The sequence below is a fragment of the Aquibacillus rhizosphaerae genome, from assembly GCF_030282825.1.
Taxonomy (GTDB): Bacteria; Bacillota; Bacilli; order Bacillales; family Amphibacillaceae; genus Aquibacillus_C; species Aquibacillus_C rhizosphaerae.
Map to the genome: position 1 here is coordinate 115,344 of NZ_JASTZU010000018.1, position 115,343 is coordinate 230,686.

The following is a 115,343-nucleotide window of genomic DNA, read 5'->3' on the forward strand; positions in this document are numbered from 1 at the left end:
CAAGGCTTTTTGTTTAGCCAACCTTTAAATAGTGAAGATTTCTTGAAACTTTATAGTGGAGAAAAATAAGAACGTCCTCATTTTAGAGGGCGTTCTTATTTTAGGTTGTTATTTTAATCAATTTCATAATACCAATTTTGTCGTCACCTACAACAATATATAGTTGGATAAAGCCATTTCCAAATTATATATTGTCTCAGATGACTGAATAAGGTAATTATGAAATTGACTCAGTTAAAAGATATTTATGACTAAATATCTATAAAGTTTGCACTAAGTATTCTTTACGTTTGTAAAATTCTTTTCTGTTGCAATGGTGATTGAGTGGTAATACTTCGTTCCGGCAGAATACTCCGCTTTCCATGGGCACGGCCTCAGCCTCATCAGAAGCAAAGAGCGCTTCTTCCGGATTACTCGCCCCACCCTAAGACATTCGCTGTTCCCATATGACAAGGAAAGCTACTTGAATACGCATCGCACGATGAAAAAACGTCGTTCTTTTTCTTTTTCAAGGAAGCGTTCTTTGCGATCGAGGAGACTCAGCGAAAGCCCGTTGGAAAGGGTATTTAATTTTCTTCAGTGCCTGCTATATGTCATCTTGAAAAGAAAATATATCGCGTTAGAGTTAGGGAAAACTTTGTATCAACTACGAAATTTTAAATGGAACAAAATTTGTAGAAAGAGTATTTTTATAATTAGTCTATTAATAAAAAACTAGTTTTTTCCATCAATATAACAATATCTTATACCTTACTGCATATACTCTTAAAAATGAGCAAACTTTACCCAACATACACGGTAAATAATTTCCCTCAGATTTTGTATTACATTGTAATGTCTAAGCTTAGCAGACTCAACGAGTGAGAAAGGAAAAGGACTACATCTGAATTTTAACCCTATTTAGAAAGGAAAGTGATTCATGACCCGTGCGGTTATAAGCGACTATGATTTGTATTTATTTCATGAAGGTAATCATTTTTTTAGTTATAACATACTTGGTTCCCATCTAGTTAAAGAAAATCATGTAGATGGAGTTCGATTTGTTGTTTGGGCTCCCAATGCAAACGATGTTCAGGTGGTGGGAAATTTCAATAATTGGAATGGCAATGAACATAAAATGAATAAGTTTTCTACAAATGGGATTTGGTCATTGTTCATTCCAAATTTAACCGTAGGAGAAGTTTACAAATATAAATTGTTTAAAAAAAATGGGACCTCATTTTTAAAAGCAGATCCATACGCTCGCTATGCAGAACTTAGACCTAATACCGCTTCTATTGTCTATTCTATGAAAAAATTTCAATGGAATGACGACGAATGGTACGTATCAAAGCAAAATAAAAATAGTTTAAATCAACCAATTAACATTTATGAGATGCACTTTGGTTCATGGAAGAAAAAGGATGGGGAATTTTTTACTTATCGAGAATTAGCGGATGAATTAATTGATTATGTGCTTAATTTAGGCTTTACACATATTGAAATATTACCAATAATGGAACATCCATATGACAGATCATGGGGTTACCAAATTACTGGTTTATATGCTGTGACAAGTCGTTATGGAGAACCCGAGGACTTTAAGTACTTTGTCGAACAGTGTCATCAAAAAGGGATAGGTGTATTGTTAGATTGGATTCCAGCTCACTTTGCCAAAGATGCCCATGGGTTAAGACAATTTGATGGAACGAGCCTATATGAATATGATGATCCTAATCGATCCGAATCAGAATGGGGCTCACTTTGCTTTGATTTAGGAAGCAATGAAGTAACTAGTTTTCTCATATCCAATGCAATGTACTGGTTAGATGAATTTCATATTGATGGTCTAAGAGTTGATGCAGTTTCAAGTATTCTCTATCTTGATTTTGGTAAAGAGGAAGGCACTTGGACTCCTAATAAATATGGAGGAAGAGAAAATTTAGATGCTATCCATTTCTTGAAAAAATTAAATGAAGTGATGTTCGAACATCACCCAGAAGTATTAATGATTGCAGAAGAATCTACAGCATGGCCACAAGTAACTGCTCCTACTTATTTAAATGGACTCGGTTTTAATTTGAAATGGAATATGGGTTGGATGAATGATGTTTTGAAATACATGGAAATCGATCCAATTCACCGAAAATACCATCACCATTTATTAACATTTTCCTTTTTTTACGCATTTAGTGAAAATTTTATATTAGCTCTATCACATGATGAAGTTGTTCACGGTAAAAAATCTTTACTCAACAAGATGCCTGGTGATTATTGGCAAAAGTTTGCCAACTTACGAGTGTTGTTTGGGTACATGTACACACATCCTGGGAAAAAAACACTATTCATGGGGGCTGAGCTCGCTCAATTTGATGAGTGGAAAGATGAGGAACAACTTGATTGGAATCTATTAGATTTTGATATGCATAAAAACCTTTCAAACTATGTAAAGCAACTAAATTTGCTTTATAAACAAGAACCTAGCTTATGGGAATTGGATTCAAGTTCAAATGGATTTTCCTGGATAGATCCTAGTAATCATGATCAAAGTATTATCACCTTTCTAAGAAAGAATGAAGAAGAACATGTAGTCATTGTTTGTAATTTTACACCGATGACTTATTCTAATTACCGAATCGGTGTACCGCAATATTCTTCTTATAGAGAAATAATAAACAGCGATAATCGCCAATTCGGCGGGTCGGGAATAGGAAACGATATTGTTTTTGCTAGTAATCATTCTTGGCATAACCAACCTTATCATGTAGAAATCAATGTTCCACCATTAGCTATGGTAATTTTGAAAGAGAAAGAACAGTTAACAAAGGGGGGGCGTAATGAATCGTAAAGAAATGGTCGCGATGTTATTAGCTGGTGGGGAAGGAAGTCGTTTAGGGAACTTAACAAAATGGATTGCTAAACCAGCTGTACCTTTCGGTGGCAAGTATCGTATTATCGATTTTACTTTGAGTAATTGCAGCAATTCTGGAATTGATACTGTTGGAGTTCTAACACAGTATCAGCCACTAATCCTTCATTCCTATTTAGGTGTTGGTACTCCTTGGGATTTAAATAGAAAGCGTGGAGGGTTAAAAATATTGCCACCGTTCGTACAAAAGGAAGGTGGTCGCTGGTATAAGGGAACAGCTAATGCGATATATGAAAATATTACATTTATTGAACAATATGATCCTGAATACGTATTAATTATTTCTGGTGATCACATATACAAAATGGATTATACAAAAATGTTGGATTCACATAAAAAAAACAATGCGGATGTTACCATATCTGTAACTCCGGTTCCATGGGAGGAAACGAGTCGGTTTGGGATTATGAACACGGATGAAAATCTGAAGATACAAGAATTTGAAGAAAAACCTACCAATCCTAAGAGTAACCTTGCTTCTATGGGAGTGTATATATTTAATTGGCACACGTTAAAACGGTACCTTCTTGATAATGAAAAGAAAACCTTAAGTAATGATTTTGGCAAAGATATTATACCAGCCATGTTAAAAGATCATTGTTCACTCCAAGCTTATCCTTTTGAGGGCTACTGGAAAGACGTAGGTACGATTGATAGTCTATGGCAAGCGAATCTAGACTTATTAGATGATGTTGGGTTGAATCTTCATGAGTGTAATTGGCGGATTCGTTCTGTTGAACCTAACATGCCTCCTCAATATATTGGTTCAGATGCAATAGTAAGAAATTCTATGGTCGGTGAAGGTTCCACAGTTATGGGTGAAATTAACCATTCAATTTTATTTTACGATGTTCAAGTTAATAGTGGGAGTTTAGTAGAAGATGCCATTGTTATGCCGCATACCAAAATAGGGAAAAATACAACCATAAGAAGGTGTATTATCGGTGAAGGAATGATTATCCCCGATGGTGTAACTATTGGCAACAAAGAAGGGCCCATCCAACTAATTGACCAATCTACCAATCCAGAACAAGCCTATAATAGTTCTGCTAACTAAGGGAGTGAGTTAAATATATGAACAATGTACTCGGTATCTTACATGTAGATGAAAAAACACAAGGTTTACATCCTTTAACAAAACACCGCTGTACTGCCAGTGTACCATTTGCAAGTAGGTATAGAATGATAGATTTTATGCTTTCTAGTATGGTGAATTCTAACATACAGAATATAGCTGTGTTCACAACATTAAATAACCGTTCACTTCTAGACCATTTAGGTGACGGTAAAGATTGGGATCTTGATCGCAAACAAGATGGCTTGTTTACATTTTCAACAAACCATTTTAAAGAGTCGTCTAATCTTAAAGCACTTCAATCAGCAATAGACTATCTAGAGAAAAGTAGTCAAGAATATGTACTCATTTGTTTGTCCAACTTGGTTACAAATATTGACTTTCGACCGTTATACAACCAACACGTTAAATCTGATGCAGATGTGACAGTAATGTGCACTGCAAAAGAACATAATGATACACTTTTCACAAATATAGAAATGGATGATTTTCAAAATATTATGGATATTGATCGAAAACAATCCAATATGGGTTCACTTGATATTTATATGATTAGCAAGTCAAAGTTAATTGATTTAATCAGTACGCATGCTTTCAAATACCGTTATATACAAGATGTCATACGACATAACATGAATAAGAATATAAAGGTAAAGGGTTTTAAATATGAAGGATATGTAACTAAAATTAATACAATTAAACGATATTATGATAGCAGTATAGATTTATTAGATCCAACTAAATTCAAACAATTATTTAAAGATAATAATGAAATTTATACAAAATTAAAAGATGAACCACCGACAACATTTCATAATACATCTAGTATTAAAAACTCATTAATTGCCAATGGTTGTATCGTGGAAGGACATGTGGAAAATAGCATCTTGTTTAGAGGTGTTCATGTGAACAAAGGGGCAGTAATCAAAAATAGCATTGTGATGCAAAAGTGTATGATAGGTGAATACGCTCAACTGGATCGAATGATATTGGATAAAGAAGTTAATGTATTACCTAACGATAGGTTTTTAGGTACGGAAAAGAAGCCAAGAGTGGTTCCAAAGAAAAAAACGATAGGGACTTTTGTTATATGAATATTGTATTTATTGCATCTGAAGGGGTGCCGTTCGTCAAAACTGGTGGTTTAGCCGATGTTATTGGTTCGCTGCCGCATGCACTAGCAGATGAAGGCAATCGAATACAAGTTTTCCTCCCAAAACATAAGACCATACCTGAACAATATAAACGAGCTATGAAAACCGTCTATCGGGGTGAAATAACACTGGGGTGGAGAAAACAGTATTGTGGCGTAGAGGCTCTTAGACATGATGGGATTAATTACTATTTTATTGACAATGAATTCTATTTTGGAAGGGATAATATTTACGGATATTCTGATGATCCAGATGAAGCAGAACGATATGTGTTTTTCTCAAAAGCTGTATTAGAGATGCTTCCACACTTACTAGCAAAGCCAGATATTCTTCACTTACATGATTGGCAAACATCTATCATTCCAATATTCCTTCAAACCCACTACAAACAGAATGCTTACTACCAAGCGATAAAGACTATTTTTACTATCCATAATCTTAAATATCAAGGACAATTTTCAAGAGATTTACTAGGAGACATTATTGAAATTAGCAGCAACGAGTTTTATCAAAATGGATTAGAATATTATGGACATATAAATCTAATGAAAGGTGCCATTAATAATGCAGATTTGATTACAACAGTGAGTCAAACTTATGCTGAAGAAATTCAGTATGCTTTTTTTGGTGAAGGATTAGATGGACTGCTCCGAAAAAGGTGTGATAGTTTACATGGAATTATGAATGGAATTAGTAACACGATATACAATCCAGAAAAAGATAGTTCGCTTGATTTTTGCTATCGAGATAATCAAGGTAAATTACTTAATAAAAAAGCCCTTCAAGAACGACTAGGATTAGGGGTTGAGGATATGCCTATTTTAGCCATGGTCACGAGATTAGTTGAACAAAAAGGATTAGATTTAGTAATACATGTGGTTGAACAAATAATGGAAGAAGACGATATTCAAATGATTATCTTAGGAACTGGTGAGCAACCATACGCTAACAAGCTTACAGAGATTGCAAATAAATATCCTCATAAGTTTGTATTTAAAAATTTATTTGATGAAGGGTTATCAAGAAAAGTTTATGCGGGTGCGGATTGTTTGTTAATGCCTTCTTTATTTGAGCCATGTGGATTAAGCCAATTAATTGCATTACGATACGGAACAGTACCAATTGTAAGAGAAACCGGAGGATTAAAAGACACAATCCATTCTTATAATGAATTTAGTGGAGAAGGGAATGGATTTAGTTTTACTAATTATAATGCAGATGACATGTTGTACACCATTAGAAGAGCAATATATTTTTATAAGAATAAACAGAAATGGAATGAAATTATAAATAATGGTAGAATGCAAGATTTTAGTTGGAAACAGTCTGCAGTAAAATATGATGAACTATACCAACTACTTAAAACAGAGGATGGTGACGTAGATGTTTTCTAACAAGGAATCTTTTAAAATAGCTTTTATGGATCGTCTGGTTTCGATTCATGGTAAAGATGTTGGAGCGACAACAATTGCTGATCAATACTACACACTTGGAACGATGGTTCGTGAATATGCAAGTTCCAATTGGGTGAAGACAAATGATGTGTACAAAAACGCTAAAACCAAACAAGTGTACTATTTATCGATGGAATTTTTATTAGGAAAGTTATTAAAAAATTACTTATATAATCTTGATATTTATCAGATTAGTAAAGATGGTCTAAAAGAACTTGGTATTGACATAGAAGTACTTATGGAAGAGGAACCAGACGCTGGGTTAGGTAACGGAGGTCTAGGGAGACTTGCTGCTGATTTTATGGACTCGTTTGCTTCATTAAATTTACCTGGACATGGTTGTGGGATTCGCTATAAATATGGCTTGTTCGAACAAAAAATCATTGATGGCTATCAAGTTGAAGTGCCAGACTACTGGTTAAAAGAAGGAAATGTTTGGGAAGTTCGGAAGTCAGACAAAGCTTTCGAAGTAAGATTCGGAGGTAAAGTGATTACAAACACACAAAACCGCGAATTAACTTTTGAGCATATTGATTACGAACCAGTATTAGCAGTACCTTATGATATGCCAATGGTAGGTTATAAGAATGATACAGTTAATACCTTAAGACTTTGGGGTGCAGAATCGAAAATGAAACACGTAGATCCTGCTGATTTATCTGGTCAAAGCTACTACAAGGTCATTGAATATAAAAGAAGAACCGAAGCAATTGAAGAATTTTTATATCCTGATGATTCCACTGAAGAAGGTAAAGTTCTTCGGTTAAAGCAACAATACTTTCTCGTATCAGCTAGCTTACAAAGTATATTAGAAAGATTTAAACGAATTAATGATAATTTAATCGATTTGCCAGATAAAATTGCAATTCATACGAATGATACGCATCCTGTTCTAGCTATTCCGGAACTTATGCGTCTTTTAATTGATAACGAAGGATTAGGGTGGGAGCAGGCTTGGGCGATTACTACAAAAACCATTTCTTATACTAACCACACGATTTTATCAGAAGCTTTAGAAACATGGCCGATAAACTTATTCCAATCACTTCTTCCTCGAATTTTTATGATAATAGAAGAGATAAATGAACGGTTTTGCACAAAGTTGTGGGATACGTACCCTGGTGATTGGGATAAAATAGCGAAATTGGCTATCTTATCTGATGATCAAGTAAAAATGGCAAACTTAGCAGTAATTGGAAGCCACAGTGTTAATGGAGTTTCAAAGCTACATAGTCATATTTTGAAAAACCAATTAATGAAAGATTATAAAAAGTTAATGCCAAATAAATTCAATAATAAAACAAACGGTATCTCTCATAGAAGGTGGCTATTGGTAGCAAATCCAGGCTTGGCAGACATCATTAATGATGCGATTGGACGCACCTGGATAGAAAATCCTAAAGAATTACAAGAATTAAAAAAATATTCGAATGATCAAGCATTTCAACAAGAGCTTCAAAATGTTAAAAACCGAAATAAAAAAGATTTAGCAAACTGGATTTACAAGCAAGAAGGTTTAGTTATTGACCCATCCTCGATATTCGACGTTCATATTAAACGCATGCACGCATATAAGCGTCAATTATTAAATTTATTTCACATTATTGATCTCTATCGAAGGTTAAAAGAAAACCCAAATTTAGGCCTAACTCCCAGAACATTTATTTTCGGGGGTAAAGCTGCGCCCAGTTATTATCTAGCAAAAAATGTTGTTAAGTTAATTAACGCTCTTGCAAAAGTTATAAATCAAGATAAAACAATTAAGAACAAAATAAAAATTGTTTTTATAAAAAACTATGGTGTCTCTGATGCAGAACGAATAATTCCTGCTACCGATGTAAGTGAACAAATTTCAACTGCAAGTAAGGAAGCATCAGGAACAGGGAATATGAAGTTTATGATGAACGGAGCCATGACAATTGGTACGATGGACGGTGCAAATATTGAAATGGGTGAAGCGGTTGGACTTGAAAACATGTTTTTATTTGGATTAAAGCCTGAAGAAGTACTTGGTTTTTATAAACGTGGGGATTATGACGTTAGAGAGATTTACAATCAAGATCCAAGGTTAAAGTTTATACTCGAACAATTAATTAGTGGTCCTTTAGGTAGAGAAGATGCAGATTTTAAATCGATTTATTATAGCTTGCTTCATAATGATGAATACTTTGTCTTAAAAGATTTCGCTTCTTATGTTAAAGCACAAAATAAAATCTCATTTGCATATTCCAATCAACAAGAGTGGTTATCAAAGTCGATATTAAATATCGCAAACTCGGGTGAATTTTCAAGTGATCGTACGATACAGGAATACTCGAAAGATATTTGGAACATCTAAGTTGTTTTTATTACAGATAGTTAACGAGGTGGCTTTTTATGTCAATATTTCACAACTCTCATGACTTAAGTTATAGAAATCCGTTCGGAGCAGTTATAACAAATACGGTAATAACCATCCATTTGGATTCTTCTTTAGACAATATAGATCAAGCTTATTTTTGTTGGAGGAAAGAAGGTTTAGAGGTTTGCGATCGAATTACAATGGAAGTTGTTGAACTAAATCAAGATATAACGAGGTTTGCCGCCAGATATCAAGCACCAGATTATGTTGGATTAGTATGGTATTATTTTATGATAGAACATGACGGAATGACGACTTGTTATGGAAATAATAAACAATGTTATGGAGGAGAAGGCGAGGAAAACAATCATCCAACTCCTTACCAAATTACAGTATATAACCAAGAATACGCTCCTCCAGCCTGGTTACAAGGAAAAGTCATTTATCAAATCTTTGTTGATCGTTTTTATAATGGAAACAACAATGGAACGATCGTTCATCCAAAAAAAAATAGTGTATTACACTCACATTGGGATAATGACCCTGTATATATACGAGGAGAAAACGGAGAGATTTTAACGTGGGATTTCTTTGGTGGAAATTTATTAGGAATAATCAAGAAACTTCCTTATTTATCAAAGCTGGGTATAGACATCATTTATCTAAATCCAATCTTTGAAGCTCCCAGCAATCATAAATATGATACAGGAGATTATCATCAAATTGATGAAATGTTTGGTACAACGAAAACATTCGAGTGTTTATTTCATGAAGCTAAAAAATATAATATCTGGATTATACTGGATGGAGTATTTAGTCATACCGGGAGCGATAGCAAATACTTTAATAAAGATGGAAACTATCCAACCTTGGGAGCTTATCAATCTACTGATTCTCCCTTTTATTCATGGTATCGTTTTTCTCAACATCCTGATGAGTACGATTGTTGGTGGGGAATCGACACGCTGCCAAACGTAAATGAAATGGATGCCACTTTTATAGATTTTTTTATTGAAAATGAAGATAGTATAATAAATTATTGGCATCGTTTAGGTGTAAAAGGATGGCGGTTAGATGTAGCTGATGAGTTACCAGATGAGTTCATCAAAAAATTAAAAAAACAATTAAGGAAGAAAGATCCAGATGCCATTTTGATTGGAGAAGTATGGGAAGATGCATCAAATAAAATTAGTTATGATGAACGGAGAGAATACTTACTAGGTCAAGAATTGGATTCAGTTACGAATTACGTATTTAGAGATATCGCAATTGCATTTCTTTTAGGTGAAATCTCAGCCAGTGATGTTCACGTACGCTTAGTTAGTATGAACGAAAACTATCCAAAAGCGCACTTTTTTAGTTTGATGAATTTAATTGGAACACACGATACACCTAGAATCTTATCAATCTTAACTAATGTTAGTGAAGAAGGTACAAAAAATGAAAATGGAATCAACCGCTTAAAAGCACTTTCCGTTTGGCAACTACTTTTTCCAGGTGTTCCTTGTATCTATTATGGGGATGAAGCAGGAGTAGTTGGTATAGAAGAGCCTTTAAATCGACGCACATACCCTTGGGGAAAAGAAAATGATCAATTGCTTGATTGGTATAAAAAAATAATAAGTATTCAGAAGAAATATGATGTATTTCAAATAGGAGACTGGAATTCTTTTAATCACGGAAAACATGTGTATGGCTTTAAGAGAACAACGGAAACACAAATAGCGACAGTGTTGATAAGCAACAGTAGTGACAATCAACGCATTAGGTTATCAGAAAACAGTGAAAGTCTTGTCAATGTATTAACTGGTTGTAAATACAAATCAATTAATGGAGATGTTGCGATAACGATTCGAGCAAATGAAGTGTTAGTGTTAATAAGTTAGATTATTTCTTGTTAAATTGAAGAAAAAGATCCGAATAAATATTTCGGATCTTTTTCTGTGATATTGAAAATCAAACCAGATAATTTGTTATAATTAAAATAGTAAATTAATGGAATAGGAGGAAAATGATGAATAGTACATCTATTAAATTACATAATTTAGCGAAGTCATACAGAAAGCATGTTGCAGTTAATAACTTGAATGTTGAAGTAGAAAGAGGCGAACTTTTTGGTTTTCTTGGTCCAAATGGTGCTGGAAAAACAACTACGATAAAAATGCTAACAGGATTATTAGAACCAACAAATGGGGAAGCTCTTATTTATGGTATTGATATTTGGAAACATCCTATCGAAGCTAAAAAGAAAATTGCTTATGTCCCGGATCAACCTAACCTATATCCGAAATTAACAGGATGGGATTATCTTGAATTTATCGCTTCCGTTTTTCGGGTGCCAAATGAAAAATTCCAAACAAAAGCAAAAGAATTATTGGATATTTTTAATCTTACGGAACAAGCTCATGATCTAATTGAGAGCTATTCGCATGGAATGAAACAAAAAATTGCTATATGTGGAGCACTTGTCCATGAGCCGGATGTGTTGTTTCTTGATGAACCTACAGTTGGTCTCGATCCTAAAAGTGCGCGAAACTTAAAAAATCTATTACGAAATCTTTGTGACAATGGCATGACGGCATTTGTATCTACACATATTCTCGAGATTGCGGAACAAATGTGCGATAGAGTTGGAATCATCCTCGACGGAAATATTATTGCACTTGGTTCCATGGAAGAATTAAAAAGTCAAAGTCAAAAAGCCGATCAAAGCTTAGAAGATATATTTCTCGAATTAACCGGTGGAGAAGAACAGAAAGCCTTAATTAGTGAGATTTCTAGTAACGGTGACACCAAATGATGAAAGTGCTTTTACACAATCAGTGGAAAATACTCGTAAATACGGTTCGTTCACAACCAAAGAAAAACTATATTAGTTATTTAGTAATGCTTGGAGTAATTACTGTACTATTATATTTTGTTTCAAAAGGTGTCTTGGAAATTGGGGAATCCATATCTGAAAATGTTATGTCTGGATTATTATCCTATGGCTTTTTGATGGTAATTGGTTTCATTATCTTATTAGGATTACCGCAAATATTTAAACATTTATTTGCTGCGACAGACTTGAATTTATTATTTACGATGCCAATTCCAACTAAAAATATTTTTTGGATAAAATACTTACAAAGTTTTATTGGTACACCGTTGATGGTCTTTCTATTATTCATTGTTCCAATTTATTTATACGGAATAATAATCGAAGCAAATTTATTGTATTATCCAGTTGTTTTTCTAGTTTTAACCTCCATTACCGTTATTGGCCAGTCCTTAGCATACTTATTCAATTTAATCCTTGTTCAGGTTGTTCCTGCAAGTAGAGCGAATGAGTTTATGACCGTAATGAGTGTATTATCAGGAATTCTAGTATATTTAATGTTTATGATTCCAAATTTAACAAGTGAGTTACCTTTAACTGAAAGGCTTTTAGCCGGATTACCTTTATTTCCTAAGTGGGTACCAGTTACATGGGGAAGTAATGCAATCTTAGCAGCAAAGGATGGTTCAATCGATTTGATTGTGCCGTTAGTAATGATTCTCCTATTGGCTAGTTTATTTATATTAGTATCGTTAATTCTTGTGGACAAAGGATTTAGAACAGGGTGGATTCGATTAAGTGAGAGTGGTGGGAAAAAGAAAAAGAAAAAATCTAATCTTGATAAATCAAAGGTATTCATCCATCATCCCATTATTGCAATTGGAAAAAAGGAATGGTATTCAATTAAACGTGATATCCGAGAATGGCTGGTTTTCATGCCAATTATTTTCTTTTTTGTATTTGGTTTTATTGGATTTTTGTCTGGTGGGGCAAATATTAGTGACATACAAGGACCGAATGAAATAACCTGGCCGATTGCACAAGGGATATTTTTGTTTATTTATGCCATGTTTAATGGTCAAATAGCAAGTACTGCAATAGCAAGAGAAGCAAGATCATATTGGATATTACAAGTATTACCATTATCAGGGAAAGATATTTCATTTGGAAAACTATGGATTAGCTGGTTAATTCCATTTGTAATTTTAACAGTTATCGAAATAATAATTGGTACATTACTAGGTTGGAGTTTAATCCAATTTGTTAGTGGGATAGCTTTAAAAGGCGTTATTACAGTTGGTATTAGTGGCATTGGATTATGGTTAGGAACAATTGGAGCAAAATATAATCCAGCCAACCCACAAAACAGACTGAGATTTAGCATATCTATTATTTTGTTGATTTCCTCTTATATTTATCTAATATTAGCGTTAATTCCTTATATATTATTAATGATACCTGTTACTACCATTGATTTTATACAAGAAGTCGGTAACGAAGCTACTGGATTTATCGGTTTTGTAGCGAACATTATTTTTACTGTACTAACTTGGAAAGCGGAACAACCGTTATTGGTTGGGGCGATAGGTATAGTAATTATGTTGTTCATTTCATTAGGTGTATCCTATATTTTTACCTTGGCTAGCGCTAGAAAAATTGATAAAGGAATAGAAATAGAGATTGTTAGAGATACAAATTCCAAATCACTCTTCAATAAAAAAACTGGGGTGTTTAATAAATAATTATCGAAAAAATAGAAGGCAGGAACTATTGCCTTCTATTTTTTTGGAGCACGAGGAAATGGTCATAACAAAGTGGAGAACTAATTCATCTTCACCTATCTCAAATACCATTAATTGAACTACTTTGAACCCTTCAAACGAGATACAAGTGTGCCGTGCAAATAGCTTCTTTTAACTCTAGTCTGCTTAAAAGTGCTACGGGTGCATCCAATTAAAAGTTCATTAATTGTTCATAGAAGTCCATTTACAATACAAACCCTCTCCTAGATAATAAAATTATAGTAAAATATGTATATTAGTCGAATAGGAGGGTATAAATTTGAAACTATTAATCATCTATTGTACTTCTCACGGAACAACAGAAAAAGCTGCTAAACAGCTTAGCTATCTTTTAAAAGGTAATATAACATTAGTAGACTTAAAGAAAAACAGTGATGTAGATGTAAATGAATACGATGCAATCATAATCGGTGGTTCTATTTATATGGGCAAAATACAAAAGCAAATTAGAAATTTTATAAGCTATTTTTCAAATCAATTAATGACAAAACAATTAGGGTTATTTATATGTTGTATACAAGATGGTGAGGCTGCTATAGAACAATTTAACAACGGATTCCCAATTGAGTTGCGAAGAAAAGCCATAGCAAATGGATTTTTTGGCGGAGAGCTAACTGTAAGTGATATGAGTTTTATGGAAAAAAGAATTATAAAAATGGTAAATGGAAAACTAGAAGATGTATCAACTTATAATAAGAAGAGAATATACCAATTCGTTGATGCGTTTAATGAATTATCAGAAGTGACTAAATAGAATAAAAAACTTCCTTATAAGGAAGTTTTTTATTTTCAATTGTTTCTTCAATAAATAAATCCGCTATTAACCATGTTTATTAAAACTACACAATAATATATATAGAATAATAGATTAACTAATAAGCTCTTTAAGTTCAAAAGGATACTGACTTTTCTTTTTGAACTATTCTTCGTTTGAATATTAAAAAAGCAAGCAATTTTTAATATACTATAACAAAAGGAAGTGATTTTATTAAGGAAAGAAATACACTTAGATTATCTCTTCAACGCTTAATTATTATTGGTGAATCCAAAAAAGAAATAACATTAGCTAACTATATTAAATTGCTGAAAATCTTTTGTTTTATTGAATTGATTGAGAAATAAATAATAAAATAGTAGTAATATATCTTTATTTCAATTATTATTAATCTTACCAAATACTAGAATATCAACATTAGGAAAAATTGTGACTAGGAGAAACAGACATGGAATTTATATTACTTTTGAAAGCGGTCATCTTGGGAATGGTAGAAGGGTTGACAGAATTTGCACCAGTGTCATCAACTGGGCATATGATTATTGTTGATGATATGTGGCTCCAATCTGAGGTGTTTCTTACTAAGTACGTGGCGAACACATTTAAAGTAGTCATTCAACTCGGATCCATTTTAGCAGTTGTAATTATCTTTAGAAATCGTTTTATTGAGATGTTAAAAATAAAAACAACTACTACTAATGAAAATCAAACTAGACTAAAATTGTCGCAAGTAATAGTTGGACTAATTCCAGCTGGAGTTTTAGGCCTATTATTTGAAGACTATATTGATGAATATTTATTTTCTATTCATTCAGTTCTTACTGGGCTGTTAGCTGGAGCAGTACTGATGATTATTGCGGATGTAATTAGTAAAAAAAGAAAAGCTATAACTATAGAAACAGTCGATCAAATCACTTATAAACAAGCATTTATTGTCGGACTAATTCAATGTTTTTCACTTTGGCCGGGTTTTTCAAGATCTGGATCCACCATTTCGGGCGGAGTTATGTTGGGCTTGAGTCATCGAGCTGCTGCCGATTTCACTTTCATTATGGCTGTTCCAATCATGTTAGGAGCTAGTTTCTTGTCACTAGTAAAGAACTTGGAATATTTCTCTTTCGAAATGTTGCCATTTTTTATCGTAGGTTTTGTTAGTGCTTTTCTATTTGCTTTATTATCTATTCAATTTTTTCTAAAATTAATTAACAAAATTAAGTTGGTACCTTTTGCAATCTATCGAATTGTCCTAGTAGCTGTCATTTATATCGTTTATTTTTGATTTTGATGGACTTACTAATAACAGGTAATCCTAAAAGTATATGTATAGGTTAAAGGTCATAGCATAACTGCTATGACCTTTTATGTATCTTAAAATGTTTCAGGTTTGGGTAGAATAATGATTAAACTAGCTATACGGAGGTAAGACATTATATGCCTGAATTACCAGAAATGGAAAATTATAAGCACTTGTTAAATAATAAGATAAAAAACAAAATAATATCGAACGTAGTAATTAATCGCAACAAGTCAATCAATAACTCTGTTGACTCATTTGTTAATATGGTGAAGGGAAAGCAGATTATTGATATTAAAAGAAGAGCTAAACATTTACTTTTTTATCTGGAAAGTGGTGAAATATTATTACTCCACTTAATGCTTGGTGGATGGATGTTTTACGGTTTATCGAACGAGAAACCTGATCGCACCATTCAAATCCAATTGTCATTTCAAGAAAACCACCTTTATTTCATTGGTTTAAGACTTGGCTATCTTCATTTATTTACTCAAAATGAATTAGAAAAAGAACTTTTAGATCTTGGACCAGAACCGTTAGACAGTAGTTTTACAATCGATGCTTTTCAACAAATTATCTCGAACAAACGAGGGAGAATAAAAACAACTTTAATTGATCAAAAATTTTTAGCAGGTATTGGGAATCGTTATGCAGATGAAATCTGTTGGAAAGCTAAAATCAATCCATTAAAGAAGATGTCAGATATAACTGAGCATACAAGGAGTAATTTTTATCAATCTATTCAAAGTGTTCTTAAAGAAGCGATACATTCCGGTGGTTACATGGACAAACCATTGTTTAATGGAGATTTGAAAACTGGTGGATATAACAACTTTTTTAAAGTATATAATAAAGAAGGTGAAAATTGCTCTAGATGCACTTCAATTATTATAAAAGAAGAAGTTTCTTCGCGTAAAGTATTCTATTGTCCTAATTGTCAGCAGTAATTTGTAAATATTATATTATATGGCATGTATATCAATCCATTTCATATGTATGTAATAAGGAATGTGTTAACAAAATTGCTTTGGGTGAGAACATAACATCATTTTATATTTCCCCTAGACTATCTCAACTATTTTGATATTATTTGGTACTTTATAGTTTAAGTTATTTATATTTTTTTATAAAAGGTTTTAAGGCTCGAAAGTGATTTTTAAGGTTAAAAAATAAAGGGGGAGTAAGGAATGCAATCGGATGAAAGGAAAATCATGACACCAACTAAAGAGTCGGTAGACATCAATTACATTTCAATTCCAGTAACAAAAAGCATGGTTGATTTGGTCTTAAGACTTAAAAAGCCCAAACAATTAGAGGAATTAAGTACTTCTTTTCATGATGGCTATCTTGAACTATCTGGAATTGCAATAAAAAACCGCTTAAAGATTAAATTTAACATTAAACTTAAACCGATTAACACAAAAAATAGAAAAGTCTTTTTTGAGATATTAGAATTTAAACCAATGAATTTTGATTGGCTTAACAAAATGATATTTAATATTCCACCTATAATAACATACGAAGAAATGATTATCATAGACTTAAATGAAATCAGAAAAATTAAATCTATTCCATATGGAACTATTAACAAATTAGAAATTAAAGATAATTTAATATGGTGTCAAGTGAGTTTATGATTAAATGCACACTGATTAAGAGTAACTAATAAGATATTCTATGATTTAAAAGCTTAAATCAATATGATTTAGGCTTTTTTTGTACGCATTTTTGGTATGTCTTGAATACTATAAATGGTATCGAATGATAAAAGAAAATAATGGAGGTTCATTATGAATTTTGAAATTACAAGAGATTATATAGATGTTGGCAATTCCAGACCCGGTGTTAACCTTGGTGATGTAGAGTTTATTGTAAGCCATGACACTGGTAACCCTGGTTCTACAGCTTATGCTAATCGTAATTATTTTCAAAACACACAACCATTGGCATCTGCTCATACGTTTATTGATGATCAGTATATTCTAGAAATTATTCCACTTAGTGAAGTAGCCTATCATGTTCGCTCGAATGTACCTGAGGATAACAGACGTTTTGGTGTAGACGCAAATGATGCAGCAATTGGTGTAGAACTTGCCTATGGTGGCAATATTGATTTTTCGGGAGCTTATAAACGTTATGTCTGGTATCATGCTTATTTACTAGACAAATATGGACTTGATCCAAGTACAGATATTGTTGCCCATAGTACATTAGATCCTTCTCGTAGAACAGATCCTCAAAACGCACTGGAGCCTAACGGTATTTCGTGGGATGAATTTATTAACGATGTTAAGCAGGAATATCTTAGGGAATTTCAAGGTGAAGCAGGTGATGGAACAGAAGTGGGAGGAGAAGCTGTAGATTTACCCATAGGAATGGGGGATGAAGGTTCGTTTGTAAGGGAAATACAACAAAACTTAATGCGTGCAGGTGTATCTTTACCGAATTATGGAGCTGATGGTATATTTGGAGAAGAAACGGAAAGGGCTGTCATGCGTTTCCAAAGAAGTTATGGATTAGCAGTGGATGGACTGGTCGGTCCGAATACACTTGAGCAATTAAATCAAGTACTAAATGGTGGAAGCAATTTAAATGATTTTCCATTGCCATCAGGAATTTTCCAACAAGGGGATGAAGGTCCAGAAGTGAAACAAATACAACGAGCCCTTAGACATGTAAATTTTGACCCTAAAGGGATTGATGGAATTTATGGACCAAACACGGAAGATGCTGTTAGAAGATTTCAATCTATGTATAGTGCACTAGCTAATGATGGAATTTACGGACCCAATACGAGAAGATATTTGAACATGGAACTTGACAGTTAGAAGAAAGATAGCTGTTTTATAAGATTAATAACAATGTATTGGGCTAGGTAAATAAAGAAGTAGCTGTTAGGTTACCAGTTACTTCTTTATTCTTTATCTCACTGGTACATAACCTGTTTCATCAATAATTTGTTGCCCTTGCTCAGACAATATCCAAATAAGAAAGTTTTCTAAATGAGGGTTATCACTATTGGCAGTGATAGCATAAAAATTATCAACAATAGGATAGGTCTCATTCTGTATGTTATTTTTTGAGGGAATTATACCTTCAACCGCAATATGTTTTATCTTTCCGTTTTTCACCATGTCCTGTGAAAAGTGTCTAAATGAAAATCCAATCGCATTGCTTCTATTTTGAAAATTTGATGTTTCTTTTATTATACCTCCCATACCAGAAACAATCTCTTTTGAAGGCGGATCCATTAATGGAGTGTCGTTCATCACACTAATCAATGCCGTTTGACTCCCGCTGCCCTCAGGCCTTTGAAATGCTCGAATATCTTCATCATCACCGCCAAGCTGTTTCCAATTTTTTATTTCTCCTGAATAGATAGCTTGAATCTCTTTCATCGATAGTTCTTCTATCGGATTTTTTGTGTTAACAAAAAATACGAAAGCTTCCCTGCCAATGGGTGTTAATTCGAGCTGTACATTGTTATTTTCAGCATGTCTCATTTGTTGCTCAGATGGATGTGCCATAAATATCATATCAACAGTTCCATTAACTAGATTATTAAATGCATTACTCGTTTGGCTCGATACAACCTCACTGTCATCAAGTGGATATTCTTTTTCAGGATAAACAGCTTGTACAAAAGCAGAATAAACAGGGTATAAAGCTGTAGCACCATCAAGCAATGGTAGATTTTCCTCAATTGTAAAACTAGATTCTTCCTCTATATAAACAGCTTTTGTATCTTCTTTATAAGGCAGATACTCTTCTAAATCAAAATCCTGAGAACTCATAATTTCTAAACTATTTAGATAATATTGATAGCTTTCATAAAAGATTACAGATATAACAATGCAAGAAAAGAAGACAAGCATAGTTCTTTTAGCAATTCTCTTTTTCATTTGTTTGAAAATGCGCAACAGTGAAAACACATATAAACCAATTAAAGTTACTATAATAAGCGGTGTGTAAAATTCTGCCCCACCCATTATTGTAGAAAATATGATGATAACAAAACCACTAAATCCAAAAGCAATTGTGGTTCCAATTATAGCGAATATAGCTTCGATTTTTTTCATCGGTTCCTCCTATTGGTGATTTATATTCTTTTACAATAGCAATTAATGAAACAAAAATAAACGAATGCAATATATTACCATTTTACTAGATATACCAAAATAATCTATAAAAACTTTCCTATTTAATAATTTAGCAGAAATAAACTTATATTTAGAATTTATATAGCAAACAGGTTTGTTGACAAATAATTTTCATCCATGATACATTTATCTTGAATTAAAGATATTATTGTAATAATTATCCTTTTTAAAAAAGGGAAAGGTATAGTTAATCATAAAATTATTAAATGAACTATCATTGGAGGCGTGAAAATGAATGGATTAAAAGGAATACACCACGTTACAGCAATTACTAGTAGTGCTGAAAAGAACTATGAATTTTTCACTTATGTATTAGGTATGCGTTTAGTCAAAAAAACGGTAAATCAAGATGACATTCAAACATATCATCTTTTTTTTGCTGATGACACAGGTAGTCCAGGCACGGATATGACTTTTTTTGATTTTCCAGGTATTCCAAAAGGGATTCACGGTACGAATGAAATTTCAAAGACATCTTTTCGAGTACCTAGTGATGCAGCACTTGACTACTGGATAGAACGTTTTGATCGCCTTGAAGTAAAACATAAAGGGATTAAAGAGCAATTCGGTAAAAAAACAATTTCTTTTGTTGATTTTGATGATCAAAATTATCAATTAATCTCTGATGAAAATAATACTGGTGTTGAATCTGGTACTCCATGGCAAAATGGACCTGTACCACTTAAAAATGCAATCACTGGGTTAGGACCCATTTTTGTGCGAATAGCTGAATTTGACTATTTTAAAGAAGTAATGGAAAAAGTTCTTCTATTTAAAGAAATCGAAAAAGACGGGTCATTTCATTTATTTGAAGTAGGGGAAGGGGGAAATGGCGCACAAGTAATTGTAGAACATAACAAAATACTTCCTCAAGCACAGCAAGGCTTTGGGACGGTTCACCATGCTGCTTTTCGAGTAGATGATCGGGCTACACTAGATCAATGGGATGAATGGTACCGGAAATTTGGTTTTCAAACTTCTGGATTTGTTGAAAGATTTTTCTTCAAATCATTATACACAAGAGTTGCACCACAAATTTTATTTGAGCTTGCTACCGATGGTCCTGGATTTATGGGGGATGAATCTTATGAAACACTCGGAGAAAAATTATCTCTACCTCCATTTCTAGAGCCGAAACGTGAAGAAATTGAGAACTATGTACGACCGATTGATACAGTGCGAAGTACAATAGACTTTAAAAAGGAATAAGTTATTTTCTTTAATATCATGCTCCATTATACAAAAAAGACTAAGATTTTACATATCTTAGTCTTTTTTTAAATATATATATTCCTGTTAAAAAATACTTTGTGTTTTGATTCTAACATTATCAAAAATATTTTCCATTTCCTCTAAGAGGGTAAGATAAATCATTCCATTGCCCTCTATTTTCGGAGAGAAACCAAGTGGCACAGTTCTTTTAATAAGTTGAGCATACAACTCTGGTTCCGTTAAGATTCGATCAAAGTTGTTCGATGATATATTTTTAATCAAAGCTAGTGCTCCCGAAACATGAGGCGCAGCCATGGAAGTCCCGCTTAAGGTAGCGTAAGTACCATCTAAATAAGTTGAAGTGATTTTTTCACCTGGTGCAACTAAATCTAGTTGATTATTTGTATTGGAAAAATCAGAAGATCTTCTTTCTAGGTCAACTGCTCCAACACTAATTACTTCATTATAAGAACCTGGATAGGCAAATTCATCTGTAGAATGATCTCCATCCCCTTCATTTCCTGCAGCACATACGACAGGTATATTATGGTCAACAACAGCTTTTTGAATCACTTCATGTAGTTCTGGTATATCTGTTGGTCCACCTAATGACATAGAAATAACATCTACTTTTTGTTCAATTGCATAATTGATAGCATTGATTATCCAATCATATTGTCCGGAGCCGTCTTTGCCTAATACTTTTAGGATTATTAGGCTTGCTTCTGGTGCTACTCCCACAACACCTTTTTCATTTTGCGTGGCAGAAATTGTACCAGCAACATGTGTGCCATGGCCATTATAATCTTCAAATAACGCAGGATTACCATTATCATCGTTCGTGAAGTTTTTACCAGAAAGAATTCTACCTTGTAAGTCTGGGTGCTCCATGTCACATCCTGTATCTAGGATAGCAATGGTAATTCCCTCGCCCTTAGTTTGCCCCCAAATAGTCGGTGCTTGTATCATGGTCAGACCTTTAGGAACCTCAGAAACTTTTTCCTGCTGTTCTATTAATGTGTAGTGGATCAGATGAACTTTTTGATTCATTCTTATTCCTCCTAAATAATTAATGAAGTCAGCTCTAGTAATTATACTTAATGTTACCAACCTTAATTGGATCTTGAAAGATACAAACGTCACAGTTTTTGTAATATCAGTGAAAGTAATGGTATTTAAGAACTGTTTATAGAAAGAGAATCTATTTTAATAGAAGAAGGAAGATTGACTAAAAAACATAAAACCCAAAAGCTATGAAAAGCTTTTGGGTTTTATGTTAACGCATACCTATCATTATAGAATTATTTCTAAATGTCCGTTTAGTAGTGTAGGAGGAGTTTTTATGCTTTCCACTGGAAATATAAATGTCCACGGCATGCTAACTAACGGTTCAATAGAAATTGCTGGTGAAGTAAAGATATGTGTTGCCATTTCAGCTTTATTTTCTATATATCTTAATTGTTTATTGTAGAAGGAGAATGTTTGTTGCGTTGTATTATGAACAAGCACGGTAACAAGTAACTCTCCTTTATGGTTCTTTGCCTGAGATAAGCGGGTTAGTTGTATTGGTTCATCTTTCTGAAGTGTTGATTCTTTAAAAATACGGGTAATCCGTTTTCGATCTACTTCAGCGATTGTTTTATCCCATGCTTGTTCAAATCGAAGTTGTTGCATCTTTGTAAAACCTCATTTCTTATAATTTGATAACTCATTCTTAATTTAAAACTTTAAACATCGATAGCAAATGTTCTTGTTTATTTATTTTACCTATAAACTAAAATGTTCCAAGCTCTTATCTACAATATCCTGATTAATACCAATATATCTTAATGTTATGTCTGGAGCGGAATGGTTGAAGATATCTTGTAATAAGGCAACATTTTTATTAATCGTATAGTGCCAGAATCCAAATGTTTTTCTCATACTATGGGTTCCAAAGTCTTTAATTCCAACATTAGTTGCTGCTTGACTAAGCACTTTATATGCTTGAATCCTTTTAAGTGGTAAATCAGTTTTCTTAGAAGGGAATAAGTAATCACCATCACTCATGTCACTTGTGTACTCTAGTATTATATTTCTTAATTCAACATTAATAAGAAACCGCTTATTTTTTCTTGTTTTGGTCTCCTTCATAATGATATGAGTTTTCCCGCGCACATCTTGTACTCTTAGAGGGAGGAGGTCACTAATTCTTAGACCAGTATTAATTCCCATAACAAATAAAAAATAATTTCTGTTTGATGACCGGTATAACTCTTCTTTCATTGCCTCAATAAGGTATTTATCCCTTATAGGCTGCACCGTTTGCATTCCTTTACTTATTAGTGCATGGTAATCAGACTTTACTTGTTGAAGTCTTTTTGGGTCTCTGAGCTTCGATTTATTTAAATCATTTATCTTATTGTTCAGTTCGTATTCTCCATATTTTTTTATTAAGTACATATATTGTCCTTTTGTTAAACATACATGATCTGCATAGGTTTCTTTTTCCATAGGATAACCTCCAATAGTTAGATGAGCTCTCAGATGAATTTAACTAGTCATTATCGACCAATCACCTTACTAATTCTCTTCAAATGCGATTCTGCGAAAACAGAACAATTGTTCTGTTTTGTTGTGATGAGTTTGCATCCGATTTATTTTTATGTATTTTTTCCATATATTACATGAACGTAAAGATTCAATATGTATCATAACAATATTTGTTAATTAGTTAAATGCTAAGGTTTAGGTTGGTATCACTCGTTTTCATTGATTTTCATAATGAAACATAATATGTATTATGTTTCATTCAATATTATACCATATAAATATAATAAAAAATCATTACCTGGTCAGCTTTGCGAAGAAACCAGGCAATGATTAAAACTTTGTTATTTAAACGTATCATTAAACCTTTCCATATCAGGATTCTTTTTTAAGGACTTCACATGAAAAGGGTTGGTTGACGCTTTGGTTATATCTGATTGTATTCCTATCTCCTTACCAACAGGATCAGAAATGATTCCTTCTCTTTCTCCGTCAAAGTGGGGGTCTTGTTCTACATTAATTCTTCGTTTGGTCATCATAGTCACCTCCTAATCTTAGCATGCTTAATATGGGACTAAACATCCATAGATACGATAGAGGCGAGAAACTAAAACCTTGTATTGACCCTATAATAAATCTGGAACTTGAATCTTGACTTAATATTTTGAATTTATTGTGTATAGCAGATTGTATTGACATAGCCTATTTGCCTTTGCTAAATTTATCAAGTGAAGAAAAAAAGTGATTCACTATAGTGAATTGAAAAGGTTTCCTAAATAACTACTACATATGTTAAGGATTTTACATTTCTTAACTAATCAAGTATGGGTATAATTCGAGCGAAAACTCGTTCCTATATAGGAACGAGTTTTTTTTATGGAATCAATTGGTTTGTACGTTAGTTATAAGATGCAGTATTAACAAGCAATTTTTCATTATAAAGGAGGACAAAACAGATGAAAAATTCGATAGTCATTGTTGGTTCATTGATTGTTGCCTTTGCCTTTAATTTCTTTCTTGTTCCTTATGGTATTCTAAGTAGCGGAATGAGTGGAATTGCCATATTGCTTGGTTTATTAACACCGTTTGACATTGGCCTTTTGAATCTTATTCTTAATTTACCGCTAATTCTTTTAGGATATATGAAACTTGGCAAAGAAATAACAATTAATACGATTACATGTGTCGTATCGCTGTCTATATTTTTATATGCTTTACCTGTAGTGACGGTAGCAGACAACATTTTATTATCAACTATATTTGGAGGCGTGATTAGCGGCTTCGGTATTGGACTGATTTTAAAGTATTCCGGAACATCTGGCGGTCTGGATATTATAGCAATTATGATTTCGCGAACGAGTAATGTAAGTATCGGCTTTCTTCTTACATGCATGAATGGTATTATTGTGTTAATTTCTGGTGCTGTTTTTGATTGGAATATTGCTCTATATACAATGCTATCCATTTATTTAACAGGAAAAATGATTGATACAATTCACACAAGTCATATTAAATTAACGATGCAAATTGTTACATCAAAAGGTGATGATATACGAAAGGAACTGTTGGAATCCATCTACCGTGGTATAACTGTCATGGATGGATATGGTGGATACACGGAAGATAAAAAGCAGATTCTAATGATGGTAGTAACACGTTATGAAACGATACAAATTAAAGAAGTTGTTCGTAAGCATGATCAAAAAGCATTTATTAATATATATGAGACGGTAGAAGTTGATGGTGAATTTGCTAAAAACTAGCTGAGAAAGTTTATAACTAAAAAAATCGGTTTAATCGCTCTATCTTTAAAATAATGGAAGGTCGTTCTTTTTTTAATAAAAAAGAACGATTTTTTTTAGGAGATTTTGTAACATATATATATGATAATCCGTTTTAATAAGTAGAAGGGGGTGGGAGTAGGTTTTGAAAAAATATATATTCGTAGAACTATTTGAACGCTATCAGCTTCCACTCTTTCGCTATCTATATCTAATGAGTAGAAATCGTGAAACCGCAGAGGAACTACTTCAAGAAACTTTTTACCGCGCGATGATTTCTTTACAGGTGGAGGATATCCTTCAAGCAAGGGCGTGGATTTTTAAAGTAGCTCGGAATCTTTATATTGATTGGACGAGGAAAGCAAAATCCGAGCAGCGGATGGTGGAACGCATTCAATTAGAATTTAACTCGAATAGTACAATTGGTAACCCTGAACAAAAATTGGACGAAAAAACAAGGCAACAAGAGTTAGAGGAGGTTATGAGTTTGCTTCCAGAGCGAATGCAGACGATATTGTATTTACGTGAAGTCCAGGGATTTTCTTATAAAGAGCTTGCCAGTGCTATGAATTTAAGTGATAGTCAGGTGAAAGTTACGCTCCACCGAGCAAAGGACAAATTTCGTTATCATGATAATTTGAACAAGGAGGCTTTGAGAAATGAAGAAAGATGATGTCTTGTCAGAATGGAACGAATCTGAAGAGCAGACAGATGAAAAAAGTGCTAAAAAACTTGTATGGCGTACAAGGCTTTCCATCAGTTTTACCGTGGTGCGCATGCTATTATTAATTTTCTTATTATATGTAATTTATATGATACCTATATCAATATACTACGAGATGTCAGGTAAATCAGCAGAGTTTGATCGTCTCGTTACTACATTGGTAGAAACGAGACATCCTGGAATTGCAGTGGAAAAATCTGGTTCGAATGAAGCAGAAATCAATCCTTTTTTAACACAACATACTTCTATCAACTTGTATCGTCAAGTAGGAGATTGGCAAGTTGTTGTTGGAGAAGTAACAGCAAAAAAGTGGGTGTTTGGTCAAATCAATTATACAGTTGACTTGGATAAAAAGTTTTTAAATAATGACAACACAACTTTTGTAGTTGCGCCTGATTTACTTGGAAATACTTTTACCGAGTATGACTCTGGTGTAATGACATTAGCTGAACAACTTGGAAAAATTGATGATGGTTATGTTGTCCAAGCGAATTTTTCAACAAAAGAAAGCATGACTCCTGAAGAACTAAGAGATATCATTTCAAAATACGATGTAACGATACAACAGATGCCCGTTTATGGAGGGGAATTAACAGAATTTGAAACATCCTATTCTAAAGCGGGTCAATTTACGTTTATTCCATCATTAATGCTAAGACCTTACACGCAATATGGTGATGAGAACAGACTTTCCAGTTGGTTCCACTCATTAAATGAACAAGAAGGATTAAGTGAAGCGGTTGAAAAGTTTTACGATGATATAGCATGGTTAATTGATAAAGGTAGCTATCAGGAGAAAGATATAGATCAAAAACGATTAGATTATATCAATGAAAACGGACTAAACGTATATGGTGCTACCGTAACAGGTCCAATACGAGAAATCGAGCGTCTTGAAGAAGAGGTGATGTTCCATCAATTTGAGTTAGGTGGAATCGAAGTCTGGAAATGGGATGGAAGCTACTAAAAGGTTAATCCAAAACGAATGATACAAGATTCGATTCAGAGCGAGAAAAAAGCAAACAATAGGTTTTTAGGAGGTGTAAATTAAGTATATTAATTTACACCTCCTATTATATTTGACTTAACACCTTTGTCATCTTAATTTGATCTTTTAATTTATTGATTTTTTCATTTTAAAAATAGAGAAAAGTTTGAGGTCCATTAGTTGGTTGAAATGCTAAAGCTCTAGTAACTTGAGGCACTCACACATTTTCTAAAGGTTTAATGGTAATTTATGTTAAAATAATTATGAATACTAATTTTTCTTAAACGTAGGTTAGTTATAATTGATGGAATATCCTCAAGCAAAAGCTAAAATTAAATTGAAAGAAAGACTATAAATTTAATATTGGAGGGCCATATGAAAAAATGGCAAATAATCATTTTTGTATTGGTCGTAATTTCTGGTATAGTCTCATTCCACAGAAAGTTTTATTACCCACCACTACCTATTGAGTCTGTGACTAAAAAAGTAGTTTTATCTTTATTATAATCGTGAAAAATTGAAGCTAGAGGAGCTTATAAAAGGAGGGAGTGTTTGAAAAAGATAAATCCTTATATACTTTTTTTCTTTTTGCTGATTGGTTGCTCCCCAAATAATACTTCAAATCAAACCGAACAAATCATTGGAGAGATAAGTTCGATTAGTGATAATGTCGTTACAGTTGATTGTTCTAATGAAGTTAACAAAACGGATGATACTTGGGGTTATGAATGTCCGGTGAAAGTTACGGATGAAACATTGTTGGAAGAAAAGGGTGGAAAGAAATTAAATATTGAAAACTTTAGGGAAGGTTCCATAGTAGAGGTAATCCTGACTTCTCAAAAAAATCTTATAGAAGATGCTAAGCCATTTAGAGCAAAGAAAGTTACGGTATTAAGTGAAAGTGAATAGAGTCTTTTGTGTAAGGAACCATAATTGAAAAAGGAATGATTAAATAACAAAAAGGATTATATTATATTCCTTTTTGTTATTTAAATTTTTTATTGTTCAGATTATATTTTAATAAAAGTGAATTATTGCAAACGTAAAACTAACAATAAATATGGATAAAATATGACTTTTGTGATTAAAGAACTTTTTTTATTGATATTAATACAATACCGTGGTAGGGTATAAATAAGAGAGGGAGTGAAATCATGTGTGAAGAACATGAGTTGATTTCTACTAATAAGAAACCGATTAAACCACGTACGGAATCCGAACAACAAAAGGTATTAAATCGTTTAAAGCGAATTGAAGGTCAAGTAAGAGGGATTCAAAAAATGGTAGAAGACGATCGCTATTGTATTGATATCCTCGTTCAAATGAGCGCAATTAATTCTGCCTTGAAAAACACAGGCTTTCAAATACTTGAAAAACATATGCACCATTGTGTGTCCCATGCCATTCAAACAGGCGACGGGGAAGAATCAATCGATGAGTTGATGAAAGTAATGCAACAATTTTCAAAGTAAGTCGGGAGGTGTTTTGAATGACAGTTAAAAAAGTAGATTTAGGCATAACTGGTATGACATGTGCTGCTTGTTCCACACGTATTGAAAAAGCCCTAAATAAAATCGATGGAGTGGAAGCAAATGTCAATCTAGCGATGGAAAGGGCAACAGTTGAATATGATGAAGAAAAAGTCTCTGCAAATGATCTGTCTACAAAAATAAGTAAACTCGGGTATGGTGTCCAGACTGAACATGCTGAATTTGATATATATGGAATGACATGTGCGGCTTGCTCCGCACGTATTGAAAAAGTACTTAACAAGATGGACGGAGTGTCTGCTTCGATTAATTTAACGACAGAAAAAGGGGTAGTCGAATACGAGCCAGGTATCGTAAAAATTGATGATATCCAAGCAAAGGTTGCTAAATTGGGTTATGAAGCAAAACCTAGCCAAAGTAGAGAAGAAAAACGAACTCATAAAGAGGAAGAAATTCATGACAAAAAAGTAAAGTTAATGATTTCTACTATTTTAACCTTACCACTGCTTTATGCGATGGTAGGACACTTACCTTGGGATATTGGATTACCGATGCCTGGATTTCTAATGAATCCATGGGTTCAATTCATTTTTGCGACTCCGGTTCAATTTTATATCGGTTGGCAGTTTTATACTGGTGCTTTTAATAGTTTGAAAAATAAAAGCGCTAATATGGATGTACTTATTGCCGGAGGGACCTCTGCCGCATATTTCTATAGTTTAGTTGAAGGGATTATAGCAACAATTAATCCGAGTTATATGCCACATTTATATTACGAAACGAGTGCAGTACTGATCACTTTAATCTTGGTGGGTAAACTATTTGAAGCAATGGCTAAAGGCCGTACAACTGTGGCTATATCCAAACTACTGAATTTACAAGCGAAAGACGCTACTGTCATACGTGATGATGAAGAAGTAAAGATACCGTTAGAACAAGTTGTTGTAGGGGATAGAGTGGTTGTCAGGCCTGGTGAAAAGATACCAGTAGACGGTACGATTGTTTCTGGGAAATCAGCAATTGATGAGTCCATGATTACAGGAGAATCGATTCCTGTCGAAAAAAACAGTGGCGATAACGTAATAGGCTCAACGATGAACAAAAATGGAATAATCCAAATGGAGGCCACAAAAGTAGGGAAAGATACTGCTTTGGCCAATATTATAAAAGTAGTCGAAGATGCTCAAGGTTCAAAAGCACCGATACAGCGGATGGCTGATGTGATATCAGGAATTTTTGTTCCTATCGTTGTCGTTATTGCTATGTTAACTTTTATTGTTTGGTTCTTTATTGTTGATCCAAAAAGCTGGCCATCTGCATTAGAAGCTTCGATTGCTGTGCTAGTGATTGCATGCCCGTGTGCTTTAGGTTTAGCAACACCAACATCGATTATGGTGGGAACCGGTAAAGGTGCTCAAACAGGTGTCCTGTTTAAAGGCGGAGAGCATTTAGAAACAGCGCATAAAATTAATGCGATTATATTAGATAAAACTGGTACTATAACTAAAGGCAAACCAGAGGTTACTGATATTGAACTTTTTCAGGACGAAGCACTTCGGTATTTAATTGCTGCAGAACGCTCTTCTGAACATCCATTAGCAGAAGCAATTGTTGCCTATGGTTCAGAGAAAAATGTTGAAAAATTGGAACCGGATAGCTTTGAAGCAATACCTGGTCATGGTATCTTAGCAAAAATAGAAGATAAAGAAGTATTAGTTGGTACACGCAAGCTAATGAAGGAGCACAAAATAGAGTTTAGTAAATATGAAGCGCAACTGTCTCAATATGAAACAGAAGGAAAAACTGCGATGATGTTTGCGATAGAAGGTGAACTAGCAGGGTTCGTTGCCGTAGCGGATACGGTTAAAGAAAATACAAAACAAGCCATTGAACAGTTGAAGTCATTGAATATTGAGGTGTACATGATTACTGGTGATAATGAGCGGACTGCTAAAGCGATAGCAAAACAAGTTGGTGTTGATCATATATTTGCTGAGGTGTTACCAGAAGACAAAGCAAATCATGTAAAAAGGCTTCAAGAACAAGGATTTAAAGTAGCTATGGTTGGAGATGGTATTAATGATGCACCTGCATTAGCTACAGCTGATATTGGTATTGCAATTGGTACCGGTACCGATGTTGCAATTGAAACTGCAGGAATTACATTAGTTGGCGGAGATCTAACTAATATCCCCAAAGCAATTGGGTTAAGTAGAAAAACGATGACCAATATCCGACAAAATTTGTTTTGGGCTTTAGCCTATAACTCAGCGGGTATTCCGATTGCTGCTCTTGGACTGCTTCAACCATGGATTGCTGGTGCAGCGATGGCTTTTAGTTCTGTTTCCGTTGTTAGCAACGCTTTGCGATTAAAGCGTGTTTAAATATAAAATTAATTTACTAGGAGGAATTATAGATGAAAACTATAACATTAGATGTAAAAGGGATGACTTGTGGTCACTGTAAAAGTGCAGTTAATGGGGCTTTAACTGAGATCGATGGCATTGATCGTGTAGAAGTAAACTTAGAAACTGGTAAAGTAGAAGTAACTTATGATGAGAATAAAATTGATCAAGCAAAAATGAAAGATGCGATAGAAGAACAAGGTTATGATGTTGCTTAATCCCCATTAGAGTTAAAAAAGAATGTAGAGAGTATCTTTCTCTTGCATTCTTTTTTTATACAAAAAAATCTATCATTACTCACATAAAAATGAATACCGTTCCATGTTTTTGGATACTTGTAGAGGGTAAATACAAAATAGAATAGTTTATTCCATTATATTGTCTATACTAATCTACAATCAACATAAGAAGAAGGAGGATTACCAATGGATAAACATAAGAATGACGAACATAAGCATGAGCACAATGAACATGAAGAACATCACAATAAACATGAACACGAAGAATCACATGATTCTGGTCACCATCATCATGACGATGGCGGGAACGGTCACCATGATCACGACCATGAACATGCAGGACACGATCATAGTCATATGATTGATGACTTTAAAATGAGATTTTATATATCATTAATCGTAACGATACCTATTTTAATTTTTTCACCTATGATTCAATCCTTTATTGGGTATGAACTTACTTTTCCAGGTGTCATGTATATCCTGTTTATTTTATCTACTTTTATCTTTATCTATGGGGGTAAGCCATTTCTAACAGGCTCTTATGATGAAATAAAACAAAAGAATCCAGGTATGATGACCTTAATTGCATTAGCAATAGTTGTTGCCTATGTTTACAGTTCACTAACTGTATTTGGTTTACCTGGAAATAATTTTTTCTGGGAGTTAGCTACACTAATAGTAATTATGTTACTAGGTCATTGGATTGAAATGCGTTCTGTCATGGGTGCTTCTAATGCACTTGAAGAATTAGTGAAAATGATTCCCTCAGAAGCACACGTCATTGACGAAAATGGAGATATTAAAGATGTAAAAATAGATGAATTAGTACACGGGGACAAAGTGCTTGTTAAACCTGGCGAGAAGATACCCGTGGATGGATCAATCACTAAAGGCCAATCAGATGTAGATGAATCTATGTTAACAGGAGAATCTGTACCAGTTGAAAAAACTACCGAGGATGAAGTGATTGCAGGTTCGATCAATGGGGAAGGGTCTTTAACTCTTCAAGTTGAAAAAACTGGGGAAGAAAGCTACTTATCTCAGGTAGTGAAAATGGTAAAAGAAGCGCAAGAATCAAAATCAAAAACACAGGATCTATCTAATAGAGCTGCTAAATGGTTGTTCTATCTAGCGTTATTTGCTGGTTTTGCTACTTTAGTTATATGGTTATTTTTAGGAAATTCATTTTCTTATGCGTTAGAACGAATGGTAACTGTAATGGTCATAGCATGTCCACATGCATTAGGACTTGCAGCACCATTAGTAGTAGCAAGATCAACAGCATTAGCTGCAAAAAAAGGCTTGCTGATTAGAAACCGGGCTAACTTTGAAGAAGCTAGAAAAATTCAATCGGTTGTCTTTGATAAGACCGGAACATTAACAGAAGGTGAGTTTGGTGTAACTGAAATCGTCACAGAACAAGGATATGAAAAAAACGACGTATTACAAGTAGCAGCATCGCTTGAATCACAATCAGAACATCCGATTGCCAAAGGAATTGTTGAAGATGCTAAAAAAGAAAATGTAACTTTAACAGATCCAGAACAGTTTGAATCAATGACAGGAAAAGGATTAAAAGGAACCATAGATGGAAAGGAAGTCTTTATTGTAAGTCCTGGTTATGTGAAGGATAACAACATTGAATATCAAACAGAAAAGTTTAAAGAATTATCAGAGCAAGGTAAAACAGTTGTATTTGTACTTATCGATAATAAGTTGGCTGGAATGATTGCACTCGCAGATAAAATTAGAGAGAGTGCTGAGCGAGCAATTTCACGTTTGAAAGAACAAAACGTTGAATCAATGATGTTAACTGGTGACAATGCCCAAGTGGCTAATTGGGTTGCAAAAAAACTGAACTTAGATGAAGTGTACGCAGAAGTTTTGCCACATGAAAAAGCCGATAAAATTAAAGAGATTAAAGGTAACGGCTTAAAGATTGCAATGACTGGTGATGGTGTCAATGATGCACCGGCACTTGCAAATGCTGATCTTGGTATTGCTGTTGGTGCTGGTACCGATGTGGCAATGGAAACAGCAGACGTAATTTTAGTGAAAAGTAACCCAGAAGACGTTGTGGCCATTATCGACCTATCGAAAGCAACGTATAAAAAAATGATTCAAAACCTTTGGTGGGCAGCAGGGTATAATATTATTACGATACCACTAGCAGCCGGTATTTTATCACCAATAGGTATTGTGTTAAGCCCAGCAGTCGGTGCTGTGTTAATGTCACTAAGTACCGTGATTGTTGCGATTAACGCTCGAATGTTTAAAGGTTGATACTAAACCTACTGGATAAAGTCTAGTAGGTTTTTCTATGTGCGCCAGGTATCCTGTTAATTATAAAAGGTAAAGTATAATTCTATAAGAAAAACATATTAATTCTAGTTAAGTTTAACATAATAATATTATGTAAACCTATAGTATGTTACTGGAAGATCAATATAATCAAAAGTTCAGGATAAATCGCTTTAAAGGCTTCGCTACGCAATATCAATTACTTTGTTTAATCTTTATTTGTTGATAGTCACAGTAACAAAGGCACCAAACAGCAGATTAAAGAATTTCTATTAACATCATTATTTGCATTTTAACAGATACTTATGATAGATTACGTTTGTTAATAACAGATAAAATATAATGTTTTTTCAATAAAATCCTATTATATGAAACTTATCAGGAGTTAAATCGAATTAAAAAAGGATTAGGAGGTATTGTTGGTTATGGAGAATAAAAAATGTCTTAAATGTGGTGGTACTGAATTCGCAGAAGGTACAGATTTTATGCCCATCAAACCGAGCAAAATCTCTATGAGTGGTGGAAATAAAATTTACACGTTTTGTTTAGCATGTGGAGAAGTTGATTCAATCCGGATTGAAAATACAAGTATATTTAGAAAAGATTAGAGAAATTCAATAAACGTGTTAGTTAAGGATTTTGAAAACCTACATAGATAATAGGATCTCCTAATTTATTATTAACGAATAAATTTACTAAGAGATAAGGATAGTATCTTTCGGTTCTTACTTATATCCACACATTATTACGTAAAATATAAATTTGACGTAATAAACTGTAAATTTAAATAGAAATATAGTATAATATATGTAATGAGGTGAAAATATGGCAAATCAATCCCAACAACAACACTATCAAAAACTCCAACAAATTCTCAAAGAGTTACCATGGTATGTTGAAGAATATATTGATTATAAACGAAGAAAGTTGTCAGCAGCATCCTTACTCAATTACTGCCATGACTTTAAAATCTTTTTCAGTTGGATAATATCTGAGCAATTGTTTATTGGTAAAGTTCAAGATGTTCCTTTAGAACTATTAGAAAAAATGACCGTACAGCAAGTTGAATCATTTCTCAATGCTTTACAATACGTACATAATAACAAAGAAACCACCGTAAATCGAAAATTATCTGCACTAAAGTCACTTTTTAATTACCTGCAAAATTTAGCAGAAACACGTGACTTAGAACCTTATCTTAACCGGAATGTAATGGCCAAAGTTGAGTTTAATGAGATCAAGGATTCTATGGAAACGATTGCTAATAAAATGGAAGGCAAAATTTTATTAGGTGATGAATATGAAAAATTCAAACGTTTTATAGCCCAGGACTATGGTGAACTATATAAACAAAATAAAAAATTACTAAATTTCTATACGTTAAACAAAGAGCGAGACACGGCGATAGTTTCTTTGATTTTGGGGTCTGGCTTACGTCTCTCAGAAATTGTGAACCTTGATTTAGATGATATAGATTTTAGTAAATATTCAGCTAGAGTAATTCGTAAAGGAAACAAAGAGCAATTCGTGTATTTTAGTAAGATTGCAATGGATGATCTTCAAGAGTACATAAAAATTAGAGAAAATCGTTATAAAGTTGAAAAAAACAATAAAGCACTTTTTGTTGCAGCATCTATGGGACCTAAAGGTAAAACGAGACGACTTTCTGCACGTTCCATTGAAAAAATGATTGAAAAATATGCGTCGGCTTTTGGTAAACCATCTTTATCCGTCCATAAATTAAGACATTCCTTTGCAACTAGGTATCATTCTGAGATAAATGATGTACCTAAACTGCGTAGACAGTTAGGACACTCCTCTATTCAAACAACGATGATATATACACATATTCGGAATGATGATTTAAAGACGGCTGTTGATCGAATGGATATGCCAAAAGAAGATGAAGATAATGAATAAACGGTTAAATTGTAATAGGGCTCTTTTTCCTGCCCTATTTTTTAAATTTTTATCACTTTACATAATATATATTATAGGAAGTAAAATAAAAATTAACGAAAATATCTCAAAAGTTAAGTATTCTTGGGTTATTGAGACATAATTGAAATTTTTAGATGAAAGTTAGTTCCTATAATAATCCTTGTGAGGAAGTATTTACTCCCAACTTAACGATGATGAATTCTGATGATTTCTGGTTCGGTGTTGATAAATCTTTTGGACTATCTCATAAGTATTCGGATACAGGATACAATTGTTGGTGGCGTAGAAATAATAATTATTTGGAGGTTTCCCCTATTCAAATGCAGCAAGCCATAAAAGATTTTTTACTGTATTTGAAAAGTTGAGCAATACGTATTCAACGAATACGGGTGACAGCTATGAAAGTGATTTGATGCTTTTTCTAACTTTTTTAAAAGATCATCAGCGGTCCACTGATTTACTTGATCTCACCCCCTCCCTCGTTAGTCGTTTTGTGCAGCACCAGACGCTTCATAGACATATGAGTGCACGTACAATACAGTGATGGATTTCGAGTTTGAAGTCATATTGTCAGTTTTGCTAAAGAAAAAAGATTGATGCAGACTTTTTAGCTAGTATTTAATCTCCGAAAACCGAAACAGAATTGTTGGTGTATATGAATTTAAATGAAGTAAAACAGGTTTTTTCCTATTCATCAACATCATCCGCCTCTTTATTTTTTATATCAATCCGATTTAAAATATATTTTGCCCGCAAATCTTGTTCTGGCGTTGTAATGTATATTTTTTGAGGAATCCTCAAATGGCCACCATCGGTTTTATACGCCCATGGAAACTTCCCTTTCTAAAACATTTTTCGAATTGTTTCATTATTTACACCTAACCTATGGGCAGCTTCACTTGGTTTATAGAATGCTTTATCTTCTTCCATTGTTGTAAGTGCACTTGATTTTTTAGTTCTAATAGCGCTTTTGGCTATCAACTTAGCAATTAGTTTTTTCTTATAATATTAGGATCATCTTCTGTTATTTCACTCAATTAGTTAATGTAATCAACTAAATACTCATATGCTCTTTCATGTCCTTCATTTACTTCCTATAAGCTCAATTATGTAGAGTAGATATGAACCCTTAGCTGTTGATTGGTCTAACTAGTAATTCCCTATCCTTCTCTTCTAACCCTTCTAACCACATTTCTACTAAACTTTCACCATCGATTAAATGTATATCTAAATCTTTCGCATAGCTTCTGGCTGCTGATGTAAAATCTCTTGTTGTAATGACATATCCACCTACTGCATTTCGCTTCACCATATTGGAATGTATCTTCGCAATTGGATCAAAAGGTAAATTGTTTTTCTCACATTTAACCTGTGCCAAATATAAACCAACTTCACGTCTATGCTCAATATCAATACCAAAGTCGCCAGACCCAACAGTAACGAAAGCATCACCCCCGTACTTATTTTCTAGTACCTCTGCTACAAATGCTTCAAATTCATGAGGAGTTTGTTTTATAAACATATCAGAATATTTAAATTCATCTGTTTCATCTTTGGGGAAGTTAAACCTAAAAAATATACCATTAACTAATGTTCTTTTCGTTTGGTCATTTTTATTAATCTGATGCGCTATCTGAATTTCTTGATAATCATTTCTTTGCTTAACTAACCATAAATGTATTACTCCAACAATTGCTACCACAACAACTCCTATAGTAAGTACATCCATTTAATCATCTCCTTTTAAATTATAATAATCGACGAAAATATGAGATTTATTCATTATTACTAATAAGAGTTAATTAGATTAAGTAACAATCCTCTTCATTAATGAGAAGATAACATTAGTTCACAAATGAATTACGTAGAAGTTACTAAGCGGCCACTTAAGTAGACCCCCACTTTCAAAACAAAAACCGCTTAGATTCTGAACTAAACGGTAAGTTAGTCATATTTGAACCTTTGACTTCTTCTATCCCCTAAACCACTTTATTAGTCATTTTTAAAAAAAATAATAAATGCATTATATATTGAGTCCAATTTGTTTGTTTAATTAAGAGAAGATTAGAGTAGGTGAATAATAAAATAACATTATTTTTTAAGAAGTCAATTTAAAATAAGGGGGTATCAACTACCCCACCCTAGTATCATACTTATACTTAAACGCTACATATTTTTACTTTGCTGAAGAAGTTTGGATTCTCCAGTACGTTCCCACGCTTCAACAGTTTCATATGCTTTTTCAGGAGAGTAGCCTTTACCGACAAGAATACCCATTAGAATAAATTCTTGAAGAATATGTGTAGCATTTATTCCTCTTTTAACGTCCTCCAATCCCTCATTTACTAAATATTCAGTGTGCTGTATCCATTCATCTGGTGTCTTACCAAATACATCTGTATTTCCATTACTATGATGTTCTTCCTCAGCCATTGCTTCTGCTTTGGTAACGTGAACCGTACCAACAGGGTGGTTTGGTGGAGCATAGATCGAATAAAGTTTGAGTGGAGCAGTACCGGTATTGGTAAGATTATGCCAAGTTCCAGCAGGTATAATGATTGCGGAATCATCATAGACATTTCTTTCAAAATCTAGATTGTTTTTATTTTTACCCATTCGAACAATTCCCTGACCTTGTTCTATACGTAAGAATTGATCAACATTAGGATGCATCTCCAAACCAATATCGTCCCCAACATTGATACTCATTAACGTAACTTGTAAATGCTCTCCTGTCCACAAAGCTGTACGAAATGTATTGTTTTGCTTCGTTGCTTCATTGATATTTACTACAAATGGATTTGGTCCATACTCTGTTAAAGAAATAGGAGCATTACCCTTAGAAGCTTGGAAACTATTATATCTGTTTGCATGCTCTACTCGATTAGGAAATCCCCAGTAGACAGGTTGCCTCCCAGATGGATACATCGGTGCATTCCCATAATAAGGATATTGATTTTGCCAAGAATACGTACGAGGAACATAGTACATTTTTCTCAATCCCTTCACAATTTTCATAGAATTATCGTATGCACCTATATAGGGAATGTACATGGAATTTACTTATTAGTAATAATCTTTTACTTGTTGTGAAAGTCAGACCAGATGACACCGTGTACACAACCACATCCACAAAGCATAAGATACGTTGAGAGTGAAATAAGAAGGAGAGAATAATCATGTATTCAAGTCATAAACATTATCAATATGGTACACAAAATAATGCTTATTATCGTATGCCCAATGAATATCAACTAATAAAAGATATACAGAAAGCAATTAACGCGGAGTTTAGTGCAATTGCTTGTTATGAGAACTTAGCCTACATGGCACCTACAAATGATGTGAAGCAAAGAATAATTGAAATCCAACAAGATGAAAAACGACATTTCGAAGAGTTCAGTAACATTTATAAACAATTAACAGGACAACAACCTACTTATCAAATTATTGAGGAATGTCCCGAATACTATAAAGCGGGAATTGAATTTGCCTTTAAAGATGAACAAAAAGCCGTTGATTTTTATTTAGATATAGCCGATCAAACAAAAGATTCTTTCATTAAAGATAGATTTATACGTGCAGCAGCAGACGAACAAAATCACGCTGTTTGGTTTATGTATTTTGTTTTAAATGTAACAGATAGTTTCAAAGTTAGTCGTCAAGTTGAGAACTATGAAGCTAAAGGCGCATTAAGTGCTATCACTTTAATATTTTCTCAAATGCTAACTTATGCTCTTCAAGACGAATACTTGGCACAAGCAAGGTATGATAATATTCTTGAAACATTTGGTGACATTCCAACCTTTACAAGAATAAAACAAGCAGAAATGAGACATATAAGTGCATTATTACCTCTATTTGAACGGTATCAAGTACCATTACAAGAAGATATATCGCAGAATTTTGTAACCACCCCAGAAAGCATTAAAAAAGCCTTTGGAGCTGGCGTTCAGGGAGAGATAGAGAATATATCTATGTACGAAAGATTTCTATCATATGACTTACCTGCTGATGTGAGCGTGGTTTTTCAGCAATTACGTAATGCCTCGCTTAATCATTTAGCTGCATTTGAAAGAGGACTTGCTAGATGTTAATCCTATTTTCAGCATTGATAATTTTAAATAATATAATTATGTTAAATTTATCTACTAGTCCAAGTAAATAAATATTCATTATTTATAAAATAGATGCTCACAATCATTTTCCTATTTTCATTAAACTTTCATATTAGTATTTTATAAATAATGTATAAAGTTTTATGAATAAGGGGTGGATATATGAAGTTCAATGTGAACGAACATGGTTATTTTACCAATCTAGAATCTGGTGAAATAAAAGTTTCAAGTCAAGAGGAATACGGATTTCGACCATATCAACTATTCGTTTCTTCAGTTGCGATATGTAGCGGTGGATGGTTAAGAAAAACCTTACAGAAAATGCGCATTCCTTTTGAGGACATCACTATCTCAACTACGATAGAGAGAAATCCTGAAGCCGCCAATCGGATTGAAGCAATTCACTTATTATTCACTATTAAAGGAGAAAATCCTTCACCGAAAAAAATACAAAGAGCATTAGCAATAACTCCAAAAAAATGTGCCATGATTCAAAGTATCAAGGATAGTATTAAAATTACATAATCTTTCAAACTAAAATAAAGTAAAAACAAGCAAAGAATAGCTACCAACTTCTCCTTCTTGATAGCTATTCTTCTTTAATAGGAATTGTAAACCAAAATGTATGGTTGTTGCCATTGGAAATCAAACCTGCCTTTCCGTTATGTCTTTCAACAATTTCCTTTGAAATGGCTAATCCAAGACCACTTCCTCCTTGCTTACGACTTCTAGAGTTATCTATACGATAAAACCTATCAAATATTTTCTCCTGTTCTGACTGCGGTATATGTTGGCCCTCACCAGTAATAGATACTTTATATACATGATTAAGACACTCTCCCTTAATAGTAACTGGATTCTTTCCTTTGTAGTATCGTATTGCGTTACCCATTAGGTTACTAATCACTTGATAAATCCCAAAGGTGTTGATTTCAACATATCTGCTATCTGCTTGAATGACACAACGAATATCTTGTTTATTTAATAACCAACGAAACATCTCTACTGATTGTTCCACTACAATTGCTATATTTGTGAACTCTTTTTCAGCTAAAGTTTTTCCTGATTCAACATCCCATTCCTTTAATTGATCCATTTGTTCAACCAAATTTGTCAATCGTTTCGATTCATTTAAAAGGGATTCATACAGTTTTGGCTCACCTTCTATTACACCGTTTTTCATAGCATTTAGATAACCATTTAAGTTGGATAGTGGCGTGCGAAATTCATGAGAGAGATCAGATACAATCATCCGGCGTTGCTGATCGTTCATTTTTATCTGTTCAACTAATTGATTAAAGTGGTCAATTAATTGCCCCATTTCATCTGATGCATGAACGTGAATGGCTTCAGGATAGAAACCTTCCTTAATTCTCTGAGTAGATTTAATTAATTTTTGTAATGGTCTGATTAGTTTAGTAGTTAAATAAAAATGAAGCGTGCTCCCCACTACAACTGCAAAAAGACTAAATAACAATAAATACTCAAATAATGCCGATTTAAATTGATCTTGTCTTCCTACGTCCATTACCATACCTTCAACCAAAAAACAGGCAGTGTTATAGATTGCCCAACTAGTCACTAATATGAACGTAGTAACCACTAATGCATTTAATAACGTCAGCCTAAATATAAATTTTTTAGGCAACCACCCTCTTATTTTATTGAACAAATTTATACCCCATTCCTCTTACAGTCTGAATCCGTTCAGGAGATGCTGGGGTATCTTCTATCTTCTCTCTTAACTTTTTAATATGAGCATCTATTGTCCGATCTAAGATAGTTCGATCAGCGTTAGGATATAGTTGGTTTATTAATTGCTCTCTAGATAAAACGATATTGGGATTTTCCATCAGATAATATAGGAGGTTAAATTCATGCTTCGTTAAATCGACTCGTTTATCATAAAGCATAACTTCTCCTTTTCTTGGTTTAATACACAATCCATTAGAAGTAACCTTTTGACAGAATAGCCCCGTTCGCCTCAGAACAGCTTCCACATGAGCAAGCAATTCCTCTGGTTCAAATGGCTTTGTTAAATAACCGTCAGCCCCTAATTTTAATCCATTTATTTTATCTGCTGTTCGAGCCTTTGCTGACAGCATAATAACTGAAACCTCGTTTTGTCCTTGTTCCCTTACCCACTTACAAAAATCCTCTCCACTAAATTTAGGGAGCATTAAGTCGAGGATGATTAAACATGGATGGTATGTTAAAAATGCCTCTTTAGCTATTTCGCCATCCCCGGCTTCTTTTACATCATAACCTTCCTTATTTAAGTAAATGGAAATCAGCTCACGTATCATTTTGTCATCTTCAACTACTAGAATGGTTTGTTTCATTAAATCACCTGTTTTTATTTCATATTTTCAAATTCTGATACCATCATTTCATAATTTAAAGCACCAAAGACTTGATATCGAATAATGCCATTTGAATCAATCATATAAGAAGTTGGAATTGGTCGTATTTGATAGGTTGTTGCAACTTCAATTTTTTTATCTAATAAAATAGGAAATGTTAATCCAAACTCTTCTACAAAATCATGTACATCCTGCATAGAGGCCTCTGTTTCAGTTAAGTTTACAGCTAAAATCGTAACGTCCTTCTCTTGGTAAAACTTTTCCATGTCAGGCATTTCTGCACGACACGGCGGACACCAAGTAGCCCAGAAATTAAGCATGACCCGCCTGCCTCTAAAGTCCGATAGTTTTACAGTTTCACCATTTAAAGTCTGTAATTTAAAGTCTGGTGCGAGATTACCTACCTCTAATCCTACTGTAGCACCTGTAGATTCAACTTCGTTCGTTGAATTGCTTTGATTACCTTCTGTGCTTAACTCCTCTTTATTTGAAGTTGTAGTATTGTTATCTTCACTCTTGACCAAATCATAAACAGCGTAGCCAAACATCGCTAATAGTACAACAGAAATGATTATTTTCTTCAATGAATATGCCCCCTATCACCCTAAGTTAGCTAACCAGCTATCTTGTACCAGCTTTAATAAGAAATTAGATATTTTTGCCATCTGACCTGTAAAAAGAAGTACTCCCATGGTAATCATAATAGCTCCACCGAATTTCATAATTTTTTGGCTATAACGAACTAGCCATCTTGTAGATCCAATGAAGAAGGTCAATAAAAGAAATGGTATAGCAAAACCGATAACATACATGATGGTATAAATAGCCCCTTGTGTAGGATTATTCCCAGCTACAACAAGAATTGAGGCGAATATTGGTCCAATACAAGGAGTCCATCCAGCTGCAAAGCCCATTCCAACAAATATAGTTCCGAAATAACCTACAGGTTTTTTGTTAAAATGAAACCGTTTCTCTTTCATTAACCCTTTCCACTGGATCCAACCTGCGACAAACAAACCCATTAGGATAACAAAAATACCAGCGATTCGTTGCAAAAAGATACCAGATTGTCCTGATAATAAGTCTTGAACCCACTGACCTAAAATAGATACCCCTATTCCTAAACCAATAAATATCATGGAAACACCGGTTAGAAACAGGATTGCGTGTAGCAACAACTTGCTACGAACCTTTAATTCTTGTGAACCCTGAATTTCCTTTACAGTCATTCCTGTAATATAGGATAAATAAGCCGGAAATATAGGAAGTGTACACGGTGATAAAAAAGAAAGAACTCCTGCACCTAATGCCAGCCATATCGTAATATCACTAGCTGCACTCATTGTTTCACCTTCTTTCCATAAATAGTTATGATCACACTAACAATAAGAACAACCGCATAAAACCAGTGACTTAGGTTGAACTGAAAAACGGTTGTACGAGAAAATAAAGCCAATAGCCATTGACCAATACTCCAAGATAATAGGCCAGTGAACACTAGATTTTCTTTTGATAACTTGTCTTGTTGTAAGACAAATAGGATAAGTAATAGAACATGTAGACCTAAGTACTGCCAACTAAATGCTGCTGCTCCAAAAATCATTTGGACAAATCCATACACAAAGGAAGCTGTAAAAAATACAATAAGCCAAGCAAACAAAACATCAATCACTTGGTGATATTCCTTTGCCAACTTGAATTTGCCATACACAATGGATAAAGCTACAGCAACATAAAAAGCTTTCGAGTCACTTGGATATGCAAGTATCGGTAAGGGATCATTAATAAAGATAGAAAGGTTTGTTATAATCTTTCCAATCCATAAAGATATTACAAATACAATGAACAGGTTCACCAATCCATCTATCCATTTTTTTGTTTCGAGGTTTGAATAAGGGCTTACAAAACGAAAAAAGACAATCCCTAGTAAAAAACTACCAATAAGTACGACTAATTCACTTTTAATAACTAGAGGTCCAATTAACCAAGCTGACGGCATGCTCCTTACCTCCTTCTCTTACAGAATAAACGAGAAATGTTAAAGTTTTATGAAAGAAAATAAAAAAGGTAAAGGTAATAAATTACCTTTACCTGTTCAAGTCCTTTATTTAGGACTATTAGATACTTTGATCAATACATGCAATTAATCTATTTTCAATATCTGCAGCAAATTCCTTAATCGTTTCATCCTTTACCATTTCAATTAAAGCAGTTGGTCTAGGTAAACCGATTTTCACTTTGCCACCATCTTCATAAACAACTATTTTACATGGTAAAAAGTAACCAACCATTTGATTTTGAGTTAGCACTCGTTGTGCTTCTTTTGGGTTACATACTTCTAGCACTAAATAAGGTTGATTGAAGTCTAAACCCTTTTCTTGTAGCTTAGACTTAATATCAAATTGCCAAAGTATCCCAAATTGCTCCTGCTTTAAGCTTTCCTCTAATGACTGTACTGCTTCTTCCATCGATTTGTTTGTTTCAACCGTATAATCAAACATAATATAATGACTCCTCCTTTTAAAGTTACCCTATACTAATTTGGATAAGGCTGAATAGATGACAAATACTGCTCCTGCCAGGAACATAATTTTTTGAGACGGTCATAACATTCCCCATAATTTCCTCACTATATTCTCACCACAATTCCTAATTCCTTTATTTGATTCTTGCTTTAACAGCATAATGTTGTGAATTTAAATCAATTATCTCCGTCTCATAGTTTGCATTCTTAAGAATCTCTACCATATCTTGCGCAGGAATCCTTTCGTGCAGTGGTGGACCTGATTCCGTCTCAATGGCTTTCCACTCTATAAGTAATAGTTGTCCTCCCGATTTTAAAATTCTTTTTATTTCATTCAGCGTATGGTCAATACTAGAAACTTCATGAATAACCATCGAGACAATTGCCTTGTTTACTGACGCATCCTCTAACTTAAATTCCACCAAATCACTTACGACATAATCAATATTCTTTATGTTTTCTTTACCTGCACTCTCTCTTAACATATTCAACATCTTAGGCTCGATATCAACAGCATACACAGTGTTGTTAGTGCTTTTTGCAATTGGGATAGTAAAGTAACCATTGCCTGCACCGAGATCTGCAACAACATCATTGCCTTCCACTTCTAAGTATTCGATTATTTTATCAGGTGGTAATATGGCTTTTCTTTCTTCACTTATTAGTTTATGTGCTTTTTCAGGATTGAACTTCTTACCAGTCAGTGTTCTCACTCCTTTTTATGAAAAAGGGACCCTCTAAGGGGTCACCTTCTAGCCTTTTTTAATCCAAAACTTCAAAACATCTCCTTCTTCTGTATCTTGAAGAAGTTCATGCCCACCAGACTTTGCCCATGCAGTTAAATCACTTTTTGCACCTTTATCTGTTGCATGTACTTCTAATATGTCACCAGCCGCAAGTTCATTAATTGCTTTCTTTGTTCTAACAATCGGCATTGGGCATGCTAAACCTTTTGCATCTAATACTTTTGTTGATTCCATTACATAATCCTCCTTTTAGCCGTGAACCGCACAGCGATTTGGTCCAGTTTCCATTTCCCTTTGTTTCTCATTTTCTGGTGTTACTTTGCCCATATTTGTTTCTCGAATTTCATGATAAAAATTTGGTTGTGGTGGGAGATTTTCCGTCACCATTTTTCTAAACACGGCTTCATCTTCTACTTGTAATCCTTCATTCCGCTCGTATAAATCTCCTAATCGAGCAGACACACTTCCACCTTTACCAAGTTCCTCGGCAAAGGAATAGTGCGCAGGAAGAACAATTAGGTCATCCGATAATTCTTTATAACGACTATAGAGCGTGCTCCGAAGATCACCGACCCAATCTTCCGCTTTTCCAGCAAGATCTGGTCTACCGATAGATTTTACAAATAAGATATCTCCTGTTAACAAGTACTTATTATCTATAATGAATGAGGTACTTCCAATCGTGTGACCGGGTGAATAAATGGCGTGAACTTTAACTTTTGTGTTACCTACAACAATATCATTACCATCTTCAACTGGTGTATAATCAAACGTTACCTCATTCGCATCTTTTGGCGGTAAATAATACGTTCCACCCACTTTTTCCGCTAAATCGCGACCGCCTGAAATGTGGTCTGCGTGTAAATGGGTATCAATCAGGTGTTTTATTTTAATATCTTTATCCTTAGCAAAGTCCTGATAGATATCAATCATACGGTTCGTGTCTACAATGGCAGCTTCGCCGTTTGATTCAATTAAATAAGATAGACAACCTTTACCTAGCCGAACAAACTGATAAATACTCCCACCATCCGTTAGGTCGCCAATTTTCACAGGTTCAAGATGCTCACTCCAGGCTTTCATCCCACCTTCTAAGTTGAACGTGTTCGTAAAGCCTCCTTCTTCCTCTAGCAGTTCAGCAACCATTTGGGAAGAGCCACCTTTGGCACATACGACTATAACTTCACTATCCTTGTTTACTTTCCCAGCTACAGGTTCAATTCCGTCTAACAAGTTAAAGTAAGGTTCATTAATTACTTCAACTTTGCTACCTTCAATTTTCCAGTTATCAAACTCATCCGTGTTTCGTACATCCAAAATCAAAGTTTCTTCATGATTGACAATTTTTTTTGCTAGTTCACTCGTTGTAATAGGGGTTGGCAATTACAAGTCCTCCCTTGATTAAAATGTTAGTGACATGTTGGCATCTTTAGCAAACTCAATAAATGAAGCAGCCCCACCAACTTCAATACCTTCAACGAATGCATCTTTTTCCAAACTCATTACATCCATTGTCATTTGACAAGCAATTAATTTAACATCCATTTCTTGAGCAATACCAACTAATTCTTCAATAGATGGTACATTGGCTTTTTTAAATCCTTCTTGGAAATGTTCTTTCCCTTCTGGAAGTGGTAAATTTTTGTGTCCTTCCTTATGAATTAAATTTAATCCTTCAAACGTAAAGAAAATTCCCACCTCTGCGTCTGATGCAGCTGCAGCACTTGCGATATTAAATACTTTATATGCGTCAAAAAGAGACCCATTAGACGCTATGATTGCTACCTTTGTGTTTGCCATTTTCAAAATTCCTCCTAAGATTTATTGATTGCCCTCCGTTGGGCCTTCCCAATTTGTCATGCCTGGTACTACATTTTTCACACGCTCAAAACCTTTTTCTGTAAGCTTTTGTGCAGCTAAATCACTTCTATTTCCTGTTCGACAGATAACGTGTATATCTTGATCTTTGTTTAGCTCTTCAAAGCGTTCTTCCAGTTCATCCAGGGGTATATTCACAGCACCAGGGATATGACCAAAGGCATATTCAGCTGGTTCACGAACATCAAGAATAGAAATAGCTTCTTCCCCTTCTACTTTGTTACGAAGCTCCTCTAAATCGAGAACGTCCTCATGTTTCGTCTCACCTTTTGTTTCCTCTTCGCTTGCTTTTCTCAAATAGTGTTTCAAAACATCGCCATCTTCTACTGTCCCCAGATATTGATGCCCTGTACTTTCTGCCCATGCTTTCATATCAGCAGTTGATCCTTTATCTGTTGCTTGCACTTCAATAACCTGACCTGGATCTAAATTTGTAATTGCTTTTTTTGTTTTAACAATAGGCATTGGACAGGCTAAACCTTTTGCATCTAACACTTCATTTGCTGTAATGCTCACCAGTACTCCTCCTTATTTCTCAACTTCATCTTCCCAACTCAACATGCCGCCTTCCATATTCGTCACGTCAAACCCTTCATTTTCTAAAAAACCACATGCTTTACCACTTCTACCACCTGATCGACACACCAAATAATGATGTTCATTTTTATCAATCTTATCTAATCTCTCTGGAATTTCACCTAATGGTATATGCTTAGCACCTGGAATTTTCCCTTGTGCAACTTCTTCATCTTCTCGAACATCGATAATACTCAATTTTTCTCCCGCTTTTACTTTCTCAGCTAGTTCTTTTGCTGTAATTTCTTTCATATAATCCCCCCCCTCCATTCGTATATAATTTTCACCTAAAAGCATTTTATATACTCACTCAATATACCTACTAGGGTATTACATGAACATTATATACACTATAGGGTATATAGTAAAATAATGTGCATTACTCATTTAACTATGGTGTAAATAAAAATTAACCTGAAGTACATTTATACCTCAAACTTAATACTTAAAACTAAAATTAATTCCAGATTTGATTCATACGATATAAGAATAATCAGTGGTTCTTAAGAAAAAATATCCTTGAAACATTTAAATGAGACGAAAATTCATACAACGTAGAAAGGGAACCTACAATGACTATAGAGATACTTGTTACATTTGGAGTTCTATTATTAGCTGTTATTCTTTTTATAACAGAAAAATTACGTACTGACCTTGTTGCCATTCTAATTATGATTATTCTTCCGTGGACTGGTATTATTTCCGTAACCGAAGCATTCGCCGGTTTTTCCTCTAATGCAGTTATCTCTATCGTCGGTGTCATGCTAATTGGTTACGGTGTGGAACGTTCAGGAATTATGGGAGCTGTAGGTGAATTTATTACAAAACGAGTAGGAAAAAAGGAAAAAAATGTAACGGCCAGCACTTCATCTGCTGTTGGAGTTATATCTGCTTTTATGCAAAATATCGGTGCCACAGCATTGTTCCTTCCTGCTCTCCGTAAAATCGGTAAAAATGCTAACATTCCTTTTTCTAGAATTGCTATGCCAATGGGTTTTTCAGCGATTCTCGGTGGAACTATTACAATGGTCGGATCAGGTCCATTAATCATTTTAAATGATCTTCTTATAGAATCTGGAATTAAACCTTTACATTTATTTAGTGTTACACCCATCGGATTAGCTTTGTTAATTGCTGGCATTCTCTACTTCTATTTAATAGGTGAATGGGTGTTACCTAAAGCAATAGGGAAAGATAAACAAAGTGTAACAGAGGCAATACGTAAAACGTATGAATTACCTAAAGACATTTATGAATTTGATATTACTGTAAATAGTAAATTATGTGGAGAATCGATTGAAGACATTAAGATTTGGACAAAATATTCTATAAATATATTAGCTTTAAGTGAAAATGGAAATCACCTCTATAGTCCTTGGCGAAAAACACGTCTACAAAACAATCAAACCATCGCTATTTTAGGACGGAGAGAAGATGTTGACTCTTTTGCAAGTGACTATCAGTTGAAAATTAAGGATACTTTAGAAACATTCACCAATTTAGATAATGAAGACCGTGCAGGTTTTGCAGAAATTGTAATTCCGCCGAACTCATCGGTAATTGGAAAAACACTTAAAGATATTGCTTTTAGAAAGACATATAACGTTGAGCCAATTGTTTTTATTACGCGTAAAGGTGAAAAGCAAGAATTAAAAGAAATCCCTTTAGAGTCAGGAATGCAGATGGTTGTGTTCGGTCGTTGGGAAAATATTATTACTATGAGATCTACTAGAGATTTTGCCATTCTTACTGAATTAAACCCACCAGAACCTGAACCAAAAGAAGATAAAAAGATACATGCACTGATTAGCATCATCTTAGCTCTTGGTCTAGTTTTTTTGGGATTCCAGCTTTCCCTTAGCTTTTTTTCAGGTGCCTTACTAATGATTCTCCTTGGTGTTATTCCAAAAGAAGAAATGTATTCCGCAATCGACTGGAAAACTGTCTTTCTTTTGGCTGGATTAATACCATTAGGGACAGCGTTTGAAAATAGTGGTGCTGCTAAGTTTACCGCAACAGCAATCATCAACATGGTCGGCAGCTGGGGTACATTAGCTATACTTTTCGTGATTGGGATTATTACGATGCTGTTTTCTTTATTTATGTCTAATGTAGCTGCAACTGTTCTATTAGTACCACTCGCCATTATGATGGCAAAAACATTCCATATTGATCCTACAGGACTTGCCCTATTAGTAGGAATATCGGCATCAAACTCATTTATCCTTCCAACAAATCAGGTCAATGCCTATATTATGAGCCTGGTGGGTATCGAAATGCTGATTATTTAAGAGCAGGGAGCTTAATGAGTCTCATCTTTTTAGTTGTATCTGTAACAATGATCTATTTATTTTTCATTTAATCAAAAAGGAAGGCTGTGAGAAAGAGATTTTTCTATTTAAAAGGTGGGATGGAACAACCACTCCACCCACCTCATTATTGATTATTCTTACGTAAGAAAACCAAAACTACTGGAACGAGAATCAATGAAAGAATACCACTTGCAAGTGATAAGACCGTATAACTCCAACTTGCCATAACAATGCCAGATAAGGCTCCACCAGTTGCTCCTGCTAATGCAACTAACACATCCACAGTCCCTTGTGTCCTTGCACGATTTGATAATATTGTTGAATCAACGATAAGTGCAGTTCCACTGATTAACCCAAAATTCCATCCTAGCCCTAGTAAAGCTAAAGCAATAGTGAGCACGAATATAGAATCAGTAGGTCCATAAGCAGCTAAGACACCAGCTAACAGTAATGTAAGTCCTGAAACAACAACCATTAAATGACGACCAACTTTGTCAACCAGGATTCCAGTAATAAGTGAAGGAAGGTACATTGCTCCTATATGAATACCAATAATTAATCCTACTTTACTTAAGTCATGCCCATGACCTCCCATATGAACAGGAGTCATCGTCATCACTGCAACCATTACTAATTGAGTTAAAACCATTACGGTAGCACCAACAATGATTCCTCGTTGGTTTATATTAGTACTTTCAATTTCGATTTCCTTCCCTACAATCTCTTCTTCATCTTGTTGATTATTTAACGCAAGTGCTTGTGCTATTTTAAGAGGATCTGGGTGAAGGAAGGTAAATACCACTATCCCAGCTAAAATAAAGGCAGTTGCAGCTAAGATAAATGGACCTGCTAATGGTGGAATACCCAATAACTTAGCAAATTGTCCCATAACGTCAACTAAGTTAGGTCCTGCAACAGCACCAAATGTTGTTGACACCAATGCAACACTTACAGCAGTTGCTCGTTGCTTCACACTCGCTAAATCTGTACCTGCATAACGAGCTTGTAAGTTTGTTGCTGTACCAGCTCCATAAACAAGTAAAGAAAGAAACAGAAGAACAATGTTGCCCATTATAGCTGATATGACTACACCAAGTGCACCGATTCCACCTGTAATGAAACCAGTTGCTAGTCCTATACTCCGACCAAATCGTTGTGATAGATTCCCAACAAGCATGGAAGCACCTGCTGATCCTAATGTAAATAATGCGACTGGAACACCCGCATAGCTATCAGTACCTAACATATCTTCTGCAAGTAACGCACCAACAGTGATTCCTGCCGCAAGACCTGCACCACCAAGAATCTGAGCAATCATGATAATTATAAAGGTACGTTTATATAATTTCCTCTGTTTTTCTGGATTATTTATATAAGCATTTATCAATTCAGTACAGTTCTTGTCTGCTTTAACATGCATAGACATTATTACCCCACCACATCTAAAAAATTTATTACAATTCTTTCTTTAACCAACAAACCTCAATCCCAAAATACACCCATGGGTATAATTAGAGGCATTAAAAAAGGCCATAGATAAGATTTCTACAGCCTCCTAACCTGATACTCATTCCACTATTTATAAAGAAAATTACTAAGAAATACTCGATATAAATTATCTACTTTTCACAAGCAAATTTACTGCTTCTTTAATTAAATCTTCTGAGCTTTCACCAGCTTGCTTTTGATCACGAATACATTGTTCAAGGTTTGTACTGACAATTAAAGCCGCTGTACGATCAAGAGCGCTTCTGGCAGCCGACATTTGTGTTATTACTTCACGACAATCTTTTTCTTCTTCCATCATTCTTAATAAACCTCTAACTTGTCCTTCAATTCTTCTCATCCTATTTTTCATTTGAGCACTGTACTCCATAGTAGTAGCCCTCTTTCCTTAATTTATTTGGTAGGTGATATCCACAGACCTGAAAGCCTTTTTTTCGTAGAAATCTTATACTTAGGTTGCTTTCAATATAATCCGAGGCAACCACAACAATTTTCTTATTTGATGGTAAATCAACGTAATGTCGATTCAAATAAGCAAGTGGGATACAATAAGCACTTGCCTTCGTATCTTTACTAGACGAAATATAGTCTCTTGTATCTAAAATAATTACATCTTCTGTAGTATTCATGACATTGTTTAGTTCTCTTAGTAGACTTATTCCCCAAACAGGCATATATCTTTTGTAGAGAAACAGAAGACTGAGTAAAATAATTATTATTAAGACACCCATTGATCCTCCCCCGTTTCTTAAGATATTTATATATTATACCCCTCTAGGTATTTTTTCAATATAAATAAATATACTATATCTTAAGTAATAATAGAATGGAAAAGTAAATACCAAAGACCACTGCAATAATTATGACGAATAATCCAAGTAAGATAATGGTAAATTTCGGCGCATAATAGGATTGATTATTAATGGCACCTATTTTTCTTATATAGGAAACCATGGCTATGAAAATTGTAGCTATTCCTAATATTACAGAAGCCATACCTATTGTATTAGCTAAGAAATCACCCAGGCTATTCAGGCTTGACATCATTGTAAAATGCAGATTGGTAACAAGAAATCCTACTCCAATAATAGCGATTGCTGTTCTAATCCACGCTAAAAATGTTCGTTCATTCGCCATATGCTGTTGAATATATTTAGAATCCTTCGTTGCTTGTTTTTGATTCTTTTCTTTTTCCATAATAGTCTAACACTTCTTTATTAATTATTTTATATTACATTTCTTTTATATCCCATATTATTACCTAATTATTGAATAGACATTATAGTTTTGTTTTTTGTCATAACAAATTTTCATCATTCTTTAACATAACTAAATTAGAATATATAACTAGATAATTATATAAAAACAAACACTTATGAGAGCGAGGGATCACGTATCAAAAAAATAGCTATATTTCTTATCACAATCGGTACAATTTTATTGTTTTTTGGTGGGTTTCAATTTTCCCAAGGATTTTTAGCACAAAAAAATAGTTTGGAAGAAGCTAAAGAATTAGTAAGTATTGATACCCAATCAAATATAGAAATGGGTCAAGACCTAGAAATCAATACAAATTTCAAACCAAGTATAGGTGAGACAATAGGCTTGTTAGAAATCCCAAGTATACAAGGGACGTTACCGATCATAGAAGGAACAAACCCTGACGAATTAGAAAAAGGAGTGGGACATTACCGCGGTACCGCTTTCCCTATGCAAGATGAACAGATTGTGCTTTCAGGGCACAGAGACACTGTATTTCGAAATTTAGGTGATGTTAAAGTTGGAGATACCATTACAGTAAACCTACCTTATGGTAAAAAAACATATGAAATGGTTGACTCTAAAATAGTAGATGCAAATGACCGTTCCATTATAAAGCCAACTGGCGAAGAGGAGTTAGTGATCACCACATGTTATCCATTTTCTTACGTTGGCAATGCTCCCGATCGATATATTCTCTATGCTAAACCAATAAAAACAGATTAAGGTAGTCATTTTATAACTCATTATATTGTAGTTATAAGTTACCAAATAAGAATAGCTACCATATGCTTCAAATGCCGTATGATAGCTATTCTTGTTTATTAACAACTAACTAAATTATTTCATAAATGTTCTTAGTCCTTATTAATTTCTTGCCTTATGAAATTACTATATTACAGAATATCCAACCAAATTTTAATGGCTGTACCAGCAATTAATATTGCTAAGATAACTTGTAAAAGTTTGGTATTCACTTTTTTACCAGCATTTGCACCTAACGGCGAAGCTATTAAACTAGCGATGATCATAATTGCTGCTGGGAAGTATTCCACTTGCCCTGTCGTCACTTTCCCTACTGTTGCACCGATGGAAGAAATAAACGTAATCGCTAATGAGGAAGCAATTGTCATACGTGTTGGAATCTTAAGAACTACAAGCATAATTGGAACCAATAGAAACGCACCAGCTGCCCCTACAATTCCAGCTCCAACACCAACAATTAAAGCTAAAGTAGCTGCGAGCCACTTGTTAAACTTTACTTGATCTAATGGAATATCATCAATACCTTTTTTAGGAACAAACATCATCACAGCAGCGATTAATGCTAATATTCCATAGGTTAGATTTATTCCACCTTCAGATAATAATTTTGAGCCGTATCCACCAATAAAACTACCTATAAGAATACTAACACCCATATAAGCAATAAGGGTTTTATTTAAATAGCCACCTTTTCGGTACGCCCATACACCGCCAATCGTTGCAAACAGTACTTGGACAGCACTAATTCCTGATACCTCATGCGCTGTAAATGCTGCTACACCGAATAATGGTGGAATGTATAAAAGCATTGGATATTTAATAATGGAACCGCCTATGCCTAGCATTCCTGAAATATAAGACCCAGCAAAACCAATTAAGAATATAGTGATGATAAAAGCAAAGTCCATTGATTATCCCCCCTAAAGTAAAGGGAACCATGTACATGGTTCCCTTATCCTATTTAACCTTTCTTAATCCAAAACTTTAATACATCATTTTCCTCTGTATCTTGTAATAGCTCATGGCCTCCAGATTTCGCCCATGCAGCTAAGTCACTTTTCGCACCTTTATCTGTTGCGTGTACTTCCAAGATTTGACCAGATTCTAATTCATTCATCGCCTTTTTTGTTCTTACGATTGGCATTGGGCATGCTAACCCTTTTGCATCTAATACTTTTGTTACGTCCATTTCTATTCCTCCTAAATGTTTTTATTTCATATTTTATAATTAACTATTAACGTACCGCACAGCGGTTTGGTCCAATTTCCATTTCTCTTTGTTTTTCTTCTTCTGGTGTAACCTTACCCATATTGGTTTCACGAATTTCCTGGTATGCGTTCGGTTGTGGCGGTAAGTTTTCCGTCACTAGTCTTCTAAATTCGGATTCATCTTCAATGTTTAATCCGTGGTTTTTTGCAAATAGTGTGCCTAGTTTTTCAGCTACACTTCCATCCTCATTTAACTCATCGATAATCATAAAGTGTGCTGGTAAAACGATTAGTTCCTCTGATAAATCTCTGTAACGAGAATATAGACTTTCCCTTAAGTCACCAACCCAGTCTTCAGCTTTCCCAGCTAAGTCAGGTCTTCCGATAGAATCGATGAATAAAATATCACCTGACAATAAGAATTTTTCATCTACCACAAATGATGTGGAACCAATGGTGTGTCCTGGTGAATATAGGGCATGAATATCAATTGCAGTATTCCCAATTGTTACAACATTCCCACCTTCTAATGCTGCATATTCAAATGTCACATCTTCTGCATCTTTAGGAGGTAACCAGTATGTTGCACCTGTTTGTTCAGCAATCTTTCTTCCTCCAGAGATGTGGTCAGCGTGTAAGTGTGTATCAAACACGTTTGTGATCTTTGCATCTTTACTTGCAGCAAATTCTGTGAAAATATCTGTCATACGTGTTGCATCAATAATTGCAGCTTCTCCATTTGAAATTACCATGTAAGAAAGACAACCTTTACCAATACGAACAAACTGATAAACTTCGCCACCGTCGTTTAAATCCCCAACTTTGACAGGCTCTAAGTGTTCACTCCAAGCTTTCATTCCACCTTGCAGGTAGGACACAGTTAATCCTTCTTCCGATAGCAATTCCGCTACCATGACAGATGAACCTTCTTTTGCACATACTACTAGAATTTCTTTATTAGAAGGTATTTTATCTAAAATTCCCTCGACCCCATCTAGGAGATCAAAGTAAGGAATGTTCAAGTAATCGAAGTTATCTCCTTCAATCTTCCAATCTGCGAACGCATCTTCATTACGAACATCTAAAATAAATAACTCTTCTTTATTAAAAACCTTTTGTGTCACTTCATGTGCTGTCATCATATTTACAGTCATCTCTCAATTACCCCCTATGGTATTATTTGTTGTGAAAAAATATACTTATTTCTTCAAAGCATCCAAAATACTATTTGGATCAAAACCTAAAACCCATGTACCATTCACTACTGATTGAGGCACACCCATTTGTCCGGTTGTTTGAACAACACGTTGCATCGCTATTGGATCATTTTCTACATTAACTTCTTGAAAAGCGATATTTTTATCAGTTAAGAAATTTTTTAACATCACACAATACGGACATTTTGTTGTGGTATAAACAGTTATATGATTCAATATTTCACCTCCTAAATTTTATAATTTTGTTGTCTCTCCAGTCCATTGGCTCATACCTGGTATCACATTAATAACATTTTCAAAACCATTTTGCGCCAATTTCTGTGCGGCTAAATCACTTCTACTTCCAGTTCTACATACGACATAGATTTTATCTTCTTTGTTTAACTCTTTTACACGGTCATCCAATTCTCCTAATGGGATTGAAACCGCACTCGGAATGTGGTTAAATGCATATTCTGCTGACTCTCTTACATCAAGAACAACAATATCTTTAGTCAACTTTGATTCTAGTTCCTCATTTGTAGCTATATAAGGATGTTTCTTTTCAACCGTATCTTCTTCAGATGATTTTCTTAAATAGTGTTTTAGAGTGTCGCCTTCCTCAAGTGTGCCTAGATATTGGTGTCCAGAACTGTTAGCCCAAGCCTCCATATCAGCTTTTGATCCTTTATCCGTTGCTTGCACTTCAATCACTTGCCCTGCTTCTAAGTCCTTCATTGCCTTTTTCGTTTTAACAATTGGCATAGGGCATGCTAACCCTTTAGCATCTAATACAAAATTTGCATTAAGTGATTCCATTTCAAAACCTCCATTACCCATACGGGTATATTTTTATTTAAAAAAATTACTCTGTTTCGCCTTCCCAAGCCAGCATTCCGCCAACCATGTTGATTACGTTGAAACCTTTGCTTTCGAGATATTGTGCGGCGCGACCACTTCTACCGCCAGAACGACAAATCATAATATATTCCTTTGATTTATCTAATTCATGCATTCGGAATTCAAGTAAACCTAGTGGAATATTCACTGAATCCGGGATTTTTGCTTCTGCTACTTCATCCACTTCACGAACATCAACCATATTTATATCTTTATTCTCATCTAATAATTTTTGTAGTTCTTTTGTAGAAATTTCCTTCATCATTATTATCTCCTTTCTTATTAAAGTACTTTTGATAATGAATAGCATCAGTGTAAACCTTACACTGAACTATTCAGTTAATTTATCTCCAGGCATTCATGCCACCCTTTACATTGGTTACACTAGTAAAACCTAATTTCTTCAGCATCTTTGATGCTTTTTGACTTCTCATCCCACTTTGACAAATTACAACTACCTCTTTATCCAGTGAAAGTTCATTTATTGCTTTTTTACCTAGTGTATGAAGTGGAATATTTTTAAAACCTTTAATATTATTCCCTTTAAATTCTGCCGGTGTTCGCACATCAACAAATTGCTTACTTTTATCTTTTATTTCTGTTTTGAGTTCTGTTGTTGATATGTTTTTAATCCCTTTAACGGGAATAAATCTTTTAATAATAAAGAACAAAACTAACGCATAAACAACATAATTTATATATTCCATTCTATCGTCCTCCAATTAATGAAGGAAAAATTCCTTCATTATTATATAAACAAGTTTACATTTCCATCTTCAGCGTCACCAAGATAAGCGGCAACTCCTGCATAATCAATACCATCTAATAGTTCTTCTTTTTGGAGTCCTAATAGATCCATTGTCATTGTACATGCTACTAGCTTAACATCTTGCTCCTTTGCCATTTCAACTAAGTCTGGTAATGGCATTGCATTATGCTTTTTCATTACACCTTTAATCATCTTTGGACCAAAGCCTGCAAAGTGCATTTTCGATAATCCCATTTTATCTGCGCCTCTTGGCATCATTTTTCCAAACATTTTTTCCATAAAACCTTTTTTCACTTCAATGTTTTCATCTTTCCTTAGAGCATTTAAGCCCCAAAACGTATGAAAAATAGTTACTTCATGATCGTAGGCAGCTGCACCATTAGCAATAATATATGCTGCCATTGCTTTATCGTAATCTCCACTGAATAGAACAATGGTTGTTATTTTCTTTTCTGACATGTTAATCCCCCTATAAGTTTCTATATTTTAATACCGTTACCCCTACGGGTATATATAATAATAAAATAAAAAGTGGGTGTCAACCCTCTATATAATTTATTATTAATTTAACTGTGGCGTTCGTCTACAAAACCTATAATATACCCTGCTAGGTATTTTGTCAATGATGTAATTTAATTTATTTGAGAGTTAATACTTAATTGGTTATATTACAATCATTTCTTCCTATCTACAGATTCGTTTATGACTATAGGAACAAGAAACCCGAGATTTAAATTCATTAGATTCATCCTCTTAAGTTACCTTCTTTATCATATATCCTTAACGGTATTGTAGCTGTTATTGTATTACTGTACCATGAACTCCGCAACCGCAATTTGAACAATTAGATAATACAAATAAAGAAGACATAAGATGATTATTACATCCAAAGCTCTCTTTATTTGTATTTCTGTTTTTTTATTTTAACATTTACTTTAGTTTTTTATATGTAAGTTAATTTTAGGTTATCTTTAAGGTAATATTCCATCAGTTTTTATCAATCCCCTCTGTAATTACTTACCACCAAATTCGTTGTTCTTTACCTTTGGAAATGTCAGCATTCTCATCGCCTCCATCCCAACTAAGCGTTCTCAAACATGCTCGTACATCTTCCTCAAGCCTATTTCTTTCCTTTCCAATCGTAATTAGGTGTCCTGATTTTTCATACCATTTTAGCTTTTTTTGATTTGAAGATATTTGATTCAGAATCATAGTCGGATTATTCATATCTATTACTTGATCCTGACGACCTTGAATGACAAATGTAGGTGGTTGAATGGATGGAAGGCCTTCTTTAACTTCCTTAATTAATTCATTGAGGCCATTAATTGCATTCATTGATTGTTGACTTTTAAGGACTTCCATTTCCTTATCAATCATGTCATCATACTTACCTTCCCTCTTTTTTTGTTCTATTGTTTAGTACAAAATCATATTTCTGACCGTAGTTTTATGAGAAAATCCTAACGGCGCACACATTGGTAATGTACCAACAATTGGGTAGCTTGCTGCTAACTTAAGGGAGAAAAGTCCGCCTAACGACAGAACAGTAATTGCGATTTTTTTATAACCTTTGTTTTTTAGAAGGTTATATCTACCTATAACTGATTCCCACCACTCCTGATCAGTTGATTGAATCAAGTTTTTAGTTTCATTCGAACCATGCCCTTTATACAGAGGCGCATGAACAGTATATCCATTACTTTCCAAGTAGCGTCCAAGCATACGGACATCTGCTGTAGTACCGGTAAAGCCATGTAACAAGAGTACAGCACGATCTCCACCTTCAAAGGTAAAAGCCTCCGGAGATACAGTTTTCATAGTAGTCCTCCTTTTAATTAGGAATGATTGTTTTGTGTCTTATTATCTTTCTCTAATAGTTGGAGACTTATTACTATGATTGATAACTGCTTTAACACGAATAAAGCCCCCATCACGAATTGTAGGGGGCTTATTTTACTAAGCATCTTTACGTATATAAGTCACATATTGCTTTTCTTCCTGTTCGATTTTTATGACTGTGTTACCATTCTTTGCACACCAACCTTTTATATCTTTCGTGAAGTTAGAGTCTGTTGCATATACTTTTAAAATCTCACCCGTCTTCAAAGTTTTCATCTTTTGAAATACATTCCTTAATGGATCTGGACATTGCAATCCAGTGACATCTAATTCGTGAGAAAATTCAACCTCTATTTGATAGGTGTTTCTATCTTCTTCTCCAGAATGAAAAACTGCGGAATAGGTTTTCCAACCACCATCTAAATTTTTCACTTTATAGCCATTAGATGTTAAGATTCGAGTTGCAAGGTAACCACGTAAACCCACTTGACATGTGACATAAATAATTTGGTCTTTAGGTAATTCCTCTAAGTGGTCTCGAATTTCTCCTAATGGTATATTTATTGATCCTTTGATAAAGCCTGCTTCTCTTTCAATAGGTTCACGGACATCGATTAGCATACCACCCGTTTCAATTATTTGATCCATTTCATCCCATTGAACTGTTTCCAAATCTTCATCAAGCATGTTAGAAGCAACGTAACCTACCATGTTGACTGGATCTTTTGCAGAAGAAAATGGTGGCGCATAAGAAAGCTCTAATTCCGTCAAATCATGTACCGTCAAGTTACCTTTAATAGCAGTTGCAATCACATCAATACGTTTGTCGACCCCATCGATTCCGACTGCTTGTGCACCAAAAATTTCCCCCGTCTTTTCATCAAAGATAAGTTTTAATGCAATAGGAGATGCACCAGGATAATACCCTGCATGGGAAGCGGGATGAACGTGCGCAACTTTATATGCTATTCCCTTTTGACTTAACATTTTTTCATTGTTCCCAGTTGTTGCAACCGTCAAATCAAATACTTTTGCAATACCAGTTCCTAGTGTACCTTTATAGGCTTCTTTCTTTCCATAGACGTTGTTGGCAACGATTCGACCTTGACGATTAGCAGGTCCAGCCAATGGGATCATCGTTGGCTGGCCATTAATATAATCCTTTACTTCAATTGCGTCTCCTAAAGCAAAAATATCTGGATCGTTTGTTTGCAAATACTCATTAACCTTTATGCCACCACGATCCCCGATTTCTAAACCTGCATCTACTGCTAATGAGTTCTCGGGTTTAACACCTATTGAAAGCATTGTCATATCTGTTATGATTTCTTTTCCACTAGATAAAATAATTTTCTTTCCGTTTTCTTCAAATGATTTCACACCATTTTCAAGTATCAAGTTTACACCTTTGTCTTTTAAGTGACGGTGAACAATAGCTGCCATTTCATAATCTAATGGAGCCATTACTTGTTTCGCCATCTCAACAAGCGTTACATTTACGCCACGATCCACCAAGTTTTCCGCCATTTCCAAACCGATAAACCCTCCACCGATAACGACAGCCTCTTTTGGCTTGCGTTCATCAACATAAGCTTTAATCTTGTCTGTATCTGGGATATTTCTTAGTGTAAAGATATTATGTGCTTCTTTGATCCCTGGAATTGGTGGAAAAGTTGGTTTTGCACCAGGAGATAGAATAAGTGCATCATAGCTTTCCTTATACGTTTCACCAGTTTGTAAGTTTTTCGCTTCAACTGTTTTATTTTCACGATCTATTCTGTTTACTTCTGTTAAATTACGAATGTCTAAATTGAATTTTTTGCTCATGCCTTCTACCGTTTGAACAAGTAATTTACTCCTATCTTTAATCGTCTCACCAATATAATACGGTAGACCACAGTTCGCAAACGACACATATTCTCCTCTTTCAAATAGTACAATTTGTGATTCCTCATCTAATCTTCTAAGTCTTGCAGCTGCAGTTGCACCACCTGCAACACCACCGACAATTATAATTTTTCTCATGATTAAAAACCCCCAAAGTTTTTACTTATACCCGTATAGGTATACGAACTATTATAATAACACATTTTAGAATTGGATGTGATATATATCACACATTATTATTGTTTTAAATCAAGAAGCTATATTACATATACCTTTTGTTTAAAGAAAAGAATGAGCACAAGAGTTATTTCCTAACTCCTGTGCTCTTCTCGAATGTAGAAACGTTTCATACAATTGATAAATAAGCCCCTATTGCCTCAACTACTTTGTCATGAATTCTTTTACTATTTATCTGTTCTTCTGAACTACACTATTACGAGCGGAAAAACTAGAAAGCTAAAAATGATAAGTTTTTCATATGCTATTGATACTATAATGTTGTATTATTAAAAACGGATTGAATATGAAGAGATGTTAAGGTTTATTTGAAGAATTATGAAGATCAAGAAGAATTTTTAGTATAAAGTATCCTCCAAAAGAAAAGGTTTATAGTAGTTATAGTTCGACTATTTTTGAACATAACCACCAAGGACGTATTCCAATAATCTCTTATCCCGAACTAATAATTATAGGAACATAACGATAAGTCTATAAAACGGCTAATCTAATATATATTATAGGAAGTGAAATCAAAATTACCGAAAATATCTCAAAAGTTAAGTATTCTTAGGTTATTGAGACAAAATACAAATTTGAGCTAATGTCTAGAATTTATTTTTTGGATCACTTATGTTTTGTAGGTTAAATATCCTGTATGGCATTCGTATAAATTCGATGTCAATAAAACTTAACTCCTTCTATTTTTCAACGAGTAATAACTAGATAGTACCTGATCCTACATGGTTAAGTGTCACTGTTTTCTTCAAGTCCAACAGCATATTCCCTTTTGAAACCATATGATTATGATTCTATAATGATATAAAATAGGAACTCCTTCTCCCCCCTTCACCCTAGGATGTTCCCTTGTTGAAGGTGTATGAAGATTCCCAGATAAAAAATATCCACTTAAGATTCTTCATTCATATGAATGTATGTTTGTTATGCGCTTTTTTTCCTCACCTCACCTCCTCTTCTCTATTAACGAATATTTTTGTAGCTTTTCAAATTAATTTTAGTTTTAATAAGGTATAAATGTACCTTTTAATTTGTTTTTATATCGTTCTAATTTCGAGATTTTTTTTAATGTAATTAAAGAACAAATTGCAGCAAATATAAGCATCCACTCATGTTCTTCACCTCTATTGTCAATGATCTTATTCAGAATAATCCCTCCTAAACTCCATTTTATAGCTTTATTGACAGCTGAGGAACAGATACAAATAGGTGCGTTTGAAGTAAGTTTACACCTGTAAGGCGTCATTCACTGCATACTGCAATAACATACTACCATATTGAAAATATATCATACTTATTTAATTATATAGAATATATAACTGTTCCCATATCATTTTAACATAAAATCCCAATATATCTTTAATTGCAAAAATAGATCGCCATATCCACAATTTTTAATTGCTATACATTAATTTTTAGTAACTATTACTTAGTAAACTATTCATTTTCGTGTACTTTCTAATATCTACTCGTCTTCGGATATCTTGGATTTTCTAATAGTAATAGTGAAGATTTAGGGTGATTGTTTAAAAGGAAATTTTGGAGTTTAGGGTTTTTATAAGAATGAAGATAATCAAACTTTTAACTAAGTTTAACACTTTGGATTATTTAGAATGTTAACGATTTACTACATACAAGCCTATATATACAAGCGTAAACATTAAAAAAATGTCTCAATATCTCAAAAAAATGTGATATTGAGACAATGCGGTTTCACAAATTCTATCTACAATTTCTTTCTATAAAATTCTCTACTACATGATTTAATGCTAGCCATTTTTTTGTGGGAACTTGGTGAAATCCATTTTTAATCATGGCTATTTCACTATTACCACAGCGATCGTAGAAACTATTATGTTTATTCACCCAAAATGAATTCTGTCCATATACGACGAGCAACGGTTCTATGATTAGATTTAACTTTTTAACACAATTATAATGATACGTTTCTTCATAATACTTGTACCAGTGATTCACATCAGAGTATTTCATGTGTTCAGCCAATATCTTTCTATATTCTGGGTCACGTGCATGACTGAATGCCAACAAATTTATCAAAGTGGTCGGTGAGCTCTTTAGTAAATTCATCCCCATTTTATATAACATGGTTAAACCAGGTGTTGCTACTCTTGGATAACCACCAGATAATACAATTGCCTTAGTTTTCAATGGATAACTTAATGAAAACTCTTGTGCGATCATTCCACCAGCAGAATAACCCAATATAATTGCTTGATCAATGCTTTCTTCTTCTAAAATTAAATTCAATTCCTTTACATACTGTCTAATAATTGGTCCATTCATAAATGAACGTGATTGCCCGTGACCACTTAAATCCGGCAAGATAATTCTGTAATGTTCGGCGAGTTTCTTTTGATAATCAAATACTCTTCGTCCCATCCCTGGTGGATGAATAAAAATGATTGGAATTCCATTTCCTAATTGTTCATAATAAACAATTCCGTTATCGAAAGTAATGCTCTTCAAGAACCTCTTCCTCCCTTCTAGGCTGTTGCTTATTCAGGGTTATATTTTTTTAGTGGCTTTTGAGCTGGTCCTTCTACAACTTCTCCAGTAACAGAAAATCTTGATCCATGACAAGGACAATCCCATGTCCGGTCCCCAGCATTCCAGTTCACTTCACACCCCATATGTGTACATGTTGTATCAACTACATGAACTTCCCCATTTGTATCTCTATAAACACCAGCTCTCTGGCCGTTTAATCTGACAATTCTTCCCTCATCCTCTTTCACATCTTCTATTTTTGTGGAGGTGAACTCTAATTTTCCTTGAATCATATGTTTAGCAACGTCTGCATTAATACTTGCAAACTTTTTCAAATCAGGGTCAGCATGAAATCTTGATGGGGCAAACAACTCTTTATAATCATTCGCCTGTTTCGTAATTAAATCTGTAATCAGTAGTGCTGCTGTAGTTCCGTTCGTCATTCCCCACTTTCTATATCCAGTTGCAATCAGAACTTCAGGTTGGTCTTCTGTAATCGGACCAATAAAAGGTACTTTATCTAATGTGGTTAAATCTTGTGCTGACCACCGGTAGCTATACTCTTTAATTCCAAAAGTTGAATCTGCAAATTTCTCCAATGCTTCATAATGTTCTATCGTTGATTTACCTTGTCCAGTTTTATGGTTTTCTCCACCTATAAGCCACAACTCTTCCCCGTCTACTGTAGTGGAACGAAGCGATCTCGTCGGTTGTTCTGCATTTATATACATGCCTCCAGGGTACTTTTTATCGGATTTCACCGCTACAATATAAGAGCGTTCTGGATACATCCTTGAAAAATAAAAACCTTGTCCACCATAAAAAGGAAAATGAGATGCAGCGACAACATGGTTACAAATAATCCTGTGTCCATCCCTTGTTAAAATAATTGGATGATCGCCGTTCTCAACATCAGTGGCTGTTGTATCTTCATAAATTAGTCCACCATTATCCTTAATATAATGTACTAATGTTGTTAAATACTGTAATGGATGAAATTGTGCTTGATTTTTCATAATAATGGCAGTTTTAATCGGTATATCAAAAGGTATTTCGTCTGTTATTTCCCCTTCGATTTCTAGTTTTTCATATGCTTTCATTTCATTTGATATTTTTGATACATATTTGTCTTCATTCGTGTACACGTAGGCATCTTGCTCTGAAAAATCGCACGCTATATTATGTTCAGTAATGGTGTCCTTTACAAACCTTTTTGCGTCCATTGCTGCTTGATAATATAATTTAGCCTTATTCTCGCCGAAATGTTGGATTAATTCATCATAAATCAGACCGTGCTGTGCCGTAATTTTTGCAGTTGTATGTCCTGTTGTACCATTAAAAAGTTTGCCAGCATCAATAACTGCCACTTTTAATCCTTTTTTCGTTAATAGGTAGGCTGTTGTAATTCCAGTTATCCCTCCACCAACGATACCAACATCTACGTGAATGTTTTCTTCTAGTCTAGGAAAGCTCGGTATATCAACGGATTCTCTCCAATATGGTTCTGGATACTGTGGTGTTTTGTAATTATTGCTCATCATAATCCTCCTGCGAAATGAAACATTTTTACATATTTTCCGCAAAATTATCTATTTCATGTACATAATTTGAAATTATAGCATCTGAGTGTCGCTTCGTTATAAAAAAAAAGACACGAAAGCCATAGAGTTATGGCTTCAGTGTCTTTGTATAAGTAAGTTACTTGCGCTTTCGCATCATGTCATAATAGCGCACTGGCTGTTTCACTTTTACTTTTGTAATCATCATTGGATGCCTGGCTATATCGACCTGAATTCCCTGTTCGTCCCAAATTTCATCAATCGTTTGTTTGAAATGATAAAAATTCGGTCCAAAGAATTCAATTTCATCTCCGACTTTGAACGAGTTTCGTTGCTGGATCGTAGCTATTTGTGTTCCTTCATCATAATCCAATACGAGACCAGCAAAATCATACTTAGGGATACGATCTGGTTTACCAAACAATTGGTCTTTTTCAGTTGGTTCATCGTAATAAAATGCGGTTGTTAGCGAGCGCTGTGCTGCTTTCCATATTTCATCCACCCATGCTTGATCTAGTTTATAATTTTCTGGGTCATCAAAATACGTATCAATTATTTTACGGTAAACGTTGACTACAGTCGCTACGTAATGAATACTCTTCATCCGTCCTTCGATTTTCAAGCTATCTACACCAAGTTCTAAAATATCTGGTAGATGTTCCACCATACTTAAATCCTGTGAACTCATTGTATAGGCCTCATCTGCCTTTTCAGATATATTTATAGAACCATCCGTACCATCTTCAAATAAGTCATAATTCCAGCGACATGATTGTGCACAACCACCTCGATTAGCATCACGGGAAGTCATATGATTGGATAAAACACATCTTCCCGAATAAGATATACACATGGCTCCATGAATAAATGCTTCAATTTCTATATCCACTTTTTCTTTCATCTCTTTTATTTCTTCTAACGATACCTCTCTTGCTAAAACAACACGTGGGATTCCTTCATTTTTCCAAAATTGCACAGTTCTCCAGTTAGCAATAGATGCTTGGGTACTGATATGAATCTCTAAATCAGGAGCACCTTCCCTACATGCTGTAATCAAAGCAGGATCAGCTATAATTACTGCTGCAATTCCAATGTCATACAACGATTTAAAATATTCCTGTGCACCGTTTAAGTTCTCGTTATGTGCAATAATATTTGCCGCAACATATACTTTCGCACCATATCTGTTTGCGAATTCTACTCCTTCTCTCATGTCTTCAAAAGAGAAATTTCCTGCCTTTGCTCTTAGGCCAAATTGTTTTCCGCCAATATATACAGCATCAGCACCATAATGAATTGCAAATTTAAGTTTCTCCAAATTACCTGCAGGTGCTAATAATTCTGGTTTTCTATTTTGTCTTGTAGTCATGTGCGTACACTCCTGATTAATATATCTGTTCTTTAAAATAAAATCCTGTATCAAGTAATCTATCTTCTGGTTGAATAGAAGCGATTCGTTGTCTTAGACTATTTAAATAATTGAAGCTATTGTATTGATAGCGATCAGTTAAAAAAAGATCGATTGCTTCCCGATAAAGAGTAACAATTGCTTGATTATAGCTTCTAGACTTAAACATGCCATTAATTCGAATACTGTCTATGCCTGCATCCAAAATAGGTTGTAAGTTCTCTATCATGCATAAGTCCTCGTTACTCATGATGTGTGTACCATTACAATCCTCAAAAACAGGGTAGTTACTTTCAGCCTCATTGAATTGCTTTAAATGCAGTCGTTTATCTCTACTATAGCTATCTTGGATATGATTATAATAATTCGTAACAAGCTTGCGCTTTGATTGAAATATGCACGTCATACCGTGAACTTGAATCTCTACTGGTATTTTCACTTCATTTTTAATGTCAATAATGGCATCTAGTGCTAGCTCATTAGAAAGAATTGCTCGTTTTATTCCTTTCGATTGCCAAAACTTTAATGTTTCATAGTTTGTAGATAACGTTTCAGGATTCCAAAAAACAGGAATCGATAGGTCGATTTCATCTAATATTGGAAAGATAGATGGATCTCCGCAAATGATACCGTCTACTTCTATCTCAATCAGTTGTTTGATATATGTTGGTAATTCAACTAAATCTTTATTATGAAAAATGGCATTCATAACGATATATACTTTCTTATTCGAACGATGCAAAAACGTTGTTGCTCGTCTTATTTCATCTAATTCAAAATCTCCAGTAACTCGAAGTCCAAACGATTGATGACCAATTGTAATCGCATCTGCACCTACGTTGGCCAATGTTTTTAATTCTTCTAGATCTCTTGCAGTTGCTATTAATTCAGGACGATAAGAAGTTATCATACGTTCACCTCAAAATTTTCTACAGTCTACACCTCATTATGACTTTTTATAGATAAAATTCAGTGATTTTTGTCACAATATATACGGTTTTCTTAAATGGGGTATCTTAGAAGGATTACTGAAAAAATCTAAAATAGAGGTTGATCTTAGCTTTAGAAGTATGATGAAGACAAAAAAAGCTGCAATAATGTTAACGGGTTCCGTTACCTATCGCAAATCTCGAAATTGCATTATAAAAAGCATATAGATTTGTTTAATGAATTAAACCGTGTTTTGTAGTTATATTTATAATTTTAATTATAAAAAAACTCAGTTTCAATAAACTGAGTTTTTTCTGTATATTTTCAATTGCTCCTACAACTAATGCCAGTTACTTTAAGTGTAATGATTCACAATGGTGTGTGCCTTGCAGTGAAGAAACTATGATTTTTCTTTAAAAGCGATAACTATGAATACTATACCAATTATTATAAATAACAAAATAAAAATGTTATCAAAAAATGAAATATTTGGATTAGTCTCCCATGAACCCGTATTTGTTTGTGCAAGCCAATATACATAAGAACTCAAACGTTCAATTGTATAAATTAAACCACTTGTCAAAATGAACAATACACCTAAAATTAAACTTGTATTTTTATTCATATAGCCTCCCCCTACAAATAACCCTGAACTTTAGCAGAATAAGAGCTTCCTTAATTGGACAACTCCTTATTAAAATATGAGCACCCTTTAGCCTTTAATTTCCACAAACTTAAAAAGTACGGCAAAACTTGCTGCATTAAAAAATAAAAAAGATTCCAAAGAACAGAACTATTGTCCATATGTATGAAGTAAAGATAGTTTTGTTAATACGATTGTTATTTCACTGTTTCTTATGTTCAATCGAAAAAATAGAGAAATATTAAAAATAGAAAGTATATAAGGAAAACATATAGGAGTGACCGCCACTGTTCAACCCAGGTCATAATGGGTCCTACTTCCCCCTACTAAAAAAATTATAGATAATACACTAACTGAGATACTAATCTTGGGCATCAAATTCCAAAAGGACCGTTCTAAAATATTGTTACTCTTTTTTGCCTCAAATAAAAAAATTAAATAGAAGCAACATAAAACCACTGTTATGATAATAAATGTGATATAAATGTTGTTTGTTGGGGTCCAATTTGCAGAGGGGCTAACAATTCTATTACCCTCATTTCATTCTAATACCGCCATCAATATTCCTATAGCACCTAATGTCAGAATTTGAAGTAATAACCATTTCACGCGAGATGCACCTCCTAACCATATTACGAACGACTATGGTAAAAGTTCTCAAATGATTTCTATTATTCAACCTAACTGCTTCGTTACTTTATGTACAAAGGTTAACATATCATTAAGGTTATCTTAACATGAAATTCCATTTATCCATCTTATTTTCAATATAAAAAGGTCATCAATTTTAACTACCTTCTTGTTAAACTCTTGCTACCCGTTACTTTAAATACATCTATAGGCAATCTCTAAATTACATTTAGTTTTTAACTAATTTTTCCATTCTTTTTTTAGAGCTTTTAGGTTAAGGTAGATACCATAACCCCCTGCTATGATTAAAAATATATGCGATATTCCGAAATCTACTTCAATCCAATACTTGAATAATAATAAAAATGTAACGACAATAATGACTATGGCAATCATATTTATAAAGTATTTATTCAAACTTCTCACTCCTCTTCTTTAGGAAAACTGCTTCTTTAGCTCAATAAGCAATAGGAACTGTGACATCAACAACCTTGTGCCACTTAAGCCACCCGTTTGTTGAATAAGATTTCATTCCAGTTGATCTATTATTTCTAAAATATCTTCTTTTGAGAATACATCTCTTTTATTGAGTGGGGTTTCCTTTATAGTGGAATGACATAAGATAACTTAATTCATTATCAATCCAAGCGATATATTGTATATACTGATCTTCTGCATAATAGGCGTTTTCTCCATCCATAAGATTGATTTCTTCAAAATCCAATGAATTATTTCGTTTTAATTTTTTTGTATTTTCGACTTCTAACAGAATATTGCATTCTACTCCTCCGTACCTTAATTCAATAATTTCACTTCGTTTATCTGTTTTATTATGTATTGCCGACTTCTTCTTTATTGGGAAAGATGAACTATCTTCATTAATTTGCTTAGGTACAAATGATATTACAGATAAAGCCTCTTCTTGCGGTATCTGTTCACCATATGTTATTTTCTGTTCTTCAATTACTTTTTCGTTCTTACAACCTACAAGCATAATCGCCAAAACTAAAAAAAATCTATATCTTTCAATCCTAATATCCCCCCTCAATTCTCTTGTTCAACTCTTCTAACCGTTTAAGTGTAATTGTTCACAATTTCTATATTTATTTTAACATAAATACTCAAAACACCTTGCAAGATCAAGCAAAAACATATTAATTTACATACGGATTTTCAGGTCAAAATGTAGACATACACTGGACATTGTCATCTAACAAATAGAGGTGCAAATTACACTAAAATTTTAATATATATTATTAATAAAATGTTTTTACACCAACAAAAAATGACCAACAAATCATCATACAATTTGGTGGTCATTTTATATTACATTTTTATGTTTCGATTGGTAACGGAACCAGTTACAATAATATTCAACCTTCTTTTCATCTAATGTTCTTTTTAGAAATTGATTAAAATGGCTCACCTATAACATTAATCTGTTAGTTATCCACTGTGTCTTGATATGAGGGTATATCAAACACATGCTCTGCGCTTCGCACAGCTTGTATAACTGCTTTTTCTATCACGGTTGAAGCTAGAAAACCAACTGTATTTAAATCAGCTTCCACTTTATTTGTAGACATTGCAAAGATCGTATCACCATCAACCATCGTGTGGGACGGTCTCATTGTCCGAGCAAATCCATCATGAGCCATCGCTGCAATTTTATTAGCCTGAGCTTTTGTTACTTTGGCGTTGGTTAAAACAGTACCAATCGAAGTATTACCAGAAAATCGGTTTGTAACCGAGGAATGCTGTAATTGGTAAATCATTTGTTGTTCTGTATTTAGAAACATCTTTTTCTTTCGGTCATATGCACCAGCAATTATTTGGTTCGTCATAGGATCATAAATATCCCCAAAGCTATTGACTGCGACGATTGCTCCTATTTTAAGCTCACCGATCTGGAGTGCATACGTGCCCATACCGCCCTTCATTATGTAGTCTGGACCTAAGCACTTACCAACTGTTGCACCAGTACCTGCTCCCAAATTTCCATGATGTTGACTAATTTGATTTACATTTGCACAAGCTTCATATCCCATTGCTTTGTCTGGTCTAATCAATGGGTCACCGTTTATTAAATCAAACAATATCGCACCTGTAACGATGGGAACTTTAGCTACTTGTACGTCAAACCCCACTTCTCTTTCCTCCAAATATTTCATGACACCAGATCCAACATCCAATCCATAAGCACTACCACCTGCTAAAAATACAGCATGAACGGCTTCTACCAAATTCTCAGACTTCAACAAGTCTGTTTCTCGTGTACCTGGTGCACCTCCTCTTACATCAACACCTGTAACAGCTCCTTGTTCATTTAAAATAACTGTACACCCTGTAGCTGCTTCATCGTTTTGTGCATGTCCAATCTTAAAGCCTTCTATTTCAGAAATCTTAATTTGATTCATCTGTATATCCCCTTTCGGCAACACTTTTTCATAGGCTTGTTTTAATTTGATAATATAAGGTTAAACAGTAAATAACAAATATTTTGAGGTGATGTTAGTGATACGTGCACATTTAATTGTTAGTGGAATGGTCCAAGGAGTTGGATTTCGTGCAACTACTCAAATGCAAGCAGATAAAATTGGAGTTAATGGATGGGTTAAGAACCTGTCAGATGGTACCGTTGAAATAGAAGTAGAAGGAAAACCAGAAAAGGTTTATCAACTGATTGATATCATTAAAGAAGGACCAAGTCGATTTATAAAAGTGAACGACGTTCATGTTGAAGTTTATGAAGACCTGAAAGGTTATGATTCATTTTCAGTAAAATAGTAAATTTTATTTCATTATTTATGCAAGTGCTAATTTGACTCCCATAGGAAACTAAATATACATTCTTTGACATATATAAATGTTCAGCATGAAAAGAGGCTGACTTCGTAGTCAGCCTCTAATACCTTTATAATTGCATGAAGGAATAAGTACGTTTTACTCGGTTACTTATTTTTCTTCAAAAAACTTACGATTTAACGCAATGTATTCGTGCTCTTTGTCAGGCACTTCATCTTCCATGTAAATTGCTTCTACAGGACATACTGCTTCACAAGCCCCACAATCAATACATATATCTGGATCGATATAGAACATATCTTTTCCTTCTTCTATACAATCTACAGGACAAACTTCAACACATTCGCCTGCTTTCTCTTGTTCACAAGGTGATACGATTACAAAAGCCAAGAAAATTTCCTCCTTTATTAAAACTTAGTTCAATTTTAGCATACAAGCTGTTTATCATGTAATATTATAGCCTATTTATTCCATTATAGAAAAGTATTTTTATTATTTTCTCTTAGTATGTGTCTAAATAAAATTAATACTGAGTCAATTAACTACCTTTTTTTAACTTAATAGGCAAGTGTATCATATAGTATTTTTATAAGCGATAAAGGAGGGTTCTCATGCAAGTTACTGTTCGACAAGGTGACTCTTTATGGTATTATAGTCAGCTTTTTCAATTACCAATGCGGTTAATCTTGGATTCAAATAGACAAATTAATCAAAATCAATTAAATATAGGGCAATCCATCCAATTACCAGGTTTTGTTACAACGAATTATCAAATAAAAAGTGGTGAAACGATTTGGGCAATTGCTCAAAGAAGAAATATTAGTCCAGATGCAATTTCGCTAGTTAATCAATCGGTTAACCCGAATGTATTGCAAGTTGGCCAATCGATTCGTATTCCTGTTCGGGTTACATGGAGGATAGTCAATGATCCTAATGAGTATGACTATGGAAAAATGCAACTAGATATGCAAGAGCTAATAAATGTTTATCCTTTTATTGTTCAAGAAGTGATAGGAAGTTCTGTAATGGGTAAAAATATTAACGAACTACGAATCGGTAATGGAAGTAAAAGAGTTCATATTAATGGGTCATTTCATGCAAACGAATGGATAACAACACCTACCATAATGACCTTTTTAAATGATTATTTATTAGCTGTAACGAATAATGGTTCCATGCAGAATGTTGAGCTATTACCCCTATACCAGAATGCAATGCTGTCTCTAGTACCCATGGTTAATCCTGATGGTGTAAACCTAGTCATTAATGGTCCACCTGAACTAGAACCTTACCGAAGTAATGTATTGGAGATGAATAATGGAAGTTTTGATTTTTCTAATTGGAAAGCCAATATTCGTGGTGTTGATTTAAATAATCAATATCCTGCAGGATGGGAAATAGAAAAAGAAAGAAAAGCACAACAACCGGGTCCAAGAGATTATCCTGGCCCTTCACCATTATCAGAACCAGAAGCAGAGGCGATGGCTGAACTGACAGAGTACAGAGACTTTTCTAGAGTCAATGCTTTCCATACACAAGGTCAAGTAATTTATTGGGGGTTTGAAAATCAAGAACCGCCTGAAGCGGAAATTATCGTTAATGAGTACGCTTCTGTGAGTGGATACCAACCAGTACAAACAGTAGATAGTTATGCTGGTTATAAGGATTGGTTTATTCAAAACTGGAATCGCCCTGGATTCACAACAGAACTAGGCAAAGGAACTAATCCACTACCAATTAGTCAATTTAGTCAAATATATCGCGCTGCTCGAGGTATTCTTTTAGCTAGCCTGTATATGTAAATAAATAGGCGTGGTTCATTCACACGCCTATAATTTCATATTAAATATAAATTTATGAATTCCATATTCTTTCTACTACATATTCCCCACCAGTTTTTTGTACCATGAATATATCAGGATTGGTAAATTCCTTCCAATGACTAAAACCGATATCGGCCTGGAACTTACTTAATAAAATAGCTAGTAAATTTCCATGCGTAACGATAACAATGTTTTCACAAGAATCATCGTTTAATACTTCTTCAATTACTTGACTAGATCTATCTAGAGCGTCGTTTGATGATTCGCCACCTGGGAGACGAAAATCTAAATTAGTGAAAGATTCTTCTAACACGTCCATCCAATCATCAATGGGTTCTTCACTTAACATTCTTTCTTGTAATCGTTGATCGACCTCAATAGTAAGATTATTACTTTGAGCGTAAGGCTTTATGCTCTCTATCGCTCGCAGAAAAGGACTAGAAATAATTCGATCGATCGGAAAATTTGATTTTGCAAGAATATTGGATAAGAATTGTGATTGTCTTACACCATCTTTTGTTAAGGGTGAATCCTTGTGTTGACCTTCCGCGTTACAATGACGAATCATAAATAGTCTTTTCACTAGATCATCTCCTATTAACGAGTTAACTCCATTATTAGACAAAACCTTAATGAAGACAAGCAAAAGTTGCCAATAAATTGAATTTTTTTACTCTATTAGTTTCCTATATTAATACAGTTTATTCATTTTTAATACATCCTATTTACTATTACCCAGATTAATAAATTTTATTAATTCTGATTTTATAATTAGAACTTAATCTATATGATTGTTTTCTGCGACTAGACACTACTTTTCTACCTTGTTTAGTTGTTGGAAAAATGTTGATAAGACCTTACCCCAGATAAATGATTTACTTTTAAAAGAAACCGCATATCTCAATACGCGGTTTTTCAAAATGTCACAGTTCAGTGAAGTATTCTTTTTTAAATCCAGCAATACGGTTCGAATTGTCGATGATAAAGTAAAATTCTTCTGTTTCATTTTTTACATCGTATGTTTTCCCTGGAGTTAACATTGTATCAACTACAAATTTTTTCGCATTAGCATGTACACATTTTATTTGTTTGATTGTTTTATTATTTTCCCAATCTTTGTGAATCATTTAAATTACTCCTTTATTTGACCATTTAATAAATCTCTTCTAAATTATATCATTTATTAGGATAGATTACCTTTTAAAAATTCTTATGCATGACTTTACATAATCATGTTATCGTAAAGTGGTTGATGTATACTGATCCTTTCTTATGTTGCTATCCATTATTACTTGATTTTGTCTTATCAAGTCTTGGTAATAAGTATTTTAATCCAATAGGTAAAAGTAGAACAATCGTTAACATACGAATCATCTGCAAGGAACTTACAATAGATGGGTCTCCACTGACGCTTTGAGCAGTTAATGCCATCTCAATTAGACCCCCCGGTGCAATGCTTAATATTGCTGTGACAAGGTTCATTGGTGTTATCAAACTGAAAAGATAACCTAGTCCAAAGGAAACTGCTAACAAAATAATCGTTAATCCAAAGTAGTAACCACAATATTTACCTGCAATTTTTAAATCTTTTATTGAAACAGAAAAACCTAAATAAATTCCGATGGTTAACTGGGCAAACAGAAAAAATACATTCGGTAAGTGATAAAGCGGATAATCTATAATTTGAAATATTGCTACAATTAACATTGGAATAATGACCAATGCTGCCGGGACTTTATGTTGAAGTAGCACTGCCAATCCATAGATAGCAAAAAGTATAACAATTGTCCATAACGGCCCTTGTGGAACAAAGATTTCTTCCATTAATTGTTCCTGCCCATTTGCACCTGGTGCAAGCAATTGTGTTGCTAGGAAAGGTATAACAAATAGTACTGTCATTAAACGAATTGTGTGAAAGATTGTAACTAGTGCGGTGTTAGCTTTTACGGATTCACTTAATGCAATAATTGCAGACAACCCCCCAGGTACACTTCCTAGCAGGCTAGTTGGAATATCGATTGGTATCCATTTGGTAAGCAAGTAAGCATTAAACAAACTGATGGCAATCAGTACAATCGTCAATAAACTATAAGGTAATAAATACGGCAAAACATGATCAATGGTCGTATCTGTAAAAGTTGCACCGATTTGGATACCAGTTATGGAAAAACAAATGTCACGGAGTCTTGTCGAAGATCTGCCCTTAAATTGAAAAAATGTTTTACATAACAAAATGGCAAGTAATGGTCCTAAAATCCAGGGGAGTGGCAAGTGAATAATATGAAATAGCAATCCACCTGAAATTCCTGCAACGTAAGAAATACCGAGTTGTATACCATATTTTACTTTCATAAAAATCCTTCTCTCAATAATGTAAATCTATGTATCAGTTTATTTACACGTTCAATATGTAGTAAAGAATTACATCCTAAAAGAACTACCCCCGCCTTTATTTTGGCAAGGGTAGTATAGTAGCTATTTAGCATTAAATAGATTGATCAAATCTCCATATCCCTCTGATTCCATTTCGTCTTTTGGAATAAAACGCATCGCAGCTGAATTCATGCAATAACGAAGTCCACCTTTTTCAATTGGACCATCTTCAAAAACGTGACCTAAGTGTGAATCAGCATCTTTACTTCGAATTTCTATTCGTCTCATTCCATGTGTTGTATCCATGTTTTCTTTCACATTCGTACGATCAATTGGCTTGGTAAAGCTTGGCCAACCGCAACCAGCATCATATTTATCTTGTGAAGAAAACAAAGGTTCTCCACTTACAACATCCACATAAATCCCCTCTTTGTCATGATCCCAATATTCATTTTGAAAAGGGGTTTCTGTTCCATTTTCCTGTGTTACTTGATATTGTATTGGGCTTAGCTTTTCCTTTAATGTGCTTTTATCAATCTTTTTAGACCAATTATTTTTAATGAAATCTTCTCTACCCGATCCTTTTTTATATAAACGGTAATGAAACGATTGCTTTTTGTAATAGTCTTGGTGTTTCTCTTCAGCAGGGTAAAATGTTGCTGCTGGGAGTATTTCTGTTACGATTGGTTTTTTAAACTTACCACTTTCCTCTAATTTCTGTTTAGAGTCTTCTGCAACACGCTTTTGTTCCTCATTGTGAAAAAATATCGCTGTTTGATACGATTCACCGCGATCGTTAAACTGGCCACCTGGGTCTGTAGGATCTATTTGTTGCCAGAAAACGTCTAGTAATCGCTTATAGGGAAAAACTGCTGGATCGAATGTAATTTGAACTGCTTCCACATGACCAGTTGTATTGGAACATACTTCTTCATAGGTCGGATTTTCTGTTGTTCCACCTGTATAACCAGATACCACTGTTTCAATTCCTGGTTGTTCATCAAAAGGTTCTACCATACACCAGAAGCAACCTCCAGCAAAAGTTGCCTTTTCAAAGTTGTTATTATTCACAGAACACTCCTCCTACTTTTTTTACTATGCTTTATTTTCATTTTTAATCTAATAGGAGAAAAAAGCAAGTAGTCTGCATTAAAATTGATTAAATGAACAACTTTGGAGTTGAAGAACCGTCTGATTGCTTTGGTTTTTTACTTGAAACTTTTTTTGTTTTTTTATAATCGGTTTCTACTTTATTTATATTTTCTTGTTTTATATCAATTTTAGTTTTATCATTTGTTTCGTTATCTGTTTCGTGGTCGTCATCTATATCTTCTAGTTCATTGTCTGTATCACTTTCTTCATCATCATCCGCTTCATTAAAAGCTTTAAGCATGGCGAGCATCGATGGTAAGTTTTTTACCATTGGACCATATTGTTGAATAATAGGTGATGCAGACTGAGCCATTTTCATAACTTGTTGAACATTAGCAAGTGTTTGTGTGATACCTCCACCACTTGTTGCCCCTTTTGCTGTTCCTTGCACTAAACCCTGAGATGCTCCAGCTCCTGGTTTCATAAACTTTTGCAGTAGACCTTGAATACCGCCTTTGGCTACTGGTGCTTGTTGAGGTACCGGTGTACCGAAACCTGATCCAAAAAACGGTGATTGTCTCATTGCATTTGGGTTGGGCATTTGCTGAAAGGGTGACTGGCCACGAGGTCCTGAAAACATACGAATCCCTCTTTTCTGTATTTGCTATTAGTTTATTGTACGTATGGGAATGAAATAGGTGTAGGCTTTTATATGGAATTAGAGGAATTTAAAAAGAGTAGACAAAAGCGTCTACTCTTACAAGGTTTTAATATTAATCTGAAATAATATCAGCAGTTATAATTAACCCGATTGTGCCACTAAGTATAATTCCAAATAAGATTGCAGAAAACATAGTAATCCCCTCTTTCAAAGATTAAGATTATCCTTACACGTTCCATGTTATGTTCATTATAACTGATTAAAAACATTGATTTATAAATCAGTTATGACAATTTCATGAAATTATATTAAGTGTAAAGTACTATGATATTTCCCGGGCAAGCGCAACAATCTACCTATATCGATGTTCTGTAAAATATTACTCTGTCGTTAATTGACGTTATATAAAGAAATGAGTTGATAAATGCAGATTGTTGTATCTTCTTTCCAAGTTAACTCTACTATTTTCCCGCTTCCAATTTGGTCTGAATTATCATGTCTTCGAATCTCAATCACTTGATTAATTGGATATAACTTGTAACCGTCAAAGGTAATTTTAAACATATTTTCCTTATTTTCAATACGTTTTTCCCTGCCATGTGTTACTAATCGCCAATCTACTACAAGAGGCATGGACATTTTTCAACCCTCCACTTTTTTGATTGTTGCAATTCATTGTTAGTTACTTATATCCTACTACATCTAAGATAATTAAGAAAATATTACATATATAAAGATTTTTTGTTTGTTACAACTTCTGTATGATTGTTTGTTAAAAAGTCGATAAGCTGAAATGGAAAATCAATATTGTATTTACTTAATATTTTTGTGTTTTTGCTAAAGATATCTTCATATTCATGAATGATTTGATCAGAATTTCCCAATTGTTTTAATATAGTAGTAATTGTTTGAAAGGCTGCTGTAACTTCCATAATTTCTGTCAAACTTAATTCTTCTAAATTTGGTGCTTGCATCAGCTCGAAGTTTTTTAGCTTTTTTATGTAATTATCCGAAAAAAAATACGGGAATACAGTCACATATAATTCTTCAATTAAGCTTTTTACATAATGCTGTTGCTCTGGAGTTGATGCTGTGATTACTCTCATGATTTGCCTCCTAATAATACCTCACTCTAATAGTAACTATTATTTATTCTATTTGGTTAAAATGGAACTAAATCCCCTACTATTGCTTAGGGAATTAGTTCGTTGTATTTCTTATACTATACCACGTTACTATTAGACTTTTTAAGGAGTAATAATTGGCAATCTTGTTAGAAACTAAATGTTGCTCTAGAACCTTGTGGAGAAGGGATAATTTGTAATTTAGCATGGATTTCTTCTTTTAGTTGGGGCACATGTGAGATAATTCCTAGCACCCGATTGCTTTGCTGTAACCCTTTAAGACAATCAATCGCTTGTTCTAGTGATAACTCATCTAATGTACCAAAACCTTCATCAATAAATAATGTTTCCAATTGGACCCCACCGGCATGTGCTTGAACGACATCAGCCATGCCTAGAGCTAAACTAAGCGCAGCTTTAAATCCTTCCCCACCAGACAACGTTTTTACAGATCTTTGTTGACCAGTATGATGATCTAACACTTCTAGATCAAGCCCACTTTGCGCTCCTCGTTTGGCTACTTGATCACTTCGGATTAATTGATATCTGTGCTCTGTCAGCTGATCTAATCTTATATTTGCTTGAAGAAGAATTTCATCTAGGAATGAAGATAATACATATCTTTCAAATGATAATTTTAGATGGTTTTCTCCCCTAGCTAAATCAGCTAATTCACCTATATCATAATATTGCTTAGCTAAGTTGAGTTGATCTTTGCGCAGTGCTTCTATTGTTTCTTTTGTATGTTGATGCTGATCAATTTGTAGTGACAGAGCATGGATGGACTTATTCATTTTTTCTATATTTTCCTCTTGTTTGTCGACTGTATCCTTTAATAAGACTAAGTCGGGCTGTTCTTGATCTTTGACTTGTTCGGCTAAATCAGCAATTCTTTCATGGACAGAGCTTTTACGTTTTTCAAAGTCACGTATGCTTTCTTGAAGTCTTTCTTGCTCACTAGTAGAGCATTTAGCTTGTTTATAGGCTTCTAACGAAGAAAAGTTACTTTCAGCTATCTTATCATCTAACACGTTTAATTGATCCTGATAGCGTTGTTTTGTGTTCATGACGAATGATTGTAGTTGTTCTAAAACCGTTGTAGCTTGTTGCAAGTTCTGCTTCATTTCTTCATGCTGCTTTTGCAAGTCTTCCCAGTTCTTAAGCCATTGTTTGTACTTTGCCTGCAATTGTGCTAACTCATCCTGTAATGTGCGCGGATTAGTCTCTGGCTCTTGCAACTCTTTTTCTATCGCTTCTTGTTGCGTACGCAGCTGGATATATGATTCATTTATTTTTTCTAGTGTTTTTGTTTGATCTTGAAATTTTGATTCTTTCTCTTTTTTATCTTGCTGAATTTTATCACGCTGTTTTTTAGCTTGTTCAATTAATTGAACATTTTTTTCAATTGTTTCGCGTTCTGTCTTTAGTTCATTAAGTAGGTTGTCCCACTCGATAATTTTTTCGTTGATAGCTTTTTCTTCTAGATCAGGTAATTGTTCTTTAAATTCTTTGTGTATATCTTCTACTAAACTGCGCTGCGCTTGACCATCTGATTTAACTTGGACATAACTGTCTTGCCATTTGGGAAGGTCCCGCTCTTCGTCTTGTAATTCTTTTTTTAATAGCTTAATCGATTCTTCTGATATTGCTGATTTGTTTTCTTGAGCAGAATTCGGATGCTCTTTTGAACCACAAACAGGACAAGGAGCTCCATCGTGTAGGTGCTGGGCGAGCAAATAAGCGTGATTCTTTTTCTGTTCCTCTTCTAAATCTAGAAGTTGTTTGCGTTTTTCTTCTATTGTTTTAAGCTTCTTCTGGTATTGTTGGTTTACTTTTTGATAGTTCGAGCGCATCGACGTTAACTTATTAGTTTCTACTTGTAGTCGTTTTAGTCGATTCAGTTTATCTGTTGTCTCTTTTAGTTTAGCCTCTGATTGATAGTATGCTATCGTCCATTTATTTTCTTCATTCAATTGTTTTTCAAGCCTATCTAACTGTGAATTTAATTGCTCGATTTCTCGCTGGATTTTTTCGATGTTACCTTTTTCAGCTTTTTTTTCCTGTTCAACTTTATTACACTCACTTTTAACCTTCACATAATGATTTAGTTTTTCCAGCTGGGCTTCTTTGGATTGAATTGTCTCCTTTAATTTTTCTCTTTCTTTTTCATTGTTCGCTTCAGCCTCGTAGTGTTGCTGGACTACGTTATATTTTTCAGTCAACTTCTCAACGATTGCTTGTTGTTTTACTTCCTTTTCATGTTGCTCGACCCATTCTTGTTTACGTTCATTTGTTTGGTTTTCAAATGGAATGATTGCTGCAGCTTTTTGAGCTAACTTAAGTGTTTCGGTTTGTTTGTCTATTTCTGCTTGTTGATTTTTAAGATCTGTTTTATTTTTTTCTAACTTCGCGTATTCTTCAAACTTTTCAGCTAACTGTTTTCCTGCATAATATTTTTCTTGGGCAAGTTTTAATGTCTCTTTCTCTTTGCTAAGCGCTTTATTCCACTGGTCATTCTCTTGTTTACTTTTATTTATTTCATCCGCTAATTTTATCAGCAATTCATCAGTAGATTCCGTTTCTTCAGCGTCATTGTAACTCCACTGGATTTTTTCCGTTTCTTGTTCAATTTTCCATTCTGTTTGCTCTATTTTCTCACGAAGTTCCTTTGATTGTTTTTTTAACTCATCGGTAATTCGTTCATAAAAATGCGTTCGAAATATCTTCTGTAGAATTTCTTCTCTTTCTTTACTATTTTCAGAGATTAATTTTCGGAACTCCCCTTGTGGAATCATAATCATCTTTCGGAATTGTTCATAATCTAACCCTAACATTTCCTCCAAGGTTTCGTTGACGTCCTTTATTTTCGAAGCAATTAATTTTTGATTACCTTCTACTAATTCATATAATTCAGCACGAGCTGGATCTTCGGTATAACCGTCGCCTCGTTCTTTTCGCTTTTGTTGTTTTGGAAATCTTGTCACTTGATATGTTCGACCCTTTAACTTAAATACAAAAGTAACTTCCGTCGGTTGGTCAACAGTAGCAAAATGACTTCTTAAAGAATCTTGATCACGGTCACTCCCGCTTGCTCGACCATACAACGCGTAGCAAATTGCATCAAAAATCGTCGTTTTCCCAGCTCCTGTTGGACCTGTTATAAGAAAAATTGACTCTTCTCCTAAATCATTAAAATCAATGGTTTGTTGATTACTATAGGGACCAAACGCAGTCATTGTTAATATAAGGGCACGCATCTTATTTCCCCCTTTCTTGTTCCACTAGTGTTTGTACTATTTTAGCCATTTGACTTTGTCGTTCTTCAGGTATGGACTCGCCTTTCATCTCTTGATAAAAAGCTTCAAATAGTTGTGTATGTGTCATTTCTTGTTTTTCTTTTATTCTATTTAAATCATTTAATTGCATTTTGGAAGTCAACACCTTACGCTCTAATCGCAAGATATTAGGGTACCTTTTGCGTAATTTCCCCATTGGGTCCACAAGCTGTCCATCATCAAGTAAACTAATATGCAAATAGTCCTCGGTGGCCGCGTGACCTTTCCCACTAATTAGATCATCAAAATAGGATTCTATTACTCTCAAATCTCTTTTTGGTACTAATGGGACAAAAGCTAAATCACAATTACCTTCGTCATCAACATCTATAACGGTAACTGATTTTTTATGGTTCGCCTCTGAAAATGAGTATTTTAATATCGAACCACTGTATCGGATCGTGTCGCTCGTTACACGCTGTGGCTGATGTAGATGTCCAAGAGCTACATAAGTGAACTTCTTGAAAAGGTTTGTATCTATATACGGACTGCCTCCAATCATTGACAGTCTTTCCTCTGATTCAGATTCCATTCCACCAGCTAAGAAAGCATGTCCTACAAACACATGTCGCGCAGTCATATCATTGTTCTGTTCGATGTGATTAACAACGGCTTGCATAGCTGTTTGATGTGACTGTATTGTTTCGTCTTGAAAAAATGCACGTGCATCCGCTGGCTCAATATATGGAATTAAGTGAAAGTGAACAGGTCCAAACTGATCCTGTATTGTGACTGGATCTAGGTTGCCTTTTAATTTCGTTTCGATATACAATTGTTGTGATTTGAAAAGTTGGCTACCAAACTCTAAACGATCTGGGCTATCGTGATTTCCTGATATCGCAACAATTGGTATATTAATATCTGTAATAATTGTTGTTAGAACTCGATTTAATAATTCAACGGCTTCTTTAGGCGGAATAGACCTATCATATAAATCTCCTGCTATAATGATTACATCTGGTTTCTCATTTTTCACAATCGTTATAAATTGATCTAATATATAAGACTGGTCTTCAGTCATATGAACACTATTGACGATTTTCCCCAAATGCCAGTCAGCTGTATGTAAAATTTTCACGTTATTCCTCTCCTTCTATCTTCATTTTATCATGTTTTATTGATTTTGTTGTTGGTTGATTATAGCCACAAGAATGTACCATCTCTACCATGTTTTATGCCAAAAGTTGCCAAGAGATTCACCACCTATTGTCAGAGAGTTTCCAATAAAAACGTCAAGTGAAAAAGCCCAATCCATCTTATTTTTACCGAGGGATTAGGCTTTAAGAACCTTATAAAAATTGTTCAGTTTAATGTTGGCATACTAAGATGTTAGATATTAGCTTTTACAAATTCATAGGTCATCTCAGCGACTTTTTTATTAGCAGCATCTGAAAAACCGTGACCTTCTCCTGGAAACACTTCTATTTTAGCATGTGGATATAGCTTTTCTGCCCTCTTACCATATTCCAGTTCTACAATTTCATCCTGATTTCCGTGAAAAATTAAAACGTTTTTATTGAATTCTCCAATATGGTCAAATACATCATATCCATGAATCGATTCAAAAAATGTTCTCCCCAATTGAACTCCCCATAACTCATGCGTATCAGGGATACTCTTAAGTGTTGGAAATCTTTCATTCCAGTTATCTGCAATACCTAGCGCTGGAAATAGCAATAAAAGTCCTTTAATTTCCTCTACATATTCATCGGCTACTAATGCTGAAACTAACCCGCCCATACTTCCTCCAAATAAAAAGACGTTATCTTGGTCAACAGTCTCCCAATTTCTTATCGTTTCAACCACGGCGCTCAAATCTTCTTTTTCTGTAAATATAGTCATTTCTTTCGTCTTAAGATCACTTTTTGAGTTAATGGAGCCACCACAAAAGTCGAAACAATATGCGCCCACACCATTCTTTGCTAAGTAGTCACTATTCATTGCAAAATCTATATTAGTTCCATTAAAACCGTGGCTAAAAATTACAACAGGGCACTTTTTCTTACTATTAGGCATGTAAGAGACTCCATAAATTTCCCTTCCTCGGTGTTTAATCTTTATAATTTCTTTTTGATAGCTGCTCATTTCTATACCTCCATGATTTGGAAATTCAAATTACCTATCTGGTTAATCCCATTGTAAACAATAATTTGAGCTTTTTGTTATTTTATCTATTAATATACTTGATTATAAACTATGTCATATATTTATTAGAATTAAATGATGATAAATCACTTCTTATCTTTTGCAAGGTGAGTACAGATAATATATTACTGTAGTGTTTTTATCTCAGACAAATAATACGTTAAATAGATGCCCAAAGTAAAACTTTACTTAGTTAGTAAGCAGTCTGTCATATAACTTTTTTCATTGATTTCTATTACTTTTACTCGTCGCTTCGAAAATTCACCTTGAGCGGAACAATAAATTATTTCAACTGTCATGTTGCTACATCGTTCAATTTGTTTGATTGTCATGACCAAATCCTCCTCCTTTTTTTATAGTGAACACGAACATTTGTTCTTAATTTGTTGAATAAGAACAAATGTTTGGTTATAATAAAAAAGTACTTTATGAGAGCAATACAAGAAAAGAGGCTAAACATAATGGTTAATGACAGAGGCACAATTAAGTGGACATCACTAATGTTACCTGAACATGTAGAAATGTTAAAGAAGCTATGGAATGAAGATAAAACACAAACAAAACCTTTGTTAGATGAGCAAGAGTTGGAACAAATTAATCTGATTATGTTGGAAGCATTGGAAAGTAAATTCCTCGTGTCCATCACTGTATTTAACAGACAAATTTCCCGTGAATACAGAGGAATAATTACATCGATTAATAGAAATAACCATACGTTAAAATTAATGGGAGCTAACGGTCTATTAACGATTGAATTAGTAGATGTTATAGAAATTGAGAAGATCTAACGATTTGATGACATAAGAGAAGCGCTGGAGCTAGACATCTCCGAACTTTTTATACTCTTAGCTTTTAATAAAAGCCCTGAGTGATCAGGGCTTAACTTTCATTTGTACTATAATCATCCCAGAGTCGGTCAAAAACTTGGACTGCCTCGGTAAACGGGATATTCCATTCCAAATAGCTGCTAATTTCATGATAGGACGTAGATTGTTTAGGGAAATCATGGTCTCTAAACATCCAATCCGCTAACCTGCTTTCATATGTCGGTTTTTTAACCCCGCGGTATCGCATCATGTAGTGATAAAACGAGCGCATCTAACATCACCTCACTCAAATCGTTGACTTATTTTTCAAGACTCGTCCATAAATTCCTCATGCTGGTTTTTTTTGCTTCGATAGACAAAACCTGAGAGTACGACACTAATTTCATAAAGGATGATTAAAGGAACAGCAACAACTAACTGTAAGATGAAATCTGGTGGCGAAATCATTGTTCCAATTACGATTAATACAAAATAAGCATATTTCCTTGTTTTTCGTAGAAAAGCAGGCGTTACGATTCCTAAGCTAGTCAAAAACATCGTAATAATTGGAATCTCAAACAAGACAGCAAATGGAACAGTAACACGAAACAGAAAGCGGAAATAGTTTTCAACTGTAAACATTTCATTAAACATACCATCATTCAATGATAGTAAAAAAGGTAAAATAAGTTCAACAAACACATAATAACCGAAAATCAATCCTCCAGCAAAAAGAATGAATACTGCAGGTATGTAAGATAACGATACTTTACGCTCTTTCGGTGTCAAACCTGGTCGCACAAATAGCCAAGCTTGGATGCATAAAAATGGAATCGTACCCACCGCACCAACAAGCAGAGCCATCGTAAAGTAGATCCAAATGATTTCACCTGGTGCAATTAATGTCAACGTAATATCAATGTCTTTCATAAAAAAACTTTCAATATCTTTAACGAACAAAAAACCGATAATAAAAAAGATTAAAAAAACAATTGCTGTCCAAATTAACCGTCTTCGTAATTCTGTGAAGTGGTCTAAATAATTCATCTCTGACTCTGCAAAAGTTTCTTCTTCCTTAGACATATAAACCCTCCTTAAAACCATCATCAGCTAATTTTCAATAATACTGTGAATAAAAGAAGATGTAAGGTTAGGATCCCTTACACCTTCAAAATTTAATTTATTTTTTATCTTTGTTATCGTCTTCGTCAGACATGATATCTTTTGTGGCCTTCTTAAATTCCCGTAAAGAGCTACCAACAGCTTTGCCCATTTCGGGTAATTTTGAAGGTCCAAAAACAATCAATGCAACAATGATGATTAAGATTAACCCTGGAAACCCGATACTTCCTAAACCCACAATACATCACTCCGATGTTTATTTATTAGATTCGTCATTAGTTAAAGATTTTTTTTCTGAAGAATCATCTTCAGAAAGATTACGTGCAGATTTCTTGAACTCACGTAATGTTTGGCCAGTTGCTTTTCCAATCTCAGGAAGCTTTTTCGGTCCAAAAACAATTAATGCGATAATTACGATAAGTATTAAACCTGGAATACCAATTGTAGATGGCATTTTATTCACCTCTTCATTCATAGTATCTCATAAGTTTCTTCCAAAAACATGAAAATAAACTTTATTGTATTATAATTTTAACTACATCTTAACACGTTTTTTTCTAGTTGTCCTATATTCTTTAATATTTCACAAAAATGATACTGCTTTAATGACAATTTGTCCATAAATTTGTCTTTATTTGTAGAGTTGTTATACAGTTGCGAATAAAAATCATCACTCTATTTTTTACCTAAAGAACTTTTTCTGGCAATTCCTTGTCTATTTTTATCCTTTGTGTAGGTCGTGATAAAAAGCTATGCAGTAACATACCAACTATAATCAGCAGTAACCCAATAAAGGCTGGAGTTGAAGGAATAATAGCATTAATTATGATTAATTCCAATCCAAGTGCAAATAACACTTCCATGGATTGAGTGGCTTCCACTGCTGCTAACTGATTTGGTTGTTTTCTAACTAAATCAGTAGCATAAAAGAAAAGTAGGGTAGCGATAACACCTGAACAAACAGCAACCATTGCTGTTTGTCCTACCTGTGTTGAGGATGGAAGGCCATGCTTTATCGTTCCTATGATAAATAAAACGATCCAAGCAGGGGTCGACATTAATGTCATACCAAGTACTCTTGAAAAAGTATCCAACTTTCCATCTGTAAGTTCCATCATTTTGCGATTTCCAAGCGGATAAGAAAAGGCGGAAATTATAACAGGAAAGGCTGCTAAAAAAGCGATGCCTAGCGAAATTTGTGTGGCATGTTGCCATTGAATAAATAAAACCCCAGTAAAAATTACAAGAGAAGAAAACAAAGAACGTATCGGAATAGCCTGCCTGCTTCGTAACCCGTCACTAGTTTCCTGCCAAAATAAAGGGGATAATAACATACCTGCTACAATAGTTAATTGAAAGGTTCCAGCAACAAGCCATCCAGGTGCGAACCCTGCAGCAAAGGTAATCGGTGCATAAAATAAGACAAAACCAACGAAGCTCCAGAGAAACCAAGGAATTGGGTTAGCTTTAATAGAATTCCATAATGGTGAAAATCCACTTTTAAACCAAACAATTAAAACAAGAAATGGAATCATGAAAAAAAAACGAAGGGAAGAACTAAAATACCAACTTCCCCCGCCTATCTCCATCATTCTATTAATAAGAAATGTAAACGAAAAGAAAAATGCTGCTATAATACCGAGTAACAAACCTTTCATCTAATAATAGCCCCTCACATAAAAAACATTATTCATACAATTACAATAAAAGCGTTGAATAAACACTAACGATTAATCCTGGTATTCTGTGTTTTATCGTTCTAGTTTGTTCTCTTTTTATTTATTATCAACCTTTTCATCATTCTTATTTGTCCACGGTGGTTCATTTCATCCTCCATTACATGAAACCAAAGGTAATAATTATTATATGGTATATCATTTCCCCATTTGTTCTCCTCAAGCAACCAGCTATCATTCTTTGACTTTAACAATGTTAAGGTATTACTTCTAACTTCTGATAATTGATTTAGATAATAATCTAGGGATTGTTTGTTTATTACCTCTCTTGCCTTGTCTCCAAGTTCTAAAGCTGCGCCCCATTTAGAGAACTCAGTTTCAGTTAAATCCCTTTTTTCATTTGATATAATTTGATGAACAAACTCAATCGATGCAATATGTAATAGTAAAGCGCCAATTGTGTTAGCACTGGTATCAACGAGGAAATCTAAATCAGACTGAGTTAAATCTTGTATTTCATCCCATGTAACCGCTCGTGTATGCTCAAGCATAGAAACGAGTTCTCCAACTTTTTCAGTAAAACCATCCTGATTTCGTATTCTGTAATCAACCATACTTCACCTCCGTCCAATTACTTACTTTTAAAATTTTGGCTGTATTACTATTAGCCAAAATGTCTCACAAAATAATCTCTTGTTTCTTTATGCGTTAAAACAGTTAACACTTCTCTCTTCTGAAGAAACTTAATATCTTTAATTTCATCATCTATTGGTTTAAGCGTAGTTTTGTCACCGTAAAACTCAACATGAAACATCGTTATCTCTTGTTTTTGATAACCTATTTCAGACTGTATTTCAAGGGGGAATTGAAAGTGTATTTTTTCATCTAATTGATTTATAATTTTGTAATCACATGAGCCTGTTTCTTCTTTCAACTCTCTTAGGATAGCATTCTGTAAATCGAGATCGTGTTCCTCTACTCCACCTTTCACAAAATCCCATTCACCGTCAATACTCTGTTTTTCATCATTTATATTCATTTTTACTTTGTGTATAATTATATACTCTTGATTACATGATATGATTGCGCCAACCGCTTTTCTTATCATTCATTTTTCACTTCCTGAAAGCTGTTTTTCTTATGCTTTAAACCCCTTAAATCAATCTACATCCATCAACATTCAACATAAAAGTGCTGTGAGTTGTCGTCTAAGCAATATTCAATTCTTTGTCTGAAATTTTTCCATGTTACCATATCTAATCCTTTATCAATAGGGAAATAGCCGACTTCTAAGCTTCGGCACTTGTTGTTAGTTCACCACCGATTGGAACAGCCAAAAATAAATGATTACAAATGGATAGATTAACATATTGAAATAGACCACAATACTTTGTGATTTCAACCGTTATCCCTGACTCTTCTTTTGTCTCTCTAATTGCAGCATGCTTTAATGATTCTCCTTCTTCTACCTGTCCACCAGGAATTTCCCAACCTCGACGTGGTCCTTTAATTAATAAAATTTCATTTTTAGCATTAAGTACAACAGTAGCTCCAGAAACTATATGTTTAGGTAGGTTGTTCATATATGTATCCTCCATTCCAAGTGGATTTTTGCGTTGAAAAGCTTTTTACAATAATCGAATAGTAGGCAGTTATAGTGTGCGTTCTACTGCATGCAATTTTAAACCTACAAATTCACTAACTAATTTTAACATAAATATCCAAAATATCTTACGAATTAATGATTAGTCCAGTAAACAACAAAACAGACCATCTAAATTTCATATAAATTAGATGGTCTGTCTTTATAGTATTCACTTCAGATAACAGTATCCTTATTTACGATTATATTGAATAAAATAATAATCATAAATATTTTTTTCATCTTTAATACCTTTTTCTTTTTTGGTGGTTTCCCATTCTTGTTCATCAAAATCAGGAAAATACGTATCGCCAGGAAAATCTTCGTCTATTAGCGTCATATACATACGATCAGCGTAAGGAAGTATTTGTTCGAAAATATTTCCTCCACCGATAACGAAATACTCTACTTTAGGGTTTTCTTTACTCCATTCAATTACCGTGTCAATCGAATGGATGACCTGACAGTCTTGTTGTTCGTATGAAGTATCTCGTGTAATCACAACATTTGTACGGTTTGGTAGCGGACCATTCATCGAATCAAATGTTTTTCTTCCCATAATAACAATGTTTGAGGTAGTTAAATTTTTAAAGAACTTCAAATCACTTGGCAATCTCCAAGGTAATGTATTATTATGTCCAATTACTCGGTTTCGGTCCATAGCGTAAAGCAATGAAATCATACTTGACCTCCTTGTTTAATCTTAAACAGCAACGGGTGCTTTTATTGCTGAATGTGACTCATAATTTACTATCTCCATATCTTCCATTTCAAAATCGAATATAGAGGTAATGGATTGGTTTAATTTTAATGTTGGAAAATTCATCGGTGTTCGGTTAAGTTGTGTATTTACTTGTTCTATATGATTGGAATAAATATGCGCATCACCTAATGTGTGAATAAACTCACCAACCTCTAAATTACATTCATGTGCAATAAGGTGGGTTAGTAATGCATAACTCGCAATGTTAAAAGGGACACCAAGAAATACGTCTCCACTTCGTTGGTATAATTGACAAGACAATTTTCCTTCTGCAACATAAAACTGGAACATGGTGTGGCATGGTGGTAATGCCATATTAGAAGGAACATCTTCTGGGTTCCACGCAGTAACCATATGTCTTCTAGAATCTGGATTTACTTTAATTGATTCAATAACTTGTTTTAATTGATCAATTGTTTCACCTTGAGACGTCTTCCATGCGCGCCACTGTTGTCCATAAACAGATCCAAGATTTCCATACTTTTCTGCAAATGCATCATCATTTACTATTTTCTCTTTAAACTTCTCCATCTCAATCGAATATAGTTCATGAAACTGTGCATCTGTTTGACTTCTGTTCCCAAAATCAGTCATGTCGGGTCCACTATAGGCTTCACTTTCTACCCATTGTTTAAACGCCCACTCATTCCAAATATTGTTGTTATATTTTAGTAAATACTGGATATTTGTATCACCTTTAATAAACCAGAGTAATTCACTTGCGATTAGACGGAAAGGAACGCGCTTTGTTGTTAATAATGGAAACCCTTGACTTAAATCAAATCGCATTTGATGTCCAAATACAGATAGTGTACCTGTATTCGTACGATCTTCTTTTTTAGATCCAGTTTCTAAAACCGTTCTACACAAATCCAAATAGGCTTGTTCACCTGTTGCCATAGTATTACGCTCCTTCATTAAGACATGTTCACTTTTAAAACTCATTAAAATAGAAAGATAGATTTATATAATCCTTTAATCCAAATATATCTGATCAAAGTTAGTAAAAGTTATCGATGAAAACTCATTAAAAAGTTCATAGGTAACTGGCGCTTTTAATTTTATAATAGCATTCGTTCTTTTATTTTTATAATAATACGCAAACATTTCAGCAAAATATTCTGATGGGTAATTTACAAAGTAGTCTTGTCCAGAAAACATGAATTCGACTTCTTTGTTCCATGCATGTTGTATTTTAGTAGCATAACTAGGGTCATTCATTAACACGTGATATACCGTGTGCCCTATTTCATGTAGTTCTAAATTTATTGAACTATGACCTTTGCCAGGCATACTTGCTCCTATTTTAGCAGATACTAACCAACTACCACCTGATCCTGGTACGTTCTCCCAGGTTGTTTCTCGCTTCCAGCCACGTGGTTGGTCCCATTTTAAATAATATAACAAAGGCTCATCTGTTAGTTTTCCTTCAAATAGTCTTACCTTTACACCTTGATCTACGAGCATTTCTAATAATGCACGATCAATACGGTTGATCCGATTAACCATGTTAGATAACGATTTAGTATCTGTTAACTTTTCAGGAATGATGATTAATTTGTATAACAAATCAGCATTTTTAAGTGACTGTAATTGTAATAGGTCCTGATTACCTTTTGCGTGTTGCAGCATTATTCCATTAAACGGTCTTGTAATTTCAACATAAGGAAGAAATGAAAAGAATAAAATGATAACCATAACCCTTATTCGCTTTAACCATATTTTCATTCTAGTCCCAAAGCCAAACCAGAAATACACACTTAATAATCTTGTTGAAGTTAAAAAAGTAGGTAATCTAATTGTAACATATTACAAAAATATTTCGTTTATTTATTTGCGGTATATTCTGCTTTTATTTACATAAACCTTGAAAAGAGAACAATAATGGAAAGGGGAGTTTTGCATGCTAACTAATGGAAATGTGCAGCACGTCGTCAAACATTCCATGGCTTATGGATTTGTACTAAGTCAACCATTCTCCTTTTATGTAGATGCATACCCAATGTTACAAAATGAGGTGTTAGAAGAATCTACTACACTTGAATATGGTCAGCACAGCGCCGCTGTAAGAGTACTTCAGCATAAACTAAACAAACTTTCGTACTATGATAAATCAATAGATGGAGAATTTGGAGTATTAACAGAGCATGCATTAAAGAAACTACAACATGAGAATGATATTACTGTTAGTGGTAAGGCGGATATTATCACCGTTAACAAGATTGTGACACTTGAACGCGAGAAATATTTACGACCATTAAAGTCAATTAAAAGTACGTTTCATCCTGGTGATACGGGAGAAGAAATCAAAACAATTCAAAAGGCGCTTCATTATTTCGGATACTACAAAGAAGAAATAGACGGTATTTACGGACCGATGACAGACCGCGCTCTTAAAGCCTTTCAAGAAGACAATGGATTAGAAGTAGAAAAAGAAGTAAATGAAAAAACAATCGATGCGATTTATACTGCCGAACCACAAACAGAAAATAAACAACCAAAAGAGGAACTTGAACAATCTCAACAAACAGAAAAATCACAAGAAACAAAAAGTGATACTAAGAAGGTTGAAAAAACTGAAACACAGCAAAGCTTTAATACTTCAAATCTAATAACGAATGCGAAAGAGTTAGTTGGAACTCCTTATGTTTGGGGTGGAACTTCTCCAAGTGGGTTTGATTGTAGTGGATTTATCCAATATGTTTTTCAATCACTAGGAATTAATGTCCCACGAACGGTATCTGATATTTGGAATATGACGAAACCAGTAGAAAATCTTTCCATCGGAGATTTTGTTTTCTACGAAACATATAAAGCAGGCCCTTCGCACATGGGAATCTATGTCGGAAATGGCGAATTCATTCATGCCGGTGAATCGAGAGGTGTAGAAGTTAGTAGTATGGATAATTCTTATTGGAGTGAAAAATATATAGGAGCTAAACGTGTAGTTATTCAAAAATAACTCGTACACATACAACAAGATGAATCTCAAGCCTACCGTGCATAGTTGGCATGAGATTCATTTTTATAGATTTAGTATGTATTCCATTCATCATAAAACTGATCTAAAAAAGACTGCATCACTCGATGTCTTTGTCCTGCAATAGATTTGGCAGTACTCGTATGCATTAAATCTTTTAATAATAATAGTTTGTCATAAAAATGTTGTACGCTCGTTCCCTTTGTTTCATCATCACTGTGTATCAAACTACCAATACTGCCACCATAGGCAAAGGTTCTGGCAATCCCTATCGCACCAATTGCATCCATACGATCTGCATCCTGTACAATTTTTCCTTCTATTGTTTCTGGTTGTCTACCTTTACTAAAGGAAACATCCCTAATTGCCATATCAATTTCATGAATCAGTTGTTCGGATAGTTCAAGACTGACTAAAAACTGATGTAATTTTTGTTTTTCTGCTTCTGGATTAGAAAATAACTTTTTATCTCCTATGTCATGTAACCAACCAGCTGCTTCAACAACAAATGGATTAGCCTTTTCTGTTTCCGCAATCTTTTTAGCCATATTCGCGACCCTTTTCATATGATGAAAGTCGTGTCCAGAAGAATCTTGATGAAATAAATCAAATACATAGGCCTCGATTTGTTGTAATTTACTATTCATTTTCATACTCCTTACCAATTAAATAAATCCATTTGTTTTGGATTTAAATTTTTGTACGTTATATTTAATAGATTGATTAGCTGCTTTGCGTTATCTGCAGCGTCCCCACCTGAATTATTATTAAAAAGTACCGTAATCTCTCTTGTCTCTTTTTGCAACTTTTCAATATTTTTAACCCATTCTTGTAATTCCTTTTCATTATAGTTATAAAGAAAACGCACTTCTCTCCAATCGTCTCGTCCATTTCTATTCCAACCATGAACATTCCTACCATGAAAACGAACCAGTGTTTTATTTTCATCGGTAGATTCTAATACAAGTGGAACAGAAGCAGACCCTGCTTGTGGTTCATCACATATGGAATGAATCCACCCCTCTTCCCTCATAAACTGTAACGTATCCTGTCTATGTTCTGGTAAAAACCAACTTTGATTTCTAAACTCTAGCGCTAAAGGTAAATCTGGAAACAGTCGTTTTGTCTTTTTTAATTTTCGAATGTTTTCTTGATTAAGGTCAAACCAAGGTGGGAATTGAAATAAAATTGCATTTAACTTATTTGCAGTAATAACAGGTTGAATTGATTGAAGGTACGCTTCAAACAATGCTCTTGCTTCTTGGTTTGTCATAGAAGACTTATCATGGCCTGTCATTGTTTGATGAGCTTTGATAATAAAAGAGAAATTATCAGGAGTTTCCTTCACCCATTTTTGATAGTTTTTCTCAGGTTGAATTGCATAGAAAGCTGTATCAACTTCGACAACTGGGAAATGCGAACTATACGTTTCTAATTTGTTTTTCGAAGCACCTTTATCTATGTATAAGCGATCATGGTCTCCCCAACCTGTTAAACCAATAAGAATTGACATGATTTTTCCTCCATTTAAACCTTAACAACGTATCTTTTATTATCATAGTATATCCTTTAAAAATAAACAAAAGATGTGGTGAAAATCCTGGAACACTTTTTGTTCTTAAACTACTTTTTCTGCTTTGTTTTGACAATATTTTTGACGAATTTCAAGTTAATTCGACTTACTAAAACCCCAGAAAAATAGGCTGTTACATTCTTTTTCCAATTTCTTGACTGTCATAAAAAAATCAGCTATATTTGACTCAAGCAAAGAAGATGTATGGATTCATTAATGACAGGTAGCTTCTTTAGAAGTGGATGAAATTGTGATCCTATCCTTCTAAAGTAGCTACCTTTTTATTTGTCTATCATCTTGTTTGTATTACCACGTTTGACGTGAAAGTCTTAGGAGGATTATCAACATGCAAAATGGTATCGTAAAATGGTTTAATGCAGAAAAAGGTTATGGTTTTATCCAAATCGAAGAGGGAAATGATGTATTCGTTCACTTCTCTGCTATTCAGGAAGAAGGCTTCAAAACACTAGAAGAAGGTCAAGAAGTTTCGTTTGAAGTAGTCGATGGAGACCGTGGCCCTCAAGCAGCTAATGTAACAAAAAAATAAATAAGCACTTATAATTAGGCGGTGATCCTAGTGGGTCATCGTCTTTTCTTGTAGAATAGGCAATTATAGATGTAGTGTCCTGTGGATAACTGACTATTGCATGTGCACGTCGAGCTACAGCGCCTACCCGAATCGAACATCTTTGTGGTAAAGAGCACCACATAGATGTTCGTCTTAATTGCTCTAGGGTGAGCAAGGAGTCCAGAGCTTTTCTTCTAGAATACAAGATTGTTGACAGTTATATTTTAATTTATTGTCAATGGAGTTAATTTCATAATTACCTTATTTCAGTCATCTCAGATAATATATTGTTGTAGGCGAAGACAAAATTGTTATTATGAAATTGTTTAAACTAAAATGGAATACAGTGGTGAAAACACCCGCGGTTCGTAAACTCCCGCGTTAACAAAACTAAGGAGGAGTTTCGTTTGTTTAATGAAAGCTTGTGGATTATTTTTGCATTAGTCAACTTTAGTATGTTGATTATAGTGTATCGTATTTTTGGGAAGCCAGGATTATTTGTCTGGATTGGGATGTCAACGGTGATTGCCAATATCCAAGTAATCAAAACAGTAGAATTGATTGGGTTGACAGCTACCTTAGGTAACATCATTTACGGTACAGCCTTTTTAGCAACGGATATTTTGAATGAGAAATATGGAAAAAAAGACGCTAAAAAAGCAGTTTGGATGGGTTTTTCTACACTCATTGCGATGACGATTATGATGCAATTAGCATTAAAATTCCAACCACACCCTAGTGATATTGCCCAAGAATCGTTAATGACATTGTTTGGTATCGTGCCCAAGGTTGCGATTGGGAGTCTAATTGCTTATATTGTTAGTCAATATTTTGATGTATGGATTTATTCAAAGATTAAAAGACTATTACCAGATGAAAAATACTTATGGATAAGAAATAACGGAAGTACCATGGTCAGTCAGCTACTAGATAGCTTTATCTTTTGTTTCATCGCCTTTTATGGTGAGTATCCAATAAATATTTGGTTAGAAATCTTTTTGACCACGTATGTTATTAAATTTATCGTTGCTGCCATTGACACGCCGTTCTTATACTTAGCAAAACGTATGCATATACAAAAACAACAATAAACATACAATATGGGAGGGTTACTACATGTAGCCCTCAAATTTAAATTATAATTCAAGGAGAAAAATCATGTTAGAAGTATATACTGATGGAGCATCAAGTGGCGATCCGGGGCCTAGTGGTGCTGGAATCTACATTAAAAATGGGAAAGAACAACATGAATATATGTATTACATAGGTGAACTATCCAATCATGAGGCTGAGTTTTGGGCGGTAATTAAAGCGCTTGATGTATGTAAGGAAAATTTCCCGAATGAAATTCTGTCCTTGCGAAGTGATTCGAAGTTAGTTGTTGATATGATTGAAAAGGAATTTACTAAAAATAAAAATTTCAGTCCTTTATTAGAAGAGATTTTGAAAAGAATACAAACATTTCCTCACTTTTTTATTAAGTGGATTCCAGAAAAACAAAATAAAAATGCTGATCGATTAGCAAGAAAAGCAATACATAAAGTTAAGTAAAGCCTTTTTCGGTCAACAAATCATTCGCTTCTCTTTTTGTTTTGATCGATTCTTTAACAAGCAACTCAAGTAGACTTACATAAAAACTGCGATTAAATGTGTGTTGAAATTGTAATGTTAGCTTTAACGCATAGATGACCTTCCAGTCCGGTGCTCCAGTGAATTTTTTACCAAAATAAATAAATTGGACTTCTTCATCCTTTAATTTAAAGCCTTTTGTCCATAAATCTTCTATATAGTTGGCTAATTTATTATCTCCACCCATATAAATCCACTCCTACATACATGAAAAGTCTTTCGTCCTTTTTTAGTATATAGTGCGAACATCCGTTTGTCCAGGGAGTCGATTTCTAATCAGTATTCATTGTACTTATTAATGCCCTCTCTTCGATTGGTATTCGAATTTTCAGTAAAATCATATGGAGTAATGGAAATAATAAAGCAGAAATTATCGCGTTAAAAAGAAGCGGTATAACGATTAACTCGATGCCAACAATTACATAATTCGGGTGTTTGATAAAACGGTAGGGCCCATGGTTAATTAACGGTACACCGGGCAAAACAATAACTTTCGTATTCCAAAACTTTCCCAACGATGCAATACACCATATACGTAAAATTTGTGTGAAAATGAATAACGAAATTAAAAAAAGGCGGAATGATATATTTTCATTTAGTGTGATTGGTGAAAGGAAACTTTCAAGTATGATAAAAACAAAAAATACAGCATGAGTGATTACAAACCACTTATAATGTTCAGCACCAAATTCAGTGGCCCCTTGTTGTTTCATCCATTTTTCATTTCGTCTAGCTATGACTAGTTCAACGATACGTTGAAGGATTATAAAGATAAATAAGCCCATTAACCACCCAGTCATTACGACCACTCCAAACTAATTAATTCAGAACTAAAACCCGGACCTAATGCAGATAAGATACTCTTCTCACCTTGTTTCATATTTTCTTTCATCCATGCATTCAAAATATAAAAGACCGTTACAGACGACATGTTTCCATGATCACTTAATATTTTATATGAATAATGCAGTTGAGTTTTTGTAATATCTAGTACCTCTTCCATGGCTTCTAAAACCTTTTTCCCACCAGGATGCGCTATATAACAAGATATATCTTCCACAGACCAATCAATTTGCTTGAAAAAAGTTAATGTATGCTCTCTCCAAAATTCCTTTACTAAACTAGGGATACTTTTAGCGAAGATTACTTCAAACCCATTGTCGGTAATTGCCCAACCCATAACGTTTAATGCATCTTTTTTCAAACGTGTACTTGTTTGGTGTACTTTAGGTGATGTTCGCCTTCTTTCTTTTAGATAGGGTGACTTATCCCCTAACAATAATCCAGCGGCTGTGCCATCTCCAAACAATGCTGAACCAATAAAGTTACTTTTTTTATCATCATTTTTTTGAAAAGCTAAGCTACAAAGTTCAACACTGACAACTAAAACCGAACCTTCCCTATTACTTGATAACCAGTCATGAGCTCTTGCTAAACCACTTGCCCCACCAGCACACCCTAATCCCCAAAGCGGCATACGTATCACATCGTCACGAAAGTTCCTTTCATTCAAAAGATATGCGTCTAAGGATGGTGTTGCTATACCAGTACTTGAAACAAAAATAATCACATCGATTGCATCGTACGGAATTGGATGTGATAAAAAGTCCTGATTAGAAAGACAGTGATCGATTGCCTCTACACCATGCTTTATCGCTTTTGTTTGATAGATATCATTACGCTCTTGAAAGGAATGTTCATTAGCGAACCATGATTGTTCAACAACAAATTGACGATTTTTTACTGCAGCATGGTCAAATACAGGTAATAGGCGGTTCACCTCGCGTGCTGGACGTGGAAATATCTCTTTAATAAACGTTTGTATTTCTGTTTGGGTTAAGTTATATTCAGGAATACTAGTCCCAATTGAGCAAATATAAGTCATATAAATGAATCCCCTATTTCTGTAAGCATTTAGTTACTATATTCTTTTCCACAATCAGAATTTTTATCCTAAAGAATAGGTGTGATTATTTGAATTTCTGACAAAGTGTAAACAAAAAAAGACCACTTCACATATTTTGAAGTGGTGCCGTTTAATGGTGATATAACCAAAGCCCATTTACATTTTAACCAACTAAAATTCTAAATGAATATTTTTAGATGGGACTGTTGTTTTAATATAACTATCAATTTTTAATTCAACCGGTTTAACTAGTTCACCATTGTATGGCTCAAAAATGACCTCGTCTTGAGTTGAAAAGTAGCGGAGCTTTTCCATTTCTGCATGATAATAGTCAGATTCGCTTCCTTCATGTTGCTTACCTTCTTCGTCGATGTAAATACCGTTCGAACTATAGTTTACTGGATAACTTTCAGGTTCAGTGACAATATGAAAATTAGCTCTTTCATATTCGCGCTTCTCACTATACTCTTGGTTGATAACTAGTTTATTCGTTGATTGTGACTCATCATATTCAATTGACAACTCTGTGTCCATGAATTCAAACAATTGTGGACCATCTTGTTCCCAATCTATCGGGAAAGATTGATCTGCTTCAATTGTCTCTTGAATAAGTGCAAGATGCAAATCTAGCCCTTCAGGTACATTATAATAGATCGATTCAAAAGGGGCATACTCTGTTATTCCTTGTTCACTTAATTGAACGTTTTCTACAGGGAACAAAGACATATCCTGACGTTTTAAGATACTCTCTTCACTTTTCAATTGATCAAAATAAAAATACGTCCAACCTTCTGTGTACTTTAACTTGTATTGAAAATGTACAAAAGTAACTGTAGGTGCGATGGTAACTTTGTTTATATTGAGATTATAACCATCTATTTCTGTATTTACGTCAACTTGTTTTTCGAAAATCTCTTCTTTTTCAATAGGTATAGTAAACAGCCATTCGCCATTAACTGGTGGATTATGTTCTTTTGGAATCATAAAACCTTGTACATTAGCAGCCTCTACTTCATATAGTCCCGAAATCTCTAATTCAATTTCGTCCTGATTGTTCGCTATAGGTAAAATCCCGATTCGACCTTTATATTTGTTCTCGTTTCCCATTTCATCTGTCCTATCGACAATGCTATGAACGGGTTCCCTGAATCCTTGCCCATAATCTAAAACACCTTGATCTGAAGATACTTTTACAGCCCAATAATCAGCAACTTTAAGCAATCTGTCTTCTTCTAGGTCTTCTACTTCATAATAAACAAATGTTTGAATATCGTCTGCTACTACATGCGTGATTGTAACTCTAACACCATTGTCTTCAGCTATTAAACTAACTTTATTATTTAAACCAAAACGCTGTAACTCTTCTATTCCTTCTTGATCTTCACTTAGATTGTTCCATTCACTAACTAGTTTATTTACTCCTCCTGAAATAAATGCAACAACGATTAGTAATAAAAATAAACAAATAATAATTGTCCAAGTTTTTAGAGATAGCCTTTTTAAGGATGACAACAGAGAGTTTTGTTTTTCAAAAGTCTTGAAAGCTTCCTTACACTCCGGACATTCTTTTATATGTTTTTTGAAGTTTTTTCTATCAATTTTGTTTAGCTAATTGTTCTTATATTCATATATGGAATTTTTACATCGCTGACAATCCATCCTTGCACCTCTTTTAATAAACCTATCATACTATATTTCGACTAAAAAATCGGAAAATCCTTTGTTTCATTACATTTAAAATTATAAATACACCAAACATTAATATGCGAACCATCATCTATGTGGTTTAATGAATTTGGGATAAATATTGTTTAGATGAAGAATAAATTAGAAAATAAATCATTATGTTGGTAACCTTTTGACGTTAACCAACGACAAATGATATAAAGCTTCACACTTTCGAGGAGGTTATCAAATGAAAAAGATTGGGTTTATTTTGTTTCTTGCCATTATGTTAGTAGGTTGTGGTACAGGTTCAAGCGGAGCAAATGAAGAGCAAAATCAAGATGGTAAAACCAATGCAGACGAAAAAGGTATTGTTGAAGGGGAAATAGTTCCAAGTCTAACCCAGGAGAGCACTTTTTCGTACACGTATCAGGTAGTTAATCAAACTGAGAAAGAAGTCACTTTAGAATTCACAAGCTCACAGCGCATTGATTATTCTGTAAAAACAAAAGCAGGTGAAGAAGTTTTTCTTTACTCTAGTGTGGCTTCCTTCCTACAAGCTTTAGGTGAAGAAAAAATCAAACCGGGGGATGCTTTAGTGTATGATATTGATCTAAGCGACATAAACTTAAGTGCCGGAGAATATGTGTTAACGGCATGGATGACACCAACTGAAGGTGAAAAGTTTACAGTTACACAAGACTTTACCGTGGAATAACAAAACGAAGAGGTTTGTGTTTGCTTGCTAAACTATTTAAAACTGCTGTGTGTTACGCTCTTTTAATGACTTTATGCATAAGAAAGTGCCATTTGATTAAAAAGAAAAGGAGATTATAAATGGATATCACAATCCGACCGGAACACACTTTAGAATATAATACAACGGAAGCAATTATTAAAAAAATTCTTCTATCTAAAATTAAAATTGTAAATGGTGTGAACACACTTGATTCTTTGACACTTGCTCCAGTCTCTGTTGCTCCTGAGTATCAGAGAAAAGGAATCGGAAGTCAGTTAATTAACGCTGCTTTAAAAAATGCAAAAGAACTTGGTTCTCGCTCAGTAATTGTTTTGGGGCATAAAGAATTTTATCCAAAGTTTGGTTTTAAACCAGCTGCCTATGGAATATTAAAGCCGCATTTAAGGTAGCTGATGAGGTATTTATGGCTCTAGAATTAACACCTAGTTCTCTTGAAAAAGTGCAAGGTGTCGTTCATTATTCAAAAGCTTTTCATAGACTTGAATTTAATAAAAAAAGTTTGTCCTAAAATAGTTTTTACCATTTCGTGGACTACCTCTTTTTTAATATGAATATATTAAAACCAGTTATTTTTCTTCACGCAACTCTTCTGCCAGTAAATGTATGAAACGGATTCCGTCTATATCTCGCCCATTATAAGTAGCTTTAGAGTTTGTTATGTTAATTGTCTAGTTTCTGAACTACAGCTCGAACAGGGCTCCCGTCGCCCTCTACAATCGCGAGGGGAAGTGCGCTCAAGAGATAATCCCCTTCTTTTACATAATCTAATACTAAATTCTCTAATATGTAAATATTATGTTTTCCGAGTGCGTGATGCGTTAACAACTCTTTACTATCAAGTGGATCGACAGAAGGCATATTGACACCTAAAAGTCTTACACCCTTCTCAAATAAAAATGGAGCGATATCTTGGTCTAATACAGGAATCGAATCTGGAAACTTATTTGGTGTACTTGGTAGCGAAGTTCTTAGTAAAAGTCGTTCAACTCCGTCTAATGAAAATTGTTCTAATAGATTTCGGTTTATAGTCTTATGTGCAGATACATTTATAACTTTCGCTTGTCCAATATATACATTTATATCCAAATCATAAATTTTATTTCCGTCATTTTTGTAGTGGAAGGGTGCATCCACATGGGTACCGATATGTAAACTCGACGTGAATTGTCCAATATTTGCTGCCCCATTTTGTTGTTTTGAACTGGTTAATTGATAAGAAAAAGGCTTGTCGTCAGGCCAGTGTGCAATTTGGTTAGTCAAAGGTTGTGAAATATCAATCCATTGTTTCAAGCTATAACACCTCTTTCATTAGAATATTTTTTAAACGTCTCGTCTTCCATTATGCCCTTTAGAATATTTACTGTGTACCAAACTTCCGAAAAACTATTGTATAAAGCTATCGGTGCAATCCGTATCCCATTAGGGGCACGAAAATCAGGTATAACTCCCTCGGCTTTTAAAGCTTTACAGATGCGAGCAGCTTCTTTATGTTCCAAAAATAGATGAGCCCCACGTTGTTTTTCAGACATTGGACTTTTTATCACAAATCCATGGTCTTTTAATTCATGATTAATTAATCCAAATAAATAGTCCGTTAATTGTAATGACTTATTTCTAATTCGATGAATTCCTGCTTCTTCAAAAAGCTCCAAAGAACCGATAAGTGGCGCTGCACTTAATATATGTGGAGTGCCAACTTGAAAGGCACCTGCATGTTCCTCTGCAGTTAGTTCATGCTCCATATCAAACTGTTTATCCTTTTTTGAACCAAACCATCCTGCAAGGCCTGGCTTTTTTCCGAAATGTTTTTCATGAACAAACAGACCACCTACACTGCCTGGGCCACCATTTAAATGCTTATAATTACACCAAAAAGCAAAATCTACGCCCCATTCATGGAGATGATGAGGAATAGCACCAATTGAATGACATAAGTCAAATCCGATGATTATGTTGCGTGCATGAGCTTCTTGGGTTAGTCGCTTCATGTCAAGGATCTGTCCACTGCGATATAAAACACTAGGTAACACAACTACTGCTATTTCATCTGTCATTACCTCAATTATGTCATCATCACATAGGATATGACCATCCAAACTTTCCACTTGAATAAGGTTTTCTGATGCATTATACCCTTTTAGCTCTAATTGACTTTTCAATGCATAAATATCAGATGGGAAATTAAGCTGATCTGCTAGTATCTTTGTCTTGGTACCTGATGGATTATAAAAAGAAGCAATTAATTGGTGTAGATTACCTGTTGCTGAACCGGTAACGACAACCTCATTAAGTCTGCTTCCAACTAATGGTGCCAATTTCTCACCTAGTAATTCAGACAAATAAAACCATGGATGTTCACCTTCTATCCAACCATTAATTGCAAGGTTTTTCCATGCTTCCATTACTGACGACACAGCGGTTTCCGCTTGCTTAGAAAGTAATCCGAGTGAATTTCCATCTAAGTAGATTACGCCAGGATTTGTGTAAAATTCATCTCGAAAATACTTTAGTTCATCTTTGTCGTCCAACCCTTTTGCATAAGCAAGAGAAAATATGGTCTCTCTATCACTCATTTTAAACACCCCACGTCAATCTAAATTAGCGACTACATAGATTGATTGTAACTAATATAACCAAATATTACTAATATTCCGTAGAACGATAAAATCTTACTGCCTTTTTATCGCGATTCTTTTCGTCAACATTGTTGCATTACATAGAACACAGCCTATATTAATACGTAGAAATAGTTGTATCTGGATAATAATATTCAATTATTTCTCTGTAGGTTTTCCCCTTTTCCCCCATATTAAAAGCACCCCACTGGCTCATACCTACACCATGACCATAACCTTTGCCTTCCATTTTGTACACTTCTTCCTCTTCCGCTAGTGATTCTATTAAATAACTTTTAAAGATATCTCCACCAATTATTGGACGAATCTGATTTAGGTTAACATCTTCTCGTTTTAATACTTGAAATAAGATAGTCCCATCAAACAGTTTTTGCAAGAATTCAATCGTAATCGAACCATCAATACTGCGTTCTGATGCGTACTTTTTTGGAGATAGCTTAAAGTCATTAATAGTAAGAATTTTAATCTCACCTGGATATCCATTTTTCTTCAACCACTTCTTCATCGAAGTTGTGATTTTTTCATCTTTTTCCTTGGTATTTTTCCACCAATCAGGATCTTCCCAATCAATGTCATCTAGTTCTATTTGCGTATGATTCAATGTAAACTCCCATGGATGTGTTGGATCATATGAATCCTCTTTGATGGGAAAGTAAGGCATCGATTTCCCTCCCCAAACATGCGCGTTATTTTCCGTGATGCCTCCGTTACTGGCTGAATAAAAAGCATCAATTAACGTCCTATTATGGGTAATAACCTCCCCCTTCGTTTGATTGACAGCCTTTGTTGTTTGATCCATCCACGTGTAACCACCATACACTTGGAAACTAATTGTATCATCCATTTCTTTATTTAAATGGGACACTGCATACGTTCTTGCAGCTAGTGCTTGAGCTTTTAATGTTTCGAGTCCCCAATCTGGATATACTTCAAATGGAACAACTCCCTTTAAATAATCTTCGAGTGGTAACTGATTAATTGGACGTATAAATTTCTTGTCTTCAATTGTAATTTCCATCGCACCTAAATAAGGTCTTTCGTCAATTTCAACACGATGTTGCTCATCATACATTTCGGGAATAAGTATCAACGTATCATTTATTTGATAAGTATCCTCCGAACTTTTCAAAATGAGCGATTCATCCTTTATCGTTACTTTATAAGAAACTCCTTCCTCTAATGTAAGTGTTGGATCAAGTGTCACGTACTTTCCAGTAAGCTTTAACTCTAATTCCTTACTCTCCCCAACATAATTAACTAATTTTACTTGGACCATTTCCTCTGCATGTGATGCTTTAGGAAAAACGACAATGATGACTAGGATTAATAAAGCGATATATTTTTTCATACTTGTATATTTCCATCAGGAGTCCTATTTATTCACCATTGAATGGAAACTTAAAAAGTTTCCAATTACTATTTGACTTTTAACTTTGTATTAGTGTACTATTCAAATAGTACACTAATACAAAAGGAGTTTGTTCAATGAATCCAATCAAAGGTTTATTAAAAAAAGATTATCGGATTTCAAGATTTTTATTTTTAACATGGATCGGTGCTATGCTCGTAATGTTGAGTTTTGGTATCGGGATGTCAGCTTATACAAACCAGCCTGCAGGTACATTAACCGTAATTGTTTTATTAGGTTTATCATTAGCTGTATTTGCACCAGTCATGATGCTGTCCATGTTAGTAACAGAAGGTAAAAACCAACTTTGGCTCTATAGTCCAAGATCTAGCTATTCCCTACTACTTTCTAAATTCGCTATCATATTAATTTATCAACTAATTACACAAGTTTTGTTAACCATTTATACAGCTTTTAGTATGTATTGGTTTGGTAAAGCAGTATATGAGCAACTGAGTATTGGATTGTTTTTAGAACTCGCTATCTTCGTTAATATCGGATTAGTACTTTTAGGAATATTTTTAACATGCTGGATTACTTTCTATTGGACGATATACCATGCTTTAAAACGTTATCCTAAGATTCGTAATTTCAGATGGCTTGTTATCATATTCATCTTTTTTGGTTACAACTTATTGGAAACTTTGGTGTTAAGGATTGATGCGATTAGTACATTTATTTTTAAATATAATCTAGACCTATTGCCTCTCACCTCTCTTAACTATGAAGATGAAAGTTGGAATGTTCTAATTGATATCGTTGAAATTCCCATTATTCCGTTCTTCTACTTTGTCATCTTAAGCTTGTTTCTTTTTTATATTGCTTCCAAGCTACTAGCAAAGAAAGTAGAGGTGTAAACCTACATGTCAAGTGAATTTCAGTCATCTCAGCCTATTTACATGCAGATTGTTGATCGAATAATTATTGATATTCTTCAGGAAAAACAGTCACTTGGAGGGAAAATGCCATCTGTTCGTGAAATGGCAATCAAAATGGGAGTCAATCCAAATACAATTCAACGAGCATATAGTGAGCTGGAGAGGATGGATATTGTGGAAACGAGAAGAGGACAAGGGACTTTTGTGTTGGAAAACGATGATTTACTAGATCAATTACGTGATTCGATGCAAAAGGAGTTCATTGAGAATTATGTGCAAAAGATGAAAGAGATAGGTGCTAGTAATCAACAAATGATTTCACAGCTAAAACGCTACCTAAAGGAGGATGAATAGGATGTCTATCAAAATGGAAGCTGTAACAAAAAAGTATGGCAAAGATTACGCACTTAAAAATGTAAGTATTTCTTTTGAAAAAGGTCGAATCTATGGGCTAATCGGCCCGAATGGAAGTGGAAAATCAACGGCATTGAAATTGATTACTGGATTAGCCTTTCCAGACGAAGGATCTGTTTCCTTTAATAACCAAACTGTCAGTAGAAAAACATCGGATTCCATTGCATATTTGACAGAACTCGATATGTTTTACGAGACATTTACTGTTCAAGAAACAATAGATTATGTTGCCAGCCAATTTACAGATTTTAATCATGAAAAAGCAACCTTACTACTTAAAGAAATGAAATTAGACACCACAAAAAAAGTCAAAACCCTTTCCAAAGGTAACAGAGGGCGATTAAAACTTGTTACTACACTTGCTAGAGACGCAGAAGTCATTTTACTAGATGAACCATTCTCTGGTTTAGATCCTTTGGTAAGGGACTCGATTGTGAAAAGCTTACTTCGATATCTTGATTTTGATCATCAAATTTTATTAATCGCAACCCATGAAATAAATGAAATTGAACCATTATTAGACGAAGCAATTGCTATTTATTACGGTGATATCATTGGCCAAGAAAAAGTGGAGGAATTGCGTGAAGAACAAGGACTTTCTGTACTGGAATGGTTTAAACAATTAGTAGAAAAATTTGAGGGGGAAAATAAATGAGTGCAGTACTTACCTTAGAACACGTTAAGAAAACAATTAAGGGTAATCCAATTATTAATGATTTAAGTTTTTCCGTACAAGCAGGAGAAATTTTTGGCTTACTTGGTCCAAATGGAGCTGGTAAAACAACTACGATTCGGATGATCGTTGGCTTAATAGGACTTACAGATGGGGATATTATTGTCTCAGGAAAAAGTGTTAAGAAAAACTTTGAAGAAGCGGTAAAAAACATTGGAGCAATTGTTGAAAACCCAGAAATGTATAAGCATCTAACCGGGTACCAAAACCTTAAACAATACGCTCGTATGCACAAAGGCATTTCAAAGGAAAAGATTGATGAGGTAATTGAATTAGTCGGTCTAACAGAACGTATTGATGAAAAAGTTAGAACCTATTCGTTAGGGATGAGACAACGGCTTGGTCTTGCCCAATGTTTACTACATGACCCAAAGCTATTAATCTTAGATGAACCGACTAATGGCCTTGATCCCGCTGGAATAAGAGAATTCCGGGATCATCTACGGATGCTTACAGAAACAAAAGGAATGAGTGTTATCGTATCAAGTCATTTATTATCTGAAATGGAGATGATGTGTGACAGAATTGCTATTATTCAACAAGGAACCTTAACAGATATCCAATATGTACGTGACTTTGTTGATAATGATCAAATGGTCTACCTAATTGAGACCGGCCCTTTAGATAATGTGAAGAACTGGTTACAGCAAGATTGGAATGCAACTTTTGTTGATTCTGGTTTTACGGTTAGTGTCAATAAAGAAGAAGTGCCCTTACTATTAAACCGTTTAATCGACTCGAAAGTAAGTGTATATAGCGCCAAAGAAATTGTAAAGACGTTAGAACAACGTTTCCTTGAAGTAACCACACATACGAATGGAGGACTATAAATATGGGTAATTTATTAATGAATGAGTGGATCAAAATTTTTCGCAAATTAAGTACAACGATTATGATTGTTTTACTTTTACTAGGCATTGTCACAATGGGAGCCTTTTACAAATACCAAGAAACTACTAGCACCACACAAGTGAATGAAAACTGGAAACAGGAATTACAGACACAAATATCCTCCGATCAAGAAGGTTTAACAACTGCTGGAGAAAATAATGCTAATATGAAAACGTATTACGAAAGGCAAATTGCTTTAAATGAGTATCGTATAGAAAATGATATAGCACCGAATAATGAACAACATATTTGGACTTTTGTCGGTGATTCGCAAATGATGATTAGTTTAGCTGGTTTATTTTCGATTATTATTGCTGCTGGAATTGTCTCTTCTGAATTTTCATCAGGAACCATTAAATTACTATTAATACGACCAATAAGTAGGGTCAAGATTTTATTATCCAAGTATATTACTGTCCTTCTATTTGGCATACTGATGCTTGCGATTATTTATCTATTTTCTTCCCTCGTTGGTTTGGTGTTATTCGGCCTCCCTTCCACTGATGTGTCTCATTTAGCATATAGTAACGGAGAAGTCATTGAACGCAGTATCTCTTTTAATCTAGTTATTCAGTATTTATTAAGCTCCATTGATATTTTAATGATTGCTACGATGGCATTTATGATCTCATCAGCATTTCGTAATAGCTCTTTTGCGATTGGCATATCATTGTTTTTATTATTTATGGGTGGCACAGCAACTATCCTACTTGCTTCATGGTTTGATTGGACAAAATATATCCTATTTGCCAATACAGACTTGACTGCATATTTTGATGGAGTTCCAATCGTTGAAGGTATGACACTTTCTTTTTCAATTGTCATGTTACTAATTTACTTCTTAATTTTCCATTTGTTAGCTTTTGGTATTTTTGCAAAAAGAGATGTTGCTGCTTAAAACACATTCGATGTATTATAGCTAAATACTGTCGAGAAAACAGAGTTAAAAAACATACTAGAATTATTACAAAGGCTTGGATTAAAACCAAGCTTTTTGTAGTGTTTTTAATATTGTCAGGGGGGTTAGGTGGTATAATAAAAAACTCCCCGATTTCGTTGGATTAAGACTCCGTTGCGCTTTTAACAAACCAAACCAATCAACTTATCCTCTATCAAAAAAACCAACTATGGATCAGTTGAAACAGTCCCATCGCTACTGCAATTCCAGGACCTAAAATTAGAAATCCAATTAACAATGATTTGATAATATCCCAAATGATTGAAGACGTTTTGCCTTCATCATCAATTGAATCAATTTTTTCGTTCATACCTTGCAATGATCTATTTATGTTCTTTAGTTCTTCTAAGATTTGTCTTTCTGTATCCTTTTCCATGATTGACACTCCTGTTATTAATGAAAATTATCTATCATACAAGTACACATGCCATGTTAACTTATTATAGTTTAGCATATTTATCCATTTAATAATGAGAAAAAAGGCAAACCCTTATAGGATTCGCCTTGATTGTTGTTGAATAGATCGGCTATTACTTCAACTTTTTAAGAATAGTAATTTTTATTATGGATTTGTTGACCACAATCCGGCTGATTTAATGAACGCGCGCGGATGTAGTTTTAATTGTCCAATAATAAATTCTGCCAGATCCTCAGGTTGCATCACCTTTTCTGGATTACCATCCGTTAAATTATTTTCGACCGCAAGTTCAGTAGCTACCGTACTTGGAGTTAAACCAGTCACACGAATGTTGTGTTTTCTAACTTCCATTGCTAATGATTCTGTTAAACCTAAAAGGCCAAATTTCGATGCACTATAGGCACTTGTAACCGGCGCCCCTTTTTGACCGGCAGTTGAGGAAATATTGATAATGTCTCCCCCATTTTTTTCAATTAGTTGCGGAAGTACTGATCTTGTTACATAATAAACGCCCATCAAATTGACATCGATAATCTTTTTCCACTCATCCGGAGTTAAGTCAAGAAACCCTCCAAACTTAGCGGTTCCAGCATTGTTAATTAATATGTCTATCGTACCAAGTTCACTAGTAATCGTGCTCACTGCTTTTTCCACTTGTTCTATAGAAGAAACATCTACGGATGCATAAGCGACGTTTACGCCAAGTTCCTTTATTTCACTTGCAACAATTTTTAAATCTTGTTCCGTACGCGCTAACAAGCCTACATGAACACCCTCTTTAGCTAAAGCGATTGCCGTTGCTTTTCCAATCCCTTTACCTGCACCTGTAACTAAGGCTGTTTTTCCATTAATAGATTGTCCCATAAACATGCCCCTTTCTTGTTTAAGCGGTAGCAAATATCTGTATGTACTTCAGAATAACTACCTATATTGATATTTTATTTTATAAGCTACAATATGTACAAAATTATGAATCGAAGCTGTAGATATTTTTTAGCAATTCAATATAAAATTTAGAAACTAAAGCTCCAATCCTGTACATATCTGCACAAGTTTGGAGCTTAATGACTACACTTCACTTATTTTCAAAATCCTAAAAAGTATCAAGGTTAACAAGGTTATTCTCTTTTATACCATCCGGTTCACTGCGAATGATATCTCTGCCGTATTTATGAAACACGTCGATATTTGCTAACTTGCCTGCTTTTGCTTCACTAAGGGCGGTGACATAGTCTAGCTCTCTTCCACCCTCAGTCTTAAAAGCAATGATGTCACCGTCATCGTTTTTCCTAACTGCAATAATTTGCTCTACATTTGATTGAACCTCTTGATCAACTTCGTTTAAAGCTTTTTCTTCACCAGCACGCTTATATTCTTGGTAAATATTATCAAAACCGTTCATTAATACACCTCCCGAACATACGATTAGTTTTTCCTAGAGGTAATGTTTTTATGTTTTCTAAAATAAGGTGAATATCAAATTGATTCACATAGTATTTAAACGAAATCAATTATTATGAATCGTAATAACACTTAACTGACTTTGATTTAAAAAACGAATCGGAAGCATACTTGTACCAAGTCCACTATCGATATAAAGGAATTGATTATCACTAAGTTCATATAAGCCTTTGTCTAGCGTAGGGAAAAATCCTTGATCAGGTGCTACCAAGGCACCAATAAATGGAAATCTTACTTGACCGCCGTGCGTATGTCCACTTAATGTTAAGTCAACAGATGTATGATTATATTCTTCTATCATATCTGGTGAATGTGATAGTATGATAGTGTACAAGTCTTTATTTAGATTTGTCGTCGCAAGTTCAAGGTTATCGTGATTGGTTGAGTAATCTCCAACACCTACTATATTTACTGTAACTTCATCTGCGGTAACTTCCATATGTAAATTGTCTAATAGTTTTACATTTCGTTCTTGAAGTCCATTAAAAAGTTCTTCTCTATAAAGATTTTCCCATTCATGGTTTCCAGAGACAAAATAAACGTTTGAATTTACTTTAGTTATTTCATCTACAAGATGAAAGACATCACTTAAATCTTCTGTCCTTCTATCCATAAGGTCGCCAGTAATTACAATTAAATCTGCATTAACTTCTTTAATAGTATTAATTAGTTTTTCATTGTTATCTCCAAACACCTTGTTATGTATATCCGTAAGTTGTAGGATGGTTAACTCGGAATTTTTCGCTATTTTTTCACTATGTAGTTTTATGTCATTCACTTTAAAATAATTAGTATCGTAATAAACCTTAGCAATTATAGCAAACAGTAGTAAAGTCAAAACAATAAAAGCAATACTTTTTTTCTTTTTCATTATAAACCGCCTACCTATGTTGATGGGATTTAATGTTAATTTCACTTTTTATTTTATAGTACATTTCATTATTTTACTATAAAAAAGTGCAGTCACTGATACATAGAAAAAACTCTATGTATCAAGTAACTGCACTTAATTACGCACACTCTAGGCAACGACTTCTTCCTGTTTACCTTTAACTAATGCTCGGTGTTGAGGGATTTCCGTGACTCCAAGTAGTAACGCTGTTAAAACCGCTCCCCAAAAGTTAACCTGTCCACCAACAAAGAATGGGGTTACGAAATAGACAATTACTGCAGTTGCTAGAAAATCAGCAATCAATGCTAATGTCATCGTTTCTTTTCTTAAAATGATTTTTTCCATCATACGACCAACAATTGCTAAAACTGCGCCTAAAATAATTGGTTGGTAAAAGTATGCGAACTCTATTGGAAAAATGAACCATGCAATTATTACACCAATTGGACATACTATTAACTTAGTTATTAAATTAGACAATTGTTTATAAACCCCCTTCTTTTAACGTATATCAAACAGTATCTTCAATAAGCGTTTATTCTATGTATTATTATCATTTATAAGCTTTCATGCACTCAAAAACTCAGAAAAAAATACCAATGAAGATATAACCCGAACTTATTTTACCTATATGATAAAGGATTGATAACTTAAAATAGTTTGCATTGAAATTCCTTTTTTGAAAACAATACTAACGGGACATATGTCTCTAATTAAATTGTTGGAGGGAATATAATGAATTTTGCAGCTCACGAGCTATTGGAAACACAAGAAGCTTTAAGAACTAAATCTGCAGAAATTGAACAGCATGGTGCATTTGCTAATCAATGTAGCGATCAACACTTGAAGAATATTCTCATGAGCCATCAGCAGCAAATGATTAGTGCTTATCAACAAGGTGTTAATTTGATGCAAGGAAAAGGGGTACAATTAACACATGAATACCCTAATTTTCGTGGGCAAAATACGCAAGTAGGCATGCAACAACAATCTAACATGTCGTCTTCCGTACCAAATCCGAATCCGCAAACACTTTCTGACAAAACCATGGCAACTTTAGCGCTTAATGCCCATAAAGCCGGTGCTATGATGGGGATGCAGTGGGCAAATGAGTGTGTGGATACACAATTACGCTCTTATCATGTAAATGGAGCTAATCTTTGTCAAGAAATGGCTTATGATATGTGGGTTTGGATGAACCAAAATGGTTATTACCAACCACCCTCTTTTGGTGTGCAAAAGGAATCGCAAATGACATCATCTTTTCAGCCAATGCATACCCAAACAACAATGACAAACATGGGTAACCAAATGCAGTAACTATTCCCTTCAATTGCATAAAATACTAAAATAAAACCCAACCAAAAATTGGTTGGGTTTTATTGCTCTTCTAAGTGTTTTGTTGGAAAGGATTAATATCCTATTTTAGAGTATTTTCATTATTACGGGTTTCATAAGACATTAGTTTTTGTAAATAAAAGTTTTCTTTTTCTTCTTCTTTCCCCTTGTCGTATTGTTCTTTAGTTATCAATTCAGCACTCACGATAGAAAAAATACTCTTTTTCTTCACACCAGGCATCGTTGAAACAATATTTAAAACATCGATCAAATTGAAATTATTCTCGGTTTCTAGATACCTAGATATACTGATATCCTTTCTTCTTCCAACATGACCGTAACGACATATCACTTTCCAATACTTATATTGCATTTTCATTTTCAATGCATCCTCATTATAAATTATTAGCCATCGTGTCTTCCACGAATTGGTGATTACCCTGTGACGAAGTTGGTATTTTTTAAAAAAAGTAGCGGTTATCATTCTAGTGCAGACCAGGTCCCAATTAATTATTCGCTAGGTCTTAGGCATGTGGAAAAGGGGCAATTCTTTGATTAGAGCCTTGTCTATTTAATTGCACTCGAGTAGGCTCCATAATAGATAAAGTTAAATTCTACCACCTCCTTACAACTATTCTATGAAATTAGAAATATAGAATGGCGGTGTTTGTAGGGGATAATAGAAAAAAGGCACTTATCGAATAGACAATTGCAATATAGATTGAATAGATTGATAAATAACGATAGATTTTTTTAAAGATATTCAATGAAATTTAAGTGTTTGTTAAATACCCAATATAAAACTAAAGAAGATGACTCTGTAAATAAACAAGAGTCACCTTCTTAATAGTTTTTTCCTTTATTATTTTTCTAAGAAACTAGACTTTGAAACTCCATACCATCTTTATAACTAACCACTTGGCAGGACACTTAATTTTAAAAATTCTCTAAAACTATAAGATGTCTAGTCTAACAACTAGTGCAATTAACACTTGTAATAGAAGTTGAACATTTACGGCGATATCTGTATCAGTTGTAGATACATTTACTCCTCTTGAATTTTCAATATAAACTTGTTGTTTATTTGTTTGACTGGTTTTTAATTTAGCTAATAAGTCTTGTGTTACTGCATCTGCCTGACTACTATCAGCAATTGATATACTGATAACTAATGCAACTGCAACTTGAAGTGCTGCTTGAACATTCAGCGCAGCCTGAGTATCAGTAGTTGTTACTTCGACATCAGCTGAGTCTTTTATGACTATTGATTCAATAGACTTTTGTTCGTTCTTCAACACTGCATCAGCATCCTGAATAACAGTTTCATCGAAGGGATGGTTCTGTACTGGATCTAGAGCATTCCATTTCTTTGGTGCTTTTTCATGCGTTTCACAAACTTGATGTGGACTGACACTCTCGCATTCTTGTTGTGGTCTAACACTCTCACAATCTTTTTTGTGTTTAGGTCTAGCTTTTCTTCTAGCTATTGCAACTGTTCTATTTCTATTACAACATTTCTTTCTCTTAGATTTTGACATACTATCTCTCCTTTCTTGTTGTTTAATATATGTTATGTTGGAAGATTAAAAGCGTAAGGGTGATTGTCCAATATAAAACACCTATTTCTTAATATAGACATATAAAACCCCGGAAACATATTGTTATCCGGGGTTTTAAGAATTCTTATAGACAATTGATAGATACTTCCAAA

120 protein-coding genes, 5 pseudogenes and 1 riboswitch (1 of these 126 only partly in view) are annotated in these 115,343 nt (G+C 34.2%); of the genes and pseudogenes, 46 read left to right on the forward strand and 79 right to left on the reverse strand.

Annotation, left to right across the window (positions count from 1 at the left end; genetic code table 11):
• From QQS35_RS04075 to QQS35_RS04145, 15 genes and pseudogenes are all read left to right on the forward strand, one after another.
• Positions 1-69: the final stretch of a bifunctional diguanylate cyclase/phosphodiesterase gene (locus tag QQS35_RS04075; RefSeq protein WP_285930561.1), read on the forward strand. It extends 2,583 nt beyond the left edge of the window; the window shows 69 of its 2,652 coding nt (coding positions 2,584-2,652); its start codon lies off the left edge, out of view; its stop codon occupies positions 67-69.
• 850 nt (positions 70-919) lie between these two features.
• Positions 920-2,827: a 1,4-alpha-glucan branching protein GlgB gene (glgB, locus tag QQS35_RS04080; protein WP_285930563.1), complete on the forward strand. Its 1,908-nt coding sequence runs from the start codon at positions 920-922 to the stop codon at positions 2,825-2,827.
• Positions 2,817-3,965, forward strand: coding sequence for a glucose-1-phosphate adenylyltransferase (locus QQS35_RS04085; RefSeq protein WP_285930565.1), 1,149 nt, complete (start codon positions 2,817-2,819; stop codon positions 3,963-3,965). The genes glgB and QQS35_RS04085 overlap by 11 nt, the downstream gene beginning before the upstream one ends.
• Before the next feature lie 17 nt (positions 3,966-3,982).
• Positions 3,983-5,077 (forward strand): glucose-1-phosphate adenylyltransferase subunit GlgD, encoded by a 1,095-nt coding sequence (gene glgD, locus QQS35_RS04090; protein ID WP_285930566.1) that lies wholly within the window; start codon positions 3,983-3,985, stop codon positions 5,075-5,077.
• The gene (gene glgA, locus QQS35_RS04095) at positions 5,074-6,531 is read left to right on the forward strand and encodes a glycogen synthase GlgA (protein WP_285930567.1); all 1,458 of its coding nucleotides are present in this window, start codon (positions 5,074-5,076) and stop codon (positions 6,529-6,531) included. The genes glgD and glgA overlap by 4 nt, the downstream gene beginning before the upstream one ends.
• Positions 6,521-8,929: a glycogen/starch/alpha-glucan phosphorylase gene (locus QQS35_RS04100; protein WP_285930568.1), complete on the forward strand. Its 2,409-nt coding sequence runs from the start codon at positions 6,521-6,523 to the stop codon at positions 8,927-8,929. The genes glgA and QQS35_RS04100 overlap by 11 nt, the downstream gene beginning before the upstream one ends.
• A 38-nt stretch (positions 8,930-8,967) precedes the next feature.
• Positions 8,968-10,818: a glycoside hydrolase family 13 protein gene (locus QQS35_RS04105; RefSeq protein WP_285930569.1), complete on the forward strand. Its 1,851-nt coding sequence runs from the start codon at positions 8,968-8,970 to the stop codon at positions 10,816-10,818.
• Positions 10,819-10,946: 128 nt separating this feature from the next.
• Positions 10,947-11,732, forward strand: a complete 786-nt coding sequence (locus tag QQS35_RS04110; protein WP_285930570.1) for an ABC transporter ATP-binding protein — start codon at positions 10,947-10,949, stop codon at positions 11,730-11,732.
• Complete coding sequence (locus QQS35_RS04115; RefSeq protein WP_285930572.1) at positions 11,729-13,492, forward strand: putative ABC transporter permease subunit; 1,764 nt, start codon at positions 11,729-11,731, stop codon at positions 13,490-13,492. The genes QQS35_RS04110 and QQS35_RS04115 overlap by 4 nt, the downstream gene beginning before the upstream one ends.
• Positions 13,493-13,811: 319 nt before the next feature.
• The gene (locus QQS35_RS04120) at positions 13,812-14,306 is read left to right on the forward strand and encodes a flavodoxin domain-containing protein (RefSeq protein WP_285930573.1); all 495 of its coding nucleotides are present in this window, start codon (positions 13,812-13,814) and stop codon (positions 14,304-14,306) included.
• A gap of 469 nt (positions 14,307-14,775) precedes the next feature.
• Positions 14,776-15,606, forward strand: a complete 831-nt coding sequence (locus QQS35_RS04125) for an undecaprenyl-diphosphate phosphatase (protein ID WP_285930574.1) — start codon at positions 14,776-14,778, stop codon at positions 15,604-15,606.
• A 152-nt stretch (positions 15,607-15,758) separates the two neighbouring features.
• Positions 15,759-16,568, forward strand: a complete 810-nt coding sequence (gene mutM / locus QQS35_RS04130; protein ID WP_285930575.1) for a DNA-formamidopyrimidine glycosylase — start codon at positions 15,759-15,761, stop codon at positions 16,566-16,568.
• Positions 16,569-16,808: 240 nt separating this feature from the next.
• Positions 16,809-17,258, forward strand: a complete 450-nt coding sequence (locus QQS35_RS04135) for a hypothetical protein (RefSeq protein WP_285930576.1) — start codon at positions 16,809-16,811, stop codon at positions 17,256-17,258.
• 150 nt (positions 17,259-17,408) lie between these two features.
• Positions 17,409-17,927, forward strand: a pseudogene (locus QQS35_RS04140) (peptidoglycan recognition protein family protein); the annotation flags it as partial.
• Positions 17,928-17,996: 69 nt separating this feature from the next.
• Positions 17,997-18,449, forward strand: coding sequence for a peptidoglycan-binding domain-containing protein (locus QQS35_RS04145; protein ID WP_285930892.1), 453 nt, complete (start codon positions 17,997-17,999; stop codon positions 18,447-18,449).
• 93 nt (positions 18,450-18,542) lie between these two features.
• On the opposite strand, the gene QQS35_RS04150 is transcribed toward QQS35_RS04145, so the two are convergent.
• Positions 18,543-19,700, reverse strand: a complete 1,158-nt coding sequence (locus QQS35_RS04150) for a PstS family phosphate ABC transporter substrate-binding protein (protein WP_285930578.1) — start codon at positions 19,698-19,700, stop codon at positions 18,543-18,545.
• A gap of 312 nt (positions 19,701-20,012) precedes the next feature.
• On the opposite strand from QQS35_RS04150, the gene QQS35_RS04155 reads away from it, so the two are divergent.
• The gene (locus tag QQS35_RS04155) at positions 20,013-20,990 is read left to right on the forward strand and encodes a ring-cleaving dioxygenase (RefSeq protein WP_285930580.1); all 978 of its coding nucleotides are present in this window, start codon (positions 20,013-20,015) and stop codon (positions 20,988-20,990) included.
• A gap of 87 nt (positions 20,991-21,077) precedes the next feature.
• Here the strand turns inward: QQS35_RS04155 and QQS35_RS04160 are convergent, their stop codons facing one another.
• The 4 genes from QQS35_RS04160 to QQS35_RS04175 all read right to left on the reverse strand — a co-directional run bounded on the left by QQS35_RS04160 (position 21,078) and on the right by QQS35_RS04175 (position 24,058).
• Positions 21,078-22,043: a S8 family peptidase gene (locus QQS35_RS04160; protein ID WP_285930581.1), complete on the reverse strand. Its 966-nt coding sequence runs from the start codon at positions 22,041-22,043 to the stop codon at positions 21,078-21,080.
• A 243-nt stretch (positions 22,044-22,286) separates the two neighbouring features.
• Positions 22,287-22,667 (reverse strand): SLAP domain-containing protein, encoded by a 381-nt coding sequence (locus QQS35_RS04165; protein ID WP_285930583.1) that lies wholly within the window; start codon positions 22,665-22,667, stop codon positions 22,287-22,289.
• 93 nt (positions 22,668-22,760) lie between these two features.
• Positions 22,761-23,303, reverse strand: a complete 543-nt coding sequence (locus tag QQS35_RS04170) for a site-specific integrase (RefSeq protein ID WP_285930894.1) — start codon at positions 23,301-23,303, stop codon at positions 22,761-22,763.
• Between the two features lie 563 nt (positions 23,304-23,866).
• Entirely contained in the window at positions 23,867-24,058 is a 192-nt protein-coding gene (locus QQS35_RS04175) for a hypothetical protein (protein WP_285930584.1), read from the reverse strand.
• 420 nt (positions 24,059-24,478) lie between these two features.
• Here QQS35_RS04175 and QQS35_RS04180 point away from each other — a divergent pair, with 420 nt between their 5' ends.
• From QQS35_RS04180 to QQS35_RS22885, 11 genes are all read left to right on the forward strand, one after another.
• Positions 24,479-25,285 carry a YitT family protein gene (locus QQS35_RS04180; protein WP_285930585.1) on the forward strand — a complete coding sequence of 269 codons (807 nt, stop codon included), beginning with the start codon at positions 24,479-24,481 and terminating at the stop codon, positions 25,283-25,285.
• A 163-nt stretch (positions 25,286-25,448) separates the two neighbouring features.
• Positions 25,449-25,976, forward strand: a complete 528-nt coding sequence (locus QQS35_RS04185; protein WP_285930587.1) for an RNA polymerase sigma factor — start codon at positions 25,449-25,451, stop codon at positions 25,974-25,976.
• Positions 25,963-26,994 (forward strand): anti sigma factor C-terminal domain-containing protein, encoded by a 1,032-nt coding sequence (locus QQS35_RS04190; protein ID WP_285930588.1) that lies wholly within the window; start codon positions 25,963-25,965, stop codon positions 26,992-26,994. Before QQS35_RS04185 ends, QQS35_RS04190 begins: the two co-directional genes overlap by 14 nt.
• A gap of 573 nt (positions 26,995-27,567) precedes the next feature.
• Positions 27,568-27,924, forward strand: coding sequence for a hypothetical protein (locus QQS35_RS04195; protein ID WP_285930590.1), 357 nt, complete (start codon positions 27,568-27,570; stop codon positions 27,922-27,924).
• A 245-nt stretch (positions 27,925-28,169) separates the two neighbouring features.
• A complete protein-coding gene (locus QQS35_RS04200) occupies positions 28,170-28,487 on the forward strand; it encodes a metal-sensing transcriptional repressor (protein ID WP_285930592.1) in 318 nt (105 codons plus the stop codon).
• A 17-nt stretch (positions 28,488-28,504) separates the two neighbouring features.
• Complete coding sequence (locus tag QQS35_RS04205) at positions 28,505-30,889, forward strand: heavy metal translocating P-type ATPase (RefSeq protein ID WP_285930593.1); 2,385 nt, start codon at positions 28,505-28,507, stop codon at positions 30,887-30,889.
• 32 nt (positions 30,890-30,921) lie between these two features.
• On the forward strand, positions 30,922-31,128 hold the full coding sequence (gene copZ / locus QQS35_RS04210) for a copper chaperone CopZ (RefSeq protein WP_285930594.1): 207 nt from the start codon (positions 30,922-30,924) through the stop codon (positions 31,126-31,128).
• Between the two features lie 207 nt (positions 31,129-31,335).
• On the forward strand, positions 31,336-33,435 hold the full coding sequence (locus QQS35_RS04215; RefSeq protein WP_285930595.1) for a heavy metal translocating P-type ATPase: 2,100 nt from the start codon (positions 31,336-31,338) through the stop codon (positions 33,433-33,435).
• Positions 33,436-33,878: 443 nt separating this feature from the next.
• The gene (locus QQS35_RS04220; protein WP_285930596.1) at positions 33,879-34,061 is read left to right on the forward strand and encodes a hypothetical protein; all 183 of its coding nucleotides are present in this window, start codon (positions 33,879-33,881) and stop codon (positions 34,059-34,061) included.
• A 217-nt stretch (positions 34,062-34,278) separates the two neighbouring features.
• Positions 34,279-35,373, forward strand: coding sequence for a tyrosine recombinase XerS (xerS, locus tag QQS35_RS04225; RefSeq protein ID WP_285930597.1), 1,095 nt, complete (start codon positions 34,279-34,281; stop codon positions 35,371-35,373).
• Between the two features lie 382 nt (positions 35,374-35,755).
• On the forward strand, positions 35,756-35,938 hold the full coding sequence (locus tag QQS35_RS22885; RefSeq protein WP_407933938.1) for a site-specific integrase: 183 nt from the start codon (positions 35,756-35,758) through the stop codon (positions 35,936-35,938).
• Positions 35,939-36,523: 585 nt separating this feature from the next.
• On the opposite strand, the gene QQS35_RS04230 is transcribed toward QQS35_RS22885, so the two are convergent.
• Both QQS35_RS04230 and QQS35_RS04235 read right to left on the reverse strand, forming a co-directional pair.
• Positions 36,524-37,123 carry a restriction endonuclease gene (locus QQS35_RS04230; protein WP_285930598.1) on the reverse strand — a complete coding sequence of 200 codons (600 nt, stop codon included), beginning with the start codon at positions 37,121-37,123 and terminating at the stop codon, positions 36,524-36,526.
• Positions 37,124-37,560: 437 nt separating this feature from the next.
• Positions 37,561-38,412, reverse strand: coding sequence for a cupin domain-containing protein (locus QQS35_RS04235; protein WP_331490663.1), 852 nt, complete (start codon positions 38,410-38,412; stop codon positions 37,561-37,563).
• Positions 38,413-38,573: 161 nt separating this feature from the next.
• Between QQS35_RS04235 and QQS35_RS04240 the strand changes: the two genes are divergently transcribed.
• Together QQS35_RS04240 and QQS35_RS04245 are read left to right on the forward strand one after the other, a co-directional pair.
• Positions 38,574-39,491, forward strand: coding sequence for a ferritin family protein (locus QQS35_RS04240; protein WP_285930599.1), 918 nt, complete (start codon positions 38,574-38,576; stop codon positions 39,489-39,491).
• Between the two features lie 183 nt (positions 39,492-39,674).
• Entirely contained in the window at positions 39,675-40,037 is a 363-nt protein-coding gene (locus QQS35_RS04245) for an OsmC family protein (RefSeq protein WP_285930600.1), read from the forward strand.
• A gap of 64 nt (positions 40,038-40,101) precedes the next feature.
• Here QQS35_RS04245 and QQS35_RS04250 read toward each other — a convergent pair whose 3' ends face one another.
• The 12 genes from QQS35_RS04250 to QQS35_RS04305 all read right to left on the reverse strand — a co-directional run bounded on the left by QQS35_RS04250 (position 40,102) and on the right by QQS35_RS04305 (position 47,851).
• Positions 40,102-41,160 carry a sensor histidine kinase gene (locus tag QQS35_RS04250; RefSeq protein WP_285930601.1) on the reverse strand — a complete coding sequence of 353 codons (1,059 nt, stop codon included), beginning with the start codon at positions 41,158-41,160 and terminating at the stop codon, positions 40,102-40,104.
• 13 nt (positions 41,161-41,173) lie between these two features.
• Positions 41,174-41,854, reverse strand: a complete 681-nt coding sequence (locus QQS35_RS04255) for a response regulator transcription factor (protein WP_285930602.1) — start codon at positions 41,852-41,854, stop codon at positions 41,174-41,176.
• 14 nt (positions 41,855-41,868) lie between these two features.
• A complete protein-coding gene (locus QQS35_RS04260; protein ID WP_285930604.1) occupies positions 41,869-42,459 on the reverse strand; it encodes a peroxiredoxin family protein in 591 nt (196 codons plus the stop codon).
• 15 nt (positions 42,460-42,474) lie between these two features.
• On the reverse strand, positions 42,475-43,218 hold the full coding sequence (locus QQS35_RS04265) for a cytochrome c biogenesis CcdA family protein (protein ID WP_285930606.1): 744 nt from the start codon (positions 43,216-43,218) through the stop codon (positions 42,475-42,477).
• Complete coding sequence (locus tag QQS35_RS04270) at positions 43,215-43,874, reverse strand: hypothetical protein (protein ID WP_285930607.1); 660 nt, start codon at positions 43,872-43,874, stop codon at positions 43,215-43,217. The genes QQS35_RS04265 and QQS35_RS04270 overlap by 4 nt, the downstream gene beginning before the upstream one ends.
• Positions 43,875-43,992: 118 nt before the next feature.
• A complete protein-coding gene (locus QQS35_RS04275; protein ID WP_285930608.1) occupies positions 43,993-44,376 on the reverse strand; it encodes a DUF302 domain-containing protein in 384 nt (127 codons plus the stop codon).
• A 157-nt stretch (positions 44,377-44,533) separates the two neighbouring features.
• Positions 44,534-45,112 carry a class I SAM-dependent methyltransferase gene (locus tag QQS35_RS04280; protein ID WP_285930609.1) on the reverse strand — a complete coding sequence of 193 codons (579 nt, stop codon included), beginning with the start codon at positions 45,110-45,112 and terminating at the stop codon, positions 44,534-44,536.
• Positions 45,113-45,151: 39 nt separating this feature from the next.
• A complete protein-coding gene (locus tag QQS35_RS04285; protein ID WP_285930610.1) occupies positions 45,152-45,379 on the reverse strand; it encodes a sulfurtransferase TusA family protein in 228 nt (75 codons plus the stop codon).
• Positions 45,380-45,394: 15 nt separating this feature from the next.
• Positions 45,395-46,528: an MBL fold metallo-hydrolase gene (locus QQS35_RS04290; RefSeq protein WP_285930612.1), complete on the reverse strand. Its 1,134-nt coding sequence runs from the start codon at positions 46,526-46,528 to the stop codon at positions 45,395-45,397.
• Positions 46,529-46,546: 18 nt separating this feature from the next.
• Positions 46,547-46,945 carry a DsrE/DsrF/DrsH-like family protein gene (locus QQS35_RS04295; protein ID WP_285930613.1) on the reverse strand — a complete coding sequence of 133 codons (399 nt, stop codon included), beginning with the start codon at positions 46,943-46,945 and terminating at the stop codon, positions 46,547-46,549.
• A 21-nt stretch (positions 46,946-46,966) separates the two neighbouring features.
• Complete coding sequence (locus QQS35_RS04300) at positions 46,967-47,488, reverse strand: sulfurtransferase TusA family protein (RefSeq protein ID WP_407933942.1); 522 nt, start codon at positions 47,486-47,488, stop codon at positions 46,967-46,969.
• 63 nt (positions 47,489-47,551) lie between these two features.
• Positions 47,552-47,851: a rhodanese-like domain-containing protein gene (locus tag QQS35_RS04305; protein ID WP_285930615.1), complete on the reverse strand. Its 300-nt coding sequence runs from the start codon at positions 47,849-47,851 to the stop codon at positions 47,552-47,554.
• Between the two features lie 320 nt (positions 47,852-48,171).
• On the opposite strand from QQS35_RS04305, the gene QQS35_RS04310 reads away from it, so the two are divergent.
• Entirely contained in the window at positions 48,172-49,890 is a 1,719-nt protein-coding gene (locus tag QQS35_RS04310; protein WP_285930617.1) for an SLC13 family permease, read from the forward strand.
• Between the two features lie 145 nt (positions 49,891-50,035).
• Here QQS35_RS04310 and QQS35_RS04315 read toward each other — a convergent pair whose 3' ends face one another.
• The 4 genes from QQS35_RS04315 to QQS35_RS04330 all read right to left on the reverse strand — a co-directional run bounded on the left by QQS35_RS04315 (position 50,036) and on the right by QQS35_RS04330 (position 52,614).
• The gene (locus QQS35_RS04315; RefSeq protein ID WP_285930618.1) at positions 50,036-51,337 is read right to left on the reverse strand and encodes an MFS transporter; all 1,302 of its coding nucleotides are present in this window, start codon (positions 51,335-51,337) and stop codon (positions 50,036-50,038) included.
• Between the two features lie 189 nt (positions 51,338-51,526).
• Positions 51,527-51,787 (reverse strand): metal-sensitive transcriptional regulator, encoded by a 261-nt coding sequence (locus QQS35_RS04320; RefSeq protein ID WP_285930619.1) that lies wholly within the window; start codon positions 51,785-51,787, stop codon positions 51,527-51,529.
• Positions 51,759-52,148, reverse strand: a complete 390-nt coding sequence (locus tag QQS35_RS04325; protein WP_285930620.1) for a rhodanese-like domain-containing protein — start codon at positions 52,146-52,148, stop codon at positions 51,759-51,761. The genes QQS35_RS04320 and QQS35_RS04325 overlap by 29 nt, the downstream gene beginning before the upstream one ends.
• A gap of 73 nt (positions 52,149-52,221) precedes the next feature.
• A complete protein-coding gene (locus QQS35_RS04330) occupies positions 52,222-52,614 on the reverse strand; it encodes a YidH family protein (protein WP_285930621.1) in 393 nt (130 codons plus the stop codon).
• 243 nt (positions 52,615-52,857) lie between these two features.
• Between QQS35_RS04330 and QQS35_RS04335 the strand changes: the two genes are divergently transcribed.
• A complete protein-coding gene (locus QQS35_RS04335; protein WP_285930622.1) occupies positions 52,858-53,403 on the forward strand; it encodes a class D sortase in 546 nt (181 codons plus the stop codon).
• A gap of 170 nt (positions 53,404-53,573) precedes the next feature.
• On the opposite strand, the gene QQS35_RS04340 is transcribed toward QQS35_RS04335, so the two are convergent.
• The 17 genes and pseudogenes from QQS35_RS04340 to QQS35_RS04420 form a co-directional block, all read right to left on the reverse strand.
• Positions 53,574-54,350: a sulfite exporter TauE/SafE family protein gene (locus QQS35_RS04340; RefSeq protein ID WP_285930623.1), complete on the reverse strand. Its 777-nt coding sequence runs from the start codon at positions 54,348-54,350 to the stop codon at positions 53,574-53,576.
• Between the two features lie 53 nt (positions 54,351-54,403).
• Positions 54,404-54,631, reverse strand: a complete 228-nt coding sequence (locus QQS35_RS04345) for a sulfurtransferase TusA family protein (RefSeq protein WP_285930624.1) — start codon at positions 54,629-54,631, stop codon at positions 54,404-54,406.
• A gap of 46 nt (positions 54,632-54,677) precedes the next feature.
• The gene (locus QQS35_RS04350; RefSeq protein WP_285930625.1) at positions 54,678-55,805 is read right to left on the reverse strand and encodes an MBL fold metallo-hydrolase; all 1,128 of its coding nucleotides are present in this window, start codon (positions 55,803-55,805) and stop codon (positions 54,678-54,680) included.
• Between the two features lie 45 nt (positions 55,806-55,850).
• Positions 55,851-56,084, reverse strand: a complete 234-nt coding sequence (locus tag QQS35_RS04355) for a glutaredoxin family protein (RefSeq protein ID WP_285930626.1) — start codon at positions 56,082-56,084, stop codon at positions 55,851-55,853.
• An 18-nt stretch (positions 56,085-56,102) separates the two neighbouring features.
• Entirely contained in the window at positions 56,103-56,666 is a 564-nt protein-coding gene (locus tag QQS35_RS04360) for a sulfurtransferase TusA family protein (RefSeq protein ID WP_285930627.1), read from the reverse strand.
• A 46-nt stretch (positions 56,667-56,712) separates the two neighbouring features.
• Complete coding sequence (locus tag QQS35_RS04365) at positions 56,713-57,009, reverse strand: rhodanese-like domain-containing protein (RefSeq protein WP_285930628.1); 297 nt, start codon at positions 57,007-57,009, stop codon at positions 56,713-56,715.
• An 82-nt stretch (positions 57,010-57,091) separates the two neighbouring features.
• The gene (locus QQS35_RS04370; RefSeq protein ID WP_285930630.1) at positions 57,092-57,454 is read right to left on the reverse strand and encodes a rhodanese-like domain-containing protein; all 363 of its coding nucleotides are present in this window, start codon (positions 57,452-57,454) and stop codon (positions 57,092-57,094) included.
• Positions 57,455-57,495: 41 nt separating this feature from the next.
• Entirely contained in the window at positions 57,496-57,975 is a 480-nt protein-coding gene (locus QQS35_RS04375; protein ID WP_285930631.1) for a DsrE/DsrF/DrsH-like family protein, read from the reverse strand.
• A gap of 558 nt (positions 57,976-58,533) precedes the next feature.
• Positions 58,534-59,337 (reverse strand): annotated as a pseudogene (locus QQS35_RS04380) (alpha/beta hydrolase).
• 138 nt (positions 59,338-59,475) lie between these two features.
• Positions 59,476-61,383: a CoA-disulfide reductase gene (locus QQS35_RS04385; protein ID WP_407933939.1), complete on the reverse strand. Its 1,908-nt coding sequence runs from the start codon at positions 61,381-61,383 to the stop codon at positions 59,476-59,478.
• Positions 61,384-63,201: 1,818 nt separating this feature from the next.
• Positions 63,202-63,966, reverse strand: coding sequence for an alpha/beta fold hydrolase (locus QQS35_RS04390; protein WP_285930632.1), 765 nt, complete (start codon positions 63,964-63,966; stop codon positions 63,202-63,204).
• 29 nt (positions 63,967-63,995) lie between these two features.
• A complete protein-coding gene (locus tag QQS35_RS04395; RefSeq protein WP_285930633.1) occupies positions 63,996-65,525 on the reverse strand; it encodes an FAD-dependent oxidoreductase in 1,530 nt (509 codons plus the stop codon).
• Between the two features lie 160 nt (positions 65,526-65,685).
• Positions 65,686-66,915, reverse strand: coding sequence for a peptidase U32 family protein (locus tag QQS35_RS04400; protein WP_285930634.1), 1,230 nt, complete (start codon positions 66,913-66,915; stop codon positions 65,686-65,688).
• 16 nt (positions 66,916-66,931) lie between these two features.
• A complete protein-coding gene (locus tag QQS35_RS04405) occupies positions 66,932-67,864 on the reverse strand; it encodes a peptidase U32 family protein (RefSeq protein WP_285930635.1) in 933 nt (310 codons plus the stop codon).
• A 420-nt stretch (positions 67,865-68,284) separates the two neighbouring features.
• Positions 68,285-68,509 (reverse strand): hypothetical protein, encoded by a 225-nt coding sequence (locus QQS35_RS04410; protein ID WP_285930636.1) that lies wholly within the window; start codon positions 68,507-68,509, stop codon positions 68,285-68,287.
• A 1,231-nt stretch (positions 68,510-69,740) separates the two neighbouring features.
• Positions 69,741-70,205 (reverse strand): hypothetical protein, encoded by a 465-nt coding sequence (locus QQS35_RS04415; protein WP_285930638.1) that lies wholly within the window; start codon positions 70,203-70,205, stop codon positions 69,741-69,743.
• A gap of 394 nt (positions 70,206-70,599) precedes the next feature.
• Entirely contained in the window at positions 70,600-71,574 is a 975-nt protein-coding gene (locus QQS35_RS04420; RefSeq protein ID WP_285930639.1) for a P1 family peptidase, read from the reverse strand.
• A gap of 91 nt (positions 71,575-71,665) precedes the next feature.
• Here QQS35_RS04420 and QQS35_RS04425 point away from each other — a divergent pair, with 91 nt between their 5' ends.
• Positions 71,666-71,944 carry an acylphosphatase gene (locus tag QQS35_RS04425; protein WP_285930641.1) on the forward strand — a complete coding sequence of 93 codons (279 nt, stop codon included), beginning with the start codon at positions 71,666-71,668 and terminating at the stop codon, positions 71,942-71,944.
• 168 nt (positions 71,945-72,112) lie between these two features.
• Here QQS35_RS04425 and QQS35_RS04430 read toward each other — a convergent pair whose 3' ends face one another.
• Complete coding sequence (locus QQS35_RS04430) at positions 72,113-72,352, reverse strand: indolepyruvate ferredoxin oxidoreductase subunit alpha (RefSeq protein ID WP_285930643.1); 240 nt, start codon at positions 72,350-72,352, stop codon at positions 72,113-72,115.
• Positions 72,353-72,573: 221 nt separating this feature from the next.
• Here QQS35_RS04430 and QQS35_RS04435 point away from each other — a divergent pair, with 221 nt between their 5' ends.
• Positions 72,574-73,764 carry a M14 family metallopeptidase gene (locus QQS35_RS04435; protein WP_285930645.1) on the forward strand — a complete coding sequence of 397 codons (1,191 nt, stop codon included), beginning with the start codon at positions 72,574-72,576 and terminating at the stop codon, positions 73,762-73,764.
• 52 nt (positions 73,765-73,816) lie between these two features.
• Here the strand turns inward: QQS35_RS04435 and QQS35_RS04440 are convergent, their stop codons facing one another.
• The 11 genes from QQS35_RS04440 to QQS35_RS04490 all read right to left on the reverse strand — a co-directional run bounded on the left by QQS35_RS04440 (position 73,817) and on the right by QQS35_RS04490 (position 84,847).
• Positions 73,817-74,368 (reverse strand): histidine phosphatase family protein, encoded by a 552-nt coding sequence (locus tag QQS35_RS04440; RefSeq protein ID WP_285930647.1) that lies wholly within the window; start codon positions 74,366-74,368, stop codon positions 73,817-73,819.
• A 340-nt stretch (positions 74,369-74,708) separates the two neighbouring features.
• Complete coding sequence (locus QQS35_RS04445; RefSeq protein WP_285930649.1) at positions 74,709-74,912, reverse strand: DUF6501 family protein; 204 nt, start codon at positions 74,910-74,912, stop codon at positions 74,709-74,711.
• 151 nt (positions 74,913-75,063) lie between these two features.
• Positions 75,064-76,137 carry an AbrB family transcriptional regulator gene (locus tag QQS35_RS04450; RefSeq protein WP_285930651.1) on the reverse strand — a complete coding sequence of 358 codons (1,074 nt, stop codon included), beginning with the start codon at positions 76,135-76,137 and terminating at the stop codon, positions 75,064-75,066.
• 123 nt (positions 76,138-76,260) lie between these two features.
• Complete coding sequence (gene msrA / locus QQS35_RS04455) at positions 76,261-77,229, reverse strand: peptide-methionine (S)-S-oxide reductase MsrA (protein WP_285930653.1); 969 nt, start codon at positions 77,227-77,229, stop codon at positions 76,261-76,263.
• Positions 77,230-77,317: 88 nt separating this feature from the next.
• Positions 77,318-77,890, reverse strand: coding sequence for a VrrA/YqfQ family protein (gene vrrA, locus QQS35_RS04460; RefSeq protein ID WP_285930655.1), 573 nt, complete (start codon positions 77,888-77,890; stop codon positions 77,318-77,320).
• 411 nt (positions 77,891-78,301) lie between these two features.
• The gene (locus QQS35_RS04465; RefSeq protein WP_285930656.1) at positions 78,302-78,550 is read right to left on the reverse strand and encodes a DUF2584 family protein; all 249 of its coding nucleotides are present in this window, start codon (positions 78,548-78,550) and stop codon (positions 78,302-78,304) included.
• A gap of 83 nt (positions 78,551-78,633) precedes the next feature.
• Positions 78,634-79,017, reverse strand: coding sequence for a DUF5365 family protein (locus tag QQS35_RS04470; protein ID WP_285930657.1), 384 nt, complete (start codon positions 79,015-79,017; stop codon positions 78,634-78,636).
• 167 nt (positions 79,018-79,184) lie between these two features.
• Positions 79,185-82,292 (reverse strand): AAA family ATPase, encoded by a 3,108-nt coding sequence (locus tag QQS35_RS04475; RefSeq protein WP_285930659.1) that lies wholly within the window; start codon positions 82,290-82,292, stop codon positions 79,185-79,187.
• Position 82,293: 1 nt separating this feature from the next.
• On the reverse strand, positions 82,294-83,448 hold the full coding sequence (locus tag QQS35_RS04480) for an exonuclease SbcCD subunit D (protein ID WP_285930661.1): 1,155 nt from the start codon (positions 83,446-83,448) through the stop codon (positions 82,294-82,296).
• A gap of 251 nt (positions 83,449-83,699) precedes the next feature.
• On the reverse strand, positions 83,700-84,455 hold the full coding sequence (locus QQS35_RS04485; protein ID WP_285930662.1) for an alpha/beta hydrolase family protein: 756 nt from the start codon (positions 84,453-84,455) through the stop codon (positions 83,700-83,702).
• Between the two features lie 245 nt (positions 84,456-84,700).
• On the reverse strand, positions 84,701-84,847 hold the full coding sequence (locus QQS35_RS04490) for a hypothetical protein (protein WP_285930663.1): 147 nt from the start codon (positions 84,845-84,847) through the stop codon (positions 84,701-84,703).
• A 129-nt stretch (positions 84,848-84,976) separates the two neighbouring features.
• Here QQS35_RS04490 and QQS35_RS04495 point away from each other — a divergent pair, with 129 nt between their 5' ends.
• On the forward strand, positions 84,977-85,303 hold the full coding sequence (locus QQS35_RS04495) for a YolD-like family protein (RefSeq protein ID WP_285930664.1): 327 nt from the start codon (positions 84,977-84,979) through the stop codon (positions 85,301-85,303).
• Positions 85,304-85,394: 91 nt separating this feature from the next.
• Here QQS35_RS04495 and QQS35_RS04500 read toward each other — a convergent pair whose 3' ends face one another.
• The 11 genes and pseudogenes from QQS35_RS04500 to QQS35_RS04550 all read right to left on the reverse strand — a co-directional run bounded on the left by QQS35_RS04500 (position 85,395) and on the right by QQS35_RS04550 (position 92,252).
• Entirely contained in the window at positions 85,395-85,613 is a 219-nt protein-coding gene (locus tag QQS35_RS04500) for a YozE family protein (RefSeq protein WP_285930665.1), read from the reverse strand.
• 35 nt (positions 85,614-85,648) lie between these two features.
• A complete protein-coding gene (gene tatC, locus QQS35_RS04505; RefSeq protein ID WP_285930666.1) occupies positions 85,649-86,404 on the reverse strand; it encodes a twin-arginine translocase subunit TatC in 756 nt (251 codons plus the stop codon).
• Between the two features lie 97 nt (positions 86,405-86,501).
• Positions 86,502-86,681, reverse strand: coding sequence for a twin-arginine translocase TatA/TatE family subunit (tatA, locus tag QQS35_RS04510; protein ID WP_285930667.1), 180 nt, complete (start codon positions 86,679-86,681; stop codon positions 86,502-86,504).
• Positions 86,682-86,699: 18 nt separating this feature from the next.
• Complete coding sequence (gene tatA / locus QQS35_RS04515; RefSeq protein ID WP_285930669.1) at positions 86,700-86,897, reverse strand: twin-arginine translocase TatA/TatE family subunit; 198 nt, start codon at positions 86,895-86,897, stop codon at positions 86,700-86,702.
• A gap of 232 nt (positions 86,898-87,129) precedes the next feature.
• Positions 87,130-88,101, reverse strand: coding sequence for a DMT family transporter (locus QQS35_RS04520; protein WP_285930670.1), 972 nt, complete (start codon positions 88,099-88,101; stop codon positions 87,130-87,132).
• A gap of 101 nt (positions 88,102-88,202) precedes the next feature.
• Positions 88,203-88,733 (reverse strand): DinB family protein, encoded by a 531-nt coding sequence (locus QQS35_RS04525; RefSeq protein WP_285930671.1) that lies wholly within the window; start codon positions 88,731-88,733, stop codon positions 88,203-88,205.
• Positions 88,734-88,783: 50 nt separating this feature from the next.
• On the reverse strand, positions 88,784-89,227 hold the full coding sequence (locus tag QQS35_RS04530; RefSeq protein WP_285930673.1) for an NUDIX domain-containing protein: 444 nt from the start codon (positions 89,225-89,227) through the stop codon (positions 88,784-88,786).
• Between the two features lie 65 nt (positions 89,228-89,292).
• A pseudogene (locus tag QQS35_RS04535) lies at positions 89,293-89,717 on the reverse strand (NUDIX hydrolase).
• A gap of 237 nt (positions 89,718-89,954) precedes the next feature.
• Positions 89,955-90,443 carry a dihydrofolate reductase gene (locus QQS35_RS04540; protein ID WP_285930674.1) on the reverse strand — a complete coding sequence of 163 codons (489 nt, stop codon included), beginning with the start codon at positions 90,441-90,443 and terminating at the stop codon, positions 89,955-89,957.
• 21 nt (positions 90,444-90,464) lie between these two features.
• Positions 90,465-91,424, reverse strand: coding sequence for a thymidylate synthase (locus QQS35_RS04545; RefSeq protein WP_285930675.1), 960 nt, complete (start codon positions 91,422-91,424; stop codon positions 90,465-90,467).
• A 75-nt stretch (positions 91,425-91,499) separates the two neighbouring features.
• Positions 91,500-92,252: an anthrax toxin lethal factor-related metalloendopeptidase gene (locus QQS35_RS04550; protein WP_285930677.1), complete on the reverse strand. Its 753-nt coding sequence runs from the start codon at positions 92,250-92,252 to the stop codon at positions 91,500-91,502.
• A 175-nt stretch (positions 92,253-92,427) separates the two neighbouring features.
• Between QQS35_RS04550 and QQS35_RS04555 the strand changes: the two genes are divergently transcribed.
• The gene (locus QQS35_RS04555) at positions 92,428-93,486 is read left to right on the forward strand and encodes an NlpC/P60 family protein (protein WP_285930678.1); all 1,059 of its coding nucleotides are present in this window, start codon (positions 92,428-92,430) and stop codon (positions 93,484-93,486) included.
• A gap of 71 nt (positions 93,487-93,557) precedes the next feature.
• On the opposite strand, the gene QQS35_RS04560 is transcribed toward QQS35_RS04555, so the two are convergent.
• Complete coding sequence (locus QQS35_RS04560) at positions 93,558-94,151, reverse strand: HD domain-containing protein (RefSeq protein WP_285930679.1); 594 nt, start codon at positions 94,149-94,151, stop codon at positions 93,558-93,560.
• An 11-nt stretch (positions 94,152-94,162) separates the two neighbouring features.
• Positions 94,163-95,017: a DUF72 domain-containing protein gene (locus QQS35_RS04565; RefSeq protein ID WP_285930680.1), complete on the reverse strand. Its 855-nt coding sequence runs from the start codon at positions 95,015-95,017 to the stop codon at positions 94,163-94,165.
• Between the two features lie 406 nt (positions 95,018-95,423).
• Between QQS35_RS04565 and QQS35_RS04570 the strand changes: the two genes are divergently transcribed.
• The 3 genes from QQS35_RS04570 to QQS35_RS04580 all read left to right on the forward strand — a co-directional run bounded on the left by QQS35_RS04570 (position 95,424) and on the right by QQS35_RS04580 (position 97,196).
• Positions 95,424-95,624, forward strand: a complete 201-nt coding sequence (locus QQS35_RS04570) for a cold-shock protein (RefSeq protein ID WP_285930681.1) — start codon at positions 95,424-95,426, stop codon at positions 95,622-95,624.
• A gap of 376 nt (positions 95,625-96,000) precedes the next feature.
• Positions 96,001-96,045, forward strand: a riboswitch (PreQ1 riboswitch).
• 7 nt (positions 96,046-96,052) lie between these two features.
• On the forward strand, positions 96,053-96,736 hold the full coding sequence (locus QQS35_RS04575; RefSeq protein WP_285930683.1) for a queuosine precursor transporter: 684 nt from the start codon (positions 96,053-96,055) through the stop codon (positions 96,734-96,736).
• A 67-nt stretch (positions 96,737-96,803) separates the two neighbouring features.
• On the forward strand, positions 96,804-97,196 hold the full coding sequence (locus QQS35_RS04580) for a ribonuclease HI family protein (RefSeq protein WP_285930685.1): 393 nt from the start codon (positions 96,804-96,806) through the stop codon (positions 97,194-97,196).
• Here the strand turns inward: QQS35_RS04580 and QQS35_RS04585 are convergent.
• The 4 genes from QQS35_RS04585 to QQS35_RS04600 form a co-directional block, all read right to left on the reverse strand.
• Positions 97,189-97,461: a DUF6123 family protein gene (locus QQS35_RS04585; protein WP_285930686.1), complete on the reverse strand. Its 273-nt coding sequence runs from the start codon at positions 97,459-97,461 to the stop codon at positions 97,189-97,191. The genes QQS35_RS04580 and QQS35_RS04585 overlap by 8 nt on opposite strands.
• Before the next feature lie 85 nt (positions 97,462-97,546).
• Entirely contained in the window at positions 97,547-98,074 is a 528-nt protein-coding gene (locus QQS35_RS04590; protein ID WP_285930687.1) for an isoprenylcysteine carboxyl methyltransferase family protein, read from the reverse strand.
• Entirely contained in the window at positions 98,074-99,159 is a 1,086-nt protein-coding gene (locus QQS35_RS04595) for a type III polyketide synthase (RefSeq protein WP_285930688.1), read from the reverse strand. The genes QQS35_RS04590 and QQS35_RS04595 overlap by 1 nt, the downstream gene beginning before the upstream one ends.
• A gap of 192 nt (positions 99,160-99,351) precedes the next feature.
• Positions 99,352-100,692, reverse strand: a complete 1,341-nt coding sequence (locus tag QQS35_RS04600; protein ID WP_285930689.1) for a DUF4179 domain-containing protein — start codon at positions 100,690-100,692, stop codon at positions 99,352-99,354.
• 403 nt (positions 100,693-101,095) lie between these two features.
• Between QQS35_RS04600 and QQS35_RS04605 the strand changes: the two genes are divergently transcribed.
• Entirely contained in the window at positions 101,096-101,563 is a 468-nt protein-coding gene (locus QQS35_RS04605) for a BsuPI-related putative proteinase inhibitor (protein ID WP_285930690.1), read from the forward strand.
• Positions 101,564-101,742: 179 nt separating this feature from the next.
• A pseudogene (locus tag QQS35_RS04610) lies at positions 101,743-102,113 on the forward strand (GNAT family N-acetyltransferase); the annotation flags it as partial.
• A gap of 152 nt (positions 102,114-102,265) precedes the next feature.
• On the opposite strand, the gene kynB reads toward QQS35_RS04610, so the two are convergent.
• The 3 genes from kynB to QQS35_RS04625 all read right to left on the reverse strand — a co-directional run bounded on the left by kynB (position 102,266) and on the right by QQS35_RS04625 (position 105,589).
• Entirely contained in the window at positions 102,266-102,895 is a 630-nt protein-coding gene (kynB, locus tag QQS35_RS04615) for an arylformamidase (RefSeq protein WP_285930691.1), read from the reverse strand.
• Positions 102,892-104,178: a kynureninase gene (kynU, locus tag QQS35_RS04620; protein ID WP_285930692.1), complete on the reverse strand. Its 1,287-nt coding sequence runs from the start codon at positions 104,176-104,178 to the stop codon at positions 102,892-102,894. Before kynU ends, kynB begins: the two co-directional genes overlap by 4 nt.
• Before the next feature lie 160 nt (positions 104,179-104,338).
• Positions 104,339-105,589 carry a SpoIID/LytB domain-containing protein gene (locus tag QQS35_RS04625; RefSeq protein ID WP_285930693.1) on the reverse strand — a complete coding sequence of 417 codons (1,251 nt, stop codon included), beginning with the start codon at positions 105,587-105,589 and terminating at the stop codon, positions 104,339-104,341.
• A gap of 137 nt (positions 105,590-105,726) precedes the next feature.
• Between QQS35_RS04625 and QQS35_RS04630 the strand changes: the two genes are divergently transcribed.
• The 5 genes from QQS35_RS04630 to QQS35_RS04650 are packed head-to-tail and all read left to right on the forward strand — an operon-like array spanning position 105,727 to position 109,463.
• Complete coding sequence (locus tag QQS35_RS04630) at positions 105,727-106,506, forward strand: hypothetical protein (protein ID WP_285930694.1); 780 nt, start codon at positions 105,727-105,729, stop codon at positions 106,504-106,506.
• Between the two features lie 6 nt (positions 106,507-106,512).
• Positions 106,513-106,881, forward strand: coding sequence for a GntR family transcriptional regulator (locus tag QQS35_RS04635; protein WP_285930695.1), 369 nt, complete (start codon positions 106,513-106,515; stop codon positions 106,879-106,881).
• A gap of 1 nt (position 106,882) precedes the next feature.
• Complete coding sequence (locus QQS35_RS04640; protein ID WP_285930696.1) at positions 106,883-107,596, forward strand: ABC transporter ATP-binding protein; 714 nt, start codon at positions 106,883-106,885, stop codon at positions 107,594-107,596.
• Complete coding sequence (locus tag QQS35_RS04645; protein WP_285930697.1) at positions 107,593-108,504, forward strand: ABC transporter ATP-binding protein; 912 nt, start codon at positions 107,593-107,595, stop codon at positions 108,502-108,504. Before QQS35_RS04640 ends, QQS35_RS04645 begins: the two co-directional genes overlap by 4 nt.
• 2 nt (positions 108,505-108,506) lie before the next feature.
• Positions 108,507-109,463 (forward strand): ABC transporter permease, encoded by a 957-nt coding sequence (locus QQS35_RS04650; RefSeq protein ID WP_285930698.1) that lies wholly within the window; start codon positions 108,507-108,509, stop codon positions 109,461-109,463.
• Between the two features lie 214 nt (positions 109,464-109,677).
• Here the strand turns inward: QQS35_RS04650 and QQS35_RS04655 are convergent, their stop codons facing one another.
• The 5 genes from QQS35_RS04655 to QQS35_RS04675 form a co-directional block, all read right to left on the reverse strand.
• Entirely contained in the window at positions 109,678-109,899 is a 222-nt protein-coding gene (locus QQS35_RS04655) for a hypothetical protein (protein ID WP_285930699.1), read from the reverse strand.
• A gap of 186 nt (positions 109,900-110,085) precedes the next feature.
• Complete coding sequence (locus QQS35_RS04660; protein WP_285930700.1) at positions 110,086-110,805, reverse strand: 3-ketoacyl-ACP reductase; 720 nt, start codon at positions 110,803-110,805, stop codon at positions 110,086-110,088.
• 229 nt (positions 110,806-111,034) lie between these two features.
• Complete coding sequence (locus QQS35_RS04665; protein ID WP_285930701.1) at positions 111,035-111,343, reverse strand: DUF3892 domain-containing protein; 309 nt, start codon at positions 111,341-111,343, stop codon at positions 111,035-111,037.
• A gap of 105 nt (positions 111,344-111,448) precedes the next feature.
• Positions 111,449-112,273 (reverse strand): metallophosphoesterase, encoded by an 825-nt coding sequence (locus tag QQS35_RS04670; protein WP_285930702.1) that lies wholly within the window; start codon positions 112,271-112,273, stop codon positions 111,449-111,451.
• Between the two features lie 150 nt (positions 112,274-112,423).
• Positions 112,424-112,774 (reverse strand): DUF2512 family protein, encoded by a 351-nt coding sequence (locus QQS35_RS04675; RefSeq protein ID WP_285930703.1) that lies wholly within the window; start codon positions 112,772-112,774, stop codon positions 112,424-112,426.
• A 255-nt stretch (positions 112,775-113,029) separates the two neighbouring features.
• Here QQS35_RS04675 and QQS35_RS04680 point away from each other — a divergent pair, with 255 nt between their 5' ends.
• Positions 113,030-113,614: a spore coat protein gene (locus tag QQS35_RS04680; RefSeq protein ID WP_285930704.1), complete on the forward strand. Its 585-nt coding sequence runs from the start codon at positions 113,030-113,032 to the stop codon at positions 113,612-113,614.
• A 100-nt stretch (positions 113,615-113,714) separates the two neighbouring features.
• Here the strand turns inward: QQS35_RS04680 and QQS35_RS04685 are convergent, their stop codons facing one another.
• Together QQS35_RS04685 and QQS35_RS04690 are read right to left on the reverse strand one after the other, a co-directional pair.
• A complete protein-coding gene (locus QQS35_RS04685; protein ID WP_285930706.1) occupies positions 113,715-114,011 on the reverse strand; it encodes a hypothetical protein in 297 nt (98 codons plus the stop codon).
• 574 nt (positions 114,012-114,585) lie between these two features.
• Positions 114,586-115,017 (reverse strand): annotated as a pseudogene (locus tag QQS35_RS04690) (spore coat protein); the annotation flags it as partial.
• Between the last annotated feature and the right edge of the window lie 326 nt (positions 115,018-115,343).

What these genes read in the sequence shown, in the direction of transcription:
- QQS35_RS04220 (WP_285930596.1), top strand. Translation starts at nt 33,879, where the DNA reads ATGGAGAATAAAAAATGTCTTAAATGTGGTGGTACTGAATTCGCAGAA.
- QQS35_RS04310 (WP_285930617.1), top strand. Translation starts at nt 48,172, where the DNA reads ATGACTATAGAGATACTTGTTACATTTGGAGTTCTATTATTAGCTGTT.
- QQS35_RS04175 (WP_285930584.1), bottom strand. Translation starts at nt 24,058, where the DNA reads ATGACCAAACGAAGAATTAATGTAGAACAAGACCCCCACTTTGACGGA.
- QQS35_RS04635 (WP_285930695.1), top strand. Translation starts at nt 106,513, where the DNA reads ATGTCAAGTGAATTTCAGTCATCTCAGCCTATTTACATGCAGATTGTT.
- QQS35_RS04650 (WP_285930698.1), top strand. Translation starts at nt 108,507, where the DNA reads ATGGGTAATTTATTAATGAATGAGTGGATCAAAATTTTTCGCAAATTA.
- QQS35_RS04420 (WP_285930639.1), bottom strand. Translation starts at nt 71,574, where the DNA reads ATGAATCAAATTAAGATTTCTGAAATAGAAGGCTTTAAGATTGGACAT.
- QQS35_RS04495 (WP_285930664.1), top strand. Translation starts at nt 84,977, where the DNA reads ATGGTTAATGACAGAGGCACAATTAAGTGGACATCACTAATGTTACCT.
- QQS35_RS04490 (WP_285930663.1), bottom strand. Translation starts at nt 84,847, where the DNA reads ATGACAATCAAACAAATTGAACGATGTAGCAACATGACAGTTGAAATA.
- QQS35_RS04300 (WP_407933942.1), bottom strand. Translation starts at nt 47,488, where the DNA reads ATGCCTATTGTTAAAACAAAAAAAGCAATTACAAATTTAGATCCAGGT.
- QQS35_RS04125 (WP_285930574.1), top strand. Translation starts at nt 14,776, where the DNA reads ATGGAATTTATATTACTTTTGAAAGCGGTCATCTTGGGAATGGTAGAA.
- QQS35_RS04275 (WP_285930608.1), bottom strand. Translation starts at nt 44,376, where the DNA reads ATGTTTGATTATACGGTTGAAACAAACAAATCGATGGAAGAAGCAGTA.
- QQS35_RS04530 (WP_285930673.1), bottom strand. Translation starts at nt 89,227, where the DNA reads ATGATAAGAAAAGCGGTTGGCGCAATCATATCATGTAATCAAGAGTAT.
- QQS35_RS04475 (WP_285930659.1), bottom strand. Translation starts at nt 82,292, where the DNA reads ATGCGTGCCCTTATATTAACAATGACTGCGTTTGGTCCCTATAGTAAT.
- QQS35_RS04205 (WP_285930593.1), top strand. Translation starts at nt 28,505, where the DNA reads ATGACAGTTAAAAAAGTAGATTTAGGCATAACTGGTATGACATGTGCT.
- QQS35_RS04640 (WP_285930696.1), top strand. Translation starts at nt 106,883, where the DNA reads ATGTCTATCAAAATGGAAGCTGTAACAAAAAAGTATGGCAAAGATTAC.
- QQS35_RS04525 (WP_285930671.1), bottom strand. Translation starts at nt 88,733, where the DNA reads ATGGTTGATTACAGAATACGAAATCAGGATGGTTTTACTGAAAAAGTT.
- QQS35_RS04470 (WP_285930657.1), bottom strand. Translation starts at nt 79,017, where the DNA reads ATGAGAGTAATCACAGCATCAACTCCAGAGCAACAGCATTATGTAAAA.
- QQS35_RS04305 (WP_285930615.1), bottom strand. Translation starts at nt 47,851, where the DNA reads ATGAAAGAAATTACAGCAAAAGAACTAGCTGAGAAAGTAAAAGCGGGA.
- tatC (WP_285930666.1), bottom strand. Translation starts at nt 86,404, where the DNA reads ATGTCTAAGGAAGAAGAAACTTTTGCAGAGTCAGAGATGAATTATTTA.
- QQS35_RS04400 (WP_285930634.1), bottom strand. Translation starts at nt 66,915, where the DNA reads ATGACTACAAGACAAAATAGAAAACCAGAATTATTAGCACCTGCAGGT.
- glgA (WP_285930567.1), top strand. Translation starts at nt 5,074, where the DNA reads ATGAATATTGTATTTATTGCATCTGAAGGGGTGCCGTTCGTCAAAACT.
- QQS35_RS04150 (WP_285930578.1), bottom strand. Translation starts at nt 19,700, where the DNA reads ATGAAAAAAATCGAAGCTATATTCGCTATAATTGGAACCACAATTGCT.
- QQS35_RS04240 (WP_285930599.1), top strand. Translation starts at nt 38,574, where the DNA reads ATGTATTCAAGTCATAAACATTATCAATATGGTACACAAAATAATGCT.
- QQS35_RS04425 (WP_285930641.1), top strand. Translation starts at nt 71,666, where the DNA reads ATGTTAGTGATACGTGCACATTTAATTGTTAGTGGAATGGTCCAAGGA.
- QQS35_RS04235 (WP_331490663.1), bottom strand. Translation starts at nt 38,412, where the DNA reads ATGAAAATTGTGAAGGGATTGAGAAAAATGTACTATGTTCCTCGTACG.
- QQS35_RS04135 (WP_285930576.1), top strand. Translation starts at nt 16,809, where the DNA reads ATGCAATCGGATGAAAGGAAAATCATGACACCAACTAAAGAGTCGGTA.
- QQS35_RS04585 (WP_285930686.1), bottom strand. Translation starts at nt 97,461, where the DNA reads ATGGGTGGAGATAATAAATTAGCCAACTATATAGAAGATTTATGGACA.
- vrrA (WP_285930655.1), bottom strand. Translation starts at nt 77,890, where the DNA reads ATGTTTTCAGGACCTCGTGGCCAGTCACCCTTTCAGCAAATGCCCAAC.
- QQS35_RS04385 (WP_407933939.1), bottom strand. Translation starts at nt 61,383, where the DNA reads ATGAGAAAAATTATAATTGTCGGTGGTGTTGCAGGTGGTGCAACTGCA.
- QQS35_RS04330 (WP_285930621.1), bottom strand. Translation starts at nt 52,614, where the DNA reads ATGGAAAAAGAAAAGAATCAAAAACAAGCAACGAAGGATTCTAAATAT.
- xerS (WP_285930597.1), top strand. Translation starts at nt 34,279, where the DNA reads ATGGCAAATCAATCCCAACAACAACACTATCAAAAACTCCAACAAATT.
- glgD (WP_285930566.1), top strand. Translation starts at nt 3,983, where the DNA reads ATGAACAATGTACTCGGTATCTTACATGTAGATGAAAAAACACAAGGT.
- QQS35_RS04655 (WP_285930699.1), bottom strand. Translation starts at nt 109,899, where the DNA reads ATGGAAAAGGATACAGAAAGACAAATCTTAGAAGAACTAAAGAACATA.
- QQS35_RS04190 (WP_285930588.1), top strand. Translation starts at nt 25,963, where the DNA reads ATGAAGAAAGATGATGTCTTGTCAGAATGGAACGAATCTGAAGAGCAG.
- QQS35_RS04680 (WP_285930704.1), top strand. Translation starts at nt 113,030, where the DNA reads ATGAATTTTGCAGCTCACGAGCTATTGGAAACACAAGAAGCTTTAAGA.
- QQS35_RS04165 (WP_285930583.1), bottom strand. Translation starts at nt 22,667, where the DNA reads ATGCAACAACTTCGATTTGAACAAGCATGGGATAAAACAATCGCTGAA.
- QQS35_RS04105 (WP_285930569.1), top strand. Translation starts at nt 8,968, where the DNA reads ATGTCAATATTTCACAACTCTCATGACTTAAGTTATAGAAATCCGTTC.
- QQS35_RS04645 (WP_285930697.1), top strand. Translation starts at nt 107,593, where the DNA reads ATGAGTGCAGTACTTACCTTAGAACACGTTAAGAAAACAATTAAGGGT.
- QQS35_RS04570 (WP_285930681.1), top strand. Translation starts at nt 95,424, where the DNA reads ATGCAAAATGGTATCGTAAAATGGTTTAATGCAGAAAAAGGTTATGGT.
- QQS35_RS04085 (WP_285930565.1), top strand. Translation starts at nt 2,817, where the DNA reads ATGAATCGTAAAGAAATGGTCGCGATGTTATTAGCTGGTGGGGAAGGA.
- QQS35_RS04100 (WP_285930568.1), top strand. Translation starts at nt 6,521, where the DNA reads ATGTTTTCTAACAAGGAATCTTTTAAAATAGCTTTTATGGATCGTCTG.
- QQS35_RS04565 (WP_285930680.1), bottom strand. Translation starts at nt 95,017, where the DNA reads ATGTCAATTCTTATTGGTTTAACAGGTTGGGGAGACCATGATCGCTTA.
- kynU (WP_285930692.1), bottom strand. Translation starts at nt 104,178, where the DNA reads ATGAGTGATAGAGAGACCATATTTTCTCTTGCTTATGCAAAAGGGTTG.
- QQS35_RS04110 (WP_285930570.1), top strand. Translation starts at nt 10,947, where the DNA reads ATGAATAGTACATCTATTAAATTACATAATTTAGCGAAGTCATACAGA.
- QQS35_RS04670 (WP_285930702.1), bottom strand. Translation starts at nt 112,273, where the DNA reads ATGAAAAAGAAAAAAAGTATTGCTTTTATTGTTTTGACTTTACTACTG.
- QQS35_RS04360 (WP_285930627.1), bottom strand. Translation starts at nt 56,666, where the DNA reads ATGGAATCACTTAATGCAAATTTTGTATTAGATGCTAAAGGGTTAGCA.
- QQS35_RS04215 (WP_285930595.1), top strand. Translation starts at nt 31,336, where the DNA reads ATGGATAAACATAAGAATGACGAACATAAGCATGAGCACAATGAACAT.
- QQS35_RS04450 (WP_285930651.1), bottom strand. Translation starts at nt 76,137, where the DNA reads ATGAAAGTAAAATATGGTATACAACTCGGTATTTCTTACGTTGCAGGA.
- QQS35_RS04485 (WP_285930662.1), bottom strand. Translation starts at nt 84,455, where the DNA reads ATGAGCAGCTATCAAAAAGAAATTATAAAGATTAAACACCGAGGAAGG.
- QQS35_RS04285 (WP_285930610.1), bottom strand. Translation starts at nt 45,379, where the DNA reads ATGGAATCAACAAAAGTATTAGATGCAAAAGGTTTAGCATGCCCAATG.
- QQS35_RS04465 (WP_285930656.1), bottom strand. Translation starts at nt 78,550, where the DNA reads ATGTCCATGCCTCTTGTAGTAGATTGGCGATTAGTAACACATGGCAGG.
- QQS35_RS04270 (WP_285930607.1), bottom strand. Translation starts at nt 43,874, where the DNA reads ATGCCGTCAGCTTGGTTAATTGGACCTCTAGTTATTAAAAGTGAATTA.
- QQS35_RS04630 (WP_285930694.1), top strand. Translation starts at nt 105,727, where the DNA reads ATGAATCCAATCAAAGGTTTATTAAAAAAAGATTATCGGATTTCAAGA.
- QQS35_RS04315 (WP_285930618.1), bottom strand. Translation starts at nt 51,337, where the DNA reads ATGTCTATGCATGTTAAAGCAGACAAGAACTGTACTGAATTGATAAAT.
- QQS35_RS04255 (WP_285930602.1), bottom strand. Translation starts at nt 41,854, where the DNA reads ATGAAACAAACCATTCTAGTAGTTGAAGATGACAAAATGATACGTGAG.
- QQS35_RS04550 (WP_285930677.1), bottom strand. Translation starts at nt 92,252, where the DNA reads ATGAAAATATGGTTAAAGCGAATAAGGGTTATGGTTATCATTTTATTC.
- QQS35_RS04340 (WP_285930623.1), bottom strand. Translation starts at nt 54,350, where the DNA reads ATGGACTTTGCTTTTATCATCACTATATTCTTAATTGGTTTTGCTGGG.
- QQS35_RS04230 (WP_285930598.1), bottom strand. Translation starts at nt 37,123, where the DNA reads ATGGATGTACTTACTATAGGAGTTGTTGTGGTAGCAATTGTTGGAGTA.
- glgB (WP_285930563.1), top strand. Translation starts at nt 920, where the DNA reads ATGACCCGTGCGGTTATAAGCGACTATGATTTGTATTTATTTCATGAA.
- QQS35_RS04265 (WP_285930606.1), bottom strand. Translation starts at nt 43,218, where the DNA reads ATGAGTGCAGCTAGTGATATTACGATATGGCTGGCATTAGGTGCAGGA.
- QQS35_RS04200 (WP_285930592.1), top strand. Translation starts at nt 28,170, where the DNA reads ATGTGTGAAGAACATGAGTTGATTTCTACTAATAAGAAACCGATTAAA.
- QQS35_RS04365 (WP_285930628.1), bottom strand. Translation starts at nt 57,009, where the DNA reads ATGAAGGAAATTTCTACAAAAGAACTACAAAAATTATTAGATGAGAAT.
- QQS35_RS04170 (WP_285930894.1), bottom strand. Translation starts at nt 23,303, where the DNA reads ATGCAAACGGTGCAGCCTATAAGGGATAAATACCTTATTGAGGCAATG.
- QQS35_RS04350 (WP_285930625.1), bottom strand. Translation starts at nt 55,805, where the DNA reads ATGACTGTAAATATGATGACAGCACATGAAGTGACACAAAAGGTTTTT.
- QQS35_RS04520 (WP_285930670.1), bottom strand. Translation starts at nt 88,101, where the DNA reads ATGAAAGGTTTGTTACTCGGTATTATAGCAGCATTTTTCTTTTCGTTT.
- mutM (WP_285930575.1), top strand. Translation starts at nt 15,759, where the DNA reads ATGCCTGAATTACCAGAAATGGAAAATTATAAGCACTTGTTAAATAAT.
- QQS35_RS04625 (WP_285930693.1), bottom strand. Translation starts at nt 105,589, where the DNA reads ATGAAAAAATATATCGCTTTATTAATCCTAGTCATCATTGTCGTTTTT.
- QQS35_RS04435 (WP_285930645.1), top strand. Translation starts at nt 72,574, where the DNA reads ATGCAAGTTACTGTTCGACAAGGTGACTCTTTATGGTATTATAGTCAG.
- QQS35_RS04590 (WP_285930687.1), bottom strand. Translation starts at nt 98,074, where the DNA reads ATGACTGGGTGGTTAATGGGCTTATTTATCTTTATAATCCTTCAACGT.
- QQS35_RS04160 (WP_285930581.1), bottom strand. Translation starts at nt 22,043, where the DNA reads ATGAATCAAAAAGTTCATCTGATCCACTACACATTAATAGAACAGCAG.
- QQS35_RS04500 (WP_285930665.1), bottom strand. Translation starts at nt 85,613, where the DNA reads ATGCGCTCGTTTTATCACTACATGATGCGATACCGCGGGGTTAAAAAA.
- QQS35_RS04115 (WP_285930572.1), top strand. Translation starts at nt 11,729, where the DNA reads ATGATGAAAGTGCTTTTACACAATCAGTGGAAAATACTCGTAAATACG.
- QQS35_RS04295 (WP_285930613.1), bottom strand. Translation starts at nt 46,945, where the DNA reads ATGGCAAACACAAAGGTAGCAATCATAGCGTCTAATGGGTCTCTTTTT.
- QQS35_RS04405 (WP_285930635.1), bottom strand. Translation starts at nt 67,864, where the DNA reads ATGATAACTTCTTATCGTCCTGAATTAATAGCAACTGCAAGAGATCTA.
- tatA (WP_285930669.1), bottom strand. Translation starts at nt 86,897, where the DNA reads ATGCCATCTACAATTGGTATTCCAGGTTTAATACTTATCGTAATTATC.
- QQS35_RS04375 (WP_285930631.1), bottom strand. Translation starts at nt 57,975, where the DNA reads ATGTCAGAAAAGAAAATAACAACCATTGTTCTATTCAGTGGAGATTAC.
- QQS35_RS04580 (WP_285930685.1), top strand. Translation starts at nt 96,804, where the DNA reads ATGTTAGAAGTATATACTGATGGAGCATCAAGTGGCGATCCGGGGCCT.
- QQS35_RS04320 (WP_285930619.1), bottom strand. Translation starts at nt 51,787, where the DNA reads ATGGAGTACAGTGCTCAAATGAAAAATAGGATGAGAAGAATTGAAGGA.
- QQS35_RS04325 (WP_285930620.1), bottom strand. Translation starts at nt 52,148, where the DNA reads ATGGGTGTCTTAATAATAATTATTTTACTCAGTCTTCTGTTTCTCTAC.
- QQS35_RS04660 (WP_285930700.1), bottom strand. Translation starts at nt 110,805, where the DNA reads ATGGGACAATCTATTAATGGAAAAACAGCCTTAGTTACAGGTGCAGGT.
- QQS35_RS04595 (WP_285930688.1), bottom strand. Translation starts at nt 99,159, where the DNA reads ATGACTTATATTTGCTCAATTGGGACTAGTATTCCTGAATATAACTTA.
- QQS35_RS04555 (WP_285930678.1), top strand. Translation starts at nt 92,428, where the DNA reads ATGCTAACTAATGGAAATGTGCAGCACGTCGTCAAACATTCCATGGCT.
- QQS35_RS04145 (WP_285930892.1), top strand. Translation starts at nt 17,997, where the DNA reads ATGGGGGATGAAGGTTCGTTTGTAAGGGAAATACAACAAAACTTAATG.
- QQS35_RS04245 (WP_285930600.1), top strand. Translation starts at nt 39,675, where the DNA reads ATGAAGTTCAATGTGAACGAACATGGTTATTTTACCAATCTAGAATCT.
- QQS35_RS04605 (WP_285930690.1), top strand. Translation starts at nt 101,096, where the DNA reads ATGAAAAAGATTGGGTTTATTTTGTTTCTTGCCATTATGTTAGTAGGT.
- QQS35_RS04540 (WP_285930674.1), bottom strand. Translation starts at nt 90,443, where the DNA reads ATGATTTCATTGCTTTACGCTATGGACCGAAACCGAGTAATTGGACAT.
- QQS35_RS04560 (WP_285930679.1), bottom strand. Translation starts at nt 94,151, where the DNA reads ATGAATAGTAAATTACAACAAATCGAGGCCTATGTATTTGATTTATTT.
- QQS35_RS04410 (WP_285930636.1), bottom strand. Translation starts at nt 68,509, where the DNA reads ATGAATAAAAATACAAGTTTAATTTTAGGTGTATTGTTCATTTTGACA.
- QQS35_RS04180 (WP_285930585.1), top strand. Translation starts at nt 24,479, where the DNA reads ATGAAAAATTCGATAGTCATTGTTGGTTCATTGATTGTTGCCTTTGCC.
- QQS35_RS04665 (WP_285930701.1), bottom strand. Translation starts at nt 111,343, where the DNA reads ATGAACGGTTTTGATAATATTTACCAAGAATATAAGCGTGCTGGTGAA.
- QQS35_RS04155 (WP_285930580.1), top strand. Translation starts at nt 20,013, where the DNA reads ATGAATGGATTAAAAGGAATACACCACGTTACAGCAATTACTAGTAGT.
- QQS35_RS04685 (WP_285930706.1), bottom strand. Translation starts at nt 114,011, where the DNA reads ATGAAAATGCAATATAAGTATTGGAAAGTGATATGTCGTTACGGTCAT.
- QQS35_RS04445 (WP_285930649.1), bottom strand. Translation starts at nt 74,912, where the DNA reads ATGATTCACAAAGATTGGGAAAATAATAAAACAATCAAACAAATAAAA.
- copZ (WP_285930594.1), top strand. Translation starts at nt 30,922, where the DNA reads ATGAAAACTATAACATTAGATGTAAAAGGGATGACTTGTGGTCACTGT.
- QQS35_RS04395 (WP_285930633.1), bottom strand. Translation starts at nt 65,525, where the DNA reads ATGAGCAATAATTACAAAACACCACAGTATCCAGAACCATATTGGAGA.
- QQS35_RS04345 (WP_285930624.1), bottom strand. Translation starts at nt 54,631, where the DNA reads ATGGACGTAACAAAAGTATTAGATGCAAAAGGGTTAGCATGCCCAATG.
- QQS35_RS04545 (WP_285930675.1), bottom strand. Translation starts at nt 91,424, where the DNA reads ATGGCAACAGGTGAACAAGCCTATTTGGATTTGTGTAGAACGGTTTTA.
- QQS35_RS04370 (WP_285930630.1), bottom strand. Translation starts at nt 57,454, where the DNA reads ATGGAATATATAAATTATGTTGTTTATGCGTTAGTTTTGTTCTTTATT.